109 protein-coding genes and 1 pseudogene (2 of these 110 only partly in view) are annotated in these 111287 nt (G+C 66.4%); 66 read left to right on the forward strand and 44 right to left on the reverse strand.

Annotated features, from left to right (window positions below; translation table 11 throughout):
• The 5 genes from lptB to GR328_RS10705 form a co-directional block, all read left to right on the forward strand.
• A protein-coding gene (lptB, locus tag GR328_RS10685) for an LPS export ABC transporter ATP-binding protein (RefSeq protein WP_160884512.1) crosses the window boundary here: on the forward strand, positions 1–786 show its 3' portion. It extends 60 nt beyond the left edge of the window; only the last 786 of its 846 coding nucleotides appear in the window; its start codon lies beyond the left edge, outside the window; its stop codon occupies positions 784–786.
• Positions 787–898: 112 nt separating this feature from the next.
• Positions 899–2311: an RNA polymerase factor sigma-54 gene (gene rpoN, locus GR328_RS10690; protein WP_160884513.1), complete on the forward strand. Its 1413-nt coding sequence runs from the start codon at positions 899–901 to the stop codon at positions 2309–2311.
• Positions 2312–2402: 91 nt separating this feature from the next.
• Positions 2403–2978: a ribosome hibernation-promoting factor, HPF/YfiA family gene (gene hpf / locus GR328_RS10695; RefSeq protein WP_160884514.1), complete on the forward strand. Its 576-nt coding sequence runs from the start codon at positions 2403–2405 to the stop codon at positions 2976–2978.
• Positions 2979–3059: 81 nt separating this feature from the next.
• On the forward strand, positions 3060–3518 hold the full coding sequence (ptsN, locus tag GR328_RS10700) for a PTS IIA-like nitrogen regulatory protein PtsN (RefSeq protein ID WP_160884515.1): 459 nt from the start codon (positions 3060–3062) through the stop codon (positions 3516–3518).
• A 121-nt stretch (positions 3519–3639) separates the two neighbouring features.
• Complete coding sequence (locus tag GR328_RS10705) at positions 3640–5586, forward strand: methyl-accepting chemotaxis protein (protein ID WP_160884516.1); 1947 nt, start codon at positions 3640–3642, stop codon at positions 5584–5586.
• A gap of 25 nt (positions 5587–5611) precedes the next feature.
• Here the strand turns inward: GR328_RS10705 and GR328_RS10710 are convergent, their stop codons facing one another.
• The 4 genes from GR328_RS10710 to GR328_RS10725 all read right to left on the reverse strand — a co-directional run bounded on the left by GR328_RS10710 (position 5612) and on the right by GR328_RS10725 (position 9444).
• Positions 5612–6019, reverse strand: coding sequence for a hypothetical protein (locus GR328_RS10710; RefSeq protein ID WP_160884517.1), 408 nt, complete (start codon positions 6017–6019; stop codon positions 5612–5614).
• A 205-nt stretch (positions 6020–6224) separates the two neighbouring features.
• Entirely contained in the window at positions 6225–6959 is a 735-nt protein-coding gene (locus GR328_RS10715; protein WP_160884518.1) for an SIMPL domain-containing protein, read from the reverse strand.
• A gap of 90 nt (positions 6960–7049) precedes the next feature.
• Positions 7050–8138 carry a polyamine ABC transporter substrate-binding protein gene (locus GR328_RS10720; RefSeq protein WP_160884519.1) on the reverse strand — a complete coding sequence of 363 codons (1089 nt, stop codon included), beginning with the start codon at positions 8136–8138 and terminating at the stop codon, positions 7050–7052.
• Positions 8139–8289: 151 nt separating this feature from the next.
• Positions 8290–9444, reverse strand: a complete 1155-nt coding sequence (locus GR328_RS10725) for an aminotransferase (RefSeq protein ID WP_160884520.1) — start codon at positions 9442–9444, stop codon at positions 8290–8292.
• 286 nt (positions 9445–9730) lie between these two features.
• Between GR328_RS10725 and GR328_RS10730 the strand changes: the two genes are divergently transcribed.
• The 3 genes from GR328_RS10730 (at position 9731) to GR328_RS10740 (ending at position 13575) form a co-directional block, all read left to right on the forward strand.
• Complete coding sequence (locus GR328_RS10730) at positions 9731–10735, forward strand: FecCD family ABC transporter permease (protein ID WP_160884521.1); 1005 nt, start codon at positions 9731–9733, stop codon at positions 10733–10735.
• The gene (locus tag GR328_RS10735; RefSeq protein WP_160884522.1) at positions 10732–11529 is read left to right on the forward strand and encodes an ABC transporter ATP-binding protein; all 798 of its coding nucleotides are present in this window, start codon (positions 10732–10734) and stop codon (positions 11527–11529) included. The genes GR328_RS10730 and GR328_RS10735 overlap by 4 nt, the downstream gene beginning before the upstream one ends.
• A gap of 78 nt (positions 11530–11607) precedes the next feature.
• Positions 11608–13575, forward strand: a complete 1968-nt coding sequence (locus tag GR328_RS10740; protein WP_160884523.1) for a nucleoside-diphosphate sugar epimerase/dehydratase — start codon at positions 11608–11610, stop codon at positions 13573–13575.
• Here the strand turns inward: GR328_RS10740 and GR328_RS10745 are convergent.
• The 5 genes from GR328_RS10745 to GR328_RS10765 form a co-directional block, all read right to left on the reverse strand.
• Positions 13508–14449: an NAD-dependent epimerase/dehydratase family protein gene (locus GR328_RS10745; RefSeq protein WP_160884524.1), complete on the reverse strand. Its 942-nt coding sequence runs from the start codon at positions 14447–14449 to the stop codon at positions 13508–13510. The two genes, GR328_RS10740 and GR328_RS10745, sit on opposite strands and share 68 nt — an antisense overlap.
• A complete protein-coding gene (locus GR328_RS10750; protein ID WP_246215802.1) occupies positions 14446–15480 on the reverse strand; it encodes an MraY family glycosyltransferase in 1035 nt (344 codons plus the stop codon). The genes GR328_RS10745 and GR328_RS10750 overlap by 4 nt, the downstream gene beginning before the upstream one ends.
• A gap of 1 nt (position 15481) precedes the next feature.
• Positions 15482–16489, reverse strand: coding sequence for an NAD-dependent epimerase/dehydratase family protein (locus GR328_RS10755; protein WP_160884525.1), 1008 nt, complete (start codon positions 16487–16489; stop codon positions 15482–15484).
• 155 nt (positions 16490–16644) lie between these two features.
• Positions 16645–17547 (reverse strand): MBL fold metallo-hydrolase, encoded by a 903-nt coding sequence (locus tag GR328_RS10760; protein ID WP_160884526.1) that lies wholly within the window; start codon positions 17545–17547, stop codon positions 16645–16647.
• A gap of 96 nt (positions 17548–17643) precedes the next feature.
• The gene (locus tag GR328_RS10765) at positions 17644–20163 is read right to left on the reverse strand and encodes an ABC transporter ATP-binding protein (protein ID WP_160884527.1); all 2520 of its coding nucleotides are present in this window, start codon (positions 20161–20163) and stop codon (positions 17644–17646) included.
• Between the two features lie 181 nt (positions 20164–20344).
• Between GR328_RS10765 and GR328_RS10770 the strand changes: the two genes are divergently transcribed.
• From GR328_RS10770 to GR328_RS10780, 3 genes are all read left to right on the forward strand, one after another.
• Complete coding sequence (locus tag GR328_RS10770; RefSeq protein WP_160884528.1) at positions 20345–20899, forward strand: tetratricopeptide repeat protein; 555 nt, start codon at positions 20345–20347, stop codon at positions 20897–20899.
• Between the two features lie 74 nt (positions 20900–20973).
• Entirely contained in the window at positions 20974–21348 is a 375-nt protein-coding gene (locus GR328_RS10775) for a YkvA family protein (RefSeq protein WP_205789918.1), read from the forward strand.
• A 79-nt stretch (positions 21349–21427) separates the two neighbouring features.
• Positions 21428–21925: an MmcB family DNA repair protein gene (locus GR328_RS10780; RefSeq protein WP_160884530.1), complete on the forward strand. Its 498-nt coding sequence runs from the start codon at positions 21428–21430 to the stop codon at positions 21923–21925.
• Between the two features lie 9 nt (positions 21926–21934).
• Here GR328_RS10780 and GR328_RS10785 read toward each other — a convergent pair whose 3' ends face one another.
• Entirely contained in the window at positions 21935–22492 is a 558-nt protein-coding gene (locus GR328_RS10785; RefSeq protein WP_160884531.1) for an ActR/PrrA/RegA family redox response regulator transcription factor, read from the reverse strand.
• 59 nt (positions 22493–22551) lie between these two features.
• Positions 22552–23928 (reverse strand): ActS/PrrB/RegB family redox-sensitive histidine kinase, encoded by a 1377-nt coding sequence (locus GR328_RS10790; protein WP_160884532.1) that lies wholly within the window; start codon positions 23926–23928, stop codon positions 22552–22554.
• Positions 23929–24158: 230 nt separating this feature from the next.
• Between GR328_RS10790 and GR328_RS10795 the strand changes: the two genes are divergently transcribed.
• From GR328_RS10795 to GR328_RS10805, 3 genes are all read left to right on the forward strand, one after another.
• Positions 24159–25388 carry a polyhydroxyalkanoate depolymerase gene (locus tag GR328_RS10795; RefSeq protein ID WP_160884533.1) on the forward strand — a complete coding sequence of 410 codons (1230 nt, stop codon included), beginning with the start codon at positions 24159–24161 and terminating at the stop codon, positions 25386–25388.
• Positions 25389–25497: 109 nt separating this feature from the next.
• Entirely contained in the window at positions 25498–26241 is a 744-nt protein-coding gene (locus GR328_RS10800; RefSeq protein WP_160884534.1) for a M48 family metallopeptidase, read from the forward strand.
• A gap of 145 nt (positions 26242–26386) precedes the next feature.
• Positions 26387–27580 (forward strand): multidrug effflux MFS transporter, encoded by a 1194-nt coding sequence (locus GR328_RS10805; protein ID WP_160884535.1) that lies wholly within the window; start codon positions 26387–26389, stop codon positions 27578–27580.
• Positions 27581–28163: 583 nt separating this feature from the next.
• Here GR328_RS10805 and GR328_RS10810 read toward each other — a convergent pair.
• On the reverse strand, positions 28164–30296 hold the full coding sequence (locus tag GR328_RS10810) for a PBP1A family penicillin-binding protein (protein WP_160884536.1): 2133 nt from the start codon (positions 30294–30296) through the stop codon (positions 28164–28166).
• Between the two features lie 141 nt (positions 30297–30437).
• Here GR328_RS10810 and GR328_RS10815 point away from each other — a divergent pair, with 141 nt between their 5' ends.
• Positions 30438–31679 (forward strand): cation:proton antiporter, encoded by a 1242-nt coding sequence (locus tag GR328_RS10815; protein ID WP_160884537.1) that lies wholly within the window; start codon positions 30438–30440, stop codon positions 31677–31679.
• 3 nt (positions 31680–31682) lie between these two features.
• Here GR328_RS10815 and GR328_RS10820 read toward each other — a convergent pair whose 3' ends face one another.
• The 5 genes from GR328_RS10820 to GR328_RS10835 form a co-directional block, all read right to left on the reverse strand.
• Positions 31683–33125 (reverse strand): UdgX family uracil-DNA binding protein, encoded by a 1443-nt coding sequence (locus tag GR328_RS10820; RefSeq protein ID WP_160884538.1) that lies wholly within the window; start codon positions 33123–33125, stop codon positions 31683–31685.
• Positions 33122–33250: a hypothetical protein gene (locus GR328_RS27990; RefSeq protein WP_281351940.1), complete on the reverse strand. Its 129-nt coding sequence runs from the start codon at positions 33248–33250 to the stop codon at positions 33122–33124. Before GR328_RS27990 ends, GR328_RS10820 begins: the two co-directional genes overlap by 4 nt.
• 5 nt (positions 33251–33255) lie before the next feature.
• Positions 33256–34470, reverse strand: coding sequence for a putative DNA modification/repair radical SAM protein (locus tag GR328_RS10825; RefSeq protein ID WP_160884539.1), 1215 nt, complete (start codon positions 34468–34470; stop codon positions 33256–33258).
• A gap of 308 nt (positions 34471–34778) precedes the next feature.
• Positions 34779–35465: a PRC-barrel domain-containing protein gene (locus GR328_RS10830; RefSeq protein WP_160884540.1), complete on the reverse strand. Its 687-nt coding sequence runs from the start codon at positions 35463–35465 to the stop codon at positions 34779–34781.
• A 170-nt stretch (positions 35466–35635) separates the two neighbouring features.
• A complete protein-coding gene (locus GR328_RS10835) occupies positions 35636–36058 on the reverse strand; it encodes an OsmC family protein (RefSeq protein WP_160884541.1) in 423 nt (140 codons plus the stop codon).
• A 205-nt stretch (positions 36059–36263) separates the two neighbouring features.
• On the opposite strand from GR328_RS10835, the gene GR328_RS10840 reads away from it, so the two are divergent.
• Positions 36264–36815: a GNAT family N-acetyltransferase gene (locus GR328_RS10840; protein ID WP_160884542.1), complete on the forward strand. Its 552-nt coding sequence runs from the start codon at positions 36264–36266 to the stop codon at positions 36813–36815.
• Here GR328_RS10840 and GR328_RS10845 read toward each other — a convergent pair.
• Genes GR328_RS10845 through GR328_RS10860 form a run of 4 tightly spaced genes read right to left on the reverse strand, consistent with a single transcriptional unit; the run spans position 36812 to position 39876 of the window.
• Positions 36812–37369, reverse strand: a complete 558-nt coding sequence (locus GR328_RS10845; RefSeq protein ID WP_160884543.1) for a regulatory protein RecX — start codon at positions 37367–37369, stop codon at positions 36812–36814. The two genes, GR328_RS10840 and GR328_RS10845, sit on opposite strands and share 4 nt — an antisense overlap.
• The gene (locus GR328_RS10850; RefSeq protein WP_160884652.1) at positions 37366–38118 is read right to left on the reverse strand and encodes a phosphatase PAP2 family protein; all 753 of its coding nucleotides are present in this window, start codon (positions 38116–38118) and stop codon (positions 37366–37368) included. The genes GR328_RS10845 and GR328_RS10850 overlap by 4 nt, the downstream gene beginning before the upstream one ends.
• 43 nt (positions 38119–38161) lie before the next feature.
• Positions 38162–39355 (reverse strand): winged helix-turn-helix domain-containing protein, encoded by a 1194-nt coding sequence (locus GR328_RS10855; protein ID WP_160884544.1) that lies wholly within the window; start codon positions 39353–39355, stop codon positions 38162–38164.
• Positions 39356–39381: 26 nt separating this feature from the next.
• The gene (locus GR328_RS10860) at positions 39382–39876 is read right to left on the reverse strand and encodes a DUF1772 domain-containing protein (protein ID WP_160884545.1); all 495 of its coding nucleotides are present in this window, start codon (positions 39874–39876) and stop codon (positions 39382–39384) included.
• Positions 39877–40070: 194 nt separating this feature from the next.
• On the opposite strand from GR328_RS10860, the gene GR328_RS10865 reads away from it, so the two are divergent.
• The gene (locus tag GR328_RS10865) at positions 40071–41573 is read left to right on the forward strand and encodes an MDR family MFS transporter (protein WP_160884546.1); all 1503 of its coding nucleotides are present in this window, start codon (positions 40071–40073) and stop codon (positions 41571–41573) included.
• 5 nt (positions 41574–41578) lie between these two features.
• Here the strand turns inward: GR328_RS10865 and GR328_RS10870 are convergent, their stop codons facing one another.
• The gene (locus tag GR328_RS10870; RefSeq protein ID WP_160884547.1) at positions 41579–41821 is read right to left on the reverse strand and encodes a hypothetical protein; all 243 of its coding nucleotides are present in this window, start codon (positions 41819–41821) and stop codon (positions 41579–41581) included.
• A 200-nt stretch (positions 41822–42021) separates the two neighbouring features.
• Here GR328_RS10870 and GR328_RS10875 point away from each other — a divergent pair, with 200 nt between their 5' ends.
• The 6 genes from GR328_RS10875 (at position 42022) to GR328_RS10900 (ending at position 49915) form a co-directional block, all read left to right on the forward strand.
• The gene (locus GR328_RS10875) at positions 42022–43572 is read left to right on the forward strand and encodes a helicase HerA domain-containing protein (protein ID WP_160884548.1); all 1551 of its coding nucleotides are present in this window, start codon (positions 42022–42024) and stop codon (positions 43570–43572) included.
• 72 nt (positions 43573–43644) lie between these two features.
• Positions 43645–45081: a M20 family metallopeptidase gene (locus GR328_RS10880; protein WP_160884549.1), complete on the forward strand. Its 1437-nt coding sequence runs from the start codon at positions 43645–43647 to the stop codon at positions 45079–45081.
• A 241-nt stretch (positions 45082–45322) separates the two neighbouring features.
• Entirely contained in the window at positions 45323–46267 is a 945-nt protein-coding gene (locus GR328_RS10885; protein ID WP_160884550.1) for a ring-cleaving dioxygenase, read from the forward strand.
• A 240-nt stretch (positions 46268–46507) separates the two neighbouring features.
• Positions 46508–47032 (forward strand): putative pterin-binding protein, encoded by a 525-nt coding sequence (locus GR328_RS10890; RefSeq protein ID WP_160884551.1) that lies wholly within the window; start codon positions 46508–46510, stop codon positions 47030–47032.
• Between the two features lie 30 nt (positions 47033–47062).
• Complete coding sequence (locus GR328_RS10895) at positions 47063–49522, forward strand: putative bifunctional diguanylate cyclase/phosphodiesterase (RefSeq protein ID WP_160884552.1); 2460 nt, start codon at positions 47063–47065, stop codon at positions 49520–49522.
• A gap of 3 nt (positions 49523–49525) precedes the next feature.
• Positions 49526–49915, forward strand: coding sequence for a 6-pyruvoyl trahydropterin synthase family protein (locus tag GR328_RS10900; RefSeq protein WP_160884553.1), 390 nt, complete (start codon positions 49526–49528; stop codon positions 49913–49915).
• A 60-nt stretch (positions 49916–49975) separates the two neighbouring features.
• On the opposite strand, the gene GR328_RS10905 is transcribed toward GR328_RS10900, so the two are convergent.
• A complete protein-coding gene (locus GR328_RS10905; RefSeq protein WP_160884554.1) occupies positions 49976–50797 on the reverse strand; it encodes a MipA/OmpV family protein in 822 nt (273 codons plus the stop codon).
• Between the two features lie 150 nt (positions 50798–50947).
• Between GR328_RS10905 and GR328_RS27290 the strand changes: the two genes are divergently transcribed.
• The 3 genes and pseudogenes from GR328_RS27290 to GR328_RS10915 all read left to right on the forward strand — a co-directional run bounded on the left by GR328_RS27290 (position 50948) and on the right by GR328_RS10915 (position 51689).
• Complete coding sequence (locus GR328_RS27290) at positions 50948–51235, forward strand: host attachment protein (RefSeq protein WP_246215803.1); 288 nt, start codon at positions 50948–50950, stop codon at positions 51233–51235.
• Positions 51130–51390, forward strand: a pseudogene (locus GR328_RS10910) (host attachment protein); the annotation flags it as partial. The gene GR328_RS27290 and the pseudogene GR328_RS10910, both read left to right, overlap by 106 nt.
• Positions 51391–51485: 95 nt before the next feature.
• Entirely contained in the window at positions 51486–51689 is a 204-nt protein-coding gene (locus GR328_RS10915; protein WP_160884555.1) for a hypothetical protein, read from the forward strand.
• Here the strand turns inward: GR328_RS10915 and GR328_RS10920 are convergent.
• The 4 genes from GR328_RS10920 to GR328_RS10935 form a co-directional block, all read right to left on the reverse strand.
• Entirely contained in the window at positions 51686–52537 is an 852-nt protein-coding gene (locus tag GR328_RS10920) for a sulfite exporter TauE/SafE family protein (protein ID WP_160884556.1), read from the reverse strand. The two genes, GR328_RS10915 and GR328_RS10920, sit on opposite strands and share 4 nt — an antisense overlap.
• A gap of 152 nt (positions 52538–52689) precedes the next feature.
• The gene (locus tag GR328_RS10925) at positions 52690–53649 is read right to left on the reverse strand and encodes a Clp1/GlmU family protein (protein WP_160884557.1); all 960 of its coding nucleotides are present in this window, start codon (positions 53647–53649) and stop codon (positions 52690–52692) included.
• A 16-nt stretch (positions 53650–53665) separates the two neighbouring features.
• Positions 53666–54367, reverse strand: coding sequence for an alpha/beta hydrolase (locus GR328_RS10930; protein WP_160884558.1), 702 nt, complete (start codon positions 54365–54367; stop codon positions 53666–53668).
• A gap of 228 nt (positions 54368–54595) precedes the next feature.
• Positions 54596–55177: a BON domain-containing protein gene (locus tag GR328_RS10935; protein WP_205789904.1), complete on the reverse strand. Its 582-nt coding sequence runs from the start codon at positions 55175–55177 to the stop codon at positions 54596–54598.
• A gap of 60 nt (positions 55178–55237) precedes the next feature.
• Between GR328_RS10935 and GR328_RS10940 the strand changes: the two genes are divergently transcribed.
• Together GR328_RS10940 and GR328_RS10945 are read left to right on the forward strand one after the other, a co-directional pair.
• A complete protein-coding gene (locus GR328_RS10940) occupies positions 55238–55510 on the forward strand; it encodes an HNH endonuclease (RefSeq protein ID WP_160884560.1) in 273 nt (90 codons plus the stop codon).
• 68 nt (positions 55511–55578) lie between these two features.
• A complete protein-coding gene (locus GR328_RS10945) occupies positions 55579–55758 on the forward strand; it encodes a hypothetical protein (RefSeq protein ID WP_160884561.1) in 180 nt (59 codons plus the stop codon).
• 204 nt (positions 55759–55962) lie between these two features.
• On the opposite strand, the gene GR328_RS10950 is transcribed toward GR328_RS10945, so the two are convergent.
• Together GR328_RS10950 and GR328_RS10955 are read right to left on the reverse strand one after the other, a co-directional pair.
• Complete coding sequence (locus GR328_RS10950; protein WP_160884562.1) at positions 55963–57048, reverse strand: patatin-like phospholipase family protein; 1086 nt, start codon at positions 57046–57048, stop codon at positions 55963–55965.
• A gap of 63 nt (positions 57049–57111) precedes the next feature.
• Positions 57112–57816: a winged helix-turn-helix transcriptional regulator gene (locus GR328_RS10955; RefSeq protein WP_160884563.1), complete on the reverse strand. Its 705-nt coding sequence runs from the start codon at positions 57814–57816 to the stop codon at positions 57112–57114.
• Between the two features lie 57 nt (positions 57817–57873).
• On the opposite strand from GR328_RS10955, the gene GR328_RS10960 reads away from it, so the two are divergent.
• From GR328_RS10960 to GR328_RS10970, 3 genes are all read left to right on the forward strand, one after another.
• Entirely contained in the window at positions 57874–58305 is a 432-nt protein-coding gene (locus tag GR328_RS10960; RefSeq protein ID WP_160884564.1) for a VOC family protein, read from the forward strand.
• 60 nt (positions 58306–58365) lie between these two features.
• Positions 58366–58788 carry a YciI family protein gene (locus tag GR328_RS10965; protein ID WP_160884565.1) on the forward strand — a complete coding sequence of 141 codons (423 nt, stop codon included), beginning with the start codon at positions 58366–58368 and terminating at the stop codon, positions 58786–58788.
• A 154-nt stretch (positions 58789–58942) separates the two neighbouring features.
• Positions 58943–59260, forward strand: a complete 318-nt coding sequence (locus GR328_RS10970; RefSeq protein ID WP_281351942.1) for a DUF1428 domain-containing protein — start codon at positions 58943–58945, stop codon at positions 59258–59260.
• On the opposite strand, the gene GR328_RS10975 is transcribed toward GR328_RS10970, so the two are convergent.
• Positions 59236–59931, reverse strand: a complete 696-nt coding sequence (locus GR328_RS10975) for a GntR family transcriptional regulator (protein WP_160884566.1) — start codon at positions 59929–59931, stop codon at positions 59236–59238. The genes GR328_RS10970 and GR328_RS10975 overlap by 25 nt on opposite strands.
• A 147-nt stretch (positions 59932–60078) precedes the next feature.
• Between GR328_RS10975 and GR328_RS10980 the strand changes: the two genes are divergently transcribed.
• The 12 genes from GR328_RS10980 (at position 60079) to GR328_RS11035 (ending at position 72645) form a co-directional block, all read left to right on the forward strand.
• Positions 60079–61008: a dihydrodipicolinate synthase family protein gene (locus GR328_RS10980; RefSeq protein WP_160884567.1), complete on the forward strand. Its 930-nt coding sequence runs from the start codon at positions 60079–60081 to the stop codon at positions 61006–61008.
• An 83-nt stretch (positions 61009–61091) separates the two neighbouring features.
• Complete coding sequence (locus tag GR328_RS10985) at positions 61092–62114, forward strand: 4-hydroxyproline epimerase (RefSeq protein ID WP_160884568.1); 1023 nt, start codon at positions 61092–61094, stop codon at positions 62112–62114.
• A 74-nt stretch (positions 62115–62188) separates the two neighbouring features.
• Complete coding sequence (locus tag GR328_RS10990; protein WP_246215804.1) at positions 62189–63427, forward strand: NAD(P)/FAD-dependent oxidoreductase; 1239 nt, start codon at positions 62189–62191, stop codon at positions 63425–63427.
• 379 nt (positions 63428–63806) lie between these two features.
• Positions 63807–64613, forward strand: coding sequence for an ABC transporter substrate-binding protein (locus GR328_RS10995; protein WP_160884569.1), 807 nt, complete (start codon positions 63807–63809; stop codon positions 64611–64613).
• Positions 64614–64688: 75 nt separating this feature from the next.
• Positions 64689–65354, forward strand: a complete 666-nt coding sequence (locus GR328_RS11000) for an amino acid ABC transporter permease (RefSeq protein WP_160884570.1) — start codon at positions 64689–64691, stop codon at positions 65352–65354.
• A 10-nt stretch (positions 65355–65364) separates the two neighbouring features.
• The gene (locus tag GR328_RS11005; protein ID WP_160884571.1) at positions 65365–66018 is read left to right on the forward strand and encodes an amino acid ABC transporter permease; all 654 of its coding nucleotides are present in this window, start codon (positions 65365–65367) and stop codon (positions 66016–66018) included.
• Positions 66011–66733: an amino acid ABC transporter ATP-binding protein gene (locus tag GR328_RS11010; protein ID WP_160884572.1), complete on the forward strand. Its 723-nt coding sequence runs from the start codon at positions 66011–66013 to the stop codon at positions 66731–66733. The genes GR328_RS11005 and GR328_RS11010 overlap by 8 nt, the downstream gene beginning before the upstream one ends.
• 60 nt (positions 66734–66793) lie before the next feature.
• The gene (locus GR328_RS11015; RefSeq protein WP_160884573.1) at positions 66794–67822 is read left to right on the forward strand and encodes a trans-3-hydroxy-L-proline dehydratase; all 1029 of its coding nucleotides are present in this window, start codon (positions 66794–66796) and stop codon (positions 67820–67822) included.
• A gap of 51 nt (positions 67823–67873) precedes the next feature.
• On the forward strand, positions 67874–68893 hold the full coding sequence (locus tag GR328_RS11020) for an Ldh family oxidoreductase (RefSeq protein WP_160884574.1): 1020 nt from the start codon (positions 67874–67876) through the stop codon (positions 68891–68893).
• Between the two features lie 11 nt (positions 68894–68904).
• Positions 68905–70647, forward strand: a complete 1743-nt coding sequence (gene lhpI, locus GR328_RS11025) for a cis-3-hydroxy-L-proline dehydratase (RefSeq protein ID WP_160884575.1) — start codon at positions 68905–68907, stop codon at positions 70645–70647.
• Positions 70648–70769: 122 nt separating this feature from the next.
• On the forward strand, positions 70770–71294 hold the full coding sequence (locus GR328_RS11030; protein WP_160884576.1) for a PAS domain-containing protein: 525 nt from the start codon (positions 70770–70772) through the stop codon (positions 71292–71294).
• Complete coding sequence (locus GR328_RS11035) at positions 71272–72645, forward strand: methyl-accepting chemotaxis protein (RefSeq protein ID WP_160884577.1); 1374 nt, start codon at positions 71272–71274, stop codon at positions 72643–72645. Before GR328_RS11030 ends, GR328_RS11035 begins: the two co-directional genes overlap by 23 nt.
• Positions 72646–72756: 111 nt before the next feature.
• Here the strand turns inward: GR328_RS11035 and gyrB are convergent, their stop codons facing one another.
• The 10 genes from gyrB to mutM form a co-directional block, all read right to left on the reverse strand.
• On the reverse strand, positions 72757–75183 hold the full coding sequence (gene gyrB, locus GR328_RS11040) for a DNA topoisomerase (ATP-hydrolyzing) subunit B (RefSeq protein ID WP_160884578.1): 2427 nt from the start codon (positions 75181–75183) through the stop codon (positions 72757–72759).
• A 418-nt stretch (positions 75184–75601) separates the two neighbouring features.
• Entirely contained in the window at positions 75602–76216 is a 615-nt protein-coding gene (locus GR328_RS11045) for a LysE family translocator (RefSeq protein WP_160884579.1), read from the reverse strand.
• 65 nt (positions 76217–76281) lie between these two features.
• Positions 76282–77442, reverse strand: coding sequence for a DNA replication/repair protein RecF (gene recF, locus GR328_RS11050; protein WP_160884580.1), 1161 nt, complete (start codon positions 77440–77442; stop codon positions 76282–76284).
• 235 nt (positions 77443–77677) lie between these two features.
• Positions 77678–78796, reverse strand: coding sequence for a DNA polymerase III subunit beta (gene dnaN, locus GR328_RS11055; protein ID WP_160884581.1), 1119 nt, complete (start codon positions 78794–78796; stop codon positions 77678–77680).
• 143 nt (positions 78797–78939) lie between these two features.
• A complete protein-coding gene (gene dnaA / locus GR328_RS11060; RefSeq protein WP_160884654.1) occupies positions 78940–80391 on the reverse strand; it encodes a chromosomal replication initiator protein DnaA in 1452 nt (483 codons plus the stop codon).
• Between the two features lie 1076 nt (positions 80392–81467).
• The gene (gene rpsT / locus GR328_RS11065) at positions 81468–81734 is read right to left on the reverse strand and encodes a 30S ribosomal protein S20 (RefSeq protein WP_160884582.1); all 267 of its coding nucleotides are present in this window, start codon (positions 81732–81734) and stop codon (positions 81468–81470) included.
• 199 nt (positions 81735–81933) lie between these two features.
• A complete protein-coding gene (locus GR328_RS11070) occupies positions 81934–82695 on the reverse strand; it encodes a TSUP family transporter (RefSeq protein ID WP_160884655.1) in 762 nt (253 codons plus the stop codon).
• Between the two features lie 39 nt (positions 82696–82734).
• Positions 82735–83508 carry an enoyl-CoA hydratase gene (locus tag GR328_RS11075; RefSeq protein WP_160884583.1) on the reverse strand — a complete coding sequence of 258 codons (774 nt, stop codon included), beginning with the start codon at positions 83506–83508 and terminating at the stop codon, positions 82735–82737.
• Positions 83509–83690: 182 nt separating this feature from the next.
• Positions 83691–84488 carry a DUF2189 domain-containing protein gene (locus GR328_RS11080; RefSeq protein WP_160884584.1) on the reverse strand — a complete coding sequence of 266 codons (798 nt, stop codon included), beginning with the start codon at positions 84486–84488 and terminating at the stop codon, positions 83691–83693.
• A 141-nt stretch (positions 84489–84629) separates the two neighbouring features.
• Complete coding sequence (gene mutM, locus GR328_RS11085; protein ID WP_160884585.1) at positions 84630–85526, reverse strand: bifunctional DNA-formamidopyrimidine glycosylase/DNA-(apurinic or apyrimidinic site) lyase; 897 nt, start codon at positions 85524–85526, stop codon at positions 84630–84632.
• Positions 85527–85624: 98 nt separating this feature from the next.
• Here mutM and ubiE point away from each other — a divergent pair, with 98 nt between their 5' ends.
• The 10 genes from ubiE (at position 85625) to GR328_RS26665 (ending at position 92393) form a co-directional block, all read left to right on the forward strand.
• A complete protein-coding gene (gene ubiE, locus GR328_RS11090) occupies positions 85625–86374 on the forward strand; it encodes a bifunctional demethylmenaquinone methyltransferase/2-methoxy-6-polyprenyl-1,4-benzoquinol methylase UbiE (protein ID WP_160884586.1) in 750 nt (249 codons plus the stop codon).
• A gap of 2 nt (positions 86375–86376) precedes the next feature.
• A complete protein-coding gene (gene ubiB, locus GR328_RS11095) occupies positions 86377–87951 on the forward strand; it encodes a 2-polyprenylphenol 6-hydroxylase (protein WP_160884587.1) in 1575 nt (524 codons plus the stop codon).
• Positions 87948–89162 (forward strand): bifunctional phosphopantothenoylcysteine decarboxylase/phosphopantothenate--cysteine ligase CoaBC, encoded by a 1215-nt coding sequence (gene coaBC, locus GR328_RS11100; RefSeq protein ID WP_160884588.1) that lies wholly within the window; start codon positions 87948–87950, stop codon positions 89160–89162. The genes ubiB and coaBC overlap by 4 nt, the downstream gene beginning before the upstream one ends.
• On the forward strand, positions 89159–89614 hold the full coding sequence (gene dut, locus GR328_RS11105) for a dUTP diphosphatase (RefSeq protein ID WP_160884589.1): 456 nt from the start codon (positions 89159–89161) through the stop codon (positions 89612–89614). The genes coaBC and dut overlap by 4 nt, the downstream gene beginning before the upstream one ends.
• 10 nt (positions 89615–89624) lie before the next feature.
• Positions 89625–90074, forward strand: coding sequence for an RrF2 family transcriptional regulator (locus GR328_RS11110; protein ID WP_160884590.1), 450 nt, complete (start codon positions 89625–89627; stop codon positions 90072–90074).
• 73 nt (positions 90075–90147) lie between these two features.
• Positions 90148–91128, forward strand: a complete 981-nt coding sequence (gene cysK / locus GR328_RS11115; protein WP_160884591.1) for a cysteine synthase A — start codon at positions 90148–90150, stop codon at positions 91126–91128.
• A gap of 144 nt (positions 91129–91272) precedes the next feature.
• Positions 91273–91629: a hypothetical protein gene (locus tag GR328_RS11120; protein ID WP_160884592.1), complete on the forward strand. Its 357-nt coding sequence runs from the start codon at positions 91273–91275 to the stop codon at positions 91627–91629.
• A gap of 12 nt (positions 91630–91641) precedes the next feature.
• Positions 91642–91875 (forward strand): hypothetical protein, encoded by a 234-nt coding sequence (locus tag GR328_RS11125; protein WP_160884593.1) that lies wholly within the window; start codon positions 91642–91644, stop codon positions 91873–91875.
• A gap of 10 nt (positions 91876–91885) precedes the next feature.
• Positions 91886–92206: a hypothetical protein gene (locus GR328_RS11130; RefSeq protein ID WP_160884594.1), complete on the forward strand. Its 321-nt coding sequence runs from the start codon at positions 91886–91888 to the stop codon at positions 92204–92206.
• A gap of 22 nt (positions 92207–92228) precedes the next feature.
• Entirely contained in the window at positions 92229–92393 is a 165-nt protein-coding gene (locus GR328_RS26665) for a hypothetical protein (protein WP_170304115.1), read from the forward strand.
• 164 nt (positions 92394–92557) lie between these two features.
• On the opposite strand, the gene typA is transcribed toward GR328_RS26665, so the two are convergent.
• Positions 92558–94384, reverse strand: a complete 1827-nt coding sequence (typA, locus tag GR328_RS11135) for a translational GTPase TypA (protein WP_160884595.1) — start codon at positions 94382–94384, stop codon at positions 92558–92560.
• 313 nt (positions 94385–94697) lie between these two features.
• A complete protein-coding gene (locus tag GR328_RS11140) occupies positions 94698–95807 on the reverse strand; it encodes a site-2 protease family protein (RefSeq protein ID WP_160884596.1) in 1110 nt (369 codons plus the stop codon).
• Positions 95808–96106: 299 nt separating this feature from the next.
• On the opposite strand from GR328_RS11140, the gene GR328_RS11145 reads away from it, so the two are divergent.
• Positions 96107–97975 (forward strand): tetratricopeptide repeat protein, encoded by a 1869-nt coding sequence (locus tag GR328_RS11145; RefSeq protein WP_160884597.1) that lies wholly within the window; start codon positions 96107–96109, stop codon positions 97973–97975.
• Between the two features lie 441 nt (positions 97976–98416).
• Positions 98417–98572, forward strand: a complete 156-nt coding sequence (locus GR328_RS11150; protein WP_160884598.1) for a hypothetical protein — start codon at positions 98417–98419, stop codon at positions 98570–98572.
• Between the two features lie 99 nt (positions 98573–98671).
• Here GR328_RS11150 and GR328_RS11155 read toward each other — a convergent pair whose 3' ends face one another.
• Positions 98672–99214 carry an MOSC domain-containing protein gene (locus GR328_RS11155; RefSeq protein WP_160884599.1) on the reverse strand — a complete coding sequence of 181 codons (543 nt, stop codon included), beginning with the start codon at positions 99212–99214 and terminating at the stop codon, positions 98672–98674.
• A 3-nt stretch (positions 99215–99217) separates the two neighbouring features.
• Positions 99218–100450, reverse strand: a complete 1233-nt coding sequence (locus GR328_RS11160) for an argininosuccinate synthase (protein ID WP_160884600.1) — start codon at positions 100448–100450, stop codon at positions 99218–99220.
• A 256-nt stretch (positions 100451–100706) separates the two neighbouring features.
• On the opposite strand from GR328_RS11160, the gene GR328_RS11165 reads away from it, so the two are divergent.
• The 11 genes from GR328_RS11165 to GR328_RS11215 form a co-directional block, all read left to right on the forward strand.
• Entirely contained in the window at positions 100707–101336 is a 630-nt protein-coding gene (locus GR328_RS11165; protein ID WP_160884601.1) for a 2-hydroxychromene-2-carboxylate isomerase, read from the forward strand.
• Positions 101337–101671: 335 nt separating this feature from the next.
• Positions 101672–103372: a 30S ribosomal protein S1 gene (rpsA, locus tag GR328_RS11170; RefSeq protein WP_160884602.1), complete on the forward strand. Its 1701-nt coding sequence runs from the start codon at positions 101672–101674 to the stop codon at positions 103370–103372.
• Between the two features lie 331 nt (positions 103373–103703).
• Entirely contained in the window at positions 103704–104672 is a 969-nt protein-coding gene (gene sppA / locus GR328_RS11175; protein ID WP_160884603.1) for a signal peptide peptidase SppA, read from the forward strand.
• 26 nt (positions 104673–104698) lie between these two features.
• The gene (ihfB, locus tag GR328_RS11180) at positions 104699–105013 is read left to right on the forward strand and encodes an integration host factor subunit beta (protein ID WP_160884604.1); all 315 of its coding nucleotides are present in this window, start codon (positions 104699–104701) and stop codon (positions 105011–105013) included.
• Positions 105014–105030: 17 nt separating this feature from the next.
• Complete coding sequence (locus GR328_RS11185) at positions 105031–105381, forward strand: lipopolysaccharide assembly protein LapA domain-containing protein (RefSeq protein WP_160884605.1); 351 nt, start codon at positions 105031–105033, stop codon at positions 105379–105381.
• Between the two features lie 24 nt (positions 105382–105405).
• Positions 105406–106353 (forward strand): bifunctional Delta(1)-pyrroline-2-carboxylate/Delta(1)-piperideine-2-carboxylate reductase, encoded by a 948-nt coding sequence (lhpI, locus tag GR328_RS11190; RefSeq protein WP_160884606.1) that lies wholly within the window; start codon positions 105406–105408, stop codon positions 106351–106353.
• 9 nt (positions 106354–106362) lie between these two features.
• Positions 106363–107022, forward strand: a complete 660-nt coding sequence (locus GR328_RS11195; RefSeq protein WP_160884607.1) for a phosphoribosylanthranilate isomerase — start codon at positions 106363–106365, stop codon at positions 107020–107022.
• Between the two features lie 76 nt (positions 107023–107098).
• Entirely contained in the window at positions 107099–108349 is a 1251-nt protein-coding gene (gene trpB / locus GR328_RS11200) for a tryptophan synthase subunit beta (protein WP_160884608.1), read from the forward strand.
• A 161-nt stretch (positions 108350–108510) separates the two neighbouring features.
• On the forward strand, positions 108511–109350 hold the full coding sequence (gene trpA / locus GR328_RS11205; protein ID WP_160884609.1) for a tryptophan synthase subunit alpha: 840 nt from the start codon (positions 108511–108513) through the stop codon (positions 109348–109350).
• 109 nt (positions 109351–109459) lie between these two features.
• Positions 109460–110365: an acetyl-CoA carboxylase, carboxyltransferase subunit beta gene (accD, locus tag GR328_RS11210; RefSeq protein WP_160884610.1), complete on the forward strand. Its 906-nt coding sequence runs from the start codon at positions 109460–109462 to the stop codon at positions 110363–110365.
• A 14-nt stretch (positions 110366–110379) separates the two neighbouring features.
• Positions 110380–111287, forward strand: the 5' portion of a protein-coding gene (locus tag GR328_RS11215) for a bifunctional folylpolyglutamate synthase/dihydrofolate synthase (protein ID WP_160884611.1). It continues 418 nt past the right edge of the window; the window shows 908 of its 1326 coding nt (coding positions 1–908); it begins with the start codon at positions 110380–110382; its stop codon lies off the right edge, out of view.

Here is a 111287-nt window from a genome sequence, read left to right on the forward strand (position 1 = left end):
CGGGCGATCGCTCCGGCGCCGCATCCGTTCGGCCGCCCTGAGCATCCGGGTGTGTTCGGCGGTCCCGGCATTCTGGCCGTCAAGGGTCTGCAGAAGAGCTACCGTGGCCGCACGGTGGTGCAGGATGCCGGTCTGAACGTGCGCGCCGGCGAGGCGGTCGGCCTGCTCGGCCCCAACGGCGCGGGCAAAACCACGATCTTCTACATGATCACCGGCCTCGTGCAGGCGGATCGGGGTGTCATCAGCCTCGACGGGCACGACGTGACCGGTCTCCCCATGTATCGTCGCGCGCGCCTCGGCATCGGCTATCTTCCGCAGGAAGCCTCGATCTTCCGGGGCCTGAGCGTGGAGGACAACATCCGCGCCGTGCTCGAGATCGTGGAGCCGAGCCGCAAGGAGCGCGAGCGCAAGCTCGACGCGCTCCTCGACGAGTTCAACATCACGCGTCTGCGCAAGGCACCGTCCATCGCGCTGTCGGGCGGCGAGCGCCGCCGCTGCGAGATCGCCCGCGCGCTCGCGGGTGAGCCCACCTTCATGCTCCTGGACGAACCTTTCGCGGGCATCGATCCGATCGCGGTGGGCGACATTCAGAACCTCGTGCGGCACCTCACCCGCCGCGGCCTCGGCGTTCTCATCACCGACCACAACGTGCGCGAGACGCTGGGCCTGATCGACCGCGCCTACATCATCCATTCCGGCCGCGTGCTCACCGAAGGCTCGCCAGACGCCATCGTGGCCAACGAGGACGTGCGCCGTCTCTATCTCGGCGAGGATTTCCGCCTCTAGCGCATCGGGCGAGTGGCCGGAGGGCCGAGGCGCTCTGCCTTTTGACCTCCGGCCGGGGACCGCGGTAAAAGAACGGGCATGCAAGAAGCGTGCCCGAAGGACGGCGGATTCGATGCAACGGCTCGAAATGCATCAGGGGCAATCCCTCACAATGACGCCCCAGCTTGTGCAATCCATCAAGCTGCTGCAGCTCTCCCACGCGGAGCTGACGGCCTATGTGGAGGCGGAGCTCGAGCGCAATCCGCTCCTGCAGGAGGCGGAGGCGCATGGGGACGGACCTCCTCCGAGCCTCGCCGATTTCCTGCGCGCCAGGCGGCGATACGCGGAATCCGGAGGACGGATGGTCCCCGCTCCCCTGTCGCCGCGCAGCGGCGCGGCCGAGGCCTCGTCCCGAGGTGCGGCTTCCCATTCCGAGCTGAAGCCCGAGCTCGAGGCGATCCTCGCGGGCGCTCAGACCCTGACGGGTCATCTCGAAGCGCAGCTCGATCTCGCTTGCGCGGATCCTCGGCTGCGCGAGATCGGCCGGCACCTCATTCATTCCCTCGACGAGGCGGGATATCTCGCCGAGGAGCTGGAGCGGGTGGCGGAGCGGCTCGGCGTTTCTTCCGATTGCGCCGAAGCTGCCCTGAGGCTCCTCCAGACCTTCGAGCCCTCCGGCATCGCGGCGCGGAACCTGAGGGAATGCCTGGAGATCCAGCTCAGGGAGCGCGACCGGCTCGATCCCGCCATGCAGATCCTGCTCTCGCGCCTCGATCTCGTAGCCCGGCATGATTTCGACGCGCTCGGGAGACTCTGCAACGTGGACGCGGAGGACCTCGCCGGCATGCTCGCCGAGATCCGCAGCCTGGAGCCGAAGCCCGGCCTCTCCTTCGCGCCTGCCCCTGTCGACGTGCTCGTGCCCGATGTGCTGGTGCGTAAGGGAGCGGACGGCGGCTTCAGCGTGGAACTCAATCCCGACACGCTCCCGCGCATCCTCCTCGACCGCAGCTATTACGCCCACGTGGCGAAGGCGGTGCGAAAGACCGAGGACAAGAACTTTCTCTCCGACTGCCTGCAGAGCGCGAGCTGGCTCACCCGCAGTCTCGACCAGAGAGCCAGGACCATCCTAACGGTCGCGAGCGAAATCGTCCGTCAGCAGGAGGGCTTCTTTCGGGACGGAATCGCGGCGTTGCGGCCCATGACCCTGAGAAGCGTGGCCGAAGCCGTCGGGCTGCACGAATCGACAATCTGCCGGGTCGTGGCCAACAAGGCCCTCGGTTCGGGCGGCGTCACGTATCCTATGAAGTTCTTCCTGAACGCCGCGACGGGCGAGGGGGAGCATGCGGCCAGGGCCGTACGCCACCGCATCCGCCGGCTGATCGATGCCGAGACGCCCGACCATGTGCTCTCCGATGAGGCACTTGCACGGGTCTTGAAAGCGGAGGGCATCGACGTGGCCCGCCGGACGATCGCCAAATACCGGGAAGTCCTGCATATCCCCTCCTCGGCCGAGCGCCGGAGACGGAAACGCTTCGGGATGTCCTGACGGACCGCAAAGGCGCTTGCTTTGCCGGCGGTTCGGGGCATCATGAACTCAAACAGTCCCGTCAAATGGGCGCTTTGAGAGGGAGACCGCCATGTCGCTGAGGGTTTCGGGAAAGAATCTCGATACCGGTGAGGCCCTGCGGTCCCAGGTGGCGGAGCGCTTGGCCGGCGCCATGTCGAAATATTTCGACGGGGGCTATTCCGGCCATGTCACGGTCGCAAGGGACGGTACGGGATTTCGCACCGATTGCGTGCTTCACCTGACCTCCGGCATCACCATCGAGGCCTCCGGCGCCGCCCAGGACGCCTATTCCAGCTTCGATCAGACGGCGATTCGCATCGAGAACCGTCTGCGGCGCTACAAGCAGAGGCTGAAGGAGCACGCCAGTTCCGGCCATGGGCGGGAAACCGGGCTTGAAGCCCCCTATGCGGTCTTCGAGGCGCCCACCGACGAAGCAGCGGAGGAGGAGGGTTATCATCCTGTGGTCATTGCGGAAACCACCAAGCCGCTTCATCGCTTTTCTGTCAGCGAGGCTGTGATGCGACTCGACCTGACGGGGGCCGCCGCCCTCGTGTTCATCCATGCTAGCACCGGCCGCGTGAACGTCGTATACCGCCGCAGCGATGGGGCGATCGGTTGGGTCGACCCGCCGCCCGCTCAGCCTTGACGGGGCTACCCCTCTTGGCCTGGTTTTTGCCTGGAACGGTGAGGGGCCTTGAAGGCTTCACACCCTAACGCAGCGTGATCGATGCCCTTGCTGGATTTTCTAGACCCTCAGGCCGTTCTGCCCGCCCTGCGCGTGAGCGGCAAGAAACAGGCTCTTCAGGAATTGGCCGCCCATGCGGCCAAGCTCACGGGCTTATCTGAGGCCGCCATCTACGAGGCTCTCCTCCAGCGTGAGCGCCTCGGTTCGACCGGAATCGGCGAGGGAATCGCCATCCCTCACGGCAAGCTGCCGGGACTGGCCCGCATCTTCGGCCTGGTTGCACGGCTCGAGAAGCCGATCGATTTCGAGGCTCTCGACGGCCAGCACGTGGATGTGCTGTTCCTGCTCCTGGCGCCGGAAGGCGCGGGAGCCGACCACCTGAAGGCCCTCGCCCGTGTGGCGCGGGTGCTGCGCGAGCCCGGTCTCATCGAGCGGGTGCGCGCCACCAAGGACGCGGCGGCCCTCTATGCGATCATGACCGAGCTGCCGAAGGCCGCCTGACCAGGGTTTCGAAGCGACAATTTCGCGCAAGCCTGACGGATTATCGTCCTCTCCATAAAGAGGGAGACATAGGGCGATGCTAACTCGGGCTGGGTTGCGTTGGCCGTCTGTCAGGGTGCGCGTGGCCACCCTGAGCGGCGTCATGGTCGTGGGCTTCGCGGTGATCGGCGCCGTGTTTGAAACGGGCCGGAACGAGGTGGAGGCGGCGCTCCACACGCAGCAGACCTATTCCGCCCTGGCCGAGAAGGCCTACCGGTTCAGGAGCCAGGTCGATGCCCTGAAGGCGGTGGCCCAGGACTGGATCGTGACCCGGCAGGCTCACCACGGCCAAGCCTTTTTCGAGCGGCACAAGGCTCTGACCGCAGGGCTTGAGGAGATGAGCGCGGCCCCCGGAGCGGCTCTGATCGACGGGGAGGTCCGGGAGCTCCAGGAGAAATCCGCCATCCTGATCCGGCAGGGTTCGGCCCTCGACAAGCTCTATGCCGGCCTCGGCTACATGGCGAGCGAGGGGGCGCTGGGGCAGCTGCTCTCCGCGGAAGACGAACTCGAAAGGCTGGTCAGGCCGCTCACCGGGAATGGTGATGCGGCCGCCTTCCGTTTATGGGCGGCCACCCTGGGCATGTTCCGGCAGGAGGCCCGCGTCCGTCATGTCATGGACGAGGCTCTGCTGGGCGCCTTCGAGGTCGATCAGGGCCGCTTCACCCGCTCGCTCGCGCAGCTGCCCGAGGAGGTCGCCGCCGAGAAGGCATCCATCGAGCAGGCGGGCCAAGCCTACCGGGCGGCCTTCGACGCCTGGGCCGAGCTGGAACAGCAGGTGTCCGGCGAGGGCGAGCGCCTGAAGGGCCAGTTCGACCTGCTCGTGCCGGCTCTCGATCAGCTCCTGACCAAGGTCCACGCGGAAGCGGAGCGGACCGCCGAGGCGCTCATATCCTCGCAGGAGCGCACCTTCACGCTGATCCTGTGGGCCATGGGCCTGACCCTGCTTCTGGGCCTTGCCCTCAACGTCCTGGTGGGAAGGTCGATTTCCCTCCCCCTGACCCGCCTTCAGCAGGCCATGCAGCGCCTGGCCGACGGCGATGCCGGCGTCGAGGTCCCCTCCACCGCCGCGTCCGACGAAATCGGCGCGATGGCCCGCACGGTTCTGGTGTTCCGCGACAATGCCCGCGAACGCGAGCGGCTGACACAGGAGCGCGAGGGGCAGGCGGCCTTCGAGGCCCGGCGCGCCCAGGCCATCGCCGAGGCGATCGCAGGCTTCGACGCCTCCGTGGAGCAGATCCTCGGAGAGGTCCGCCGGGCGACCGGCGATCTCGCCGCGGCCTCCGGGCAGCTGGAGGGCTCGGCCCGTCAGGTGACCCAGCAGGCGCAGGTTGCCGGCAGCGTCTCCTCCCGCACGTCGCAGAACATGGCCACGGTGGCGAGCGCGGCCGAGGAGCTCGATGCCTCGCTCGGGGAGGTGGCGGCTCGGACCAGCGCCTCGGCGGAAGCCTCCCAGCGCGCCGTATCGGAGGCGCGCGGCGCCTCGGACAGCATGACGGTCCTGGCGGAAGCGACGTCCCATATCGGGCAGGTGGCCGATCTCATTCGCTCCATCGCCTCCCAGACCAACCTGCTCGCGCTCAACGCCACCATCGAGGCGGCGCGTGCGGGCGAGGCCGGCAAGGGCTTTGCCGTCGTCGCTTCGGAGGTGAAGGATCTGGCGGGCCAGACGGCCAGGGCCACGGAGGAGATCGCGCGCCAGATCGAGGCGGTGCAGGCCGCCTCCCGCGAGACCCTGGTGGCGCTCGGCTCCGTGCAGGCCTCCGTGGACGACCTCGCGGGGGTGGTGTCCGCGGTCGCCGGAACCGTGGGCCAGCAGACGGTCGCGGTGTCGGACATCGCGCGCTCCGTCGCCCAGGTTTCCTCGGAGGCGCAAGCCGGTGCCTCGGCCATCGAGACCACGGAGAAGGTCGCCGGCGATTCTCTCGATGCGGCCCGCGCCGTGGCCCATCTCTCCGCCGCGCTCGACGAGCAGGCGGAGCGTCTGGGCCGCGAGATCCACCGGTTCCTCGCCAGCGTCAGGGCCGCCTGACGCTCGGCGCTCCCACTCAGAGCACCTATTTCTGCACCTGAGAACCTTCCTCGCGCGGATGGACGCGGACCCGCCCGTTGTCCGTCCCGTCCGGCCGGTCGGCGGCCTCCGGACCTCCCCAACCTTCGGAGCCCCAGGAAGCCCGATGCTCGTCGAGGTCCAGCACGCCCTCGTCGTCCAGGATGTCGACGACCCGGCTGACCTCGTCGTCGGCACAGCTCACGATGAGCACGAAGCCACCGCGGAGCACGCCTTCCACATAGGCCTGTGCGTCGGATCGAGACACGCCCCCGTCCTCCAGGACCGGAGCGAGATTGCTGGGAGTGGACCAGATGTCGATCCCACTCCGTGGGATCCCGGCCTGCTCCAGGCGGCTCGCCGCAACGGCCGCGTGCTGCTCGCTGTGGAAGAGAGAGGTGACGGTCTTGGTCATCGGGTCGATCTCCGGCAGGGCCGTGCGGGTTGACCTCGCTCGCAGGGAGACGAACCGGTCCCGCGCGGTGGCAGCCGCCCCGGGCGCATCGACAGGCGACCGGATCGCCGAAGGCTCGGTCGAGCCGACCGGCTCGATCTGCGTGCACTCCAGTGTAGCACGATGCGCCGGGCTCCACCATCGCCCGAGCGACGGGCCGCGCCGATCAAGGCTTCTGCGCCAGTTCCCAGACGAGCTGCACGTTGGCGGTGTAGCGGATCGTGGCGGGAGGTACGAGCGGAACGGATTCCGCGCCCTTGGCCATGGCGGCCCGCATTCTCATCTCCGCGTGCGGCTCGAAGGGCTGGGCCGAGCCGTCGCGGATCTCGACCAAGCGGCCCAGCGACACGCCGGCGGCGGCGGCATAGACCTCGGCTTGGCGCCTGGCGTCGCGCACGGCGGCCTCGCGGGCCTTGTCGCCGCCTTCCTCCTGGCGGTCGAGACCGAACGAGACGGACTGAAAGGTCATGTCCCCGCTGGCGAGGATTTCGCCCGCGAGCTTTCCGACGCCGTCGAGATCGCGGGTCTTGATCCGCAGCCGGTGGGTGGCCCCGAACTTCAAGCCACCCTTGTCCTTGATTTCCATGCTTTGCCTTTCCACGGGAGGCTCGATCTTGAGCACCTGGAAGTTGACCGTCTGAATGTCCTCCCGCTTGATGCCGAGGCTCTGGATGCGCGCGAGCACGCGCTCCGTGGCGGTGGCGTTGGCGGCGGAAGCCTGGGCCACCGTGGAGGCTTCGGTTTCGACGCTCACGAAGATCAGGGCGAAATCGGGCTTCAGCTCGGCTTCCCCCGTGCCCATGACGCTGATCGTCGGCTGGCGCGGGGCTGGCGTTTGCGCAAGGGCGGGGGAGGCGAGGCCGAGGGCGAGGCTGAGAGCCGCTGCGAGGGCGAGGCGCATTGCTGAAAGTCCTTCCAGAAAGAAAAGCTCCGCCCGGGGGCGGAGCTCGATGGGCGCAACAATGATTCAGGATGGAACCTGAGCAGGCGATTAACGGCCGGTCTTCACCCGTGTCCAGAGCCGAGTGACGGTGCGCTGCGAGCGCTCGTCATAGGCCGTGTTGGTGAAGAGGCGCTCCATGGTGGCCGCGTCCGGATAGATGCCGGGATCGTTGAGGATCTCCGGTTCCACATGCTGCTTGGCGGCGAGATTGCCGGAGGCATAGGACACGTAATTCGTGTTCATGGCGGCGATTTCGGGCCGCAACATGAAATTGATGAACTCGTGCGCCTCGGCCACGTTCTTGGCATCCGCCGGGATCACGAAGCTGTCGAACCACATCAGCGCGCCTTCGCGCGGGATCACGTAGGCGATCTCGACGCCGTTCTTGGCTTCCTCGGCCCGGGACTTGGCCTGGATCATGTCGCCCGAATAGCCCACCGCCACGCAGATGTCGCCGTTGGCGAGCGCGTTGATGTATTCGGAGGAATGGAACTTCTGGATGTTGCCGCGGATGCGGAACAGGGCGTCGCCCGCCTTGGTCAGGTCCTCGTTGCGCTTGGAATCCGGGTTGAGGCCCAGATAGGCCAGCACGCCGGGGAACAGATCCTCTGGGCTGTCCAGCATGTAGATGCCGCAGGCCTTGAGCTTCGAGGCGATCTCCGGCTTCATCACCAGGTCCCAGGTGTTGAGCGGCGCGTCCGGCCCGAGGATCTCCTTCACCTTCTTCACGTTCACGCCGATGCCGGTGGTGCCCCACATGTAGTTCACGGCGTATTCGTTGCCCGGGTCGAAGACGGAGAGATGCTTGGTGATCTCCGGCCATTGGTTCGACAGATTGGGCAGCTTCGACTTGTCGAGCTTCTGGAACACCTTGGCGCCGATCAGGCGCTGCACGAAGGGGCCCGACGGCACCACGATGTCGTAGCCCGACTTGCCCGCGAGCAGCTTCGTCTCGACGATCTCGTTGTTGTCGTAGGTGTCGTAGACCACCTTGATGCCGGTCTCTTTCGTAAACTCGTCCAGCGCCTTGGGGTCCACGTAATCGGACCAGTTGTAGACGTTGACCACACGCTCCTGAGCGGTGGCGGCGGTGACAAGGCCTAAGCCCAGAGCAACCGAAGCGAGAAGACGGATCATCAGGGGTGGGAACTCCTCTGGAAAAGAGAGAAAAGCCGTGTCCGGCGAGACGCTTACTTGAAGTCCTATTGTCTCCCGCGTCAAGGCCGTTCGGGACGGGCTGTTCATGGAAAGCCTCCCCGGGCGGGGGAGGCTCCCCGTGGCCTTCGCTTCAGGCCGCCCGCTTCACCACGTCGGCGAGCCGCTCCAGGCCCGCATCGAGCGTCGAATCCTTCTTGGCGAAGCAGAAGCGCACCACGTTCTTCACGGCGCCCCCCGCGTAGAAGGCGGAGACGGGAATGGCAGCGACGCCATGCTCCACGACGAGGCGGCGGCAGAAGGCCACGTCGTCGGTCTCGCCCAGGGCCGAGATGTCGATATTGAGGAAGTAAGTGCCCTGGCTCGGGATCACGTCGAAGCCGAGCGTTCTCAATCCCGCCGTGAAGCGGTCGCGGCTGCGGGTGAAGTTTGTCCGCATCCCCTCGAAATAGCCGTTGTCCTTGGCCAGGCCATAGGCGACCGCGGCCTGCAGGTTCGGCGGGGTGGTGAAGGTGAGGAACTGGTGGGACTTCGCCAGCACCTTCATGATGTGAGGCGCGGCGCAGACGAAGCCCACCTTCCAGCCCGTGAGGCTGAAGATCTTGCCCGCCGAGCCGATCTTCACCGACCGGTCGCGCATGCCCTCCAGGCCCAGCACCGGCTGGTGGCGGCGGCCGTCGAAGACCACGTGCTCCCACACCTCGTCCGAGATCGCGATGGCGTCGAACTTCCGGCAGAATTCCGCGAGCAGCGCCAGATCGGAATCTGAGAACACGGTCGCCGTGGGGTTGAGCGGGTTGTTGAACAAAACCGCCTTGGTCTTCGGCGAGAACGCCTTCGACAGCGCCTCTTCGGTCAGCCGGAAATGGGGCGGCTGGAGCGTCACGAATTTCGGCACGCCGCCGGCGAGCCGCACGAGGGGCAGATAGGCGTCGTACATGGGCTCGAAGAGCACCACCTCGTCGCCGGGCTCCACGATGCCCAGGATCGCGCCCGCCAGGGCCTCGGTGGCGCCCGAGGTCACCATCACCTCCGTATTCGCGTCGAGGTCGAGGCCCTGCCAGTGCTTGTAATGCGCGGCGATTGCCGTACGCAGCTCGGGGATGCCCATCATCGACGGATACTGGTTGTAGCCGTTGAGCACCGCGTCGGCGGCCGCGCGCCGCACGTCCTCCGGTCCCGGATCGTCCGGAAAGCCCTGGCCGAGATTGATTGCGCCGGTTTCCCGGGCGAGGCTCGACATGACCTCGAAGACGGTGGTGGGCAGGTTCGCGAACAAACGGTTCATGCCGGTCCCTCTGGCGATGCGCGGTGACGTGGGTTGAGCTTCGTAACACGGAGTGGAGCGGCGTCGAACACGAATATGGCGAGAATCGAATGCCCGGCTTTCCCCGTCGAGGCGAGGAGCAGGTCGCCCGGATGAAGAGAAGCGAGCGCCACGCCTCGACGAAGCGTCGTCACCGGCACAGGGCCGGCGACGACGCGGTGATTCAGGAACAGGGAACCCGCGCGTCCTCCGGGATGACATCGGACGGCAGGGTTGCTATCGCGAAGGGGACAATATCGAATTCCTCATGCGTCCGTCCCGGCTGCCCCTCATCCTCGGCCTCGTCCTCCTCATCGGAGGCCTGAGCGTCGCCTCCCTCGTCATCGGTCCGGCTCCGATCGCACCCTTGCGGGCCTTGACGGCGCTCGCCTCGGATCAGGGCAGCGCGACCGTCGTGGTGCGCGATATCCGCCTGCCGCGGACGCTGCTCGCCCTCATGATCGGATGGATCTTCGGGCTTACGGGAGCCGGCCTGCAGGGGCTCCTGCGCAATCCTCTCGCCGACACGGCGGTGTTCGGGGCGCCGCAGGCTGCCGCCTTCGGGGCGGTTCTGGTGATCTATTCGGGATTCGTGGGGGCGCTGTCCTGGATGCTGCCATTCGCCGCGATCCTGGGAGCGCTCGCCTCGGTGGCGCTCGTGGTCACGGTCGCCGGGCGCAGGGCCACCGTGGTGGTTCTCGTCCTGTCGGGTCTGGCTGTCGGGAGCCTCGCGGGAGCGGGGACCTCGCTGGCCATCAGCCTCTCCCCCAATCCGTTCGCCGTGACGGAAATCGTGTTCTGGATCCTGGGCTCCTTCGAGGACCGCTCGATCGTACATGTCTGGCTCGTGGCGCCCTTCATCGGGGCGGCCTCGGCGCTCGTCCTGTCCTCCTCGAACGGCTTGCGGGCGCTGGCCCTGGGGGAGGAAACCGCGCGCAGCCTCGGCGCGAACCTCGTGCGCCTGCGGCTTCTGCTGGTGGCGGGCGCGGCCATCGGCACGGGGGCCTCGGTAGCGGTCGCGGGCTCCATCGGATTCGTCGGCCTCGTCGCCCCTCATCTGGTGCGCCCTTTCGCGGGGTACGATCCGGCCCGGACCCTCGTGCCTTCGGGCCTTGCGGGTGCGGCGCTCCTGCTCGCCGCCGATTGCGCCGTGCGCCTCATTCCCTCGCAGACGGAGGTGAAGGTCGGCGTTCTCACCGCCATTCTCGGCGTCCCCTTCTTCCTCTGGGTGATCGCCCGCCGCAAGGCGGAGCTCGCGGAGATGCCAATATGACCGAGCTGAGCGCCCGCGGCCTCTCGGTCGATCTCGGGCGCCGTCACGCGCTCTCGGGAGTCGATCTCACCCTGCGCCCCGGCCGCCTCACCGTGATCGTCGGCCCTAACGGCGCGGGCAAGACGACGCTGATGCGGGCCCTCGCGGGGCTCCTCGCTCCGGCCGGGGGACAGGTGACCCTCGATGGGCGGCCCGTGACGCGCATCGCCTCGGCGGAGCGGGCACGCTCCATCGCCTATCTGCCGCAGGGCGGCAGCGTCGCTTGGCCGCTCCCGGTTTTCGAAGTGGTCGCTCTGGGCCGTCTGCCCCATGGCGAGAAGCCTGACAGCCTCCCCCCGCCTGGGCGGGAGGCGGTGAGCGCCGCCATTCACGCGGTGGGCCTCGAAGGCTTCGGAGCCAGGGCCGCCACGGACCTGTCGGGCGGGGAGCGTGCCCGGGTGCTTCTGGCCCGCGCCTTGGCGACGCAGGCTCCCGTGCTCCTCGCCGACGAGCCGGTCGCCGCCCTCGATCCGCGCCACCAGCTCGTCGTGCTCGAGGTGCTGAGACGTCAGGCGCGAGCCGGCCGAACGGTGGCGGCGATCATGCACGATCTGACCTTGGCCGCACGCTTCGCGGATGAGATGATCCTCCTGAATCGCGGGAGGATCGCCGTGTCGGGAAGGCCGGAGACGGTTTTGACGGAGGCGGAGCTCGCCGCCCATTTCGGCATTCAGGCCCATGTCTCCCAGGACGGGGGCCGTCTCGTCGTGGTGGCGGATCGCCCGCTTCCGGAACCCGGGCAGGACGCCGTATGACCCGGCTTATGTAACTTCGGTGCATTGACAAAGGAGAGGGCTGGGCCGATACCCCGCTCTTCAACTGACGGCGAGACGATGAATCGGCAGGATTTCAAGAAAGCGCTCATCATTGTGCACGACCTCGTCATGACGGGTGCGGCCGTCATCGCGACGTTCTTCGTGCGCTTCGAGGGACCGTTCCTGAACGAGCGCCTGGTCTACCTCCCCGTCTTCCTGCCCCTCTTCGTCGCCTTCGCGGGCGTCGTCTACTGGTTTTTCCATCTCTACCGGTCCAAGTGGCGATTCGCCTCCCTGCCGGATCTCTTCAATATTTTCTGGGCCTCCACGGTCCTGGCGCTGACGCTGCTGGTCGTCGACTACGTCGCCCTCTCGCCGCAGTTCTACGGCTCCTTCTTCTTCGGAAAGATCACGATCGCCCTCTACTGGCTGATCCAGATGTTCGTGCTGGGCGGCCCGCGCCTCGCCTTCCGCTATTTCAAATATGCCCGCTCCCGCCACACCCTCGGCCGCGACACGAACACGCCGACCCTCCTCCTGGGCCGCGGCAACGACATCGAGGTGATCCTGCGCGCCATCGAGACGGGAACCGTCAAGAAGATGCGCCCGAAGGGCATTCTCTCCTATCGCACCGAGGATCTCGGGCAGTCGATCCGCGGCGTGCCGGTGCTGGGCACCTTCGCCGACCTCGATCAGGTGGTGCAGGACTTCCAGGAGCGCGGCGAGGTGATCCGCCGCCTCGTGGCGACGCCGAGCGCCCTCTCGCCCGAGGCCCATCCGGACATGCTGCTGGCCCGCGCGCGCCGCCTCGGTCTGCCCCTGGTGCGCGTCACGAGCCTCGGGGAGGGCATGCGCGACGCGGAGCTGGCGCCTCTGGAGATCGAGGATCTCCTTCTGCGCCCGACCGTGCAGATCGACCGGCAGAGGCTGGAGAATTTCATCCGCGGCAAGCGCGTGCTCGTCACCGGCGGCGGCGGCTCCATCGGATCGGAAATCTGCACCCGCGTGGCGGCCTTCGGCGCCAGCCACCTCATGATCCTGGAGAATTCGGAGCCTTCCCTCCATCACATCCTGGAGCATCCGTCGCTGATCGCCAGCGAGACCCATGTGGACGGAATCATCGCCGACGTGCGCGACCGGTCACGGGTGCAGGAGGTGATGAACGAATTTCGCCCCGACGTGGTCTTCCATGCCGCCGCCCTCAAGCATGTTCCCTATCTCGAGCGGAACTGGACCGAGGGCATCAAGACGAACGTGTTCGGCTCGGTGAACGTCGCCGACGCGGCGGTGGAGGCGGGCGCCTCCGAGATCGTGATCATCTCCACCGATAAGGCCATCGACCCGGTGTCCATGCTCGGCGCCACCAAACGCTTTGCCGAGATATACGGGCAGGCTCTCGATGCGGAGTTCATGAGCCGCCATGCGGCCACCCGCATCATCGCCGTGCGCTTCGGCAACGTGCTCGGCTCGGCCGGGTCCGTGGTCCCGAAGTTCAAGGCGCAGATCGCCCGCGGCGGCCCGGTCACCGTCACGCATCCCGACATGGTGCGCTATTTCATGACGACCCGGGAGGCGGCCGATCTGGTGCTCACCTCTGCCTCGCATGCGGATGACGGACGGCACCTTCGCGAAGGCGAGGACCTTTCCTACGAGCGCGCCTCGGTCTACGTGCTGAAGATGGGCCAGCCCGTGCGCATCTACGAGCTTGCCGAGCGGATGATCCGTCTTGCCGGCTACGAGCCGGGGGAGGACATCGAGATCGCCGTCATGGGCACCCGGCCGGGCGAGCGAATGCACGAGATCCTCTTTGCCCGCGACGAGCCGATGGCCGAAATCGGCATCGACGGCGTCATGGCCGCCAAGCCCGTCTTCGCGGATCGCACCAAGGTCGGCCGGTGGCTCGAAGCCCTTGCCAAGGCCGTGGCCGATGGGAATCGTGCGGAAGCGGAGTGGATCTTCGAGGAGGCAATTCCCGAATTCAAGCGCCGGCAGCCGAATCCGCCGTCAGCCGAGCCAGCCGAGCCAGCCCGTCTGGCGTCCCGGTAACCGGCTGCCAGCCGAGGCTCTTCAGGGCCTCGGGGCTCGCCACGAGCGAGCCGGAGAGGCGCTCATAGGCGTCACCCTTTCCAGTCAGCGCGGCCGCCGCGCCCAGCGCGAAGGACGGCACGGGAACAAGGCCCGGCGCGCGTCCGAGCCCTTTCCGCAAGGCGGTGACGATCTCCGGCACGGTCACTGGTTCCGGATCGGCGGCGATGAAGGGGCGCCGCAGGGGGGCGGAGGCCTTCAGGAGTGTGTCGAGGGCACCCGTGAGGTTGTCGAGGGAGAGCAGCGAGCGTCTGGCTTTCAGGCCGCCGAGCGGCAGAGGCCAGGGAGATCGGGCGAGCTTCAGGAGCATCGCCATGTTGCCCTTCACGCCGGGTCCGTAGACGAGAACCGGGCGCAAAGCCGCCCAGTCCAGGCCGAGTTCGGCGAGACCCTGTTCCGCCTCCAGTTTCGAGCGCCCATAGGCGTCGGTGGGCCTCGGCTCCATGTCCTCGGTCAGGACGCCGTCCGCCACCGGCCCGCTCTGTGCGCGGATGGAGGAGAGAAAGACGAAGCGTTTCACGCCCGCTCGTTCCGCCGCCTGCGCGAGCCTGATCGTTCCTTGCGTGTTGATGGCGCGGTAATCGTCCTCGGGGCGGCCCGACATGGCATGCGCGAGACCGGCGGAGTGGATCACCATGTCCACGTCGCGCAGGGCCGCCGCCATGTTCTGCGGCGAGGCGATGTCGCCGATCACCGCGCTCGACGCGCCCTCCGGCACCTCCGAGGGGCGGCGCAGCAGCACGCGGACACGATAACCGCGCTTGGGGAGTTCGCGCAGGATGTGGCGGCCGATGAAGCCCGTCGAGCCGGTGAGCGCAATCAGGGGGGCATTCATCGGGAAACCTCCACGGGTGCCGTCATACGGGAATGGGAAAAGCGCCTGAGAACCAGGCCGACGAGACCGAACCCTGCAAGCAGGGCTGCACCCTGCACAACGCTCGAGGGCCAAACAAGTGTCACCGCCGCGAGGGCCGCGAGGGCAAGATTGAGCACGAACACATGCGCGACGACGGACATGACGGAAAACCCGTTGTCCGTGGCGCGCTGATAGAAATGGCTGCGATGGGCCTCCCACACCCGCTCTCCCTTCGCGAGACGCCGGAACAGGGTGATGGTGGCGTCCATCAGGTAGTAGAGGGGTAGCAGGATCGCGGCCACGAGCGCCCCGGTTCCGGCGAGTTCGAGCAGCATCCAGCCGACGAGGAGGCCGATGGGAAGGGAGCCCACGTCGCCCAGGAAAAGGCGCGCCACGGGCCTGTTGAAGGGGGCGAAGCCGAGCAGGGCGCCGCAGACAACGGCTGCCATGATGGTCCATGATGTCGGCAGAGGCACGAGAAGCGGCAGCAGAGCGATGAATGCCGTGATGGGTACCATCTCGGCGACGGTGATCCAGTCGAGCCCGTCCATGAAGTTGACGAGGTTCACGAACCAGACGCCGCCCAAAACGAGGAATGTCTGCTCTGCCTGCAAAGGAACCCAGTTCGGCAAGATCCGCACGCCGCTCACCAGGATCACGGCCGTCACGGCAATCGTTTGGAGCAACAGCCGCAAGAGGGGAGGCAGAGGCCTGATGTCGTCGACAGCCCCGACGAACGCCAAGCCAAGAGCGGCCGTCCCAAGAACCAGAAGCTGTGTCGACTCGCCTATCCGGAAGAAGAGGATGCTCATCAGGAGGCTGGCGCCAAGCACTGCAATGCCGCCGCCCTGGGGGGTGGGAATCTTATGGCTCGAACGCGCATTGGGGCGAGCCAGAGCGTAACGGATCAACAGAGGTTTAAGCAGAAGGATGAGAAGGGCGGAAAGGAAGGCCGCTCCGACCAAGGCCGCGGCAGGGCCCATGAGCAGCAGCGCAGGATGCTCGTCCATCTCAAGCCCCGTGATACCCGCGATACCACCGCACGAAGCGGTCGATTCCGTCCCTCAGCGACGTCGAGGGCGAAAAGCCCACGTCACGGCGCAGGTCCGTCACGTCCGCCCGCGTCTCCAGCACGTCGCCCGGCGGCAGGGGCACGTCCACGCGGTTCGCCTTCCTGCCCAGGGCGTTTTCGATGAGGGCGATCAGATCGTTCACCTCTTCCGGGCTGTCGTTGCCGATATTGTAGACCCGGTGCGGGGCGGCGCTCGTGGCCGGGTCCGGGCGCTCGGCGTTCCAGCCGGGGTCGGCGACGGGGTCCCTCTCCACCAGGCGCAGGATGCCCTCCACGATGTCGTCCACATAGGTGAAGTCGCGCCACACCCTGCCCGCATTCGCCACCTGGATCTCCCGCCCCTCGGCGATGGCATGGGTGAACTTGTACACCGCCATGTCGGGCCTCCCCCAGGGGCCGTAGACCGTGAAGAAGCGCAGGCCCGTCGAGGGCAGTCCGAAGAGCGAGGCGTAGGAATGCGCCATCATCTCGTTGGCCTTCTTGGTGGCGGCGTAGAGGCTGATCGGGTGCTCGGTGCCGTCGTGCTCGGAAAACGGCAGCTTGCGGTTCGCGCCGTAGACCGAACTGGACGAGGCATAGACCAGGTGCCGGACGCCCGCGTGCCGGCAGGCCTCCAGCATGTTCATGAAGCCCACGAGGTTGGAGGAGGCATAGGGCACGGGGTCGACGAAGCGCACGCCGGGCTGGGCGGCGAGGTGGATCACGCGCTCGAAGCGGTGACGCTGGAAGAGGTCGCGCGTGGCGGCCGGATCGGAGAGATCGACGCGCTCCGGCACGAAGCTGTTGCGCGGGGTGAGCCTAGCGAAGCGGGCCTCCTTGAGGGCGATGTCGTAATAAGGGGTGAAGCAGTCGACGCCCACCACCTGACGGCCCTGCGCCAGCAGGCGTTCGGCGACGTGGTAGCCGATGAAACCGGCCGCTCCGGTCACGAGAATGGGTGTCGACATGAAAATTCCGCCCGTTGCGCCAGAGCATAGGACCTCAAAGTGGATTCCACTTTTGGACTGATCCGATGCTCACACCGATCGAAAGCGCATCGTTGAGAGCGGAGACCCGAAGGGCCACTTCGGTGAAAACCGAACCCGCTTTTCCGCACGATGCGCTAGACGGCGGGCACCTTAGCGGCCCTGTACCAATCTGCAACCGCCTCTCCGCCGGATGCGTCCAGGGTCAGGGATTGCCGCTCTCGCGCGATGAAGGCCGTCGGCATCACCGCCTGCATCTCGGCCTCCAGGGCGCGAAGGCAAGCGTCGTCGTGACCTGGATAGAGGTGAAAGATGGCGACGGCCTTCACGCCCGCGGCCCTGGCGAGATCCACGCCCTTCTCCCAGGTGGAGTGGCCCCAGCCCCGGCAGCGTGGATATTCGGCCTCGGAGAACATGCCGTCATAGATCATCAGATCCGCGCCGCGCACGAAATCGGCGAGGGCTTCGTCCGGCCAGGCTTCGGTATGTTCCACGTCGCTGATGTAGCAGACGCTGCGGCAACCGTGCCGGAAGCGGTAGCCCGTGGCTCCGCCGGGATGATTCAGGGAATGGGTTTCGACGGCGGTGCCGTCGTCGAAGGTGAGGATTTCCCCGGCCTTGAAGCCCACGTGCTCGAATCGGGCCGGAAACTGGCTGAGACGCACCGGAAAGAGCGGCGGCGAGAACAGCTTGTCCAGCGAATCCATGGCGCTGTCGCCGTCGAGATTGCCGCAATAGGTGCGCACCAGCCGCTCCTTGGTGAGGGCCGGCTTGAAGAAGGGCAGGCCGCCCACGTGGTCGAGATGCAGGTGGCTGAAGAGGATGTCGATGGTATCGGGCACATTCTCCCCGAGGGCGCTGCCCAGGGCAGCGATGCCCGTTCCCGCGTCCACGATGAAGAGACGCTCGCCGCAGCGGATCTCGACGCAGGCCGTGTGGCCGCCGAATTCCATGAACTGAGGGCCGGAAGCGCAGGTGGAGCCGCGGATGCCCCAAAAACGGACCTGAAGCTCGTCAGAAGATGCAACTCGGCTTACCATCGTTGGATCATGCCCGGCCGGAAACCCCATCTCTGTGCGATACCGCACACGGGGATCAGATGACCCCAGGAAACCCCGGATGGCAAGTGCGGGCTCCTACGCACTCAGCGCCTCCGGCTCACGCGCGCGGAAAATCGTCACGGGTTCGCCCCGCTCGAAACGGATAACGGCATCGAAGGGCGGATGATCCATGGCCGGGGAAATCGAGGGTGTGACGATGACGAGCCCGCGCCCGATCATGGAGCGGCGAAGCGCCGAGACCAGCCTGTCGGCGGCGGGGCCCGGCAGCCCGTCGAGGGCCCGCTGGACCACGAGAATGCTCGGGCGGCGCACGAGGCAGCGCACCAGATCGATGGCGGCGATTTCGGGCAGGCTCAGATCGTCGCCCTGCGGGTCGATGGGAAAATCGAGGCCGATGCGGGACACCTCTCCGTCAAGCCCCCGTTCGGTGAGCACGCGGCGAATGACGCGCTGCACGCCCTCCGCGGCTCCGGCCTGATCGGCGGCGATGCGCCCGAACAGCAGATTGTCCTGCACGCTCGCCGCCGAGCAGAAGCTCGACGGGTCGTAGAACTCGATGGAAGGCTTCAGGCTCACCGGCAGCATGCGGGCGAAATCGCTGCGCGCCGTAAGAATGCGCGCTTCGAGGGCTTCGTCGAGGAGGCCGAGGCGGTGGCGGCTTTCATTGTAGCGCAGCGCAAGGCCGATCAGGCGCTCCTGGTCGAGCCCGGGCCGCCTTTGCCCGCTCTGCCGCTCCACCAGATCCTCGAAGTAAGGGCGATCGGAGGCGGAGAAGAACGAAAACCGCTCGAAGAGCGGATGCCCGTCCGGAACGTCGGCGAAGATCTCCACCATGCTCGAGGCGATGGACAGGCCGATCCGGCTCAGGGTCTTGGTGAGATCGTTGGCCTCCAGGATGGCGCGGGCGTAGGGATGGGCGGAGAGCCGGTCCTGCCGGAACGTGTCGCCGACCGGCTTTCCGAACAGCAGATTCTCGCCGATCGTGGCGTAGCGGTTGTAGCGCGCGGCATCGAAGGGATCGACGAGGCGGTCGAGATCCTCTTCGCGCAAGGCGGCCTGCACGAACCGCCGGGCTTCCACGATGGCCGCCGCGACAGCGGGCTCCCGCCCGGGGTCGAGCGTACCCGACAGGCCGCGGGCATGGGTGGCCCGGTCGAGGCCCGTGACCGCGATGGCCTCCGAGAGACGATGCTCGAGTTCTTCCGCCGGGGCCCGGCTGCCGTAGAGCAGATTCTCCCGGAGACTGCCCTCGATGAGCACGGTTTCTCCCGCGAAGGCGATGCGCTGGCTCCGTTCGAAGGGATCGGCCTCGGCCAGATCCACGCCGCCGAAGGTGACGCGTCCGACGGACGGGGGGAGCTGCCCGCTCATGAGGGCGGCCAAAAGCCGGGGACCTGAATCGCCGTCGCCCACGAGGGCGACATGCGAGGGAAAGGCGAGGTTCAGATTGACGGATGTGATCCGCGCGCCGCTTCCCGGATCGTAAGCCGATACCCCCTGCGCCACGAGCGCGCCGTTCTCCGGCAGCGAGGCCTTGCCTTTCCTGACGTCGCGGGGCGTCAGGGCGGAAAGGCTCCGGGCCACGTCGGTGAGCAGGGCACGGGCCCGCACGGCCATGCGATGCCATTGCACGAGTTCGCGCACGCCGTAGGCCGCAAGCGCCGAGGCCAGAGCGCAGACGGCCACCGTGCCCGCCGTCAGCGGGCGTGCCTGAGCAAACCACGCCCCGAGGGCCAGCACCGCGACGGGAGCCAGCATGAGCACGATGGCCGAAGTGGAATCCACAAGGGCCAGACGGACTTCGCGCCGCATCACGGGCCGATGGCCTTCGACGAGAAGGCTGCGGACCCGGTCGCGCTCGTAATGGCCGGTGCCGTGGGCGCGCATGGCCGGAATGCGGTGTTCAAGATCGGCGAGGATCCCCTCGGCGACCTCGCCTTCCCGGTGGCGGGCATGGGTGGCGTCGAACCGGAGCAGGGCTCGCCGGGCGTTCAGGACGGCGCCCAGCCCCAGCACGAGGGCGAGGGTGGCGCCGAGGGACCAGTCCATCACGAGCACATAGGCGAAGGACAGGCCGATCATGCCTCCGAGCTTGACCGGGACGAAGAGGCTCAATCCCAGCACCGAGTTCTCCCGGGCAAGCCCGTGGGCGGCGAGGGCGGTTGCCGTCGAGACATCCTCCTGTGCCGATGGCGGCGCCTTGAGAATGGCTTCGAGAGCCCGGGCGCGCAGCGCCGCCAGGGCGCGCGCACCGATGCTCACGGCGATCCAATCGAGGGGGATCAGCAGCAGCGCGATGGCAAGGGGGACGAGCAGGATGCCGGGAATGGCGGCGAGCGGGAAGGTCTCGGGCCCCAGCGCGATTCCCGGAAACAGGACGAGCGGTGCCGGCCAGAGGCCGGCAGGAGGAGTGAGGACGACGCGCAGCAGGGGCGGCGGAGCCGCGCCCTCGCCCGATACGGCCCAATCCACCACGACGCGGACCAGATCGAGGCCGGCGAGCAGGAGAGCGCCTGCGAAGGCCAGAAGGGCAAAACCGACGACGTGACGAAGCGGAGAGGTTCTCCAGGCCAGACGCAGCGGGTCGCGCTCCATGACACCTCCTTCGTCGACTTTCCCGTGGTTGCGGCTCTCTTGGGTCCGGCTCGGATAGGAAACTAGCGAAGGCCTGCCGCCACGGCCAGTCCAAACTCTGCCTTTCGCCCCTCGCCGCTCCAGTTTTCGCCCCTATGTCCCCCTCCACGCGCATGTGCAAAGAGGGTGATCGGGCTCCGTTATGTCATCGTCCCTGCCGGTCGATCCGGTTTTCCATCTCATCCTGGAAATTCCAGACCGCGCCCCGTCGCCTGCTCTGCCGAGCTGCCTGCGCAGGCTCTTCGAGGAACTCGCCGAAGCGGATCCGGAGCGGTCGGTGGAGGAGATCGAGGATCAGATCTGGACCCTGTGGAGCTCCCATGAGGACCGGGTGGCGGAGGAGACCCTGGCGGCGGCCGTGGAGGCCATCGCCTCGGGTGAATTGCGGAAGGCCAGGCCGCTGCTCGATCATTTGGTCGTCAAGCATCCCGAATGGCCGGAAGCCTGGAACAAGCGCGCGACGCTCGCCTATATCGAGAAGCGCGATGCGGACAGCCTTCTCGACATCGCCCAGACCCTGCGGCTCGAGCCCCGCCATTTCGGCGCCATCTCCGGATTCGGCAATGTATGCCTGCGCCACGGCCGCCTGAACGAGGCCCGCGCGGCCTTCCAGATCGCGCTCGCCATCAATCCGCACATGGAGGAGCTGCGCGACATCCTGGAGAATCTCTCGCCGCACAATCTGATGCTGCACTGAGCCGATCGGGAGTTGCAGCCGACTCGTGACGGAGTCAGAGAAGGCGTGAGGAAATCCGTCGGGATTGTAGAATGATGAAGATCGGGGCTCGTTTGAGGGATTGGGCCCGCGCCGTCAGGAAGGATGCGGTTGCCCTCTACATCGCTGCCCGAGATCCCAGGGTCCCATGGCATGTGAAGGCTGCGGCGATGGCGATCGCCGCCTATGCCCTCAGCCCTGTTGACCTCATTCCGGACTTCATCCCCGTTCTGGGCTATCTCGATGAGGTGATCATCCTGCCCATGGCCATCGCCCTGGTGATCAGGATGATCCCGGACCCGCTCATGGCGGAGTTTCGCGACGAGGCGCAGAGACGATCCGAGCGGCCCGTCAGCCGATGGGCGGCGGCGGCCATTGCCGCCCTCTGGATCGCGGCCGCCGGGTTCCTCCTCTGGGCCTTGTGGCCCTAGGGATCCGGACCGAAGAGCCGCATTCGCACGCGACATTCCTGCCGTTGCGGGCTCGGGAGGAGTGGCTACTCTGGCTTCCATGTCCGATTCGTCCGCTCTTCGCTCCTCCCGCATCGTCCTTTCGCCCGATGGACGGCAATCGCCCGTGGCCGCCGGCATCCAGCGCGGCGTGCGCCGCCTCTTCGCCGAGCTCGGCCACGCGACGCTGCCGGAATTCACCCTCGCCAACGGACGGCGCGCCGATCTCATCGCGCTCGCGCCGGACGGCATGCTCACGATCATCGAGATCAAATCGAGCGTGGCGGATTTCCGGGCCGACCGGAAATGGCCCGATTACGAGGATTTCTGCGACAGGTTCTATTTCGCCGTTCCGGAGACGGTGCCCTTCGACATCCTGCCCGAGGACCGCGGCCTGATCATCGCCGACAGCTTCGGCGCGGCGGTGATGCGGGAGGCGGCACACCATCCGCTCGCCGGCGCGCGCCGCAAGGCGGTGACGCTGCGCTTCGCCCATGCCGCCGCTTCCGCCCTGCATGCGCTGGCCGATCCGGAGAGGATCGCGGACGGACGCCTGTGAAAGGATCGTTCAGCGCGGCGCGCGCTTGGCGAGAATCCGCTGCAGCGTGCGGCGGTGCATGTTGAGCCTGCGCGCCGTTTCCGAGACGTTGCGGCCGCACAGCTCGTAGACCCGCTGAATGTGCTCCCAGCGCACGCGGTCCGCGGACATGGGATTTTCCGGCGGCAGGGCGCGCTCGCCGGGCGAGGCCATGAGGGCGGCGTGGATCTCGTCCGCGTCGGCGGGCTTGGCGAGATAGTCGAAGGCGCCCATCTTCACCGCCGTCACGGCGGTGGCGATGTTGCCGTATCCGGTGAGGATGACGCCGCGGGCATCGGGACGGCGGTTCTTCAGCCGCTCGATCACGTCGAGACCGTTGCCGTCGCCGAGCCGCATGTCGATCACGGCGAAGGCGGGCGGGTCGCTCTCGATCGCCGCAATGCCGTCGGCCACGCTTTCGGCGACGCGAACCTGATAGCCGCGGCCTTCCATGGCGCGGGCGAGACGGGTCGAGAAGGGCCGGTCGTCATCCACGATCAAGAGGCTCTTGTCGGCACGGTCCTCGAACGCAACAGGCGCGTCGGCCATCAGAACATCTCCTTGCATAACGGAACAATTCCTTCCTGAAACGGGCCTGACGGCCTGTTTCAGATATGGGAATTCTTCCCCTGTTCTTTGAGAGTCCCCTTGGATTCTCCCTGCGGCGAAAATGCCGCACCCTGTTCAAACGCATGACGGGGCCAAACGATCCGTGCGACGGCGCCGGTGGCGGGTGGGGCGGCGTTCGTCAGGATCAGCTCGGCCCCCGAGCGCTCGATCAAGGTCTTGGCAATGAAGAGGCCCAGCCCCAGTCCGCCTCCCTCTCCGTCGCCGGTCTCGGTCCGCTCCGCCGCGCTGCGGGTCGTCACGTAGGGTTCTCCCACACGCAGTAGGATATCGGGCGCATAGCCCGGCCCGTCATCGCGCATCTCGATGAAAACCTCGTGAGGATTCCAGCCCGCCTCGATGGTCACCTGACTCTCGGCAAAGTCCGTGGCGTTGTCCAGGATGTTGGACAGACCATAGACGACCCCGGGATTGCGGCGGCCGACGGGCTCGGGTCCCTCTCCATGAGCGGATACCCTCACGTCGAAACCCACTGCCCGCTGCGGCCCGACGATTTCTTCGATGAGATGGCTGAGGGAGATGGTCTCGAGGAAGCTCTCTTCCTCCTCCCCCATGGAGGTGAGCTTGGTGAGGATCGAGCGGCAGCGCTCCACCTGCTCCAGCAGGAGGCGCAGATCCTCCGCCACCGGCCCGTCCTTCGGCAGCGCATGGGCCATCTCCTTCGACACCAGGGCGATGGTGGCGAGCGGCGTTCCGAGCTCGTGGGCGGCGGCGGCGGCGAGACCGTCGAGCTGCGAGAGGTGCTGCTCGCGGGCGAGAACGAGTTCCGTGGCCGCGAGCGCCTGCGCGAGCTGGCGCGCCTCTTCCGCCACGCGCCAAGCGTAGATGCCCGTGAAGACGGTTCCCAGGAGGATCGCCGTCCAGATTCCCGTGACGTAGAGGAAGGGAAGGCTCAGGGCCTGCCCCGGGAACCAGGGCAGGGGCCGGTGGGTGAGCACGAGAAAGGTGGCGCAGCCCACGGCCAGCAGGCCCAGCGCGAGCGTCCGCTCCGGCGTCAATGCCGTCGCCGAGATCAGCACCGGCGCGAGGAACAGCATGGCGAAGGGGTTTTCCAGCCCGCCCGTGAGATAGAGCAGCGCCGCCAGCTGCAGGATGTCGAAGCCGAGCAGGGCCGTAGCGGCGTTGTCGCTGAGCCTGTGGCTCGCGGGGTACCGGATGCGCAGCAGCAGGTTGGTCCAGACCGATGCGGCGATCACGAGGAAGCACAGCTCGAAGGGAAGCGGGAACCCGAGCCCGAACCGCACGGAGGCCACCGCCGCCGACTGCCCCGCGACCGCGATCCAGCGAAGCCTGACCAGGGTGTCGAGGCGCAGTTGGCGGGGAGACGGCGTCAGACTTTTGGCTGGGATGGCGACCATGAACGAACAGAATAGGGTTCTCGAACCGTTCGCCAAGCAAGGGGATTAAGCCCAAAATCCTAAATTGCCGCCGCCAGTGCTCCGAATGGGGTAAAACACCTGGAAAATCAGGCCCCGCCGATAATGACGTTGCATTAAGCGGAAGGAACTTTAATCTAAAAATTACGGTTGAGGATAAAGCCTACCCTGCGATGCGGGAGAAACCGGGCGCCCAACCATTGGGGACACAGATGAATTTTTCTTATTACTGGTACGATACGGCCCATTGGCTTCTGAAGCCCGCCCGCGCCGCTTCCGATATTACAAGGCTCTTCTTCGACAATCCGGTTAATCCGCTCACCAACACGCCCTACGCGCGCACCGTTTCCGCCGCCTGCGAGCTCTTCGAACGTACCACCCGCCGCTATGCCAAACCCGAATTCGGCCTCGGCGTCGCCACCATCGGCGACCAGGCGGTCGCCGTCACCGAGGAGGTCGTGTGGGAGCGTCCCTTCTGCCGCGTGATCTCCTTCAAGCGCGATCATGCCCTGGCCGCGAGCCAGCCCAAGCTCCTCATCGTGGCTCCCATGTCCGGCCACCACGCCACGCTCCTGCGCGGCACGGTGGAGACCTTCCTGCCCAGCCATCAGGTGATGATCACGGACTGGGCGGATGCGAGCATGGTGCCCCTCACCGACGGCCGCTTCGACCTCGACGATTACATCGATTATCTGAAGGCCATGTTCCGGTCTTTCGGCCCGGATCTCCACGTGATGGCCGTGTGCCAGCCGGCGGTTCCTGTGGTGGCCGCCATCGCACGGCTCGAGGCCGAGAACGATCCCGCGATTCCGCGCTCCATGATCCTCATGGGCGGTCCCATCGACACCCGCCGGTCGCCCACCGCCGTGAACAAGCTGGCGGAGGAGCGCGGCATCGAGTGGTTCAAGCAGCATTGCATCGTGAGGGTGCCGCCGACGCATCCCGGCTTCTGGCGCGAGGTCTATCCGGGCTTCCTGCAGCTGTCCGGCTTCATGGCCATGAACATCGACCGGCATCTCTCCGCCCATTGGGAGATGTTCAACCACCTCGTGGAGGGGGACGGCGATTCGGCCGAAAAGCACCGGGAGTTCTATGACGAATATCTCGCCGTCATGGACCTGACCGCCGAATTCTACCTGCAGACCGTCGAGAAGGTGTTCGTCAGGCACGAGCTGCCCAAGGGCGAAATGATGCACCGGGACGAGCCGGTGGATCTCAAGGCCATCCGCCGCTGCGCCATCATGGCCATCGAGGGCGAGAGGGACGACATTTCGGGCGTCGGCCAAACCCTGGCGACCCTGGATCTGACTCCCAATCTCCCCTCGGACAAGAAACTCTATCACCTGCAGACCGGGGTCGGTCATTATGGCGTCTTCAACGGTTCTCGGTTCAGGGCTCAAATCGCTCCTCGAATCGTTGAATTTATTGAGAATCAAGGCTGAGAACCGCCTCGAGAAGCCGCGTCAAGATCCCGCGGCTGTTCTGGATACGTTCTTAGGAGCGGCAAACGGCTGCGCTGACAGAATCGATGTGAGCGGGCAGATTGCGGACATGAAATCCGCTCTGTTCCGCCGCGTTCCTGCGGACCCACCACATCTGAGAGTCTCGCACGAGGGCCATTCGTTCAAAGTGGCGCTCAAACGGCGTCCGACCGCCAAACGGATCACGCTGCGCGTCTCCCATGCCACCGGCGAGGTCGTGCTCACGATCCCGGAGCGCACCGATGTGGGACTGGCGCAGAAATTCGCCGACAGCCACAGCGAGTGGATCGCGAGCCGTCTGGCCAAGGTGCCGGACCGGGTGCTCTTCGAGCCCGGGGCGCTCATCCCCTTGCGCGGCGTGCCGCACCGCATCGTGCATTGGTCCTCGATACGCGGAATCACGCAGGCTACGCGCGACAGCAGGGGCGAGCCGATCATCGCCGTCGCGGGCGAGGCCGCCCATGTGGCCCGCCGCGTGCGCGATTTCCTGGAGACCGAGGCCAAGCGTGATTTCGCTCTCGCCGTGAAGAAGCATACGGCCCAGCTGGGCATCCCCGCCAAGCGAATCACCGTGCGCGACACCAGGAGCCGCTGGGGCTCCTGCTCGGCCAACGGTGCGCTCAGTTTCTCCTGGCGCCTCGTCATGGCGCCGCCCTTCGTGTTGGATTATCTCGCCGCCCACGAGGTGGCGCACCTGCGCGAACTCAACCATTCCCAGCGCTTCTGGAAGATTACCTATCAGCTCTGCCCGCGCACCGACGACGCGGAAGCCTGGCTGAAAACCTACGGCAGCGCCCTCCACCGCATCGGGTGAGGGCGGCTCCCTGCCCGTGGCTGGGTTGCCCGACCGGCCGGGGAACGGGCCGGACGCGTGCCCCGGTCGGGAGGAAAGAAGCAGATGACAGGCGGGGCTTTTCGGCTTAGGCCAGCCCACCGCCTGTCATTGTCGTTCCGATCCCATGCTCAAGCCCGATACCCTGGCCCTCACCGTCGTCCTTGCGCTGCTCACCGCGCTCGGCCCCCTCTCGACGGACATGTACCTGCCGTCGCTGCCGGCGATCGCGGCGGGCCTCGAGGCGACCACCGGGCAGGCGCAGATGACGCTCTCCGCCTTCCTGCTGGGCTTCGCGGCGGGGCAGTTCTTCTACGGGCCGGTCTCCGACCGTGTCGGCCGCAAGCCCGTGCTGCTCTTCGGACTCGGGCTCTTCTGCCTGGCGAGCCTCGTCTGCGCGCTCGCGCCCGGTATCGAACTCCTGATCGCGGCGCGCTTTCTCCAGGCGCTCGGCGCCTCCGGCCCCATCGTGCTGGGGCGTGCCATCGTGCGCGACTTCTACGAAGGCCCCCGGGCGGGAAAGGAATTGTCGCGCATGGGCTCGATCATGGGCGTCGTGCCCGCCGTCGCGCCGGTGTTCGGAGGGCTGATCGCGCAATTCTACGAGTGGCGCGCGACCTTCGCGGTCATGCTCGTCTGCGGCCTTGCGCTGGCGGCGATTGTCCTGCTGCGGCTGCCCGAGAGCATCCGCAGGAAATCCGATGCGCCGATCTCCCTCACGGCGATCCTCAAGGGGTTCGGAGACCTGCTGCGGCACCCGGGCTATCGTACCTATGTGAGCTTCTCGATGCTCGCCTATGGCGGCTTGTTCGCCTTCATCTCCGGCTCCTCCTTCGTGCTGCAGGACCTCTACCGCCTGGACGAGCTGGCCTATGCCTTCTCCTTCGCCTTCATGGTCGTGGGCTATATCGGCGGCACTTTCCTCGCGCAGCATCTCGTGGGCCGACATGGGCTCGACGGCACGATCCGTTTCGGGGTGGCGAGCCTCGCGGCCGGGGGCGTGCTGATGTTCGTCCTCGTGGCGTCGGGCATCGCATCGTCCTTTGCCATCACCGGGCCGATGGCGATCTACGCGCTGGGGGTGGGCCTCACCATGCCGCAGGCCATGGCCTCGGCCCTGATGCCATTTCCGGAGCGCGCGGGCGCGGCCTCGTCGCTCCTCGGCATCTGCCAGATGACCTTCGCGGCCATCCTCGGCATCGTGCTGGGGCAGAATCTCGGCGGCTCGGCCCTGCCCCTGCCGGCGACCATCGCGAGCACGGGAATCCTGGCCCTGGTGGTTTTCGCGGCGACAGGGGGAGTGCGCAAAAAACCGGCCTGACCGGCGGGACGGCACCGGAACGGCAAGCGGGAGGCTATCCTGGGATCCACCCGAGGCCCTTGTTCCGAAGGGCTGAAGGCGCGCCGCGAGGGCGCGCCCTCCGCATCCCTGTGAGCGCATCGTGCGGAAAAGTCGACCGGGTTTTCCACGTTTCACGGAGCGCTCTTCAGAGAGCGGAGCATCGGATTCGATCCCAAAAGCGGGTCCGATGCTCTGGACGGCGAAGAAGCCGGCACGGGTCAGGGCCGGCCTCACACCGTCTTCGTCGAGCGTGGCGAAGCGGACGGGTCTGATGTCTCGCTGGGCGCCGGTGCCGTCGAGGTCGTAGCAGAGCCGCCCCGTCGCCTGGTCGTGGATGATCCGGTCGTCGTGCTCCCGGCCGTAGAGCTGGTCGTCCCCCCGGCCCGCCGCGCAGGAAGTCATCGCACCAGTCGCCGCAGACCGCTTGAAATGAGAGGACGTGAAGACACTTAGCGGCTCGAAAGCGGATCCTAAGGTGGCATGGTTCTCCAAGAGGTTAGGAAAAGCGTCTTGGAATAAGCTTTCCCGCAAGGCTGATTGGCGGGAGAGCACGGGAGGCGCTTCAAAGCCCGAACAATTTCTCGAAGAAGTTTTTCTCCCGTGCGACGCGGCGCTGCGGCTGCGGCTGCGGCCAGGCGGTGTCGCCGTCGCCGGCATTGGCGTAGCGCGGATCGGTGCCTGAGCCGGCCACGGGCACATCGTCCCGGAAGCGCTCCAGGCCCGGCAGCGGCACGGGCTGCTCGTCTTTGAGGGCGATCTTCATGAAATCGTGCCAGACCTCCCTCGGCAGATTGCCGCCGGTGACCCGCTTGGTGAGCGCGCCGTCATCGTTGCCGAGCCAGACGCCGGCCACAAGGTTGCCCGTGAAGCCAATGAACCACGCATCCTTGTAATCGTTGGTCGTGCCGGTCTTTCCGGCCATCGGCCAGCCGGGGATCTGCGCCGCCCGGGCCGTGCCGATCACGAAGGTGTGGTGCATCATCTCGTTCATCATCGCGACCGCGGCGGGATCGATGACGCGGCCGAGGCCGCCGGCGGAGGCCGGGCGCTTGTAGATGATCTTGCCGTCGAGGGTCTTCACCTCGGAGATCACGTAGGGCGTCACGCCGGTGCCGCCATTGGCGAAGGCCGCATAGGCGCTCACGAGCTCGAGCGGCGTCACCTCGGAGGTGCCGAGCGCGAGCGAGCCGTTCGCCTGAATCGGGGAGGTGATGCCGAGCCGCTGCGCCGTCTGCGCCACGTTCTTCGGCCCGACCTCCATGTTGAGCTTGACGGCGACGGTGTTCAGGGACAGCGCCAGGGCGTCGCGCAGGGTCACGGGCCCGCGATACTTGCGGTCGTAGTTCTGCGGGTTCCAGCCCTTGTAGCTGACGGGAGCATCCTCCATCACCATATCCGGCGTATAGCCCCGCTCGACGGCGGTCAGATACACGAAGGGCTTGAAGGCCGAGCCCGGCTGGCGGCGGGCGGCGGTGGCTCTGTTGAACTGGCTCGCCTCGTAGTTGCGGCCGCCCACCAGGGCCTGAACGCCGCCGTCCGGCTTCATGGCCACGAAGGCGCCCTGGCTCACGTTGAATTTCTGGCCCTTGGTGTTGAGCTCGTCGACCAGCACGCGCTCCGCCGCGGCCTGCAGCTTGGGGTCGATGGTGGTGAAGACCGCGATGTCCGTATCGATGGTGCCGACGAAATCGTCGAGCACGTCCATCACGTAATCGGCGGCGTAATTGGCGGAGCCCGCCCCGTTCGGGCGCACGGGCTCGGCGGGCTGGCCCAGGGCGGTCTTGGTCATGCCCGGAGTGATGTAGCCGAGTTCGTTCATCGCCGCGATCACGAGCTGCGCGCGGGCCTTGGCCCCTTCCGGGTTGCGGTTGGGCGCAAGCCGCGAGGGGGATTGGACGAGGCCTGCGAGCACGGCGGCTTCCGAGAGCGACACGTGGCGCGCGGACTTTCCGTAATAGCGCTGGGCGGCGGCCTCGACGCCATAGGCGCCCGCGCCGAAATAGACGCGGTTGAGATAGAGTTCGAGGATCTGATCCTTCGAATAGTTGCGCTCCAGCCAGAGGGCGAGGATCGCCTCCTGGATCTTGCGCGAGGCGGTGCGCTCCTGGGTGAGGAACAGATTCTTGGCGAGCTGTTGCGTCAGCGTGGAGCCGCCCTGCAGGCCGCCGGAATGGGTGATGTTGCGGTAGGCCGCGCGGGCGATGCCCAGCGGGTCGATGCCGAAATGGTCGTAGAAGCGCCGGTCCTCGATGGCCACGAAGGCCTTCGGGAGGTAGGGCGGCAGTTCCTTCAAGGTCACGGTGCGCCCACCCGTCTCGCCGCGGTTCGTGATCAGCGAGCCGTCATTGGCCAGGATGGCGATGTTCGGCGGGCGCTTCGGCACGGTGAGCTGATCGATGGGCGGCAATTGCGAGGCGTAATAAGCCACCACGCCTCCGATGGCGATGACGCTCCAGAGGCCGAGCACGACGCCCGCATAGACCAGCTTGCCCAGGAACGAGCGTCCCTTGCGCTTGGCTTTTCTGGGGCGGGAGCCACGGCGCAGCGGCCTTTCGTCGTCGCGCCTCGAGCTGCGCCGTCTCGCCATGGATGATCCCCCTGCCCGATCTTCGGGCGAGAGGTGAAAGTCCAGCTCCCCCGCCTCCGTAGCGGGCGCATCGAAGACCGGCTCCCGCCGGTCACGTCCGTTCGCCACGTTTCTCTCAACCCCGCATTCAATCTCCGCCGGTTCGATTCCGGCCTTGATGCTCTGGAGCACCCTAATTGTGGCGGTTTAAGGGGCGGTTAACCCCTGAGGACCGTGGAACTGCCGAGTCTGCACCGCGTTCGCTGCCCTATGAGTGCTAATGTCGTCCTCCTGGCAGGCTTTGGGGTCGTCGTCCTGCTGACGGCCTGGCTTCCCATGGTCCTGAAAGAACTGCCCCTGTCCCTGCCGATCTTCTGTGTAGGCCTGGGCGCGCTCGTCTTCGCCATCCCGGGGCTGCCGGGCGTTCTCCCCCATCCCATGGAGGAGCTGGCTCTTGTCGAGCACGTGAGCGAGCTGGTCGTGATCATCTCGCTCATGGGAGCGGGACTCAAGATCGACCGGCCCTTCGGGTGGGGACGATGGGGGCTCACCTGGCGGCTCCTCGGAATCTCCATGCCGCTTACGGTTCTGGGCCTTGCCTGGTTCGGCTACAGCCTCCTGGGACTGAGCGTGGCCTCCGCGGTTCTGCTGGCGGGCGCCCTGGCCCCGACCGATCCGGTGCTCGCGAGCGACGTGCAGGTCGGGCCGCCCGGAGGCGGACAGGAGGACGAGGTGCGCTTCACGCTCACGTCCGAAGCCGGGCTCAACGACGGCTTGGCCTTTCCGTTCATCCTGCTCGCCCTCTCCCTCGTGCAAGGGATCAGTATGGAGAGCTTGGCGGGGTGGCTCGCCTATGCGGTGCTATGGAAGATCGGCGCGGGCATCGCCATGGGCTATGGGATCGGCCGCCTTCTCGGCTGGCTCACCTTCCATCTACCGAACCGGGCCAAGCTCTCGCGGACGGGCTCGGGCTTCGTGGCGCTCGGCATCACGTGCCTGGCCTATGGCGCAACCGAGATGGTGAAGGGCTATGGCTTCCTCGCCGTCTTCGTCGCCGCTCTGGCCCTGCGCGCCACGAAGAGGGAGGATGCCTACCACGAGAAGCTGCACGATTTCGCCGAGGAGCTCGAGCGCCTCCTCATGATGGCACTGCTCGTGCTCCTCGGCGGCGCGATGACGGCCGGTCAGCTGTTCCGCGCCATGAGCTGGGAGGTGGCGGCCTTCGGCCTTCTCGCTCTTTTCGTGATCCGTCCGCTCGCCGGCTGGGTCGGGCTGATCGGCACCAAGCGCCCACCGGGCGAGAAAATGGCGATCAGCTTCTTCGGGATTCGTGGGCTCGGCTCGATCTATTACCTCGCCTACGGCCTGCACCACCGGGAGTTCGACCATGCGGACGTGCTCTGGAGCACGGCGGGCTTCATCGTCCTCGTGTCCATCGTGCTCCACGGCGTCACGGTGACGCCGGTGATGCGCCACCTGGATCGCCGGCGAAACTCGGCGGCGGGTGCTTGAAGATCATTCCGCCGCGAGCGGGAGTTCGCCCGTCTCGGGGTCGGCCCCCGCCAGGTCGTGAATAAGCCGCAGGTCGTCGACGAAAGCCGCGTAGGCCTCGCGCTTCGTCGCCTCGTCCGGCAGGCGAAGCAGATAGCTGGGGTGCACGGTGATGTAGCCGCGATAAGGCCCGAACTGCGCCCGCCCGCGCGAGCGGGAGATGGGCGTCGACTTGCCGCTGAGCGCGAGAAGGGCGGTTCCGCCGAGCGCCACCACGAGCCTGGGACGCACCAGTTCCAGCTCTCTCATCAGCCAGGGCCGGTAATGCTTCACCTCCCCCGCGGTGGGCTTCGCGTGAATGCGGCGATGGCCGCGCTGCTCGAACTTGAAATGCTTCACCGCATTGGTCAGATAAGCCTTGGAACGGTCGATCCCGGCTTCCCGCAGGGCCCTGTCGAAGAGCTTGCCGGCCGGTCCGACGAAGGGGCGGCCCTGCAGGTCTTCCTGGTCGCCCGGCTGTTCGCCCACGAACACGATGTCCGCATGGTCGGGGCCCTCTCCGAACACGGCCTGCGTGGCGCCCGGCACCAGCGGCCCCGCCTTGGCGATGACGGCGTTGAGCTCTTCGAGGGTCTTCGGCTCCTGATCCCACATGGCTTCGAGGGCGCGCTCCGGCATGCGTTTCGCGGGCATGGTTGCCTCCTGTTCGATCATGGCTTCAACGCGTTGGGAGGCGGTTTGGATCAGGCCCGGGATCGAGGCGGTTTCCGGCAGATTGCGCCAGTATTTCTTGGGCATCTCGGCGCGCATGGCCGTGGGGTTCACCCGCGCGGGGTTGAACACGCTCTCGTAATAGCCGCGCCAGCCCTCCTCGAAGCCGTCCTCGTCCGGCGTGTCATCGCGCCGCGCGGGCGGCCCGAAGGTCAGCGCGTGCCGGTCCCAGCGCAGGGAACCGATGGGGGTCAGGATCGTCCAGTCCAGCGACCGGAAGCGGTCGATGAAGAACGGGGCGGCGGCCTCCAGGATGAAATGCTCCGGCTCGTACCAGGCGGCAAAGCGCTCGAGGCTTTCGCCCCTCATGCGCCGGAACCGCACGAAGGCGTACATCTTGTGAAGATCGCGTCGCACCGCCCGGGCCATCGTGTCGATCCGGTGCACGAGCGGATCGCTCGCGATCTCCAGGAGATCGCGCTCGCCGTTCAAAACGCGCCAGACGAGCTGGTAGAGCAGGGCATAGCGCTCCGGATCGCTGTGGCACGCGCCGAGCTCGATGAGGCGCGCCACGCTCCGCGGCAGCGGGACCGGCGGCGCATCGCGCTGGGCGTCAACGCCGAAGAGACCCGGAGCGTCCTCGAGCGACCATGCGACGTGCTGTGGCGCGAGCTCCTCGGCCACAAGCCAGCGCACGGCCCGGCGGAAGCCCCCGAGATCCGCGCCGTTCTTCAGAGTGATGCGGTGCAGGCTCATGCCTCTTTTCCCTCGTTTTTCCGTGCCGTTTCCAGCCTCTCCTCGGTCATCACCCGCCCCGTGCCGGTGATCTCGCCCCCGCCGAGGGGCGGACCCGACCGGAGGGAGAGTTCGCGCTGTGCCATCCCCATCACCCGAACAGGCTCAGCTGCCGGGGCTTCTCGATCAGGCGCTCGCGCAGATCCTGCCGGTCGAGCTTACGCCCAGGGTGATGGTCGGCGGCGATCAGGAAGGGCCTGGCGCGCCTGAGGCCGGAGGTCAGGCGCGCCACGTCCATTAGCCGCAGGGTGGTGTGCCTGCGCGCCGCCACGATCCTGTCTACGGCCCGGGCGCCGAGGCCCGGCACGCGCAGCAGCATCTCGCGCTCGGCGCGGTTCACGTCCACGGGAAAGAGATGGCGGTTCTTCAGCGCCCAGGCGAGCTTGGGATCGACTTCGAGGTCGAGCATGCCCTTGTCGCTGCTCGCGGCGATCTCCTCGGCCTGGAAGCCGTAATACCGCATCAGCCAATCGGCCTGGTAAAGCCTGCTTTCGCGCATGAGCGGCGGCGGCTTCAGCGGCAGGACGGCGCTCGAATCCGGGATCGGACTGAAGGCGGAGTAGTACACGCGCTTCATGTCGTAACGGCCGTAGAGCCTGGCGGAGGTGCGCAGGACCTCCGCATCCGTCGTTTCGTCGGCCCCCACGATCATTTGAGTCGTCTGTCCGGCCGGGGAGAAATGGCGGCGCTCCTCGCGCGCCTCCTCGATGCGCTCGAACATCTGCGCCATGGCGCCCTCGATGGATGCGCCGTCCTTCTCGGGAGCCAGGCGCTCCAGGCTCTTTTCCGTCGGCAATTCCAGATTGATGGACAGGCGGTCAGCCCAGAGGCCGGCTTCCTCGATGAGCCAGGGGCTCGCCTCCGGAATCGTCTTCAGGTGAATGTAGCCGCGAAAGCCGTGGTCCCGCCGCAGCCTCTTGGCCACCAGCAGCATCTGCTCCATGGTGTGATCGGGCGAGCGGATGATGCCCGAGGACAGGAACAGGCCCTCGATGTAGTTGCGCTTGTAGAACTCGACGGTGAGCGTCACCACCTCCTCGACGGAAAACTTCGCGCGCTTCACGTTCGACGAGCGCCGGTTCACGCAATAGGCGCAGTCGAACAGGCAATAATTGGTCAGCAGGATCTTGAGCAGGGAGACGCAGCGCCCGTCCGGCGTGTAGGCGTGGCAGATGCCCGCCCCCGTGGTGGAGCCCAGGCCGTCGATATCGGCCTTGCGGCCCGGCGCGCCGGAGGAGGAGCAGGAGGCGTCGTATTTCGCCGCATCGGCCAGGATTCGCAACTTGCGGCTGAGCTTCTCGTCCATGGAATCGAAGGCCTTCCGCTGGATTGTTCGTGTTTTGTTCTAGCACGGAAACATCCGGGAGGCGAGCTCGGAGACCGGGACAGGCGGTCGCATCCGTTCCGGGGACGGGGCGATCCTTCGGCAGACGGGTTCAGGCCCTCGGATCGAAAAGGAATCTCCATTCCGTCCCTTCGCGGAGAAAGCCCCCTTCGCCCGCAACAGGCCGATGCGGGACGCGGTTCTGGAGGGGCCGGTCGGGCAAAAGCCGACCCTGGGCCAAGAAGAAAGGGGCCTTCGAGGCCCCTTTCCCGTATCCGCTGCCGAAGAGCTTAGCGGTTCATCTTGAACTCGGGCATGCCCTGCAGCTGTTCCTTGGTCATGTTGACCACGGCGTGATCGGGCGCCGAGCGGTCTGCTTCGCCGGCATCGGCCGACGCCGTGGAACCGGCAGCGGTCGAACCCGTGGTGCTCGGCGCGGTGGCCGTCGTGTTCGGCGCGGTTGCCGTCGTGCCGGTAGCCGTGCCTGCCGTCCCGGCCGTGCCGGTAGCCGCCGTGCCTGCCGTCCCGCCCGCGCCGGTGTTCGCAGCCGTGGCGTTGCTGCGCGGCTCGTTCATGAACTTGACCTGATCGAACGGAATGGCCACGTCGCGCTCGCCGATGCCGAGGAAGCCGCCGACGCCGATCACGACGGCCTGGATCTTGCCGCTCTGGTCAACCAGCATTTCGCTGATGTCGCCGATCTTCTCGTTGTTGTTGTTATAGACGTCCAAGCCTTCGAGCTGCGAGGCGCGCCATTGGCCGGGCTGCATCTGGGTCATGGAGCCGGAGCTGCCCATGTTCGAGCCGCCCGTGTTCGAGGTTCCGGTGGCGGAAGAGCCGGTGTTGTTGTTCATCGCCGGGGATGAGCCGGTCGAGGGGTTGGTGGTGGTGCCGGTACCGGGCGAGGTCTGCGCCAGCGCGGGGGCGGCGATCAGGGCCGAACCGAGAAGAGCCACCGCAAGATGTTTCACAACCATGTATTCCTCCTAAGCACGTGGATGCGGCATGAAGCGCCGCTTGATGTCTCAACGGGCCAAGTGGGAATTGGTTCTGCTATGAATCCTCACATCGTCGCGGGTGTGCCCCTGGAAGGATGGCCGGGACGAGACCGGCCATCGAATTACCGATTGATCTCAAGCGATTACGCTCAAGCCAGCGTGAAATTCATCGAAATTTCAGCATTGAGCACTTTCGAGACGGGACAATTCTTCTCGGCCGCGCGGGCGAGCTCCTCGAACTTGGCACGGTCGATGCCGGGAACATCGGCATTGAGCGTGAGGGCCGACTTCGTGATCACGAATCCGTCACCCTGCTGTTCGATCGAGACCACGGCTTCGGTGGCGAGCTCCGTCGGCGTGAAGCCCGCTCCCTGCAGCTGGAAGGCCAGAGCCATCGTGAAGCAGCCCGCATGGGCCGCGGCGATCAGCTCCTCGGGGTTCGTGCCCTTCTCGTTCTCGAAACGGGTCTTGAAGGAGTAGGGGGTGGACGACAGAACGCCGGAATCGGAGGTCAGCTGCCCGGACCCATCCTTGCCCGTGCCCTGCCAGACGGCTCTTGCCTTGCGATTCATCGTGATCTCCTTTGAAGGTTGACGAGGGTGATGTAGGACAGCGCCTGCCGGGCTCCAGCCTGACCCGTCCGGTTCGACGGCACCGTCCCGGCCCCGCCGCCGAAGCGGGAGCGGGGAGCGCAATGCCTCCGCTGCGGGGCGGAATGCGTCGTGGCGGAGGAGCTCTCTCGTTGCATGGGAGCCAAGTTCGTCGCACATTCGCCCGATGCCAATGTCCTTCCCCTCCGCCGCCGCTCCGACGCTCGAGACCGCGCGCCTCGTTCTGCGCGCGCACAGCGTCGCCGATTTCGCCGAGAGCCTGGCTCTCTGGGGCGATCCGCAGGTGACGCGCTTCATCAGCGGCAGGCCCTCCACCCAGGAGGAGATCTGGAGCCGCCTCGTCCGCTATGTGGGGCATTGGGCCTTGCTGGGCTTCGGCTATTGGGCGGTCGAAGAGAAGGCGACCGGCCGCTTTCTCGGCGAGGTCGGTTTCGCCGATTTCAGGCGTGTCATCGAGCCGTCCTTCGACGGGATGCCGGAGATCGGGTGGGTGATCGCACCCCACGCGCACGGCAAGGGCTATGCCACGGAGGCCGTGCGCGCCGCCATATCCTGGGGTGACGAGCATTTCGAGGGGGCGCGCACCGTCTGCATCATCTCCCCGGAGAACCGGCCCTCGATCCGCGTGGCGGAGAAATGCGGATACCGGGAGTTCCTGCGCACGACCTACAAGGACAGCCCGACGATCGTGTTCGTGCGGGGTGGCCCTCAAGATTAGACCTCCGGATCGCCCCTCTCCCCGTCGATGACGCTGCGGGCGACGTCGAAGCGGAAGCCCGCGCGGGCGAGCGCGGCGAGATCCCTGTCGCGATAGGGGGCCCGCTCGCCGGGACGATAGGGCCCTAGCTTGCGGCGGCGGGCGAGCGCGTGGGCCGCCTTTTCCTCGTCCTCCTCTTCGCCGCCTTCGAGGGCCTCGGCGATGGTGGCGCGATCCACGCCCTTGGCCGAGAGCTTCGCCTGGATCGCCCGCGCCGAGCCGCCGCGACGGCGCAGGGTGGCCACGCGGGCCTGTGCATAGCGCGTATCGTCGATGAGGCCGGTGCGCAGGCTCTTCGCCACCACTTCGTCGATCATGTCCCGGAACTCCGCCGGATCCTCGCCCCGCAGGCGGCAGCGCTTGTCGACCTTGCGCCTCAGGACCCGTCGCAGGTTCTCGGCGGAGGAGGCGTAGCGCTCCAGATAGGCGAGCGCGGCCCGCTGCAGATAGGCGGGCGTGACCTTTCGCGGAGGCTTCCGGGCGGGCCTCTCGGCGGCGTTCTCGTCGTCCGTCATTCCTGATGGGTCTCGGGCGGAAGGGAACTCTCGCCCGGCTTTTCCACCTGTCCCCCGCGTTGCAGTTGCAGGGCTACGAACCAGCAGAGGGATGCCCAGGCGGCGCCGACGGACCAGCCGGCCAGCACGTCGCTCGGCCAGTGCACGCCGAGATACACGCGGCTCGCGCCCACGAGCAGCGTCACGACGATGGCAAGGCTCATGATGAAGGCGCTGGTGCGGCGGCTCTTCTCCACGCGGGCCAGGAGCGCGCCGAGGGTCAGATAGGTGATGGCCGACAGCATGGCATGGCCGCTCGGAAAGCTCGCCGTGTAGACCTGCGTGGCATGGGGCACGAGGTCGGGCCTGGGCCGCTCGAAACCGAGCTTCAGGCCTGTCGACAGCAGCGTGCCGCCGACGATGGAGACCAGCACGAGAAGGGCGGCCCCCCGCTTTCCCAACATCAGCAGATACGCAACCGTCGCCGCGGTGAGCAGGGTCAGGATCGCGTAGCCGCCGAGGCCCGTGAAGTCGCGCGCGCCCTCCTCCAGCCAGCCGGGCCCGAGGGGATTGGCGAGATCCTGAGGATCCCGCAGGGCGAGCAGAATCGTGCTGTCGAAGGCATGGGTCTCGCCCTCGAGCACGCCGTCGGCCAGCTCGACGAATGCCCAGGCGAAAAAAGCGGAGGCCGCCACGGACACGAGCGGCCCGATCTCGTTCAGCCGGAAGCGAAGCCACAGGCTCCGGACGCGGGACAGATAGGTGTTCATGAGCGCAGGAGATAGGGGCGGTCGGCGATCCGGCGAGGTCATGTCAGAGCTCCAGTCGCCTGCGCCAGTTCCCGGGCGCGTCGATGCGCTCAAGCCCGAGCCATTCGGCCATCAGGCGAAGCTCGGCGCCAAGCGCGGGCGCGATCTCCTCCGGCGCGACGGCCGCCTCGGGATGGATCGAATGCGCGACAAGGGCGCCCCTGGCGCGATCCGCCTTCAGGTCGACCCGGGCGACGATCCTTTCGTCGAGCAGGAAGGGCAGGCAATAATAGCCGAATTCCCGTTTCTCGGCGGGGGTGTAGATCTCGATCCGGTAGCGGAAATCGAACAGGCGCTCCGTGCGCGTGCGCTCCCAGACGATGGGATCGAAGGGCGAGACGAGGGCGCGCGCCTCGACGCGGCGCGGAATCCGCGCCCGCGGATCGAGATAGACCGGCCCGTTCCAGCCGTCCACGGCGACCGGAACGAGGTCGCCGGCCTCCACGAGTTCGGGAATGCGCAGCTTCGCATCCTGCGCCTCCAGGCGGAAATAGTCCCGCAGGCACCGCTCGGACGCGATGCCGAGGGCCCGGATGGCGCGCCTCAACAGCTCCCGCTGGGCCTCCTCCTCGTCGGGAGTGGGCGCGTTCAGCACCTCGGACGGCAGCACCCGCTCCGGCAGATCGTAGATGCGCTCGAAGCCGCGCCGCGTGGCGGTGGTCACCTCTCCGGCCCAGAACAGCCATTCGAGGGCGCGCTTCCCGTCGCTCCAGCCCCACCAGGAGCCCTGGCCCTTGCCGCCGATGGAGAGGTCGCCCGCGCCCATGGGGCCGCGTGTTTCGATCTCCCGCCGCACCTGATCGATGAAGGCGCGCTTCTCCCGGCCGAACCGCGCAAGCCCGCCATAGATGCCTTCGCCCGCGGCGGCGCGGGCCATGCGCCAGCGGAACAGGGGCTGGAGGTCGAGGGCGATCAGGGAGGCCTCATGGCCCCAATATTCGAACGTCTCCCGCTTCTTCGGATGATAGGCGAGCTTTTCGAGGAGCGTCCGGTCGTAGGCGCCGAGCCGCGAGAAGAGCGGCATGTAATGGGCGCGCACCAATACGTTCACCGAATCGATCTGCAACAGATGCGAGCGCTGCAGCAGGCGCTTCACGTGGCGGGCGTTCGGGCCGCCGGGCCGCGTTTCGTGAAAGCCCTGGGCCGCGAGAGCGATGCGGCGGGCCTGGGCGAGGGAGAGCTTGGTGCGGGCGATCATGGATTCGATGCGAAACAGGTCTCCAGCTAGCGTGACCGCGACGCTTCCGGCAAGGGCCTTGTGCGCGGCGCGATGGCCGGGGCCGTCGCGCCGAAACCCATGAGCTTGACGGCGGCAACCGCCATGTGCCCCGTCTCCCACCGGTTCCGGACCGCCGCGAAAGCCTCGGGGATGGGGCCGGGGTGCCACGCGGCGATCACCGCGTTGGCGGGCCAGACCCAGCCGAACCACACGGCCAGGCCCGGGGCGAGGAACAGGAAGCCCGCCGGGGCCGGCCGGAACCGGCTCCGGTCGGCCCGCAGCCGGAAGGCGAGGGCGGCCGTGGCGGCGATCGCTCCGAGATCGAGAGGGCCGCCGACGAGGGCGAAGAGCTCGAATTGCCCGTTGAACGCGGTCGCCTCGCGCCACAATGCGGGCTGCCAGGCGATCAGGCGCGGCGGAGCCTCCAGGACATGGGCGAAGCAGGGGCCGCGGCTCAGCGCCGCGAGGGTGAGAGACAGAAAACTCCAGATCCGAAGCATCGCGGCGATCCTTTCACGGAACCCTCCCGGAAGCACGCGATCGCTCAAACCGTTCTCCCGAGCGGCCGCCTGTTCTCCTGAAACCTGCTCCGACGGCCGATGGCCACCTCCGGCGCATATCTGACCTGCAACAGGATTTGAGACAAAGCTGCGCCGAGTTCCTAGAAAGATAGGTCCAACCGCGAAGGACAAAGATGGATCAGCCAGCCCCCCAGGCCGCGAGAGGCCACGCGACTCCGGCCCTGAGCCACGCTGAGATCCGCACGATCATCGTCGGCATCATGCTCGCGATGCTGCTGGCGGCCCTCGACCAGACCATCATCGCCACGGCGCTCCCCACCATCGGCCGCGAGCTCGGCGACCTGGAGCATCTGCCCTGGGTGGTGACGGTGTACCTGCTCACCTCCACGGCAGTCACGCCGCTCTACGGCAAGTTCAGCGACAGCTACGGCCGGCGCGGCACCATGCTGATCGGCATCGTGATCTTCATCATCGGGTCCATCGCCTGCGCGGTCGCACCCACCATGCTCGTCCTCATCCTGGCGCGAGGTGTCCAGGGCCTCGGCGGCGGCGGTCTGATCGCGCTGGCGCAGACCATCGTGGCCGATATCGTCGCGCCCAGGGAGCGGGGGAGATACCAGGTCTATTTCGCCAGCGTCTTCATGACCGCGAGCCTCGTGGGCCCGGTGCTCGGCGGCTTCTTCGCGGAGCATCTGCATTGGTCGGTGATCTTCTGGATCAACCTGCCGCTCGGGCTCCTGGCCTTCGTCCTCGTCTTTCACAGCCTCAAGAAGCTGCCGCGCCACGACCGGCCGCACCGGCTGGACCTCCTCGGCGCCGTGCTTATGGTCGGCGCGACGGTCTCCCTGCTGCTCGCCCTGAGCTGGGGCGGCCTGCGCCATCCGTGGCTGTCCTGGCCGATCTTCGGTCTGGTCGCGGGCTCGCTGGTGCTGTGGGCGCTGTTCGCCATCCGCATGCGTCTTGCGCCGGAGCCCCTGATCCCGCCGGGCGTGCTGCACAATCCGGTGGTGCGCATGGGCGTGCTCTCCGCCTGCTTCGGCATGGGCACCTATATCGGCCTGACCATCTACCTGCCGGTCTATTTCGAGGCCGTGCGCGGGCTCTCGGCCTCGCTCTCCGGACTGGCGCTCATTCCGCTCATGGCCGGGACCGTCTGCGGGGCCACCATCTCCGGGCGCAGCATGGCGAAGGTGAAGCACTACAAGCGCCTGCCGGTGGCCGGCCTCTTCGTGGCCATGGCGGCGACCGGCCTGCTGGCCGCCTTCGCGCGCGACCTGCCCATCGTGGCGGTCGAGGCTCTGCTGGCGATCATCAGCATCGGGCTCGGCACGCTGCTCCCGGTCTCGATGGTGGCGATCCAGAACGCCGTGATGCCCCACGAGCTCGGCACCGCGACAGGCACGGCCAATTTCTTCCGGTCGCTCGGCGGCGCGCTCGTCGTCGCCGTCTTCGGGGCCATCGTGCTCGGCGGCGCGGGGCTTTCGGGCGCGGCGAGTTACGAGAGCCTGGGCGATGCGGCGGCCGAGAGCGGCACCGACCTCGCCGATGTCTTCGCCTATGTGTTCGCCGCCGCCATCGCGGGCTTCGGGCTGGCGCTGGCCTTCCTCATGGCCATGGAGGAGCGCCCCCTGCGGGGCGGCGCCGTGAGGGCGGCGGAGGCGGCCGTCGCCGATTGACGGGCTCAAATCCGCTTCCGGATCAGGATCCAGGCAGCGGCGGCGGCGATCAGGAGCAACAGGACAATTCCGGTCACCTCGAAGACCGCCTGGGCGCGATGCTCCGCAGCCGGGGGAGGGCCGAGCCCCGTTTCCTCGTCGAGAATCGGGCGGCGCCCGAGCGCCCGCAGGAGCGGCACGCCGGAAGGCCCGTCCAGAACGGCGGGGGCGGAGGAAGGAACGCCAGGAGCCAGGACATTCGAGGGCATGGTTCCTCCCGGGTCGCTTCCGATGAACCGCCAGCCTGGCCTTGGTCGTAGCCGGAAACGTGGCCGCTTTCCGTCAAACCTGCGGCGTCATGCCTGGGGATAGCATTGCAAGGCTGTGGAGGAGTTTGTAATGCCGGGCACTTCCGCCGGCTTTGCCGTGTTAGGACCACGCCGGAATTCACGATTGACGAGGGAGGCTGATGAAGGTCGGCATCGACATGGGTGTGGTTTCCTCCACCCCCGGAGGACAGAGGGCTCAGCTCGATCTGGAGGAGCTTCTGGCGACGCGTCTGCTCGTCCAGGGCAATTCCGGTTCCGGCAAGTCCCACCTCCTGCGCCGCCTTCTCGAGCAGAGCGCGTCCCTCGTGCAGCAGGCCGTGATCGATCCGGAGGGCGATTTCGTCACCCTCGCCGACAAGTTCGGCCACGTGGTGGTGGACGCCTCCCGCAGCGAGGGCGACATCCAGCGCATCGCCGCCCGCGTGCGCCAGCACCGGGTCTCGGTGGTGCTTTCCCTGGAGGGCCTCGACGCCGAGGCGCAGATGCGCTGCGCGGCGGCCTTCCTCGGCGGCCTCTTCGACGCGGATCGCGACTTCTGGTACCCCATGCTCGTGGTGGTGGACGAGGCGCAGCTCTTCGCCCCCGCCGCCGCGGGGGAGGTCTCGGACGAGGCCCGGAAGGTCTCGCTCGGGGCCATGACCAACCTCATGTGCCGCGGCCGCAAGCGCGGGCTGGCGGGCATCATCGCGACCCAGCGCCTCGCGAAGCTCGCCAAGAACGTGGCGGCGGAAGCCTCCAACTTCCTCATGGGCCGCACCTTCCTCGACATCGACATGGCCCGCGCCGCCGATCTGCTGGGCATGGAGCGCCGCCAGGCCGAGATGTTCCGCGACCTCGAGCGCGGCCATTTCGTGGCGCTGGGCCCCGCCCTGTCGCGCCGCCCGCTGCCGATCCGCATCGGCGAGGTGGAGACCGCCGCCCGCTCGGGCTCCTTCAAGCTCATGCCGCTCCCCGAGCAGCCCAAGGAGGACGCGCGCGACCTCATCTTCAAGGCCGGGGAGGACGAGGTGGCCGCCCGCCCGGTCCTGCCGCGCCGCGCGCCGCCTCCGCCGCCCGCCCCCTCCACCAACGATCTTCTGGCCCAGCTCGCCCGGGCCCGCGCGGCGGCCGCCCCGGAGCCGCAGGCGGAGGAGCCCACCGAGGAAACCAGGGCCGAGCGCGAGGCCGCCCTCGACGCGATCCTGCGCGAGATCCTGGACGATCCCGAAGCGGCCTTCCGCTCCGTCGCCGTGCTCTACCAGGATTTCCTCGTGCGCTGCCGCATTCGCCGCGTGTCCGGCGAGCCCCTGACCCTCAACGCCTTCCGCCGCCGCCTCGCGGTGGCGCGGGCGGGCGTCGACACCGCCACGGCCGAGGGCACCGAATGGGACCGCGCGGTCGCCTTCGCGGGCGCCCTCGAGGAGGACATCCAGGGCGTCTATCTGCTGCTCGCCCGCGCCGCCATGGAAGGCTCGCCCTGCCCGCCCGACGGCGAGATCGCGCGCGCCTGCGGCAGCCGCTCGCCGGGCCGCGCGCGCCGCCTCATCGCCTATATGGAAACCCGCAACATCGTCGTGACCCGCAACGACCCGCGAGGGCTTCGCATCATTGCGCTCCCTGATCTCGGATGGGAGACGGGCCCGGGCGACCCGAACGCTTTCGAGGAGCCGGTGGCTTCGTCGGACACGCGGGATCTGTTTGCGACGGGGTAATGCGTCGCATCGCGGCTTCCGTGTCGTTGCCCGCAGGTCTAGAAGACTGCGAAACCATCAACAGAGAGCCCCATGCAGAACGATTCCCTGAGCCTCGATGAAATCGTCCGTCGCGTGAATGCGAAGGCCGCCGATTACTGCGCCTTGAGCGACCGCATCTGGGCGATGCCGGAGCTGGCCTTCGAAGAGCACCGGTCGGTCGCCGAGCAGATCGCCATGCTGGAGCGCGAGGGCTTTCGCATCACCAGGAATGTCGGCGGCATGGCGACGGCTTTCGTCGCGGAATACGGCAAGGGCGGTCCCGTTGTCGGGATCCTCGGCGAGTTCGACGCGCTGCCGGATCTCGCGCAGGTATCGGGCGTGACCGAGCATAAGCCGACCGCGAAGGGCGCGCCCGGCCACGGCTGCGGGCACAATCTCCTCGGCTCCGCTTCGGCGCTCGCCGCCGTGGCGCTCAAGGATGCGCTTGCAGCGGAAGGGATCGCCGGCACCGTGCGCTATTACGGCTGCCCCGCGGAGGAGAGCGGCTCGGGCAAGACCTTCATGGCACGGGCAGGTCTCTTCGACGATCTCGACGCCGCCTTCTGCTGGCATCCGAGCGTGGTCAACGAGGTGCAGACCACATCCTCGCTCGCCTGCATCCAGGCTTACTTTCGCTTCACGGGCCGCGCCGCGCACGCGGCGGCGGCCCCTCATGTGGGCCGCAGTGCGTTGGACGCGGTGGAGCTGATGAACGTGGGCGTGAACTACCTGCGCGAGCACATGCCCTCCGACGCGCGCGTGCATTATGCCATCACCAACACGGGCGGCGATGCGCCGAACGTGGTGCAGGCCTATGCGGAATCGCTCTACCTCGTGCGCTCTCCGCATCTGCCCGACGCGGAGCGTCTGTTCGAGCGCGTGAAGAAAATCGCCGAAGGCGCGGCCCTGATGACCGAAACGTCCTTCACCGTGCAGATCACCGACGCGACCTCGAACGTGTTGCCCAACACGGTGCTGCAGGAGGTCATGTACGAGAACATGAAGCGCCTCGGCGGCCCGGGCTTCGACGAGACGGATCGTGCCTTCGCCGCTGAGCTCCAGAAAAACGCCCTCACCCGTGAAGAAATCCTGGCCAGCGTCGCGCCGCACGACCGCTCCCTGGCCAACCAGGTGCTGCACGACGGATTGCTCGCGATGCCGACTCGCGAGGAAGTCTCCATGGGCACCACCGACGTGGGCGACGTGAGCTGGATCGTGCCGACGGTGCAGTGCCACACGGCGTGCTTCGCCATCGGAACCCCGTTTCACACCTGGCAGCTCGTCACGCAGGGCAACCTGCCCGCCGCCCACAAGGGCATGGTGCTCGCAGCAAAAGCCATGGCCACCACGGCTGCCGATTGCCTGCGCAACCCGGACATCGTCGTCCGCGCGAAGGCGGAGCTGAAGGAGCGCACCGGCGGCCGTTCCTATGTCTGCCCCATCCCGCCGGAGGTGACCCCGGACGACCTGCGCGCGAAGGCGGCCTGAACCCGTGCTCTTCGCCATCACCGGCTTGTGCCGGTGATGGCGACGGTGTGAGACGCCGCGCCCCTTCGATCGGGATGGCCGGGCTGATCCCCGGATCAAGTCGGGGGACGGCCATGACGAGGACGATCATGGCCTGCGACCCGCCGACCTTGCGCCCAGGCAAAGCTCCCTTGGCGCTTGAACGGGTCGCGGAGCGCCGCTCCAGGCCCTATCTTCGGGTCGACATCCATGGAGCAATCCCATGAAGCTGACCGGCATCCACCATCTCACCGCCGTCACCGCCGACGCGTCCGGCAACCACGCCTTCTACACGCAGGCCCTCGGCCTGCGGCTCGTGAAGAAGACCGTGAACCAGGACGACGTGAGCGCCTACCACCTGTTCTACGCCGACGGCAGGGCCACGCCCGGCACGGACATCACATTCTTCGACTGGCCTGTGGCGCGGGAGCGGCGGGGCACCCACAGCATCACCCGCACGGGCCTCCGCGTGAACGGCGAAAAGGCGCTGCAATGGTGGAAGGACCGCCTCACCTCCCTCGCAGTCACGCATCAGCCGATCACCGAGCGCGATGGGCGGCTCGTCCTGGATTTCGAGGATTTCGAAGGGCAGCGCCTCAGCCTCGTCGATGACGCGGGAAGAGGAGAGGCGCATTCTTGGGAGCGCAGCCCCGTGCCGGCGGAGCACCAGATCCGGGGCCTGGGGCCCATCACCATCAGCGTGCCTCGGCTCGAGCGCACCGCCCGCGTGCTGACGGAGGTCATGGACATGCGCGCTGCCCGCGAGTACCGCATCGGCGACACGCCCGTCCATGTGTTCGAGATGGGCGAGGGCGGGCCGGCCGCCGAGCTGCATGTGGCCGTGGAGCCGCATCTGGACATGGCCCAGCCCGGCGCGGGCGGCGTGCATCACGTGGCCTTCCGCACGCCCGACGAGCGGACCTATCAGGAGTGCTGGGAGCGCCTCCAGACCCTGCGCGCCCCGTCGAGCGGTCCCATCGACCGATATTATTTCCGCAGCCTCTATTTCCGCGAGCCCAACGGCATCCTGTTCGAGATCGCCACCGATGGCCCCGGCTTCGCCACGGACGAGCCCATGGACAGGCTCGGCGAAAGCCTCGCCCTGCCGCCCTTCCTGGAGCCGCGACGGGCCGAGATCGAGGCGGGCCTCAAGCCGCTCAAGGCTTGACCTTTCTGGAATTCCCCCATCGGTTCCGGAACCGGGCCGCCTCATGGAAGCAGGCGGCCCGGGAGGATGCTTTCGGGCGGAGAGAATTCAGATCGGGACAAGACAAGCGTGAAGATGCCGGCGAAGACTTCGTCATACATAATAACGTATCCAATGCCATGCCGACCGTCGTTTCGAAAAATATGATTTTACCAGTCCGTCGATATAAGTGTAACTACTGGTCACTATAGTGGGCTGGCGATGTCTATCTTCAAAACAAAAATCCTTCTTCTCGGTGTGTTCCTCGCACTTTCGACCTGGAATGGGACGGCAGTTGCGAGAGCGACGGCGCTCGCGATGCCGAAAGACCGGCCAGTGCTCACCGTCTCGGGCAAGATCGCGGTGACCAACAAGGGCGATGCCGCCGAGTTCGACCGGACCATGCTGGAAGCCCTGGGCATGGAATCCTTCACGACCTCGACCCCCTGGTATTCGGGCCCGACGACCTTCGAAGGGGTCCCGATGGCCAAGCTCCTGGATCGGCTTGGGGCATCGGGCGAGCACCTGATGGTGATGGCGCTGAACGACTACAGCAGCGACATTCCCGTCTCTGACGTCAGGAAATACAAGGTCCTGCTCGCGCTCAAGGTGAACGGCGAGTACATCTCCGTGCGCGACAAGGGGCCTCTCTTCATCATTTATCCCTTCGACACGGATCCCGAGCTGCAGCACCAGACCTATTACGGCCGGTCGGTGTGGCAGGTATTCAAGATCATCGTGAAATAAAACGCCCCCGAGCGCCCCGGAGAATATCGTTTGTCGCTGCGCACGCTCAAACTGATGCTTGCCGTCGTCATCGTCGGCTTCATCGTGTCCGCAGCCTATATCTCGATCCTTATCGTCGAGCGCCAGAACGCTCTCAAGCACGTCGCGCGCTACAACACCCCCTGGCACGCGGCGCAGGCCGTGCACGAGTTCACGCGGCTCGAGCAGCGCCTGAGCGCGTTCGCGGCTCAGGATCCTGCCGTCGACAAGGATGAGGTCGGCCTGCGTTACGACATCATCGTGAGCCGGAAGAACCTTCTGCTGGCGGGCGACTTCCGCGAATTTCTCCATTCGGCTCCCGAATGGCTCGCCGTCGTCCAGGAGCTCGACAAGGCGCTGAAGGACATCCAGCCGCATATCGAGCGCCTGGAGCAGCCCGGTTCCGCGATGGCGGCGCTCAAGGTGCTGGAGCCGCTCGAGACCAAGCTCGCAGGGCTCGCCGCCGCCGCCAACCATTACGGAGGCCAGCGCGCCGAGCAGGACCAGCATGAACTGATCCGGCTTCACTGGATGTTCTCGAGTCTGGCGGCCGGTCTGATCGTGTTCGGCCTGTTCCTGCTGGCGCTGCTGGGATGGCACAACAGATTGCTGGAGCGGGCGCACGGGGAGTTGCGGCTTTACGCGGACAACTTCGAGAACATCTCCGCAAAGCTGGAGAAGACCAACAAGGCCCTCAGCCTCGCCTACGAGGAACTCCGTCTCCGCAATGAGGCGCTGCAGATGCAGGAGCACGAGCTCAGGACGCAGAACGAACGCTTCGACGCCGCGCTCAACAACATGTCACATGGCTTGTGCATGGTCGACGATTCCGAGCGCATCATCGTCTTCAATGCCCGCTTCGCGGAGCTCTTCGGCATCGACAGGACCGTTCAACCCGGCGTGACGATCAGCAACCTGATCGATCAGGCGGCGAGCCAGAACTGCAGGGGGGCGGGACCACTTCGCGAGATCCTGGCCGGACAGCAGGAGCTCATGCGCAAACGCCAGCAATTCGCCTTCATCCACGAAGAAGCCGACGGGCAGACCTTCGCCATCTCGCACAAGCCCATGTCGAACGGCGGCTGGGTGGCGACCTACGAGGACATCACGGAACGCCGGCAGGCCGAGTCGCAGATCGCCTACATGGCCCATCACGATGCGCTCACCGATCTCGCCAACCGGGTGCTCTTCCGGCAGCAATTGGAGCATGCTCTCGAAGAGACCGGGCGCGAGCGGCTGAAGATGGCGATCCTCTGCCTCGACCTCGACCGCTTCAAAGATGTGAACGACTCCCTCGGCCACGAGACGGGCGATGCCCTTCTCAAGCTCGTGGCCGACCGCCTGCGCAGCTGCATTCGCCAGCAGGACGTGGTTGCCCGCCTCGGCGGCGACGAGTTCGCCATCCTGCAGCTCGCCGTCGACGATTCGCAGGATTGCGCAGCCCTCGCATCACGCATCGTCGAGGCCGTGAGCAGGCCCTACGACCTCGAGGGGCAGGAGATCGTGATCGGCACCAGCATCGGCATCGCCGTCGCCTCCGAGGGCAACCTGTCGCCCGATCAGCTCCTCAAGCAGGCCGATCTCGCCCTCTATCGCGCCAAGGCCGACGGGCGGGCGACCTACCGCTTCTTCGAGCCGGAGATGGACGCGGAGCTGCAGGCCCGCCGCTCTCTGGAGATCGATCTGCGCAAGGCGCTCGCGAACCGCGAGTTCGAGCTGTACTTCCAGCCGCAGGTCAACGTGCGCGCCAACGAGATCGGAGGCTATGAGGCGCTGGTGCGCTGGCGGCATCCCGAACGCGGCATGATCTCGCCCGGCGAGTTCATTCCGGTCGCCGAAGATATCGGCCTGATCTCGTCCTTGGGCGATTGGGTGCTGGAGCAGGCCTGCATGACCGCCTCCACATGGCCCAAGGGAATTAAGGTCGCGGTCAATCTCTCGCCCGTGCAGTTCAGGAACAAGACGCTCGTGCAGAGCGTGAGCCGTGCCCTGGCGCGCTCCGACTTGGCCCCGGACCGGCTGGAGCTCGAAATCACCGAATCCGTTCTGCTGCAGGACAACAACCTGACCGTCGCGACCCTGCACCAGCTGCGCCGCATGGGCGTGCGCATCGCCATGGACGATTTCGGAACAGGCTATTCCTCCCTCAGCTATCTGCGCAGCTTTCCCTTCGACAAGATCAAGATCGATCAGAGCTTCGTGCGCGAGCTTTCCTCGCGGGCCGATTGCCTGGCCATCGTCCGCTCGATTGCGGGGCTCGGCGCGAGCCTCGGCATGTCAACCGTCGCCGAAGGCGTCGAAACGGAGGATCAGTTCCTCCAGATCACGGCAGCCGGATGCACCGAGGTGCAGGGCTATTACTTCGACCAGCCCAAACCGGCCTCCGAACTCGTTCACACGCTCACGCCGGGGCGGTGGAGAGTGGAAGCCCCCTGGCGCGAGCGGTCAATCTCACCATCAGCTGGAGCATGATCGATGAAGACCTACTGCGAATTCACGTTCGAGGCCGCCCATTCGGTGCATCCCTATTCGGGACTCCATGGGCATACCTTCGTTGCGCGGCTGACCTTCGGCGGTCCGGTGGACGAGGTCTATGGATGGCCGGTCAATCTCTACGACGTCGAGAACTACATCGCGGAGCTGAAGGGGAATCACGGAACGGGTCTCGATCACGCGAACCTCGATCTCAAGCAGGACGAGATCGGTCTCGCATCGCTCGAGAACATCACCACCTATATCTGGCGCAAGGTGAAGGAGCGTTTCCCGAACCTCGAGGAAGTCGAACTCAAGCGCGGCATGGCCGGCTCGTCGGAAGGCTGCATCTATCGCGGCGAGACGGTCCGATCGGCGGATCTCGCCGCCTGAGGTCCCGGCAAGGAGACGGCGCGCGAGGTTCCCCGGAGCTTCAGGCGCCGTACCTTCGTCTCACCGTCCGATGCCGAAGGAATAGGAAGCGGTGAGACCCAAGCCGACCTGATTCTCCGAGCCGAAGGTCCGGACGATCGGACTGTCCGCCGCGTCGCCCACCAAGCGCCTGTAGGACACGAAAGCCGTCGTCGTCCATTGCTCCGACCAGACGTAGGATGCGCTCGCGGTGGCGCCGACCGAGGTGATGCCTCCGGAGGGGCGATAGGCCTCCACCTGCCCGTTCAGGGCGGCTTCCTCGGGCGTCACGCCGAAATAGGTGCGCGTGAATTCGCTGTCGCCGAGCGACAGGCGCGGTCCCGCCGAAAGTGTGAAGGCGCCGAAGGTCTGCACCGCGTCGAGGCCGAGATCGGCCACGAAGCCGTCATGTCCGTTGATGCCGTGACGGATTTCGGCGCGGGCGCGCAGGAAGTCCACGGGCCAGTATTCCACGAACAGACCGGGTTCGACCGCCCACTTGATCTTGTTCAGGCCGAGAAGCCGCCTGTCGTCCTCCAGGTAGCGTCCTCCCACGAATCGGCCGACCGCGCCGAAGCGAAGGGTCGAATCGTCGAGGAACGAGAAGCTCAGCCCGTCGTCGGGAGCGCTGAAGCGCTCCACCGTTCCCGCGCGGCGCAGGCTGAAGGACGGATAGCCGATGAAGCTCAGATCGTCCGCACCCGGATAGGTGGGCTGCGCACGCAGGTTGCCCTTGAGGGTCACGATCCAGCCGGACGGGCTCTCGGGCAGGATCGTGAAGACGGGATCCGCGGCCTGAGCCGAAATCGACGCCGTGCCCGTGATAAACAATGTGGCAAATGCGAGAGGTTTCGGGAAGCGCATGGTTCGTCACCGGGTCAGCGTGAGCGGGGCAACCGTCCTGACGGCAAATGCCGGAGAGGTCAAGCCGCCAGATGCCGGCGGCCATGATTCGATCAAGGCCCGCCGAACGCCCGGCATGCAGGACTTGCCCCGGTTACGAAGAGTATGGCCGTGAGCCAGAATCTCAAGCCTCCTTATGACGGCCTGGTTTTCCTCAGCGATGGGCGCAAGGCGTTCCTTCTGAAGAACGAGGAAGACGATGTCTTCTCGAATCTTCAGGTCGAGCGTGTGATTCAGGCCGAGGAGAATCCGCCGACCCGCCAGCAGGGAGCCGACAAGCCGGGGTTCGCGGCGAGCGGCATACCACCGCACGGACCGTCTGGAACGGGCAGGCCGAGCGCAACTTCGCCACAGAAGTCGCTGATGCGATCAATCTCGCCGGGGCCGCTGCGGCCGTGAAGGCTCTCGTGCCGGCCGCGCCGCCACGCACCCTCGCGCGGCTGCGCACGCACTTCTCGGATGCGGTGCGGCAGAAGATCCTCGCCGCGGTGAACAAGGGCCTGACGAACCGGCCGGTCTTCGATATCGAGCAATATCTGACCTCCCGCGCCTGAGGCGCGGAGCCGGGGCATGCCGGACGGCAGTCCCGCCTCAGAACTTTTCATCGGTTCCGACGGTTGTTGGGTGAGATGATGAGGAGAAGGCTCTCTTGCCCCCGACCGTCAGCAGCCGCCCGCAGCCCGACGAATTCTACCCCAAGCCGCCTCCGACGGAGCCGGTTCCAGGCATGCCGACGCCGCCCGAAACGCCCGAGCCGCCGGAAGCTCCGAGCATTCCATCCTCCATCCCCGAGCAGCCGCCGGAGCCGGACAGGCCGGTCATCCATCCGACGCCCCAGCCGGAAGTGCCCTAGACGAGAAGGCTCGCGGCGAAGCGCGCGCAGACGATCAGCAGGAAGATGCCGAGGGCCATCTCCAGCCTGCGCTTGGAGAGCCTGTGCGCCAGACGCGCTCCGACCGGGGCCATCCAGGAACTGGTGGGAATGAAGAGCAGGAGCCCGACAAGGGACACATAGCCCAGCGCCAGGGGCGGCCGGAAGGCGACCACCTCGGGATACTCCGCCATATACGGCCAGCCGGCATAGACGTAGCCGAGCGCGCCGGGGATCGAGATCAGGACGCCGAGGCCCGAGGAGGTCGCTACGGCCTGATGGATGGGACGGCTGTAGAAGGTCATGAACAGATTCGAAAGCATGCCGCCGCCGATGCCCATGAGGGCCGAGAGAATGCCGATGAGCCCGCCACAGGCCACCATGGCGGCCTTGCCCGGCATGTCGAGGCCGAGCCGCCAGGTCTCCCTGCCGAAGAGCATGCGGATGGCCGAGAAGCCCGCCACGATCACGAACACCGCCTTGAACAGGTCCGCCGGCGCGAAGCGCGCGATCACGCTGCCGATCACCACGCCCAGCACCACCGGCACGGCCCAGACCCTCAGGATCGACATGTCGACCACGCCCTTGGCCCGGTGCGCATTGAAGGAGCGGACCGAGGTCGGGATGATGATGGCCAGCGACGTGCCCACGCTGAGCGGCATGCGCACCTCCTCCGGCACCTCGAGGAGGCGGAACAGCTCGTAGAGGATCGGCACCGCCACCGCGCCGCCGCCGACGCCGAACACACCCGCCAGCAGGCCGGTGATGGCTCCCGCCGCGAGGAGCGCCACGACAAGCCAGACCAGATCGTAAGCAGGGATGCCGAACATGAGAGAATCACCGGACAACGGGCAGGAGAAGGACGTTTCGAGGCGCGGCCCCGTTCTTGCTAGCGCATCGTGCGGAAAAGTGGACCCGTTTTTCCGCATGATGCTCTAAAGCAAGGTTTCAGCCATGGGAATCCGCCCGGAGCCGTCTCCGCTCACGGGGGATCGTCTCTTGTCTTTGGTCGGCCGCATTGTTTAGCGGCTCCCGGGAGGGCGCATTCGTTCTTGGATCCTTTCCCAGCCCGCCTGCGGATCTCCGAAAAATGTTCGTCGAGGCAAAGCGAACCGGGCGTGATCCGATGGATCGGGGTCTCCACGACGGGAGTCAGGATCCTCAGCGGACCGCCGGCTTCTCCCTCCGCGAGGATTCCGAGCCCGAGATCCCGGCCCTGCGCGTCGGACAGTCCGAGCAGGAGGCCCAGGGTCGGAGACCCGGCCTGAAGGTCGGGGGCAAGACGGCGATCGAGGACGACCGCGGAGGCGTGCCGGAAATAGCCCCGAAAAGCCTCGCGTCGGAGGGTCCGCCGTTCTCCGTCCGTCTTGCGCCGGGCGCAAGGGGAGGAAGGGAGATGCAGGATCGCGATGTCAGGGTGCTCGCCGGTCAGTGCCCCGATGTCGGGGACCGCGCCGAGGACGATCAGCAGGTCGGGTCGGATGGCCTCGAGCTTGGCGGCCTTCAGCCTCCGCCCGGGGCCCGACACGAGCCCGCTGGTATTGACGATCCTGATCGCCGCATCGGTCCGCGCGAGGAGGCGATGCACGCCGTCGAGAAGCGGCTTCCAGCCGAGAACGGGATCGGTCGTTCCGACGAAGGCGAGGGACGGTCCGTTCGCATCGCACATGGTGACGCAGGCCGGAGGGCCGACGGTCTTCTGGCCGAGATCCGTGTCGATCAAGGCCGCCTTCAATCCGGCCCGGGCCGCCGCCGTGAAAAGGAAACGGGCCAGCGTGCTCTTGCCGCTGTCCGCCGGACCGATCACGCATACGGTTCGGATCGCGCCACCTTCGATCCGGCGCGCAGCCTCGACCCATTCCGACGGCACATGCAGGTCCGGCAGCGTCTCCACGAAGGGCGCCAGAGCATCGGAGGATCCTTCGGGAGGAGCCGGGTCCACTTTCTCGCACGGCGCCCTAGCCGAGGAAGCGGTCGATCGAGCGCCCGACCATCTCCGTCGGAACCACATGGCCCCCGTCGAACTCCCGGTACTCCACGTCATAGCCCGCATTCTCCAGGGCGGGCACGATGCGGCGGCTGCAGGGATCGATGGGCAGCACCTCGTCGCGGACGCCGTGGGAAATGAAGATCCTGGGCGTATCGCCGGTCCGCGTCGGCGCCATGAAGCCCGGTGAGAAGGCCAGGACGTGGTCGAAGAGTTCCCCGTTGATGATGCCGAGAGAGAGCGCATAGGAGGCTCCGTCCGAGAAGCCCGAGACGGCGATCCGCGCGGGATCGACGGGATGCATGCGGAAGACTTTCCGAAGAGCCTCGTCGATGAAGGCCACGTCCGGCCCGTACCCGCCGCGGATCACATCCCAGGTCTGGCCACGCGATTCGGGCCCGAGAACGATGATGCCCCGCGCTGCGGCCGCAGGGCCGAGCAGGTCCAGCATCTGCGAGGCGATGCCGCCCGCGCCATGAAGCCCCACGATCAGCGGCGCGGGTCTGGTCGGGTCGAGTCCCGGCGGAATGAACACGATGCCGTCCCGCTCCCGACCGAGTTCGAGCGCGTGGTGGCCCGACGGGGTGCTGGCCGGGGCAACGATCGTCTCGGGTCTCGCGCTGAGGCGGCCCGACACGTGGGCAGATGAAGGAGCAGATGAAGGACTTGCCATGCTGCGCGATCCCTTCCGAGTGCGCGCCAACGCCGGACGGCGGGCGATGTTCCCGCAATCCTCGGGAGGGAGGGCGTTCTCAGGGGCGGCTGGTCAGAGCAGGCGCTGCGCGGGGCGGGCTGCATTGCGATTCATCCCGATCCGGAGGATCCGCCGAGGAATCGCGACCGCTCGCCTCTTGCGGCTTCGGAGAATCTCCACCAGGGCGCTCCGGCGCAGACCGTGCGGTCACGAGGCGCTGCTTTCCACCCGCAGATTGTTCTGCACGTGCCGCACGCCCGAGGCGAGTTCCGCGAGGTCTTCGGCGCGGCGCTTGAGGCCGCGGCTCGCCACCGTGCCGGAGAGCGTCACCTCGCCCTCCTTCACGGTCACCTCCACGTTCGAGGCATCGATGAAGCGGTCTTCCGTCAGGCGTTCGCACACGTCCTCGTGGATGCGATCGTCGGAGCGCCTGTAGCCCTTCGGGCCGCGTCCGCGATGGGGACCGGACATGTCGCGCCCCGCATCTCGCCCCGCATCTCGTCCCGCATCTCGTCCCATGCCGCGCGCATCGGGATCGTTCGGGTCGCGGTCGCCGAGTGCGCCGAGCCCCGAGCGGTGACGGGCATAGTTGGGAGCGAATCCTTCATCGTCGCGAGGACCGCCGCGACCGTCGTCGATCACGCCTCCGGAGAACTCGTTGGCGTCGCTGCCGTAGCCGCCCGGATATTCCCGGCCCTCGCCCCGGAAGCCGACGGCGCCGTTCGGCACGTCGCCGTAGCCGTTGTCGTCCCTGGTGGGGTTCCGATTCCTGCGGCGGGTGTCTACCATGGCTTGAGCTCCTGTTCTGTGCCAAGGGCAACAACCCGATCTCCGCCAGGTTCCCATCTCATGAAGGCCGCGCAACGCATCAAGCTGTTCGAGACGATTTTCGCGCGCGATGGCGGGCGGTGCGTCTATTGCGGGGTGAAGACGCACCGCCTGGCCAGGGGCCTGAGCCGCTCGCCGAACCTGGCGACGCTCGATCACGTGGTGCCCCGCTCCCGAGGCGGACCGCTGAATCCCGCCAATCTCGTGCTCGCCTGCCAGGCCTGCAACAACCGGCGCGGCGTGATGGACGCGGAGGAATTCCGCGCTCTCAGGAAGGGCGGGCCGTCACGCTGATGGTGGAACGCTCGCTCCCGGCCGGACGTTCGGCACGCAGAGAGATATTCCGGACGAAGGAGTGAGCCATGAACCTCGAAGACAAGGTGCGCGAGGCGATCGTCGCCGAATTGCGGCGGCAGGCGGAGGCGGGAGGCCAGGGCCTGCGGGTCGATGCGAAAGAGGCCGAGATGATGACGATCGAGGGGCGCGTGAACCTCGACGAGCTGGCGATGGCAGTCGTCGGCTCGCTCGCGGGCGGGCCTTAAAACATCGGACGCGAAAAGCGGACTTGTCCGTTGAGGCGCTCATCCGGTGCGCCGGGACCTCACCCGCCATGGCGTCCCGCTGTCATGACCGTCCCGGTCGGAAGAGCGCCGCGCCTCGGCACATCGGGATCACCGGCACGAGGCCGGTGACGACGTGGGAGGCGTGAGCGAGCGGAAAACCGGGGGCTCCATTCGCACGATGCGCTAGGCGCTCGTGCGGGCGCCCGTCTCGGCCGATGCCGCGGCCCGATGCGGATCGAGCCTGACCACCTCGAACCGTTTTGCCTCGCGCCCTGGATCGGCAAGCTGTGCGAGCGCATGCTCCATGTCGCGTGACCCGGCCGCCCAGCGATCCCGGAGCGAGGCGGGCGAGTAATCGAACGTTTTTCCGGCACGCTCGTCGCTCCCCGACTGATAGGCGAGATGCAGGAGCGTGACGAAGGGGCCGTCCGGCTCGATCCGTTCGCGAAGGCCGTATTCCCGCTGCAGCGCGCGAATGCTGCGCCGGGAGGAACTCGCGAAGATCAGGTCGTTCGCCCGCTCGGCGCTGACGTCGAGGGATGCCGGGCGCGAAGCCTTCAGGCTGAAAAGCTCGATTGCGATGCAGAGCGTGTCTTCGTCGGGTGGTACCGCGAGCGCGACGTCCACCGGCATGTTGTTGACGAAGCCCGGGTCGCACAGAAGGCGCCCGCCGATCTCCACCGGCGGAAAGACCGGCAGGATGGCCGAGGTAGCCAGGAGATGATCGGGCCCGATCTCCTCACGTTCCGTATCGAAGAGGATCTCGTCGCCCGTCTCGACATCGACGCAGACGGCGGTGAAGCGGATGCCACCCCGGTTCAGCCTCGCGAAATCGATCAGCCGCTCCAGGGTCTCCCGCAGCGGCCTGTGATCGTAGAGCGCCACGTCGCTCGGCATCCAGGGCAGCATGGAGAGCACGCCCGGAAAGCGATGCCCGAAGAGGCCGGGCCGTCCGAGCAGAAGGGCGAGCGCCGTGTGAGTCTCGTTGTAGGCGTGCCTCATCGACGAGTCGCGGCCGAGCGCGAAGCCGGAATGAATCGTCGCCCGCTCCCAGAATTCCCTGAGGCGAGGCACGCGTTCCTCGGGCGCATTGCCGGCGATGATCGCTCCCGTGATCGCCCCGATGGAGGCGCCGACGATCCAGCGCGGCTCGACATCCCGTTGCTGCAGATGCCCGTAGGCGCCGGCGAGATAGGAGCCGAGGGCATTGCCGCCGCCGAGAACCAGCACGACCGGCCGGTTCTTTTCCGGAAGGGACGAAGGGGACATTGTCACCGCCCTGATGGGAGATGGCGGGGAACGCGTGCTTTCTCCCGTTGGTTCCGGTCGTCCTCAGGCGGGGAGAGACGCTTTCGGCGGAAGCGGGAACAGGCGCACGAATCGCTCCGCCAGGATCCTGTCGCCTTCCACCTTGAGCGCGCCCGCGCTCTCCAGGGCCTCCAGCGGCTGACCGCCGTAGATCGCGCCCGCGATGGCGGGCGGCGTCCCGGTGAAGATCAGGTCCGCGCCGTCCACCGGCCCGCGCGCGATTTCGATCCGGCCCTCGGCCAGGCGCGCCAGGAAGGTCTCGGTGTCGCTCAGGCGAAAGCCGATCCTGGCATCGAGCCCCGCGGCCTGCTTCCCGTCCAGCATCGTCCGCAGCGACAGCATGAGGGAGGCGGCGCTGAAGGGCAGGGTGGGGTCGTGCAGGGGCGAGCGGGCCGCCCACCGGCCGAGCGCCTGAAAGATCGGCTCGCTCTCGTAACCCCACTCCGTCAGCTCGTAGACCTGGGCGGCGGCGGGGGGCGGCAGCTTGCGGCGGGTGAGGACGCCGGCTTCCTCCAGCCCTTCGAGGCGCTGGGTGAGAACGTTGGCGCTGATGCCGGGCAGGCTCTCGCGCAGGTCGCTGAAGCGCTTGGGCCCCAGCATGAGCTCGCGCATGACCAGCAGGGCCCAGCGCTCGCCGACGAGATCGAGCGCGTGGGCGGCCGCGCAGGCGTCCTCGTAATGGCGCCTCGACCGGGTCCGGGAGTTATTAGTTATTTTTTCTAACTTCATAGTTGCTTTTTATAACTTCGTCTGGAATCAATGTCAAAACCAGAAGGAGAGAAAGCCATGCCGAAGCTCATTTTCGTCAACCTGCCCGTCGCCGATCTCGATCGGGCCAATGCGTTCTACGAGGCCATCGGAGCCGTCAAGAACCCGCAATTCAGCGATCACACCGCCACCTGCATGGTCATCTCCGAGACCATCCACGTGATGCTGCTGACCCACGACAAGTTCCGCCAGTTCACGCCCAGGAGAATCGCTGACGCCCGCGAGACGACCGAGGTTCTCATCTGTCTGTCGGCCGAAAGCCGCGACGAGGTCGACGCCACGGTGGCGAAGGCTGGAGCCGCGGGCGGACGGGCCGATCCCGGCGCGAAGCAGGATTACGGCTTCATGTACGGCCGCAGCTTCGAGGATCCGGACGGTCACATCTGGGAAGTGATGTGGATGGACGTGGAGGCGGCCACGGCCGCCATGGCCGACACGGCGAATGCCTGATCGTCGGCCGCCCGGAGCAGAGGCCCATGAGGCCCGCGCGAAACAGAGGGAGAGAGGGCGATGCGTGTGATGGTTCTGGTGAAGGCGACGAAGGACAGCGAAGCGGGCCTCATGCCCTCGACCGAGCTCCTCGAAGCCATGGGCAAGTACAACGAGGAGCTGATCGATGCCGGCATCATGCTGGCCGGCGAGGGCCTGAGGCCGTCGTCCCAAGGCAAGCGCGTGGCCTTCGACGGCCCGCGCCGCACGGTCGTCGACGGTCCGTTCGCCGAGACGCACGAACTGGTCGCCGGCTTCTGGCTCTGGCAGGTGAAGGATATGGCCGAGGCGGTCGAGTGGGTGAAGCGCTGCCCCAACCCGATGCCGGGACCCAGTGAGATCGAGATCCGCCCGCTGTTCGAGACGGCCGATTTCGGCGAGGCCCTGACGCCGGAAATCGCCGCACAGGAAGAGCGAATCCGCGAACGATTGTCCGGCCGCTGAGACCCGGCCGGCCGCCGCGCAGGCCGCGCCGATCTTCAGGGAGCACGGGCGCTGCCGTCGTCGGATGCTGGGGCGACGACATCCCGGACGGAGAGGCCACCGACTTCAGGAAAGCCGTGAAGCGGAGGGAGCGGAGAACGTGGCCTTCTCCTGAATGGTCTGGCCCTCGAAGGAGGCCCGCGACGAGGGCAGCAAGAAGGTCATGGCGGATCCGCGGCCGAACGGGGCCGGGACGCCGTTCGACGGCAAGCGCATGTTCTGGGGTGGCTTCCGGATTCTTCTCGAGACGGAGGAAGAGCGATGTCCGGGATCCCGCGAAGGTTCGCCGGGCGACCGAGGCGATGCTGACGATGGTCAAGCTCGATATCGGCGGGCTCGAGAAGGCGTATCGGGGACGGTCGGCGGCCTGAGCCCTGTCGGAGGCAGCCGTCGGCCCGCGACCGGCGGCTACTTCTTCGCGCCTATCGTCTGATGCTTTTCCAGGTAGCTGCGCAGGGATTCCCCCGCGCCCTCGATATGCTTCCTCAGGAGCGCGCAGGCGGCCCCGATCTTGCCTTGGGTGCACAATTCGAGAATTTCCGCATGCTCGGCGGCGGCGCGCTCCACGCCCTGCGTGAGCGAGAGCTGAAGGCGCGTATGCCTGTCGCTCTCCTGCAGAAGGTTCGCCACGACGGCGAGTGAACGCGGCTGCCTGGCATGTTGGTAGAGCACCATGTGGAACTCGGTGTTCAGCTCGCCCCAGCGGCTGATATGCATGGCGCGCAGCTCCGAGCTGTATTCCTGCAGGATTCCGTTCAGCCGCTCGTAATCCGCCTCCGTCAGACGAGGCGCCGAGGCCTCGAGCAGGCGCGGTTCGAGCAGAGATCTGAGGTCGAACAGCTCGTCGATCTCCTCGGTCGAGAGCTCCGAGACGATGGCGCCCCGGTGGGGGTGGATCTTCACCAGCCCCTCCGCTTCCAGCTGCATGAGAGCCTCCCGCACCGGAATACGGCTGACGCCGAACTCCGCGGCCAGCGCGTCCTGCCGCAGCTGGAAGCCCGAGCCGAACTCCCCGTTCACGATCCGACGGCGCAACTCCTCCGCGACGGCCGAGGAAATGGTCCTGTGCTGAAGGGACTTCTGGGCGGGTCTGGAGGGCGGCATGGGCTCTATGGTCTCGGTTGCGAGGAAGACAGGAAGCTTATCTTATAACTCTGTAGCCGAACGGCCAGGGACCCGGCTTGACATCGGAGATTTTATACAATCTACATTGACGGAGTTCAACGCCTCATCGCAGGAGCTAAGAGCACAATGGCGAAGACAATCGGCTGGGAAGGCGTCTTTCCCGCAGTGACCACCCAGTTCAAGCCGAACTACGAACTGGATATCGAGGCCACCGCCAAGGTCATGGAAGGCCTGATCCGCGACGGCGTCTCCGGCCTGATCGTCTGCGGCACCGTCGGCGAGAACACCTCCCTGTCCCGCTCGGAGAAGGTCGCCGTCATGGAGGCGGCGAAGGACGTGTCCCGGGGCCGCGTACCCGTCATTGCGGGCGTCGCCGAGTTCACGACGGCCTTCGCGTCCGAAGTCGCCAAGGAAGCCGCGCGCGTGGGCCTCGACGGCGTCATGGTCATGCCGGCGCTGGTCTATTCCTCGAAGCCGCACGAGACGGCCGCTCACTTCCGCGGCGTCTCCAAGGCCACCGACCTGCCGGTGATGGTCTACAACAACCCGCCGATCTACAAGAACGACGTCACCCCCGAGATCCTGGCCTCGCTCGCCGATTGCGAGACCATCGTGTGCTTCAAGGACTCCTCCGGCGATACCCGTCGCTTCACGGACGTGAAGAACATGGTGGGCGACCGCTTCGTGATGTTCGCCGGCCTCGACGACGTGGTGGTGGAGAGCGTCATGCTCGGCGCCGCCGGCTGGATCTCCGGCATGTCGAACGCCTTCCCGCAGGAGGGCGAGACCCTGTTCCGCCTCGCCAAGGCCGGCCGCTACGAGGAGGCCCGCGCGCTCTACGAATGGTTCATGCCGCTGCTGCATCTTGATGCCCGTCCCGACCTCGTCCAATGCATCAAGCTCTGCGAGGAGATCATGGGCCGCGGCTCCTCCCTGACCCGTCCGCCGCGTCTCGCCCTCGAGGGCAAGGATCGCGCCTATGTGGAGGAGATCATGGCGAAGGCGCTGCAGAACCGCCCGGCGCTTCCCGATGTGGGATTGAAGCCCGCGGCCTGATACGATGGCGGCGGAGGAGACGAGGTCTCCTCCGCCTCATTCATTCCCGTTCACGACAAGTTTTCGATCCCGAGAGCGAAGCCATGGCGCGCCACACCTTTTTCTGCATCGACGGTCACACCTGCGGCAACCCGGTCCGCGTGGTGGGCGGCGGCAGCATCCCCCAGCTCAAGGGGGAGACGATGTTCGAACGGCGCCAGCATTTCCTGGCGGAGTTCGACTGGATCCGCACCGGATTGATGTTCGAGCCGCGCGGCCACGACATGATGTCCGGCTCGATCCTCTACCCTCCGACGCGCCCCGATTGCGATGTGGGCATTCTCTTCATCGAGACCTCCGGCTGCCTGCCCATGTGCGGCCACGGCACCATCGGCACGGTGACGATCGCCCTGGAGAACGGCCTGATCCATCCGAAGACGCCCGGTCTTCTCCGTCTCGACACGCCCGCCGGCGTGGTCGAGGCCCGCTACGAGCAGAACGGTCCGTTCATCGAGCGCGTGCGCATCACCAACATTCCTTCGTTCCTCTATGGCACCGGCTACGAGGTCGAGGTCGAGGGCCTCGGGCATCTTACGGTCGACGTGGCCTATGGCGGCAACTTCTATGCCATCGTCGAACCCCAGACGCTCTATTCTGATCTCGCCGATGTGAATCCGTCCGACATCCTGCGCTGGAGCCCGAAGCTGCGCGAGGCCTTCAATGCGCGCTACCGGATCGCGCATCCCGAGAATCCCGACATCAACCGTCTGACGCATGTTCTGTGGACCGGCAAGGCGCAGACGCCCGGCGGCACGGCGCGCAACGCCGTGTTCTACGGCGACAAGGCCATCGACCGCTCACCCTGCGGCACGGGAACCTCCGCCCGCATGGCGCATCTCGCCGCGCGCGGCGCCCTGAAGGAGGGTGACGCCTTCGTGCACGAGAGCATCATCGGCTCCACCTTCACCGGCCGCATCGAAGGCCGCGCGAGGGTGGGCGACCGGGATGCGATCATCCCCTCCATCGAGGGCTGGGCGCGGGTGACCGGCTTCAACACCATCGTCATCGACGACCGCGATCCGTTCGCCCACGGATTCCAGGTGGTCGACCAGGCGCGATCCGCTTAGCCCGAGCGGGATCTTCATGGGCGGGCCGCATGCGGGCCGCCCAAGTCCGTGATGCTTCTTCCACGACAGGTTTCATGATGCGGATTGCGATCGTTGGTGCAGGTATCGTCGGTCTCGCGGCCGCCCATGCGCTTCTCGACAAGGGGCACGAGGTGACCCTCGTCGATCCCGGCAACAATCAGCAGCGCCCCACGGAGGGCAATGCGGGCTGGATCGCCCACATGGACGTAATGCCGCTCGCATCGCCGAAGGCGTGGAGGCATCTTCCCCGCTGGATGATGGACCCGCTCGGGCCGCTCACCATCAGGCCGTCCTATCTTCCCGCACTGGCGCCATGGCTGGTGCGCTTCGTGCTGGCCTCGTCCCCGGCGCGCATCAAGTCCAGCATCGCGGCCATTCGCTCGCTCAACGCCCAGGCTCTTCCGTCCTGGAAGGAACGCCTGTCCTCGCTCGGGCTCGAGGGCCATCTTCGCGAGAGGGGGATCCTGTCCGTCTGGCGGGACCGCGACCATTTCCTGCAAGCCCAGGACATCATCGCCAGGCAGAGGGATTTCGGCATTCCGCTGGACGTTCTCGGTCCGCGGGAACTCGCCGATCTGGAGCCCGCACTTCACAACATCGAGGCGGCCGTTCTCTATACGGAGGGCTGCCATGTCTCCGATCCCGCGCTCCTGGCCGCCGATCTGCTGCGGCTCGCCGTCGAGCGCGGCGCCGCGCGCATCGAGGGCAAGGCCCTCTCGGTCCAGCCTTCGAGCGACGCCGTTCACGTTCACACGGACGGCGCGGTGAAGGACGTGGCGGCCGACCGCGTTCTGCTCTCCGCCGGCGTCTGGTCCCGCGCGCTGGCCAGACAGCTCGGCGACACCATCCCGCTCGATACGGAGCGCGGCTACAATGCCACCTATGCGAAAGGCGTTTTCGGCCTTAACCGCCCGGTCATGTTCGAAGGCGAGGGGTTCGTCGCCTCGCCCCTCGATACCGGCGACCGGGTCGGCGGCGCCGTGGAGTTCGCGGGAACGCAGGCGCCGCCCAACCATGAGCGCACCTCCGCCATGATCACGCGCCTCAAGCGCTTCCTGCCGCACCTCGACGCGGAGCAGCCGGCCAGGCGCTGGATGGGATTCAGGCCGTCGATTCCGGATTCTCTTCCCGTGATCGGGCCGTCGTCGCGGGACGGGCGCGTGATCTATGCGTTCGGTCACGGCCATCATGGCCTCACGCAGGCGGCCATCACGTCGCGCCTCGTCCGCGAGTTGGTCGAGGGCGCGCCCGCTTCTCTCGACCTGAAGCCGTTCTCGGCTCAGCGCTTCTAGCGCATCGTGCGGACCCGAAGGGCCGCGTCGGCGAAAAGTGGGCCCGGTTTTTCATTCACGTGGCCCTTCGGGTCGCACCGAAGATGCGCTCTTCGGAGGGAGGAGTATCGGATCCTCATGGTGAGGCGAACAAGGAGGCGCTGGCATCAAGGCGTTTGCAACGGTCATGAATGCCGTGGGTCCTGCGCGGAAAAGGGCGACGAACCCCTCGTCAGCGCCGGAAGCCCAGCGTAACCAGATACTACGCAGAAGCGCTCAGACCTTAGACGAAATGCAGAAAATTTAATATTGCAAATTGTATCCAATATGCAGATTGTGCGTCTGCTGATCTCGGGCGGAACCGCCGGGCTCGGACATGGAAACAACCAGAGGACCAACGATGAAACTGAGGACAGTAGCGGCCACACTTCTTCTCGGCATGATCGCCGCCATGCCGGCCAAGGCGGACAAGCTCGACGACATCATCGCCTCCGGCGTGCTGCGCTGCGCCGTGACCCTCGACTTCCCGCCCATGGGATCGCGCAATGAAAAGAACGAGCCCATCGGCTTCGACGTGGACACCTGCCACGATCTCGCGAAGGCTCTCGGCGTGAAGGCCGAGATCGTCGAAACGCCTTTCCCCGACCGCATCCCGGCGCTCGTCTCGGATCGCGCGGATGTGGGCGTCGCCTCGACCTCGGATACGCTGGAGCGCGCCAAGACCGTCGGTTTCTCCATTCCGTACTTCGCCTTCAAGATGGTCGTCCTCACGAGGGACGACACGGGCATCGACTCCTATGAGAGCCTGAAGGGCAAGAAGACCGGCTCGACCGCCGGCACCTTCGAAGCGATCGCGCTCGAGAAGGACGTGAAGGCTTGGGGCGGCGGCTCGTTCCGTCCGTACCAGACCCAGGCCGACGTGTTCCTCGCGCTCTCGCAGGGGCAGATCGACGCGACGGTCGTGACCAACACCGTGGCGCATTCCGTCGCCAAGTCCGGCAAGTACAAGGGCTTCGTGGTCAAGGGCGATGCCCCGTATGTCACGGACTACGTCTCGCTCATCGGCCTGCGCCAGGAGCAGGGTCTTCTCAACTATCTCAACCTCTTCGTGAACCAGCAGGTCCGCACGGGCCGCTACAAGGAGCTGTTCGAGAAATGGGTCGGCGGCGAGGCTCCCGACCTGACCGTGAAGGGCGTCTACTACTGATCGAAGCGAATCGGAGCGCGGGCGGCATTCGCCCGCGCTCCTCCTGACGGTTGCAACGTCCTCGGGCACGCCTTCATGCTGAATTACACATTTCATTGGCGTCCGGCTCTGAACGCTCTGCCGGACATGCTGTCCGGCGCGCTGGTGTCGCTCCAGATCGCCGTGCTGTCGATGGTGATCGGCGTCGTCTTCGCCGTGTTCCTGGCGCTGGGCCGCCAGTCGAGCAACAAGCTGTTTTATGGCTTCTCGACCGGCTGGGTGGAGCTGGCGCGCAACACGCCTGCCCTGTTCCAGGTCTACATGACCTACTTCGGCCTGGGCTCCTTCGGCATCCAGCTCGATTCCTACGTGGCGCTCCTGGCGGGCATCGCGTTCAACAACGCGGGCTATCTGGCGGAAACCTTCCGCGGCGGCCTGCGCGCCATCCCGCATACCCAGACGCGTGCCGCCCGCTCGCTCGGCATGAGCGCGCCGCAGGCGTTTCGCCTCATCGTCCTGCCGCAGATGTTCAGAATCGTGTTCTATCCCATGTCCAACCAGATGGTCTGGGCGCTCCTGATGACCTCGCTCGGAGTCACGGTGGGCCTGAACACGGATCTCACGGGCGTCACGCAGGATCTCAACGTGCGCACGTTCCGGACCTTCGAGTATTTCGCCCTCGCGGCCGTCATCTACTACCTGCTGGCCAAGCTCATCACCCTCTCGTCGCGCCTCTTCGCCTGGCGCCTGTTCCGGTACTGAGGAGACGGCGATGTTCGAGACAAGCCTCACCTGGAACGACGTCCTCTTCCTTCTTCAGGGAGCGGGAACGACGCTCGCCATCACCTTCTGGGCCGTCCTGGGCGGCACCGTTCTGGGCATGCTCTTCGGCCTCGTCCGCGCGTCCGCGCCGTGGTGGCTGAATCTGCCCGTCGGCTTCGTGCTGGACATCCTCCGCTCGGTTCCGCTCCTGATCCAGTTCGTGCTCGCCAACTCGTTCAAGTCCATCCTCAAGCTGAACATCTCGGCCTTCACGGTCGGTTGCGTGGTGCTTGCGCTCTACACGGCGGCCTATTGCGCGGAGATCGTGCGCGGCGGCATCCTGGCCGTTCCGCCCACTACGCGGCGGGCGGCCCGTTCGCTCGGCATGACCTACACCCAGGATCTGACGAACATCGTCTTCCCGATGGCGCTGCGCGTCGCGCTGCCGAGCTGGATCGGCCTCACGCTCGGCGTCATGAAGGATTCGGCGCTCGTTCTGTGGATCGGCATCGTCGAGTTGCTGCGGTCGTCTCAGATCATCGTGACCCGCATCCAGGAGCCGCTCTTCGTTCTTTCGATCGCAGGCCTGATTTACTTTCTCATGAGCTTCCCGATCGCCCGGCTCGGGGCGCGGCTCGAAAAGCGGTGGCGTGAAAATGATTGAGTTAAAGGACGTTCGTAAGTCTTTCGGAAGCCTCGAGGTGCTCAAGGGAGTCACCCTCACGGTTCAGAAGGGCGAAGTGCTTTCGGTGATCGGCGGCTCGGGCTCGGGCAAGTCCACCATGCTCATGTGCATCAACGGTCTCGAGCCGATTCAGGGCGGGCAGATCCTGGTCGACGGCATCGACGTCCATGCGCGCGGGACGGACCTCAACAAGCTCCGCCAAAGGATCGGCATCGTGTTCCAGCAATGGAACGCCTTTCCGCATCTCACCGTGCTCGAGAACGTGATGCTCGCGCCGCGCAAGGTCCTGGGCAAGAGCAAGCGCGAGGCGGAGGAGATCGCCGTCCGGCAGCTCACCCATGTGGGCCTCGGCGAGAAGCTGAAGGTCTATCCCTCCAAGCTCTCCGGCGGCCAGCAGCAGCGCATGGCCATTGCGCGTGCTCTCGCCATGCAGCCCGACTACATGCTCTTCGACGAGGTGACCTCCGCGCTCGATCCGCAACTCGTCGGCGAGGTGCTCGACACCCTGAAGATGCTCTCGGAGGAGGGCATGACGATGATCCTCGTGACCCACGAGATCCGCTTCGCACGCGACGTGTCCGACCGGGTGGCCTTCTTCCACAAGGGGCTGATCCACGAGATCGGCGCGCCCGAGCAGGTGATCGGAAACCCGCAGAAGCCCGAAACCATCGAGTTCCTGAAATCCGTTCTCTGACGGTGCGGGGTCCGGCCTCGCGTCAATCCATCGTAGGACAGCCCTGATCCGGAGAGCATCATGCGCACGTCGAAAGTCGTTCATGTCGTCAGCTGCCACGCGGAAGGGGAGGTCGGCGACGTGATCGTCGGCGGCGTCGCGCCGCCTCCGGGCGACACGGTCTGGGACCAGTCACGGTTCATCGCCCAGGACGAGACCCTGCGCAACTTCGTGCTGAACGAGCCGCGCGGCGGCGTCTTCCGGCACGTGAACCTTCTCGTGCCGCCGAAGAACCCGAAGGCGCAGATGGGCTGGATCATCATGGAGCCCGCCGACACCCCGCCCATGTCGGGCTCCAACTCCATCTGCGTGTCCACCGTGCTGCTCGACACCGGCATCATTCCGATGCAGGAGCCGATCACCCGCATGGTTCTCGAGCCGCCGGGCGGTCTCATCGAGGTCGAGGCCGAATGCCGGAACGGAAAGGCCGAACGGATCCGGGTCCGGAACGTCCCCTCCTTTGCCGACAGGCTCGATGCGAAGCTGGAAGTCGAGGGCGTGGGCACGCTGACCGTGGACACGGCCTATGGCGGCGACAGCTTCGTGATCGCGGACGCGCAGGCGCTCGGTTTTGCGATCCGTCCCGACGAGGCGAAGGATCTGGCGGAGATCGGCGTGAAGATCACCCGGGCGGCCAACGAGCAGATCGGGTTCCGGCATCCCGAACTTCCGGGCTGGGACCACATCTCCTTCTGCCAGATCGCCGCGCCGCTCGTCGAGCGCGACCGCGTCATGCACGGCGCCAACGCCGTCGTGGTGCGCCCCGGCAAGATCGACCGCTCGCCGACCGGAACAGGCTGCTCGGCCCGCATGGCGGTGCTTCACGCACGCGGCATCCTGAAGGTCGGCGACGGCTTCGTGGGCCGCTCGATTATCGATTCGGAGTTCATCTGCCGCATCGAGGACGAGGTGACGGTGGGGGGCAGGCCCGGCATCATTCCGATGATCTCCGGGCGCGCCTGGATCACGGGCACCCATCAGCACATGCTCGATCCCGAGGATCCCTGGCCGGCCGGCTACCGATTGTCGGATACCTGGCCGCAGATCTAGAGCTGACGAAGCCGATTCCCGAATGCATCGCACACGAACGGACCTGGATGAATGAGTGAAGAAGTCACCCTCCCGCTGGACGAGGTCCGGCGCATCAGCATCGATGTTCTGAAAGCCGGCGGCCTCTCCGGCGACCATGCGCAGGCCATCGCGAGCGTCGTCTATGCGGGCCAGCGCGACGAGTGCCACTCCCACGGCCTGTACCGGCTCCTCGGCTGCGTGCGCTCGGTGAAGGAGGGCAAGGTCGATCCGGACGCGGTGCCGGAGGTGGTGGATCACGCGCCCGCCATCGTGCGCGTCGACGCCCGCTTCGGCTTCTCTCCGCTCGCCTTCGAGCGCGGCAGGCCGCTGCTCGTCGAGAAGGCGCGCAGGACCGGTCTCGCCGCCATGGCCATCAACAACTGCTTCCACTTTTCCGCCCTCTGGCCTGAGGTGGAGGCGATCGCCGCCGATGGACTCGTGGCGCTCGCCATGACGCCGAGCCACAGCTGGGTCGCGCCCGCGGGCGGCACGAAGCCCGTGTTCGGCACCAATCCGATCGCCTTCGCCTGGCCCCGTCCCGACGGACCGCCCTTCGTCTTCGATTTCGCCACCAGCGCCATCGCGCGCGGCGAGATCGAGCTGCACCGGCGCGCGGGCAAGCCCATTCCCGCCGGCTGGGCCATCGACGGCGAGGGACATCCCACCACCGATCCGGCGGCGGCGCTCGCGGGCGCCATGCTCACCTTCGGCGGCCACAAGGGTTCGGCGCTGTCCGCGATGATCGAGCTGATGGCGGGTCCCCTGATCGGTGACATGACGAGCGCGGAATCCATGGCCTTCGACGAGGGCGTCGGCGCCGCCCCCTGCCATGGCGAGCTGATCCTCGCCTTCGATCCCACGGTGTTCCTCGGCGCCGACGCCGCGCGGCACGTGGCTCGCGCGGAGACGATGTTCGAGTCGATCGTGGGCCAGGGCGCACGCCTGCCGTCCCAGCGCCGCTACGAGGCGCGCGAGCGCAGCATGGCCAACGGCGTGCGCATTCCCAAGGCGCTCTACGACGACCTGCAGGCTCTCCTGCCGCGCCCATGAAAGGACATGTCATGAGCGAAGCCGTTTTCTCGGGCATCGCCTTCGTTCATGGCAAGGCCACGGGCGAAATCATCGCCAGCGACGTGGAGCTGAGCTTCTGGGGCGGAGTCGATCCGGCGACCGGCGAGGTGATCGACCGGCACCACCCCCTGAGCGGCCGCATCCTCACGGGCAGAATCCTCGCCATTCCGGGCGGACGCGGCTCCTGCTCGGGCAGCGGCGTGATCCTCGAACTGCTCCTCAACGGCAAGGGCCCGGCGGCTATGATCGTGGAGCGCGCGGACGACATCCTGACGCTGGGCGTCGTGATCGCCGAGGAGGTCTTCGGAAAAGTCATTCCCGTCGTCGTGCTCGATCCGAAGGATTTCCGCCGGGTGACGGCGGCCCGCTACGCCCGCGTCGACGGCGATCGCGTCCTGTGCGGCGAGGCGCCCGAAGGCCTGAGCCCGAGAGAGGACGGCCGCCACCCTCCCAAGCCGATCGCGTCCCGCTTGGCGCTGACCGAGGCCGACCGGGCCCTCCTGAACGGCGCGCGCGGCAAGGCCGCGCAGGTGGCGATGAAGGTCGTTCTGCGCATGGCGGAACTGCAGGGCGCCGACCGGCTGATCGACGTGACCCAGGCCCATATCGACGGCTGCGTCTATACGGGTCCCGGCTCCCTCAGATTCGCGCAGCAGCTGCGGGACTGGGGCGGGACGGTCGCCGTGCCGACGACGCTCAATTCCATTTCGGTCGATCATCGCCGCTGGCGTACGCAGGGCATCGATCCCGTATTCGGAGAGCCCGCGAGCCAGCTCGGCGACGCCTATGTGGACATGGGCGCAAAACCGACCTTCACCTGCGCGCCCTATCTCCTCGACAGCGCTCCCCGAAAAGGCGAGCAGATCGTCTGGGCGGAATCGAACGCCGTCGTCTATGCCAACAGCGTGCTCGGCGCGCGGACGATGAAATACCCCGATTACCTCGACATCTGCATCGCGATCACGGGCCGCGCGCCCTTGGCCGGCTGCCACATCGAGAGCAGCCGTCGCGCCGCTCTGCGCGTCAACCTGCCGAGGCTCGAAAACCTCGACGATTCCTTCTATCCGCTGCTGGGCTACCATGTGGGCCTTCTGGCCGCGAACCGGATTCCCGTCATTGCGGGGCTGGAGCGGGCTTTTCCCTCGCAGGACGACTTGAAGGCCTTCGGCGCGGCCTTCGCCACCACGTCGAGCGCGCCGATGTTCCACATCCTCGGCGTGACGCCCGAGGCGGCGACGCTGAACGATGCCACCGGCGGAGCGGATGTTCCGGCCATCGACATCAGTCTCGAGAGCCTGGCCCGGAGCTGGGACGAGCTCAACAACGCGCAGGATCCCTCCGTCGATCTCGTGTCGCTCGGGAATCCGCATTTCTCCTTGAACGAATGCGAGACGCTGGCCGATCTGTGCCGGGGCCGCACGAAGCATGAGAACGTGACGGTGATCGTCACCTGCGGCCGGGCCACCCACGACAAGGCGCGAGGGACAGGGGTTCTGCGGGAACTCGAACGCTTTGGCGTTCAGCTCGTCACCGATACCTGCTGGTGCATGATCATCGAGCCGGTGATTCCGCGGGCGGCCGCGACGATCATGACCAATTCGGGCAAATACGCCCATTACGGTCCCGGTCTCACGGGGCGGCGCTTCCACTTCGGGAGCCTCGCGGCCTGCGTCGAGGCCGCCTGCACCGGCGCCGCAGGCGGGCCGCGTCCTTCCTGGCTGCAGGTGGGCTGAGCGGAAAGGTTTCGAGGGCAGCCCCAGCCCAGCCTCAGTTCAGCCTCGCGCAAGCTCGCTTTGTCACAAGCGGGCTCGATGAGCCATGCCGAGCGGGTTTCGGCCCCTCCTCGAAACAGCAGATGACAAAAGCCATTATCCCCACTCAACGCGAGATCTTCTTCGATCCCGATTCCCTCATCGTCTCGAAGACCGACCTGAAAGGCCGGCTGACCTACACGAACAGGGCGTTCTGCGAGATAGCCGGCTACACGGAGATCGAGCTTCTGGGGCAGCCGCACAGCCTGATCCGCCATCCGGACATGCCGCGCGCGGTCTTCAAGCTCCTGTGGGATGCGATCCAGGACGGCCGCGAGGTCTTCGCCTATGTGAAGAACATCGCGCGCAACGGCGACCATTACTGGGTGTTCGCCCATGTGACGCCCTCCTACGACCGCAATCTGCAGGTCTGCGGCTTTCACTCCAACCGGCGCGTGCCGAAGCGGGACGTGGTGGAGAGGATCATCACGCCTTTCTACGCCGAACTCAGCCGCATCGAGTCCTCCTTCCGCAATGCCAAGGAGGGGCTCGCGGCATCCCATGGGCATCTCATGAAAACCGCCACCGCGAACAAGGCCAGCTATGATGAATTTGTCTTCTCTCTCTAAGGCAAGCATCGGTTTTGCCGTGGCGGCCATCGCGGTGACCGGGCAGGCTGTCGCCTCCCTCGTCAGCGGCTCGATGCCGTCGGTCGCCGTGCTCGTCGCGGATGCCGGCTTCATCTTCGGCGCATTGATGCTGCTGCGCTCCTATCGCGCGATCGCGACGGCCACCGACATCATCGACCGCATCGGCCACGGCGATTTCGAGGCGCGGATCATCGGCAGCCGGGAAGGCGGGGCGCTCGGCAGGCTCCATGGCACGATCAACGATGCGACGGACCGGGTCGACGCCTATATCCGCGAATCCTCGGCGGCCATGAACGCCATCCGCAACAATCAATATTTCCGGCGCATCCTGCCGGACGGGTTTCATGGGGCGCTGCTCCAGGGTGCAACCATCATCAGCGAGGCCTCGCACGTGATCGAGAGGCGCCTGGCGGCCTTCAACCACTCGACGGCGGAGTTCGAGCAGGCGATCAATACGATCGTCCAGGCGCTCTCCGATTCCTCGCGGAACATGAGCACCATGGCGACAGCGCTCCAGGAGGGCGCCACCCTCACCGACAACCGCACCGCCCTCGTCGCGGCGACCGCGGCCGAGATGGCGGCGAACGTGCAGACCGTCGCGGCGGCCGTGACGCAGCTCGCCGCGTCCGCGCAGGAGATCGGCACGGAGGCCGATCATTCCGCCACGCGCGCCCGCCAAGCGGCGGAGGAGGCCCGGTCCACCGCTGACATCGTCAACAGCCTGAACAATGCGGTGGAGCGGATCAGCACTGTGGTAGGCCTCATCACCAGCATCGCGGAGCAGACCAACCTTCTGGCCCTGAACGCCACCATCGAGGCTGCCCGCGCGGGCGAGGCCGGGCGCGGTTTCGCCGTCGTGGCGCAGGAGGTCAAGGCGCTCGCCACCCAGACCGCCAAGGCGACGGAAGAGATCACTCACGAAATCGCGGAACTGCGTTCCGCCTCCACCTCGGCCGTGTCCGCCGTGGCCGAGATCTCCACCATCGTGGCGGATATCGACCTGGCCACCTCGCGCATCGCCCAGAGCATTGCCGGCCAGACTGCCGCCACCGCCGAGATCGCGCGCAGCGTCGAGCAGACCTCGGTGGGAACGCAGGGGGTGACGGAGAACATCCAGAGCGTGAGCCAGAACACGGCGGAGACCAAGCATCTGGCGGGTTCCGTGCTCGACACCTCGCGGCAGCTCGCCATCCAGGGCGATCACCTGGCTGACGAGGTGCGGACGTTCCTGGTAGCGCTGCGCCGCGGTCCCATGGACCGCCGGCAGAACGAGCTCGGCACGGATACGCAGGAAGAGAGCCGGACGCGCGCGCTTCCGCGCGCGGCCTGACGGCGTCTCGCAAACGAAAGGCCCGCCCTCCGAAGGAAGGCGGGCCTTTTCCAAAAGTCCGCGCCGGGACCGGGGCCGGGCCCCCGAGAGGGCATTCTCCGGAGCGGTCCCTTACACGTCGAGATTGGCCACCGAGAGGGCATTCTCCTGAATGAATTCGCGGCGGGGCTCCACCACGTCGCCCATGAGCTTCACGAACAGATCGTCCGCGTCCGTGGTGTCCTTCACCTTCACCTGCAGGAGCGAGCGCACGTCGCGGTCGAGGGTGGTCTCCCAGAGCTGCTGGGCGGTCATCTCGCCGAGGCCCTTGTAGCGCTGGAGCTGCAGGCCCTTGCGGCCGGAGGCGATGACGGCGTTGAAGAGCGAGAGTGGTCCGTCGATCTGCATCTCGTCGTTCTTGCGCGCCAGCTTCGCGGGCTTGGCATAGACGTCCTGCAGGGACTTGGCGCGTTCGTCGAGCTTCTTCGCCTCCTGGCTGGCGATCAGGGCCTGGTCGAGAACGGCCGTCTGCGTCACGCCGCGCACGGTGCGCGAGAAGACGTAGCCGCCCTCGCTCACCTCACCCGTCCAGCCGCGCTCGAGCTCTTCCGAAATCGCATCGAGGCGGGTTGCGATGTAGGCGGCGGCCGCGGGACCGCGCTCGGGATCCTCCACCACGTCCGGGCGCAGCGCGCCCGCGATGGCCGCCTGCTCGACGACCTTGCGATTGTAGCGCGTATGCAGGTTGTTCAAGACCTGGCGCACGAGGCGCGCCTCGTCGATCAGGCTCTTGAGCTGGCCGCCCTGGAACTCCACGCCGGTCTCGAGCTTGAGCGAGGCGCTCTCGATGCCCGCGTCGATGAGGAAGTCCTCCAGCGCGCGCTCGTCCTTGAGGTAGATCGCCTGCTTGCCGCGGGTCGCCTTGTAGAGCGGCGGCTGCGCGATGTAGAGGTGCCCGCGCTCGATCAGCTCCGGCATCTGGCGGAAGAAGAACGTGAGCAGCAGCGTGCGGATATGCGAGCCGTCCACGTCCGCGTCCGTCATGATGATGATGCGGTGGTAGCGCAGCTTGTCGAGGTTGAACTCCTCGCGGCCGATGCCGGTGCCGAGCGCGGTGATCAGCGTGCCGATCTCCTGGGACGACAGCATCTTGTCGAAGCGGGCGCGCTCCACGTTGAGGATCTTGCCGCGCAGGGGGAGAACTGCCTGAAAGGAGCGGTCCCGGCCCTGCTTGGCCGAACCGCCCGCCGAGTCGCCCTCCACGAGGATGAGCTCGCATTTCGACGGATCGCGCTCCTGGCAATCGGCGAGCTTGCCGGGCAGCGACGCGATGTCGAGCGCCCCTTTGCGGCGCGTGAGCTCGCGCGCCTTGCGGGCGGCCTCGCGCGCGGCGGCGGCTTCCACCACCTTGCCGACGAGGGTGCGGGCCTCCTGCGGATGCTCCTCGAGCCAGTTGTTGAGCGCCTCGTTCACCACGTTCTCGACCGCGGGGCGCACTTCGGAGGAAACGAGCTTGTCCTTGGTCTGGGAGGAGAACTTCGGATCGGGCACCTTCACGGATACGACGGCGGTCAGGCCCTCGCGGCAATCGTCGCCGGTCAGCGAGACCTTTTCCTTCTTCGTCATGCCGGAGGATTCCGCATAGCCGTTCACCTGCCGCGTGAGCGCCGCGCGGAAGCCCGCCAGATGCGTACCGCCATCCCGCTGCGGGATGTTGTTGGTGAAGCACAATACGTTCTCGTGGTAGCTGTCGTTCCACCACAGCGCCACTTCCACGCCGATGCCGTCCCTCTCGGAGCGGATCATCACGGGCTGCTGGATCAGCGGGGTCTTCGCACGGTCGAGATAGCGCACGAAGGCTTCCACGCCGCCCTCGTACATCAGCTCCTCGCGCTTGTGCTCCGCGTGGCGCTTGTCGGTGAGGACGATACGCACCCCCGAGTTCAGGAACGCCAGCTCGCGCAGGCGATGCTCGAGGGTGGAATAGTCGAACTCCACCATGGTGAAGGTTTCAGGCGAAGGCAGGAAGGTCACTTCCGTGCCGCGCTTGTCCGGTGCATCGCCGACGACGGCGAGCGGAGCCACGGCATCGCCGTGGCGGAACTCCATGAAATGTTCCTTGCCGTTGCGGTAGATGCGAAGCCTCAGCCAGGTCGAGAGCGCATTCACCACGGACACGCCCACGCCGTGCAGGCCGCCGGAAACCTTGTAGGAGTTCTGGTCGAACTTACCGCCCGCGTGCAGCTGGGTCATGATGACCTCGGCCGCCGAGACGCCTTCGCCCGCGTGGATGTCGGTGGGGATGCCGCGGCCGTTGTCGGTGACGGTCACCGAGCCGTCGGCATTGAGCGTGACGGTGACTTCCGTTGCGTGACCGGCCAGAGCCTCGTCGATGGCGTTGTCCACGACCTCGTAGACCATGTGGTGGAGGCCCGAGCCGTCATCGGTATCGCCGATATACATGCCCGGCCGCTTGCGCACCGCATCAAGGCCCTTGAGCACCTTGATCGATTCCGCGCCGTAAGCGTCGGCATTCACGTTGATAGCAGGTTCGGCCATATGGGATCCTTGCGAGGCGCGGCGGAAAGGATAAGGCGCGCGCCAGGGTTTTGATTCGTCAGATCAGATATTTAGTGACGATTGGTTGAAATTTCACCCCCGCGCGCATACGCGCGCGTGGTTCGGGGCGGAAAAATCCACGGAAAAGTGCCGTTTCAGGGTCTTCGAGGGGCGGTTCTTTGTCTCAGGAGGCGGCGGAGGCTCCTCAGGGCGAGAAGGCCGAAAACGAGCGCCGACGCTCCCCGGATCGGGCCTGCCGCTTCCGTCGTCACACCTGCTTCCGTATCGTAACAGCGGCCAAGCGCGTTGAAACAGTCCCGCCAGCGCCAGTAACGCTCATGAAAGGCGCAGGCACAGGCAAGGCAAGAGCACGACCAGAGCACGACCGGAGCAGAAAGCGGGCGATTGCCGGCACCGGTCAGCGGGCCGCCACGGCTGCCGCCGCACCGGCCATGACCATTCCCGTGAAGCGGTTGAGAACGCGGATGGCGCCGGGACTGGTGAAGAGCCGACGGGCGCGGCTTGCAAGCGCGATATAGCCGCCGAACACCACCGCCAGAACGGCCAGGGTGGCGAGGGCGAGTTCCGCATAGCCCAATACCGTGATCCGTGTGAGATCGAGGAACGTGGGCAGAAGCGCCAGGTAGAACACCATGGTCTTCGGATTGCCCAGGCTGAGCGCCAGCCCGCCCAGCAGAAGCCTGGCCGGATGCTCGGCCCTCTTCTCGGCTTCGACCTCCCGCGTCGTGGCGGGGGCCGTCCAGAGCTTGTACGCGAGATAGAGCAGATAGGCAGCACCGGCGTATTTGATCGCTAGGAAAACCTCGTGAAAGGTCTGGGCCAGGGCGGCAAGACCCAGGACCGCGAAGGTGAGCCACACCACGTCGCCCACCGCGATCCCGATGCTGAACGATAGGGCTTCCTTCGGGCCGCGCCCGAGCACCCGCGCCACGATGGCGGCGATCCCGGGCCCTGGAGAGGCGGCGGCGATGAAGAGAGCGGACGAGAACAGGATCAGACCTGCGGGTTCCATGGCGATCACCGGCTCATGAAATGGTGTTGCGGATTGCTCATAGGCCGGAACAGCCTTCCACGCCATCAGAAAGTTGTGATGTGTTCGATCACACCGGGGGAGACCTGGAGCACATCCGCCCGGCCTCCGAGCTCGGTGAAGAGGCTCGGATCCGCGCCTGTCATCCAGACCTGTCCACCCAGCTTCTCCAGCGCCGCAAAGAGGCCCGCGCGGCGACGCGGATCGAGATGGGCCGCCACCTCGTCCAGGAGCACGAAAGGGGCAATGCCGCTCATGCTGGCGACCAGCTGCGCATGGGCGAGCACGAGGCCGATCAGGAGCGCCTTCTGCTCCCCGGTGGACGCGGTATTGGCCGCAATGCCCTTGGGACCATGGCGCACGAGCAGGTCGGATGCCTGTGGCCCCACGAGGGTGCGTCCGGCAGCACGGTCGCGGGCGCGGTTGTCGCGCAGGATCGCACGGTAGCGATCCTCCGCATCGACGGCGGGAAGCGTCGAGACCAGCATGTCGATCTCGCCCTCGAGGCCCATTGTGGCGAAGGGGAAGGGGGAGTTCTCCTCCCGCGTTTCCAGGATCAGGGCGGCAAGCCTCTCCACGGTCTCGCGCCGGGCCGCCGCCACCGCAATGGCGAGTTCCGCCACTTCGCGTTCCAGGGCATCGAGCCAGAGCCGGTCGTCGGGGGTCTCCTCCAGCACGCGGTTGCGGGAGCGCAGGGCGCGCTCCAGCGCATTCACGCGGGTGCCGTGCTCCGCATCCACCGCGAGCACCAAGCGGTCGAGGAAGCGGCGGCGGTCGCCGGCGGGCCCACGAAACAGCGCATCGAGGTCGGGCGTGAGCCAAACGACCCGCAGGAACTCGGCAAAGGCCGTCGGCGAGGAGGCCGCCATGCCGTCGATGCGGCAGAGGCGCGAGGCGCGGCCGGCTTCGCCTTGCGGTTCAAGCCCCGTGCCGAGCCGATGCTCGCCGTAAGGAGCATCGAGGGTGATGGAAACCGCGAACGAGCCCGGACCATCCTGGCGCGCCATATCGCCGAGCTCCGCGCGGCGCAGGCCCCGCCCGGGCATGAAGAGAGAGATCGCCTCGAGCACGTTGGTCTTGCCGGCCCCGTTCTCGCCCACGAGCGCCACGAGCTGGCGTGACACGGGAAGGTCCAGGTTCGCATAGGTGCGGAAATCCTGGAGAATCAGGCGGACGATTCGGGAAGCGGCGACGGGAGAGAAGGACATGCGCTCCCTTCTTTCAGGAGCGGACGCGAAAGATCAAGCGCTGGCACGGTCAACGCGCGTTTCTCATGATTGCGAGTCCTTCATCGTTGCGGCCGGGGCAAGCCCGGCCGCAACGATGCGAGAAGCGTAGTGCCTCAAGCGAGCGCCGTCACCGCCCAAGGCCGGGGGCGACGTGGAGTTTAGTCTGGAGACGATGCCGGATCGGTCGAGGCTGCCCGGGATGATGTTGTGACACCTACACGCGCATCGGCATCAGAACGTAGAGCGCGGCTGCGCCCTCGCGGTCTTGGATGACGGTGGGCGAGCCGGGATCGGCGAGCTTGAACAGGGCGGTGTCGCCGTCGAGCTGGGCCGTGATATCGAGAAGGTAGCGGGCATTGAAGCCGATATCGATCGGAGCGGCGTCGTAATCGACTTCGATCTCTTCCGTCGCGCTGCCGGAATCCGGGTTGTTGACGGTCAGCGTCAGGCGTCCGTCGGCGAGCGCCAGCTTCACGGCACGGCCACGTTCCGAGGAGATCGTCGAGACGCGGTCGACCGCCTTGGCGAAGTCGCCGCGCTCGACCACGAGGATCTTGTCGTTGCCGGCCGGAATGACGCGCTGGTAGTCGGGGAAGGTGCCGTCGATCAGCTTGGAGGTCAGCACCACACCGTCGAAGGTCAGGCGGACCTTCGCGGAGGAGAGCTCCACGGAGATGTTCTCCGAACCGTCCTCGACGAGCTTGACGATCTCGGCCACGGCCTTCCGGGGGACGATCACGCCGGGCATGCCTTCCGATCCGGCGGGGGCAGGGAGCTCCACGCGGGCGAGGCGATGGCCGTCGGTAGCGACCGCACGCATCATGAGCGCGCCGCCCACATCCAGCGTGTGGAGATAGATGCCGTTGAGGTAATAGCGGGTCTCTTCCGTCGAGATCGCGAACTGCGTCTTCTCGATCAGGCGCTTCAGATCGCTGGCCGCCAAGGTGAAACGGTGCGGGAGGTCGCCGGCGGCGAGATCCGGAAAGTCGCTTTCCGGCAAGGCCTGAAGCATGAAGCGCGAGCGGCCCGAGCGGATCTGCATCTGGCCCATATCCGCCGTCATCTCCAGCGACACCTGCGCACCCTCGGGCAGCTTTCGCACGATATCGTAGATCATGTAGGCGGGCACCGTGGTCGAGCCTGCCTCCGTGATCTCGGCGGGGATCGTCTCCGTCACCTCGATATCCAGGTCGGTCGCGCGCAGACGTAAAGCGCCGTCCTCGGCGCGCAGCAGCACGTTCGACAGGATCGGGATGGTGTTGCGGCGCTCGACGACGCGGTGCACGTGCCCCAGCGCCTTCAAAAGAGCGGCGCGCTCAACAGTAACTCTCATAAGGCGACACCTATTGTCGGTGAAATTCTTGGCCTGCCGCCGGCGCGACAAGCGGGGCGGCAAGATTGGCGTTTGTTTTCGGAGAAAGCAAGGCCACCGGCATCCGGCGGGGGCTCAACCGGGGCGTTTGCGGCCCCGGCGCCTTATTCCTGCAGCATCCGCTTGAGGAGTTCGACTTCGTCCGAGAGCGCATGGTCCTCGCCCAGAGCCTTCTCGATCTTGCGAACCGCATGGAGCACGGTGGTGTGATCGCGCCCGCCGAAGCGGCGGCCGATCTCCGGCAGCGAACGTAATGTCAGCACCTTAGACAGGTACATGGCGATCTGCCGCGGGCGCACCACGGCGGCGGTGCGGCGTTCCGAGAGGATATCCGAGCGTGAGACGTTGTAGCGCGAGGCCACGAGCTTCTGGATATCCTCGATCTTGACGCGCTTCGGCTCCCGGTTGCGCACGAGGTCGCGGATCGCGATCTCGGCGGTTTCGAGGGTGATGGCCGAGCCGGTGAGCGTGGCGTGCGCCAGGAGGCGGTTCACCGCGCCTTCGAGATCGCGGCCGTTGGCCGTAATCGAGCGGGCCACGTAAGCAATGACGTTGGGGCCGACCTCGAAAGTGGGATGGATGCTCTTCAGCGCCTCGATGCGGGTGGTGAGGATGGAGGTGCGAAGGGCCTCGTCCAGCGCGGTGACCTCGACCACCAAGCCGCCTGCGAGGCGGGAGCGGACGCGCTCGTCCAGATTCTCGAGATCCGCCGGCGGGCGGTCGGCGGCGATCACGATCTGGCGGCCCGCATCGATGAGGGCATTGAGCGTATGGCCGAATTCCTGCTGGATCTGCTTTCCCTGAATGAACTGCACATCGTCGATGATGAGCAGGTCGATCCCGCGCAGGCGCTCCTTGAAGGCGAGCGACGTCTGCGCCTTCAGGGAGGCGACGAAGCCATACATGAAGCGGTCGGCGGTGAGATAGATGACTCGGCGGCCTTGCGTACGCATCTCATGGCCAATGGCGTGAAGCAGATGAGTCTTGCCGAGGCCCACGCCCGCATGAAGATAAAGCGGGTTGTAGATCACTTGGCCGTTTGGCGCATGGGCCACCCGGTCGGCGGCTGCGTGTGCCAGCGCATTGGAACGACCGACGATGAAGCTTTCGAAGGTCAGGCGCGGGTCGAGCGGCGCGCCGCCGAGATCGGAATTCTCGGTCCGCTCTTCGTGGGGGAGCGCGAGCGACGGCACCTTGGGCTCGCTGGCCTGGGCGGTCATCGGCATGGGGGCCGGTGTGCTCGGACGGGACATGTCGCTCGTGCGGCGCTGGGGGAGCGATTCGCGGCCAAGGGAGTTGCGCACGCCGATTACCACGCGCTCCACGTCCTTGGCTTCTGAGCGGTAAACTGACAGCACACGGTCGACGTAATGCGATTCGATCCAGCTTTTCAGGAAGCGAGTGGGCACCGTCAGGTAGGCGCAGCCTTCTACCACCGAATCCAGTTCGAGGCGGCCGAACCAGCTGGCAAAAATGTCCTCGCCGAGCTCGGCGCGCAGGCGGCGCTTCACCCGCGCCCAGACATCCGCTGCCGTTTGCTCGCCTGAAGTCTCCATGCCGCTCTCGTCGGCAGCGGCAAAGGTGCGATGGTCCTCGCTGCGATACATCAAATTCCCTCCACGAGGCTTCGCCGGACTTGGCTGAAACCCCCACGCATGACCCGTTCTGAACAGATACCAGCCCTGATTCACAGGTTGTTCAGAACGTGGTGCCCCCAATTGTACTAAAGATTAGCAAGCTGCTTTTAAGTCAAGGCGATCTGAAAACGTCGCCTCTTGTGCATCTCTTCAAGCTCAACCAAGTCTACTCCTGGGTAAGGGATGTGTTTTCGTTTGCTTCTTGTGAAACTGAAACAAAGCCCTAACCCCGTGGTTGTGTTCTATAGCTCGGGACTTGAGTGGATGACTTAACGGCAAGCCGTTGAAGCAAGTTGACCTTATACAGGCTGGGAGAGGGTCCGCAACATCGTCGAGTCAACAGGCGGTAGGCCATGATCCCCAAAACGGCCCACAGACCCGTCCACAGGTTTTGGGGTGCGGCGATAAAGTCCTGACTCTTCAACTGATTCACAGTGTCGCCCCGGCTCGTTTCGGCGTGTGAAAAAAGCTTGTTCCGCAACCTTGATTCAGCGTCGATTCGGAGTGACTCGGTGTGTGATTCCGATGCTTTGCGAACCTTTGCCTGCTAAGCTATTGAGCGATCTTGGCATTTCATGTGCAATTTGAATCCACGCCACGCGTGTTCTCACCCCGTCTTTCGATCTCAAAGTCAAGCTCTTGTGTGGATAAAACGACGGCAGGAAAACGGCTTCCCAGTCGACGCCCTTTGCCGTCTGACCGCCACGGCAGGCAGGCCGTTTTTCAGAAGCTCGGGCCAGGGCATTTAGCGGGGCGCGCCTGCGGGCGGGATAGCTGCGCCTCCCTGTCACGGAGGAGTTCGGCGTTCCTTTCTCCGTGGGGGTGTCTGCTCCGCCTTCCTCTGTGCCGATCCCTCCTGCCGTACCCTCAAAGGCTGGCCGAAGGTGAAGGCAGAGGCCTGGGTTTGGGATTTGCGGCATCGATGAAGGATTCGGGGCAACAAAAAACCCGGCCGCCGGGCCGGGTTTGATGATCGTCGTAACGTCTGAAGCGATTTAGGCGCTCAGAGCCTTGATCCGGCTCGTCAGGCGCGACACTTTCCGGGAGGCGGTGTTCTTGTGCACGATGCCCTTCTGGGCGGCGCGCATCACTTCCGGCTCTGCGGCGCGCAGGGCGGCGAAGGCCTCGGTCTGGTTGCCGGAGGCAATCGCCTCTTCGACCTTGCGGATGAACGTCCGCATGCGGCTGCGGCGCGACTTGTTGATCGCGGTGCGCTTCGCAATCTTGCGGGTCATCTTCTTGGCGGACACGGTGTTGGCCATGGCCAATCCTCGTTTGTTAAAGTCCGACGCGACAAGCCCGGCTTGGAGCCCCGTCAGCGACCGGTTGATGAATGGAAACCGAAGAGCCCGCGGGACGCGCGGGCTCGTGTGGGGCGGCTTATAGACGCGATCCTCGGGAAGGTCAATGTCCGTAGGCCTTTGCGCGTCAAAAAAGCGCCTCGGGGCTCTTGAGGATCCCTTACGGCAGCATGTTCCGCCAGGGATTGGCAGGATCGAGGAGAAGCCTCAGCGCCATGGCCGCCGAGACCAGCACCAGCAGCGGGCGGATGAGCCGCGCTCCCAGCCGCATGGCGAGCCGCGAGCCCACCTGCGCCCCGAGAAACGAGGCCCCGGCCATCACCAGCCCCACGGGCCAGACCACGGCTCCGGTGGCCGCATAGAGAAGAAGACTGCCCAGGTTGCTCGCAAGGTTCAGGAGCTTGGTATGGGCGGTGGCCCGCACCACCCCGTAGCCGAGGAGAGTCACGAAGGCCAGCATGTAGAAGGAGCCCGCGCCCGGCCCGAAGATGCCGTCGTAGAAACCCACGGCCACCGGGGCCGTGACACCGAAGGTGAGCGCCGTCATCCGGGCCTGGGCATCCTCGTCCTTCACCTTTCGCGACAGGGCGAAATAGAGGGCGATGGCGATCAGCAGCACCGGGATCAGGGTCTGGAGCACGGATTGCGGCAGGAAGCGTACGCAGAGCGCGCCGGCGACCCCGCTGACGAAGGCCACTGCGGTGAAGACCCAGGCCCTACGCCACTCGATCATGCCCCGCCGCCCGAAGGTGTAGGTGGCGGAAGCGGCGGCAAAGGCGCCCTGCACCTTGTTGGTGGCGATGGCGCTCGCCGGGCTCATGCCCGCGAGCAGGAGGGCCGGTACGGTGAGAAGCCCGCCGCCGCCTGCAATGGAATCTACGAAGCCTGCAAAAAAAGAGATCGCGGCCAGCGCCGCGATCATGTCGAAACCGATATCGGGCAAGATGACTGTCTTTTGAGGTTACTGGTCTTTGAACTCGGCCGCGCGCTTCTCGACGAAGGCTGCCATGCCTTCCTTCTGGTCGGCGGTGGCGAACATGGCATGGAACACGCGCCGCTCAAAGCGGATGCCCTCGGAGAGGGACACCTCGTCGGCGCGGTTGATGGTTTCCTTCGTCATCATGGCGATCGGCAGCGACATGGAGGCGATGGTCTGAGCCGTCCTCATGGTCTCGGGAATGAGATCCGCCAGAGGCACCACGCGGGCAACGAGGCCCGAGCGCTCGGCCTCCTCGGCTCCCATCATGCGGCCCGTCAGGCACATCTCCATGGCCTTGGCCTTGCCGATGAGGCGGGTGAGACGCTGCGTTCCTCCCATGCCCGGCATGACGCCGAGCTTGATCTCGGGCTGGCCGAACTTGGCGTTGTCCGCGGCGATGATGAAGTCGCACATCATGGCAAACTCGCAGCCGCCGCCGAGGGCGAAGCCCGCCACCGCCGCGATCATCGGCTTGCGACGACCCGCCACCCTCTCCCAGCCGGAGAACTGGTTGTCGAGATAGATCTGCGGATAGGTCAGCGACGCCATCTCCTTGATGTCGGCGCCGGCGGCGAAGGCTTTCTCGGACCCGGTGATCACAATGCAGCCGATCTGCGGATCGGCCTCGAAGGCGTCGAGCGCCTGGTTCACCTCGTTCAGGAGGGCCGAGTTGAGGGCGTTGAGAGCCTGGGGCCGGTTGAGGGTGATGAGACCCACCTTGCCGCGCGTCTCGACGATGATCGTTTCATAGGCCATGGCCGCCACCTCCATTGTTCTTCCTCCCTGGGTTACGGGAGGTGGCGGGGCTCGGCAAGATCAAACTGCTGCTGCACGTCGCCGTCGCTCACACTTCTCCCGCGTGATCACCGGCCCTGTGCCGGTGATCACGATCCGTGGAACGTCGCGCCTTCTCTCATCGGGATGGCGAGAAGCGGGGCTCACTCCACCACCTTCCGGTAAAGGTGCCAAGTCGCATGGCCCAGGATGGGCAGCACCACGGCAAGCCCGATGAAGAGCGGGATGAAGCCGATCACGAGCATCCCGGCGACGATGAGCGCCCAGACGAGCATGGGACCGGGATTGGCAGCCACGGCCCTGAAGGAGGTGAGGATCGCCGGGATCGCGCCCACGTCCCGATCGAGCAGGAGCGGGAACGAGATCACGCTCAGGCAGAACACGATGGCGCTGAAAATGAAACCGAGAGCGTTGCCGGCGACGATGAGGATCCAGCCGTTCCGGGTGGTGAAGACCTCCTGGAGGAAGGTGCCCATGGATTGCGGCGCCTGCCAGCCGAACAGCGACTGGTAGAGCGCCTGCGCCGTCAGCAGCCAAGTGATGAAGATCACCATCAGCAGAACGCCGAGCGCAGCGATGGAGCCGATGGAGTGCGAGCGGAAGACGTTGGAGACGCTGCTCACGGACACGTCCTGCCCGCGCTCCCGCTCGCGGCTGATCTCGTAGAGCCCGACGGCCGCGAGCGGCCCCACCAGGGCAAAGCCCGACATGAGGGGGAAGAGGAGGGGCAGCATGTTGTTGCCGAAGGCGAGCCCTGCGAAGAAAATGCCGAGGATCGGGTACATCAGGCAGATGAAGAAGATATGGGTCGGGGCGGCCCAGAAATCGGCGATGCCCCGTCTCAGGGCATCCATGAGATCGGAGGTGCCGATCCTGCGGATCGTGAGGCCCTCCGAAACCGGGCCTCTCTGGACGTGGGAAAGGGCATCGAGCTTGGCCATGGCGGTTCCTCCTGAACCTTCCGTTCAAGCGGTCGCGAGCCTGTCATGCAGAAGATGCCGACGGGAAGGTCGCAACCTGCAGTCGGAAGACTTCACGCTTTTTCGGGCTTTTTCAGGGAGATCCGGGCGCGCCCGATCACGTTACCGAGCGCGGGGCGGCTTCTGGCAGACCGGACAAAAGAAGGTGGAGCGGCCGGATTGCACGAGGCGCGCGACCGTGCCGGTGCATTCCGGCGTCACGCAGGGCTCGCCCTCCCGGGCGTAGACGCGGAAGGAGTGCTGGAAGTAACCGAGCGAGCCGTCCACCTGCGCATGGTCGCGCAGGGTGGAGCCGCCCGCCAGGACGGCTTCCGAGAGAACGTCGCGGATCACCTGCGCGAGCCGGTGAGCATCTTCCGTCGGCTTGCCGGACTTGGTGGCGAGCGAGCCGGCCGGGGACTCGGGATGAAGGCCGGTGCGGAACAGGGCCTCGCAGACGTAGATGTTGCCGAGTCCGGCGATGAGGCGCTGGTCGAGGAGGGCGGCTTTCAGGGGCGTGCGCCGTCCCGCGAAAAGAGTGGCGATGGCCTCGCCCGAGAGTTCGTTGCCGAGGGGCTCGATGCCCATGCCCGCGAAATGCCTGGAGGTTGCGATCTCGGGCCGGGGGAGGAGGTCCATGAAGCCGAAGCGGCGGGCATCGTTGTAGGTGACGCTGATCCCGTTCGACAGCTCGAAGGTCACGTGATCGTGGGCGCCAACGCCCCCGTGCTCGTGGTGGAACTCACCCGGCATCCGGGTCTCTCCCCCTTTCGTGACCAGGAAGCGGCCGGACATGCCGAGATGCATGATCAGCACCTCACCCGATGAGAGGTCCGCCAGCAGATACTTGGCCCGGCGGCCCAGAGCCCTAACCTCCTGTCCCTCCAGGCGCTCCGTGAACCGGTCGGGGAACGGAAAGCGCAGGTCCGGGCGGCGCTGCACCACCCTGGTGAAGCGGGCGCCCACCATCGCGGGTTCCAGGCCCCGGCGCACGGTTTCGACTTCAGGCAGCTCGGGCATCAACCATCTCTTCGGTTCCTGGGTCTCCTTACATAGCCATCGGGCCGCGCTTCCGCTATGGATCGCGTTCAGGATGCCAGAGAAGGTTATCGAGGATCATGACAGACGAGAACACCCATTTCGGGTTTCAGTCCGTGCCCCTGGGCGAGAAGCAGGACCGCGTGAACGAGGTCTTCCGTTCGGTGGCGAGCCGCTACGACCTCATGAACGATCTCATGTCCGCGGGCCTTCACCGCCTCTGGAAGGACGCCCTCGTATCCACCCTTCGCCCGCCCCGCGACCGGACCTTCCGCCATCTGGACGTGGCCGGCGGCACTGGGGACGTGGCCTTCCGCATTCTGGATGCGGGCGGTCCGCAGACCCATGTGACCGTGCTCGACATCAACGGCGAGATGCTCAAGGTGGGCGCCGAGCGCGCCGGCCATCGCTATGACGGCCGCATCGACTTCGTCGAGGCCAACGCGGAGGAGCTGCCGCTCGAATCCAACACGTACGACGCCTACACCATCGCCTTCGGCATCCGGAACGTGCCGCGCATCGACGCGGCCCTGCGCGAGGCGCATCGCGTGCTCAGGCCCGGCGGGCGTTTCCTGTGCCTCGAGTTTTCCAAGGTGGACGTGCCGGTGCTCGACAGGATCTACGACGCCTATTCCTTCAACGTCATCCCCCGCATGGGCCGGATGGTGACGGGGGACGCGGAATCCTATCAGTACCTCGTCGAATCCATTCGCCGCTTCCCGCCGCCGGCCGCGTTCGCGCGCATGATCGAGGAGGCAGGGTTCAGGCGCGTCACCTATCGCCAGCTCACCGCAGGCGTGGTCGCCCTCCATTCCGGCTGGAAGATATAAGCGTGATCGGCAGCATCGTTCATCTCGCGCGAAATCTGCGCGCCGGCTTCGTTCTCGCCCGGGAAGGCGCCCTCGGCCTGTTCGATCCGAGCACCCTGCCGCCATCCGCGCGCCTCGCCCTGAGGCTGGCCCGCGTGATCGAGCGTCCGCAGGCGGAGGATGGCGCGGCGCGCCTCTCCAAGGCGCTGACGAGGCTCGGACCTTCCTACGTGAAGTTCGGCCAGTTTCTCGCGACCCGCCCCGACATCGTCGGCGTGGCGGCGGCGCGCGATCTCGAGCGCCTGCAGGACCGGATGCCTCCGTTCCCGCGCGCCCAGGCCGTGGCCGTGATCGAGGCCGCGCTCGGGCGGCCCATCGGCGATCTCTTCCTCGAGTTCAGCGAGCCCCTGGCGGCAGCCTCCATTGCGCAGGTGCACAAGGCGCGTATCCGCACCCCGGAGGGCGAGGAGACTGTCGCCGTGAAGGTGGTGCGCCCCGGCGTGCGCGAGGGCTTCGCCCGCGATCTTCAGGCCATGCGCGCGGCGGCCCGCCTCTTCGAGCGCATGGTGCCCGATGCGCGCCGTCTGAAGCCCATGGAGGTGGTGGAGACGCTCGCCCGCTCCGTTTCCGTCGAGATGGATCTGCGGCTCGAAGCCGCCGCCGTCTCCGAGCTTGCCGAGAACACCAAGGAGGATCCGGATTTCCGCGTGCCGAAGCCGGAATGGGATCTCACGGCCCGCGACGTGCTCACCACGACCTGGATCGACGGCATCCGTCTCAACGACATCGAGGGCATCGAGCGCGCGGGCTTCGACCGCGAGGCGCTCGCGCGCACGGTGATCCAATCCTTTCTGCGCCATGCCATCCGCGACGGCTATTTTCACGCGGACATGCACCCCGGCAACCTGTTCGTGGATGTTCAAGGCCGTCTCGTCGCTGTCGATTTCGGAATCATGGGCCGCCTCGGCATGAAGGAGCGGCGCTTCCTCGCCGAGATCCTTCTGGGCTTCATCCGCCGCGATTACCTGCGCGTGGCGCAGGTGCATTTCGAGGCGGGCTATGTGCCGCCGCACCATTCGGTCGAGGATTTCGCCCAGGCGATCCGCGCCATCGGCGAGCCGATTCACGACCGGCGCGCGGACGAGATCTCGATGGCGAAGCTCCTGACGCTGCTCTTCGAGATCACGGCCCTGTTCGACATGGCGACGCGCACCGAACTCGTGATGTTGCAGAAGACCATGGTCGTGGTGGAAGGCGTCGCACGCACCCTCGACCCGAAACTCGACATGTGGACCACGTCCGAGCCGGTGGTGCGCGATTGGATCGAGCGCAATCTCGGGCCTCTGGGCCGCGTGGAGCAGGCGGGCCGCGGCCTGTGGACGCTCGCGGGAGTCATCGGCGATCTGCCGGAACTTGCCCTTCGCGCCGAGCGCGTTCTCAGCCAGATGGAGGCGGTGACCGCCCGGGGCGTCTCCCTCGACCAGGTGAGCGTCGCCGCCATCGGGCGCGCGGAAGCGCGCGGCAACCGCTGGGGCGTGGCGGCCTTGTGGATCATCGCCGTCTCGCTGATGATCATGCTGCTGAGAGGTTTCGCATGACGGCGCTTTCCGGCAAACGCATTCTCCTCGTCATCGGGGGCGGGATCGCGGCCTACAAGTCCCTCGATCTGATCCGGCGCCTGCGCGAGCGCGGCGCATCCGTGCGCTGCATTCTTACCCAGGGGGCGCAGCACTTCATCACGCCGATGGCGGCCTCCGCCCTTTCGGGGCAGCGCACGCACACCGATCTTTTCGACCGCGAGGACGAGGCCGATATCGGCCACATCAAGCTGGCGCGCGACGCGGATCTCGTGGTGGTCGCGCCCGCCACCGCCAATCTCATGGCGAAGATGGCCGGCGGCCATGCCGACGAGCTGGCCTCCACCGTGCTGCTCGCCACCACGCTGCCCATTCTGATCGCGCCCGCCATGAACGTGCGCATGTGGCTGCATCCGGCAACCCGGCGCAACCTGACGACCCTGCAGGAAGACGGCGTTCATGTGGTCGGGCCGAACGAGGGCGCGATGGCGGAGGCCGAAGTGGGCCCCGGCCGCATGGCCGAGCCGCTGGAGATCGCCGCTGCGGTCGAGCGTCTGCTGGCTCCCTCGGGGCCGCTTGCGGGCAAGCATGTGATCGTGACCTCGGGTCCGACGCACGAGCCGATCGATCCGGTGCGCTACATCGCCAACCGCTCCTCGGGCAGGCAGGGCCATGCGATCGCGAAAGCCGCGAGCGAGGCGGGCGCGCGCGTCACGCTGATTTCCGGCCCTGTCGACCTGCCCGATCCGCGAGGCGTCACCACCGTCCATGTGGAGAGCGCACGCGAAATGCTGGAAGCGGTCGAGAGGGCGCTGCCCGCCGATATCGGCATTTTCGCCGCCGCCGTCGCCGATTGGCGCGTGGCCGACGCGGGTGGGCAGAAGATCAAGAAGAAGGAGGGCACCCTGCCGAATCTATCGCTTGCTGAAAACCCCGACATTCTCGCGACCGTTTCGCATCTTCCGCAGAACCGTCCCGCGCTGATGGTGGGCTTTGCCGCCGAGACGGAGAACGTGATCGAGCACGCCAGACAGAAGCTCGCGAAGAAGGGGTGCGATCTCATCGTCGCGAATGACGTTTCACCCGCCACGGGCGTGATGGGCGGCGAGAGCAATACGGTGCATCTCGTGACCCGGTCGGGCATCGAGACCTGGCCGACGCTCTCGAAGACGGAGGTCGCCGAGAGGCTCGTCGCCCATGTGGGCGCGCTGATCGGAGGCACGGAACCATGACGCATGTGCTGCGCGTGCTGCGCCTGGCCCACGGCGCGGACCTGTCCCTGCCGCGCTACGAGACGGCGGGCGCGGCGGGCATGGACCTGAGCGCCGCCAACCCGGCCGATGCGCCGGTGGTGCTGGCGCCCATGGAGCGCAGGCTCGTTCCCACCGGTCTCATGATCGAGCTGGAGCAGGGCTTCGAGGCGCAGGTGCGCCCGCGTTCGGGCCTGGCTCTCAGGCACGGCGTGACGGTTCTCAATGCGCCCGGCACCATCGATGCGGATTATCGCGGCGAGGTGCAGGTGCTGCTCGTCAATCTGGGGACAGAGCCCTTCGCCGTCACGCGCGGCATGCGCATCGCGCAGATGATCGTTGCGCCGGTCACCACGGTGGAGGTGGTGGAGGTCGCCGCCGTCAATCATACGCCACGGGCCGCAGGCGGGTTCGGATCGACGGGTTTGAACTGAAAGGCACGCGATGAACTTTCTCTCTCGCCGTTCCCTGCTCGCGATCGCGGCCGTCGCCGACATTGCGCTCCATGCGCGCCCCATGCCGGTCTCGGCGAAGGCGCTCGCCGCCCGTCACAACCTGCCGCCGCGCTACTTGGAGCCGGTGTTGCAGGCCCTGGTGCGGCAGGGAATCCTGAAAGGCGTGCGCGGTCCCCGCGGCGGGTACGAGCTCGCCCGCGAGCGGCGGCGCATCACGGCGGGCGACATCGTGCGCATCGCCATGGCGGCGCAGGAGGACGAAGGCAATTCGCCGGTTCCGGAATCGCGTCTGGCGGAAGCCGTGGTGGCTCCCCTCGTCATGAAGGGAACGGAAGCCTTTCTCGCTGAACTCGACAAGGTGACGGTGGAGGATCTGTGCAATCGGGCTCAGGCCGAAGCGGTCGGCGAACCGGTCACGTCGGTCGATTTTACGATATAGTTTGTAATTTAAGGCAATTATCGACACTTGCTGCGAGAAAGACTAGAATCCTCCCATTCTCATGGAGGACTTTATGGCTGATACCCTCAACGCCTCGGACGCCCCCGCAAAGCCCGGCCGAGGCCGCGTCTACGGCTCCATTACGGAGACGATCGGCAACACTCCGCTCGTGCGGCTGAACCGGCTGCCGGGGGAACACGGAGTGGATGCGGAGATCCTCCTCAAGCTCGAATTCTTCAACCCGATCTCCAGCGTGAAAGACCGTATCGGTGTCAGCATGATCGACGCACTGGAAGCCGCTGGCCGGATCGGGCCCGGTGCGACGCTGATCGAGCCCACCTCCGGCAATACCGGTATCGCGCTCGCCTTCGTGGCGGCCGCCCGCGGCTACCGTCTAATCCTCGTGATGCCTGAGACCATGTCCATCGAGCGCCGCAAGATGTTGGCCTATCTCGGCGCCGAGCTCGAGCTCACCCCCGGCCCGCAGGGGATGAAGGGCGCGATCGCCCGCGCCGAGGAATTGCTCAACGAGATTCCGGGCTCCGTCATTCCGCAGCAGTTCCGGAACCCGGCCAACCCTGAGATCCACCGGAGGACCACCGCCGAGGAGATCTGGAACGACACCGACGGCCAGCTCGACGTCTTCGTGGCGGGTGTCGGCACCGGCGGCACCATCACCGGCGTCGCCCAGGTCATCAAGCCGCGCCTGCCCGCCATGAAGGTGTTCGCCGTGGAGCCCGAGGATTCCCCAGTGCTCTCCGGCGGCCAGCCCGGCCCGCACAAGATCCAGGGCATCGGAGCCGGTTTCGTGCCGGACGTGCTCGACCGCTCCCTCATCGACGGCGTGATCACCATCGGCAACCAGACGGCGTTCGACATGTCGCGCCGGCTCGCCCGGCTCGAGGGCATTCCTGCCGGCATCTCCACGGGCGCCAATGTGGCGGCGGCCCTGGAGATCGCGGCCCGGCCCGAGTTCAAGGGCAAGCGCATCGTCACGGTCGCACCGTCCTTCGCGGAGCGCTATCTCTCGACGGCCCTGTTCGAGGGGCTCTGAGCCCCTTCCTGACCGATCCTGCAAGGGCGGCGTTCTCAGCCGCCCTTTTTGTTTTTGGGGCCGCAAGCTTGGCCAGAACTTCCCCAAACCCGTCGGGTTCTCCTGAAAGCTCATGAATTCAAGGATATTCCGAAGGAGTTGATCATGGCGGAGCGCAAGGCGCCTCATTCGCTGAAAGACCAGGACGCGGACCAGATCCGCAACGAGCAGCGCGGCGGCATCGACAGTCCGGTCGATCCGAACCGCGAGGGCGGACCCGAAGGCAACGCCACCCTCCGCCGCGTCTGGAGCGAGCCCGGCGGCGAGGCCTATAATTATCGCCAGGGCCAGACGGGTCAGACGAGCCAGGCGGGCATGGACGGCCATGACGAGCTCACCGCCGCCGAGACTCCCGAAGCCACCAAGCATCTGAGCGATGCAACGCTTTCGCCGCAGGACAAGGACGCGACGGCCGAAGCGATCGAGCGCGCGACGACCGTCAACGGCAAGGATCAGGGCTGACAGGAGAGCCACATGGGTAATGCAGGCTACGGCAACCACACCGAGGACACGAAGAGGCACGTCGATTCCGAACGGCCGGATCCGAATGCCGGCGGCGCGGGCTCGTCCGACAACAAGCCAGGCGCTGTCCCGCCCGCGGTCGGCCCGCACGGAAAGCCGTCGCTGACGAATCCGGATGCGACCCCCGGCACGGGAGCCCTGCCGGATGTGGGCGACCGCGACGCAACCGATTCCACCAGCTCGTGAAGGACCCGAGATGACCCAAAATCCGAATTCCGGTCCGCGTGTCCCCACCGAGCGGCCCGACCCTGAAGACGCGGCGCGCAATCCGCGGCCCGGATCCGATGACCGGCCAGGCTTCGACCTCGGCGGCTCGGTCGATGAAACGAACGCGACGGGAACCGGCTCCAGCACCATTCCGGGCGGTCCGAAGGGCAGCCCGCCGAGCGGCACCGATGCCGGCGGGCGCGCCACGGGCCAGACCGATCCCAGCGGCTCGCGCTCACTCGGCAATGAAGGCGATGCGGGCTCCGAATCCGGCTCCGGGCCGACGAGCGGCTCCGGCGGCCCGACCTGAGGCAAGAGAAAGGACAGCAGCGATGGCTCACTCCGACGACAAGTCCAGCCAGGCGAATGAGAAGGACATCAGCGCTCCGCGCCTGACCCCGCAGGGCCGCGAGAGCCCCGGCGCGTCCGGCGAGGATTCGACCAATCCCATGGGCGAGGGCGCCAAGAAGGGCCAGGACGACAAGGCCGAGGGGTAATGAGCCCCTTCTTTCATCACGGCCTTGTGCCGGTGATCCCGATCACCCGAGATGCAGCGCTTTTCGTCTCGGGGACGGCCATGACGAACTGACGGGAACTTGACCGACGGCACGAAAAAGGCCGCCCGATGGGCGGCCTTTCAACGTGTGCCCGAGGCGCTGCCTCAAGCGCTCAGCGCTTCCTTCTGCTTCTCGGCGCGCTTGCGGTTATTCGGGTCGAGGATCGCCTTGCGGATGCGGATCGACTTCGGTGTCACTTCCACGAGCTCGTCGTCCTGGATCCAGGCGAGCGACTTCTCGAGCGTCATGCGGATCGGCGGGGTGAGGCGCACCGCCTCGTCCTTGGAGGTCGTGCGGATATTGGTGAGCTTCTTGCCCTTCAGCACGTTCACCTCGAGGTCGTTCTCGCGGTTGTGCTCACCGACGATCATGCCCTGATAGACCTTCCAACCGGGCTCGATCATCATCGGGCCGCGGTCCTCCAGGTTCCACAGCGCATAGGCCACCGCCTCGCCCGAATCGTTGGAGATCAGCACGCCGTTGCGGCGGCCGGCGATCTCGCCCTTGTAGGGTTCGTAGGCATGGAACAGGCGGTTCATGATCGCCGTGCCGCGGGTATCCGTCAGAAGCTCGCTCTGGTAGCCGATGAGGCCGCGGGTCGGAGCGTAGAACACGAGGCGCTGGCGGTTGCCGCCGGAGGGGCGCATCTCGACCATCTCGGCGCGGCGCTCGGACATCTTCTGCACCACGACGCCGGAGAACTCCTCGTCCACGTCGATCACCACTTCCTCGACGGGCTCGAGAAGCTGGCCGTTCTCGTCCTTTTCGAACACCACGCGGGGACGCGACACGGCGAGCTCGAAGCCCTCGCGGCGCATGGTCTCGATCAGGATCGCGAGCTGCAATTCGCCGCGACCCGAGACGTAGAACGAGTCTTTGTCGGCCGCCTCTTCGATCTTGAGGGTCACGTTGCCTTCGGCCTCCTTGAACAGGCGGTCGCGGATCATACGGCTCGTCACCTTGTCGCCCTCGGTGCCCGCGAGCGGGCTGTCGTTGACGATGAAGGACATGGTCACGGTGGGCGGATCGATGGGCTGGGCTTGGATCGGAATGTCGTTCTCGGGCGCGCAGAAGGTATCGGCCACCGAGCCCTTCACGAGGCCCGCGATGGACACGATGTCGCCTGCCTCGCCCACGTCGATGGGCTGCCGCTCCAGGCCACGGAAGGCCAGGATCTTGGACACGCGGCCGGTTTCCACCACGTTGCCCTCGCGGTCGAGCACTTTGATCGACTGGTTCGGCTTCACCGTGCCGGAGCTGATCCGGCCCGTGACGATGCGGCCCAGGAAGGGATTGGATTCGAGCAGCGTGCCGAGCATGCGGAACGGGCCTTCCTCGGTCTTGGCCGGGGGCACGTGCTCAAGGACGAGGTCGAAGAGCGGGGCCAGGCCCTGGTCGCTCGGGCCTTCCGGGGACTGCGCCATCCAGCCGTTGCGGCCGGATCCGTAGAGGATCGGGAAGTCGAGCTGCTCGTCGGTGGCGTCGAGCGCTGCGAACAGGTCGAACACCTCGTTGATCACCTCCTGATGGCGGGCGTCGGGACGGTCGATCTTGTTGATGGCCACGATGGGCCTGAGGCCGATCTTGAGGGCCTTGGACACCACGAACTTGGTCTGCGGCATCGGGCCTTCGGCCGCATCGACGAGAACGATGGCGCCGTCCACCATGCTCAGGATGCGCTCCACCTCGCCGCCGAAATCGGCGTGGCCCGGCGTGTCGACGATGTTGATGCGGGTGTCCTTCCAGACCACCGAGGTCGCCTTGGCCAGGATAGTGATGCCGCGCTCCTTCTCGAGGTCGTTGGAATCCATCGCGCGTTCTTCGACGCGCTGGTTCTCGCGGAACGCGCCGGACTGCTGGAGCAGCTTGTCGACGAGAGTGGTCTTGCCATGGTCGACGTGTGCGATGATGGCGATATTGCGCAGTTTCATAAGGGGTCTTTCAAGTCAAAGCGGCCCGGTTCGCGGCAAGCTCTGCCGCGCCCATGGCTCAAACCGGGCGGAAAACTGATGAGCTGCAATATAATAATTAGTCTGCGGCGGCAATAGGGCGCCTCTCGAAGCTTTGATGAGCGGGCCGTTTCAAGGGCCGAGCGGGGCCGTTCCAGAGAGCGGTCCGCCTCGACGGGGAGGACGTGAGGAGGAGATCCGGCCGCTCCTCGCGGATGTGCCGTTTTCGTCCTGGCCGGCTGGTCCCCGCTATCCCCGCCTCGGAAGCGCGGCGTGTCCGAAGACGTGGTTCCGCTCACGCGTAAGGCCGGCGCGTGCGGAACCGCCAGTCCGGACGGATGCTGCGCACCATCATCATCTCGCCGAGATTCTCGGGCGTCAGGAGCCCGACGAGCCGCTGATCGCGGTTCAGGACGAGAACGGCGGGAGCTCTGGCCTTGTTGAGCAGGGTGACGGCCGCCTCGAAGGGCTGCCATTCCTGGACCGTCGGCATGTCGCGGGCCATCACCTCGAGAACGGGAGTTGCGGGTCCACCCTGCCGGAGGGCGACGATCAGGCCGTCGCGGGTCAGGAGGCCGCGTGGGTGGCCTGATCCGTCGACCACCGGAAATTCCTTCTGCGCGGTGCGCAGCATCAGGTCGACGGCATCGTCCAGGCTCGCGGAGGCGGCCAGCGTCTCGACGGGACTTATCATGCCCGCATGCACGGGCAGCCCCTGAGTCGCCCCCCGGAACGACACGTCCTGCGCCTCCGCGGAGGCGGCGAGATAGACGAAAAGGGCGATGACGATCAGCATCGGATTGATAAAGAGGCCGAGGAGGGCAAACAGGAAGGCTGCGCCCTGGCCGATCCGCGCCGCGATGCGGGTGGCGTCGGCATAGTTCATGCGCATCGCCAGAAGAGCCCGCAGCACGCGCCCGCCATCCATGGGGAAGGCCGGGATCATGTTGAACACCACGAGGAAGATGTTGGCGGCTGCAAGCCTGGCCATGATGCCTGCCTGCGGGTTCTCGAGGGCCGTCGTGGCGGCGGTGTCGATGCTCAGGTCCAGGACGAGGATGATCGCAGCCGCGATCGCCACGTTCACCAGGGGCCCCGCCGCAGCGACCGCCAGCTCCTCGCGGGGCTTGTCGGGAATGCGCTCCAGGCTCGCGACGCCGCCGATGGGCCAGAGCGTCACCTCGGGCGTCCTGATGCCGTAGCGCCGGGCCACGAGGATGTGCCCGAATTCATGGGCCAGCACGCAGGCGAAGAGCAGCACGATGAACAGCACGCCGTCGAAGGCGGCCGCCTGTCCCCCGGCGCGCCATTGCGCCGCGCCGATCCAGATCAGGAACAGCAGGAAGGTCATGTGGATGCGCACCTCGGTGCCGGCGATGCGCGCGACGGGGATGGACCATGGCATGGATCTCTCCGGGAGCTTTTGCGCTCAAGGTAGGGCGGCACGGGCCCGTTCAAAACCCAGGGAACGAGATGTGACGAAGGTCACAGACCTTCGCCCGCCAGGGAGGCAGGGTGAGAATGTTCCCCGGCAGGAAAGCTCTGCGGGGAACGGAGCGAATATCCTCGCCTATGGCGCCGGTCGCCCGGAGAACCCGAGACCTCCCGCGGACCGGCAGGCGACGCAACCCGGCAGGGTGGATTCGGCAGGCTCTCGGACCGTCTTTTGCCTGCAATCCGTTCCGCTGACATGGGAGGCTTCTCATGACGACTCGCCTAACGAAGCGCTCGACCGCATCCGTCCTGCTCATGACGAGCGCGGCCGCCACCCTTGCTCTGGCGACGTCCGCCGCCGCCTGTCCTCTCGGCGACCACAACAGCCCGCGCGTGAAGTTCCTCCACGGGCTGAGCCACGGACCGGGTCATGGTCCGGCCCCGCGGATGACCCTGGCACAGGCCGATCATCGGACACATCCTCAGCCGCCGGCGCGCAACGAGCTCGGAGCCTACAGCCGCGATCTCCCGAAAGGCGCGGCGGCTCCACGCGCCGAGGAGAGGCCGCCCGTCTACGACAACCTCGGCCGGTTCACGTGGTCCGGCGTCGGTCCATCGGTGCAGGAGGCCCGCGCCTATTTCGATCAGGGCTACCGCCTCGGCTGGGGCTTCAACCACGCCGAATCGGCCCGGGCCTTCCGGGCGGCGCAGGATCTCGATCCGGATTGCGCAATGTGCCTCTGGGGAGAGGCGTGGGTGCTGGGACCGCATATCAACTACCCGATGGAAGCGGCCGCCAATGCTCGTGCGCTCGTAGCGCTCGAACAGGCCAAGCGCCTTGCGCCCGCCGGCGGGGTGGAGGCTGCCCTCATCGAGGCACTCTCGCAGCGCCATTCGCCCGATCCGAAAGCCGACCGCAAGGCGCTGGACCAGGCCTATGCGGATGCGATGGAGGCCGTGCAGGCCCGCTTCCCCGACGATCCCCATGTCGCGCTCCTGACCGCCGACGCGCTCATGAATCTCAGCCCCTGGGACTATTGGGCCGACGGAGGCAGGACCCCGAAGGGCAGGACCGCCCGCATGGTCGAGCTCATCGAGGGCGTGCTCGGCGACCGGCAGGTGGGCTCCCTCCGGGCGGAGCCCGACCATCCGGGGGCCATTCACCTCTACATTCACGCCGTCGAGGCCTCCGACCGGCCGGAGCGCGCAGCGCCTCACGCGGCGCGACTGGCGGCGCTGATGCCCGGGGCCGGGCACCTGGTGCACATGCCGAGCCACATCTGGTACCGCCTCGGCCGCTGGCGCGAGAGCCTGGACGCGAACATCCAGGCCGCCGCCGCCGACGAAGCGCTGCTGAAGAAGGGCGGCGCAAGCCTGCTCTATTCGGAGGGCTACTACGCCCACAACGTTCACTTCGTGATGGCATCGGCCCTGATGGGCGGAGACGGCAGGACCGCCGTGATGGCGGCCGAGAAGCTCGGCGGCATCGTCTCAGACCGCACCCAGCGCGAAGTCCCCTGGACCCAGCCCATCGCCGCGGCAGCCTATACGGCCCATGCGCGCTTCTCCGAGCCGGAGGAGGTGCTGGCCCTGCCTGCGCCGGATGCGAATTTCCCCTTCGTGCGCGCCGCATGGCACTATGCCCGCGGGATTTCCTTCGCGCGGCTCGGACGGGATGACGAGGCGCGTGCCGAAGTATCCGCCATCGCGGCACTGGCGAACACGCCGGAGATCACGGCGCTGCCCGATCTCGGCGTGCCGGGTCCGGACATCCTCGCCATCGAGGCGAAAGTGATCGAGGGCCGGATCGCCCAGGCTAAGGGCGATCATGGAGGGGCCGCCGCGCACTTCTCGGAAGCCGCCGGGATCCAGGACCGGCTGCCCTACATGGAGCCGCCCTTCTGGTACTATCCGGTACACCAGTCGCTCGGCGCGGCCCTGCTGCAGCAGGGCAAGCCCGAGGAGGCGCAGGCCGCCTTCCGGGAGGCCATCCAGCGGGCGCCCAACAATGGCTGGGCCGCCGCCGGGCTGCTCCGGGCCGCCGAGGCGCGGGGCGACGCCTCGGCCGCCGATGAAGCGAAGGCGCTGATAAAAAAGAACTGGTTCGGCGAGGGCGATCCTCCCCTCGATCGGCTCTGATCTTCGGCCCTGCGCGGACCGGCGACCGGATCCAGGTTCGCGCCGTGTCGCTTGTCCGCCATACTCCACCGTCATCCCCGGCCGCGAGCCGGGGACCTCTTTCCCTGGTGCGGTCCTTTCAAGTCGTGGATGGCCGGGTCAACCCCGGCCATGACGATGGAGAAGACGCGTCGGGCGCCTCAAGCCAGTTGACCCCGCGCCATGCGACCGTGTTATTTCGTCACCGGAGCCGGGCGCACCCGCCTCCGGGGCGTGAGAACCCCTCCAAGAGCGGCCCGGTACCGGCTGCAAAGATGCCTTCCCACCTTACGGTCGGAGAGGCGGTGACGCATGTCCAGGGCGAAAGCCTAAAGGTCATTCCAGTCGTCTGTGGGCGGCTTCTCGACTCCCCGGCCACTAGGAGACCCGGTGGGCGCCTCATCTCAAAAGGGGAGTGCCGTCATGTTCTTCCGCCGTAAGCCCAAACCGTCCCTCGCACAGGTGGAAACGCTGACGCAGGAAGCCGTCGCTCTTGTCGATGAGGACTGGCGCGACAAGGATTACAGGTCAAGTCAAGCCGATCTGAAGACATTTCTTCGGCTGAAGCGGATGCTCTGACGCAGCTACGCCACCGTGCGACGCCTCGCTATCCGCATGGAGCGGCGTTTCCACGGCGAGCGGGAGGTCAACGAGCAAAAGTGGTTGCGCTGAACGCTCTCACACCCGCTCAAGCCGGCGATGCGGCCCGAGGGGCAGAGTGACGGCAATCCTATCGCCGGGACGAACCTCGCCGCCCGTCAGAACGATTCCCATGACTCCCGCTTTGCGAACGAGCTGTCCTGCGCCGTCGCGGTCGAGCACGGCGGCCATGAGGCCTTTCTGAAAACGGTCGATCTGGACGCAGGGATTGCGCAGGCCCGTCAATTCCACGACGGCGCAAGCGCCGAGATGAAGCCTCGTGCCGACGGGAAGGGCGAGCAGGTCGAGGCCGCGGGTGTTGAGGTTCTCGCCCAACTCTCCCTGCGCGACGGAAAAGCCTTTCTTGGCCAATTCCTCGAAGAGTTCCGTGTGAATGAGATGGACCTGGCGCAGATTCGGCTGGGTGGGGTCGACTTGCACGCGGGAGCGGTGCTTGACCGTTTCTCCTGCATGAACATCGCCTTCGATGCCGAGCCCGGCCAAAAGCCGGATCCTCGCCACATTCGGCTTGGCGAAGGAATGCGTCGGGCTGCGGCTGACGGCAACGACCGACGCATCCATGTCTTAAAGCCCGAGCTTCTTCTTGCGTTGGGCGAGCGTGCGCAGGCGCAGCGCGTTCAGCTTGATGAAGCCTGCGGCGTCCCGGTGGTCGTAAGCCACCGCGCCTTCCTCGAAGGTCACGAGGTCCTGGTCGTAGAGCGTGAAGGGGCTTGTCCGGCCGATGAGGTGGACGCCGCCCTTGTAGAGCTTCAGCTTCACTTCGCCTGTGACGAATTCCTGGCTCTTGTCGATGAGAGCCTGGAGCATCTCGCGCTCCGGCGAGAACCAGAAGCCGTTGTAGATGAGCTCGGCATATTTCGGCATCAGCTCGTCCTTCAGGTGCGCGGCGCCGCGGTCGAGGGTGATGGACTCGATGCCGCGATGGGCAAGGTGAAGGATCGTGCCGCCGGGCGTCTCGTACATGCCGCGGCTCTTCATGCCCACGAACCGGTTCTCGACGAGATCAAGGCGGCCGATGCCGTTGATGCGCCCGAGTTCATTGAGCTTCGCAAGGAGGTCGGCCGGACCCATCTTCTTGCCGTCGATGGCGACCGGATCGCCTTTGAGGAACTCGATGCTGATCACTGTCGGCGTGTCGGGCGCGGTCTCTGGATCGTTGGTGCGCGAATAGACGTAATCCGGCACTTCCATCGCGGGGTCCTCCAGCACCTTGCCCTCGGAGGAGGCGTGCAGGAGGTTGGCGTCGACGGAGAACGGAGCTTCGCCGCGCTTGTCCTTGGCGATCGGGATCTGGTGGGCCTCGGCGAAGGCGATGAGCTGCTCGCGGGAGCGCAGGTCCCATTCACGCCAGGGGGCGATCACGGTCACGTCGGGCTTCAGGGCGTAGTAGCCGAGCTCGAAGCGCACCTGGTCGTTGCCCTTGCCGGTGGCACCGTGGGCCACCGCGTCGGCCCCGACCTTCTCGGCGATCTCGATCTGCTTCTTGGCGATCAGCGGGCGGGCGATGGAGGTGCCGAGCAGATAGAGGCCCTCGTATTGCGCATTGGCGCGGAACATCGGGAACACGTAGTCGCGCACGAACTCGTCGCGCAGGTCCTCGATGAAGATGTTCTCGGGCTTGATTCCGAGCAGCTCAGCCTTCTTGCGGGCCGGCTCCAGCTCCTCGCCCTGGCCGAGATCGGCGGTGAAGGTCACCACCTCGCAGCCATAGGTGGTCTGCAGCCATTTGAGGATGATGGAGGTGTCGAGACCGCCGGAATAGGCGAGCACGACTTTGTTCACGCGCGTCGAAGCCATGGTCGATGTTCCAGAATGAAAGGATGCCCGCGACTTAGAACATCGGACCCGAAAGGGGAAGCCACTTTCGGAGACCATCCGTTGCTCCTTTCGGGAGGCTCATCGTATCGTGGGCCGGACCGGACACTCCGCAGGCGGCGGCGCAGGCCCGGGGAGCGATATGCTTCTCCCGCATCCCTGCCCGCAACAGAAGGGGGTGCCCAAGGGAAGAGGGATGCTTTAGCCCCTGGTCCGGAGAGCAAGGAGAGAGGCGCCCATGATCCGTCGTCCGACTTTAGAGTTCTGGTACGAGTTCGCCTCCACCTATTCCTATCTCACCGCCATGCGCATCGAGCAGGCGGCCGAGGAGGCGGGCGTGGAACTCGTCTGGCGGCCGTTTCTCCTGGGTCCCATCTTCAAGACGCAAGGCTGGGACACCTCGCCCTTCAATCTATACCCGTCCAAGGGCCGCTACATGTGGCGGGACATGGAGCGGGAGGCCGTGCGCTTCGGCCTGTCCCTCTTCAAGCCCAATCCCTTCCCGCAGAACACGCTTCTGGCTGCCCGCGTCGCCCTGCTCGGCCTCGACAGGGGATGGACGCCGGTCTTCACCAAGGCCGTCTACACGGCCGAGTTCGGCGAGGGGCGGGACATCTCCGACCCGCAGGTCATTTCCGGCATCCTGTCCGGCCTCGGGCTCGATCCGGAGGATGTGACCGCCGAGGCCCAGTCCGACACCAACAAGACCCGGCTGCGCCGCCTCAACGACGAGGCTCAGTCGCGGGGCGTCTTCGGCGCGCCCACCTTCTTCGCCGAGGACGGCGAGATGTTCTGGGGCAACGACCGGCTGGAACAGGCCCTCGGCTGGGCCGCCACCCAGGCCCGGCGTTCGGAGGTTCCCCTCTGAGGGGCGGTCCGGTGGGCCTTGGAGGCCGCTCCTCGCGCGCCAGATCCTTGAAAGCCTTGTGATCCAAGGCCATTTGGGATAAAGGAACGCCCATTCGACGGATATTGACGGTACGCCGTGTTCGAGGGTGCGTGGTGCGCGCCCCTCTGGCGTTCTGTTAAGGTCTTGACGATGAACGCGTTTCTGTCCGCCGGCGATACGCCGGCCCGCTCGATGGAGCGGTGTGCCCGGGACATGGCCCTCAAGGGGGCGTTCCTGGCATCGGCGGAGGGAAGCGTCCCGATAACACCAGCCGCCGGCGTTGCCCCTTAAACGAGGGCCATTCAGGAGAACCTATGTCTGCAGCTTTCCAACAGCCGAGCCGCGAAGATTTCGCTGCTCTGCTCGAAGAATCCTTCCGTACGTCCGAGATCAACGAAGGCTCGGTGGTGAAGGGCAAGGTGGTCGCCATCGAGAAGGACGTGGCGGTCATCGATATCGGCGCAAAGACCGAAGGTCGCGTCGCTCTGAAAGAATTCACCGGCCCCAATCGCGACCGTGAGATCAAGGTCGGCGACGAGGTCGAGGTTTATGTCGAGCGCATCGAGAATGCGCTGGGCGAGGCCGTCATCTCCCGTGACAAGGCTCGCCGCGAAGAGTCGTGGGTGAAGCTCGAGAAGGCCTTCGAGGCCGGCGAGCGCGTCAACGGCACCATCTTCAACCAGGTCAAGGGCGGCTACACGGTCGACCTCGACGGCGCCGTGGCCTTCCTGCCTCGCTCCCAGGTGGACATCCGTCCCGTCCGCGACGTCACCCCGCTTATGGGCGTGGCCCAGCCGTTCCAGATCCTCAAGATGGATCGCCGCCGCGGCAACATCGTCGTGTCTCGCCGCACGGTCCTCGAGGAGAGCCGCGCCGAGCAGCGCTCCGAGCTCGTGGCCAACCTCGAAGAGGGTCAGGTCATCGACGGCGTGGTCAAGAACATCACCGAGTATGGTGCGTTCGTTGATCTGGGCGGCATCGACGGCCTGCTGCACGTCACCGATATGGCGTGGCGCCGCGTGAACCATCCGTCCGAGGTGGTCACGATCGGCCAGACGGTGAAGGTGAAGATCATCAAGATCAACCACGAGACGCACCGCATCTCGCTCGGCATCAAGCAGCTGCTGGCCGATCCGTGGGAAGGCATCGCCGCCCGTTACCCGGTTGGCGCCAAGCTGAAGGGCCGCGTCACGAACATCACCGATTACGGTGCGTTCGTCGAGCTCGAGCCGGGCATCGAAGGCCTGATCCACGTCTCCGAGATGTCCTGGACGAAGAAGAACGTCCACCCCGGCAAGATCATCTCCACCTCGCAGGAAGTCGAGGTCGTGATCCTCGAGGTCGATCAGGTGAAGCGCCGCATCTCCCTGGGCCTGAAGCAGACGCTGCAGAACCCGTGGGAGGCCTTCGCCGAGAAGCACCCTGTCGGCTCCGTCGTCGAGGGCGAGGTGAAGAACAAGACCGAGTTCGGTCTCTTCATCGGCCTGGAGAACGACGTCGACGGCATGGTCCATCTCTCGGACCTCGACTGGAACCGTCCGGGCGAGCAGGTCATCGACGAGTTCAAGAAGGGCGACATGGTTCGCGCTCAGGTTCTCGACGTGGACGTGGAGAAGGAGCGCATCTCGCTCGGCATCAAGCAGCTGGCCGGCGATCCCTTCGCCGAGGCCGGCGAGCTCAGGAAGGGCCAGGTCGTCACCTGCGAGGTTCTCGAGGTGAAGGACGGCGGCATCGAGGTGAAGATCGTCGACACCGACCTCTCCACCTTCATTAAGCGCTCGGAGCTCGCTCGCGACCGCGCCGATCAGCGTCCGGAGCGTTTCGCCGCCGGTGAGAAGATCGACGCCCGCGTCACTCAGTTCGACCGCAAGGCCCGCCGCGTCACCCTCTCCATCAAGGCCCTCGAGGTCGCCGAGGAGAAGGAGGCCATGGCTCAGTACGGCTCGACCGACTCGGGCGCGTCGCTCGGCGACATCCTGGGTGCGGCGCTCAAGGCTCGTACCGACAAGAAGTAATCGGGCTGCCGGTTTTCGGAACCCGATGGATCCCCGGGCCGCGGCCCGGGGATTTTCATTTTGGAACCCGCGCGACGTCTCGTGCGGGTTTTTTGTTGGTTGCCTGTCTCGCCGCCCTATCTGCCTTTGCTGTGCATCACGCTCCAAAGGCGAAACGGATCTCGCTCGCGCGGCCCTCCGGGTCGCCGGTGCGGCCCCGCGGTTTCTCAGCCCGAGGATGCGCCTCCTGCAAGGAGAGCCCCGGCCCGGCACCCAAAAGTGGATTTCACTTTCGGGCGCGAGGCTCTAGGGTGCTGCCTCCAGATCAGTGAACCGAGTTAGAGACGAACCGATGTCCATCGATGCCGAAGCCATTGCCGACCGCCGCCGCCTGCGCCGAAAGCTCTCGTTCTGGCGCATTGCGGGTTTCTCCGGGCTGATCGCCGCCGTCGCCGCCATCGGCTATGCCGCCGCCGACCGCATGGGCTATGGCGGCGTGCAGCAGCAGATCGCCCGCATTTCCGTCGACGGCCTGATCACCGGTGATCAGCAGCGGATGGCGGACCTGATGAGGCGGGTGGGGGATTCCGGCCTCGTCTCCGGCGTCGTGATCTCCATCAACAGTCCCGGCGGTACCACCACGGGGTCCGAGGAGCTCTACAGGAACATCCGCCGCCTTTCCGAGAGGAAGCCGGTCGTGACCTTCGTGGACGGCACCGCGGCGTCCGGCGGTTACATCACGGCGATCGCCTCGGACTACATTGTCGCCCGCGAAACCTCGCTCGTGGGCTCCATCGGCGTGCTGTTCCAGTACCCCGACCTCACGGGACTCATGAACACGGTCGGGGTAAAGGTGGAGGCCATCAAGTCCGCGCCGCTCAAAGCGGAGCCGAACCCCTTCACGCCCACGAGCCCGGAAGCGCGTGCTGCCGTGCAGACAGTGGTCAACGACACCTATGACTGGTTCAAGGCCCTCGTGCGCGAGCGCCGCCGCCTGAGCGAGAGCGAGTTGGCCGCGGCCTCAACCGGCCAGGTCTTCAACGGCCGTCAGGGTCTGCCCCTGAAGCTCGTAGACAAGGTTGGCAGCGAGCGCGATGCGGTGGCCTGGCTCGAAACCGAGAAGGGCGTGGCCAGGAACCTTCCCGTCCGGGACTGGAAGCCTCGCTCCGACCGCGATTTTTCCCTCTTCGCCATGGCGGCCACGACGGTGAGCCTCCTCGGCTTCGAGAGAGCGGCGCAAGCCCTGCGCCAGGCGGATACTCACGTTGAGGCAGCACAGCTTGACGGGCTGCTGGCCGTCTGGCACCCTTCCGAAAAATAAAGCAGCGTCAAAGATATAGCCTTTCCATGATTAAATCAGAACTGGTGCTCAAGATTGCCGAGCAGAACCCGCATTTGTACCAACGCGACGTGGAGAAGATCGTGAACGCGATTCTCGACACCATCGCAGATGCGCTGGCTCGCGGGGATCGGGTCGAGCTGCGGGGCTTCGGGGCGTTCTCCGTGAAGAAGCGGGACGCCCGCACGGGCCGCAACCCGCGCACGGGTGAATCCGTTTCCATCTCCGAGAAAGTCGTGCCCGTCTTCAAGACGGGCAAGGAAATGCGTCAGCGGCTCAATGCTCCGGCATCCAAGGTGCTGAAGGCGGCCGCGGCCCAGTAACGGTTTAAGAGGTGCTCGTGATTCGCTTTCTTAAAGCGCTCATTCTCCTGCCGATCGCGATTCTGGTGGTGCTGCTCGCGGTCGCGAATCGCGCTCCGGTGACCCTGTCCCTGGACCCGTTCTCGCAAGAGGCGCCCGAATTCGCGACACAGCTGCCGCTCTTCGCCGTGATCTTCGCCGCCGTCATGGTCGGCGTCGTTATCGGCGGAACGGCGAGCTGGCTCGCTCAAGGCAGAAACCGCAAGTCGCGCCGGCAGCTCCGGCGCGAGACGCGGCAGCTGCGCCACGAAACCGAGCGCCTGCGCAGCCAGAACGCGGCGGCGGGCCTGCCGGCAACGCTGCCGTCCCCGCAGTCGCAGAGCCTTTAGCTCCTTCCGAAGCGACCCCTGCCCATGCGCGTCATTTCCTCTGCCGAGATCGATCGGGCTCTCGCCTTTCCTGCCCTGGTCGATGCCTTGGGTAGTGCCTTTCGCAGCGACATGGTCACGCCGGTGCGCCACCATCACGATATCGAGCGTGCGGGGGCTCACGGCACCTTGCTGCTGATGCCTTCCTGGACGGGGCCCGCCACTCAAGGCGGCTTCGTCGGCGTGAAGGTGGTTTCCGTGTTTCCGGAGAACGGCGCGAGAAATCTTCCCAGCGTCATGGGTTCGTATCTTCTCATGGACGGTGGGACGGGCGCGCCGGTCGCCGTACTCGACGGCACGCGGCTGACCGTGTGGCGCACGGCCGCGGCCTCGGCGCTCGCGGCGCGGTATCTGGCCCGCGCGGATTCGAGCCGCATGGTCATGGTGGGATCGGGTGCGCTCGCGCCCTTCCTCATCCGCGCTCACATGAGCCAGCGGCCCATCCGCGAGGTGTCTCTGTGGAATCACCGGCCCGAGAAGGCCGAGGCCCTGGCGGCGGAGCTTCGCGCCGAGGGACTGCCCGTCTCGGCGGTCACGGATCTCGAGGCGGCGGTGCGGGAGGCCGACCTCGTCTCCTGCGCCACGCTTTCCACCTCGCCCATCGTGAAGGGCGCCTGGTTGAGGGAGGGCGTGCATCTCGATCTGGTGGGCGCCTTCAATCTGAAGATGCGCGAGGCCGACGACGAGGCCCTGCGCCGGGCCCAGGTCTATGTCGACACGGAGGCGGCCAAGTTCGAGGGCGGGGATGTCGCCGTCTCCATCCAGAAGGGCGCGATCCCAGAGGGCCATGTGCGCGGCACCCTGTTCGATCTCTGCCGCAATCCGCCGCAGCGCGGCGACAAGGTGATCACGGTTTTCAAATCCGTGGGTACGGCGCTGGAGGATCTGGCTGCGGCAATGCTGGTGTGGCGTTCGCAGGCCAATCCGGTATAAAATGAAACAATGAACGCGTTGATCAAGATCTGCGGGCTCTCGACCCCCGAAACCCTCGCGGCCGCGCTGGACGCTGGCGCGGACATGGTGGGCTTCGTGCGCTTTCCGAAGAGTCCCCGCCACGTGACTCTCGACCTCGGCCACCGCCTCTCTCTGCAGGCGAAGGGCCGCGCGAGGCGCGTCGTGCTGCTGGTCGATCCCGGCGACGAGGACATCGCGCAGGCCGTCGAGGCCATCAATCCTGACCTGATCCAGCTGCATGGGAGCGAGACGCCCGAGCGTGTCGCGGAAATCCGCGCAATCGTCCGGCGCCCGGTGATGAAGGCCCTCGGCGTCGCGGAGAAGCGAGATCTGGAGGCTCTTGCCTCCTATGCCACGGGTTCCGACCACATCGTGCTCGATGCCAAGCCGCCCCGCACGGCGGACGCGCTTCCCGGCGGCAACGGCATCTCCTTTGACTGGAAACTCCTGAACGGGCTTGACCCGGCACTTCCCATCATGTTGTCAGGAGGGCTCAACCCCGACAACGTGGCGGAAGCCATCAGGCTCACGAGTCCGAGGGCCGTCGATGTCTCGTCGGGGGTGGAAAGCGGACCGGGCCTGAAGGACTCGAGGAAGATCGAGGCCTTCATCAAGGCGGCCCGGACAGCATTCGCTGCCCAGTCATAGAGGAAGACCGCATTTCCTCCCGGAAAACCGGCAGCCCCGTTTCCGGGGAATGCCCAACCGTTAAGCAGGACAGACCGTGTCAGCTCAAGCCCAACCCAACTCCTTCCGCACTGGTCCCGACGAGCGCGGGCATTTCGGTCAGTTCGGCGGACGCTTCGTCGCCGAGACCCTGATGCCGAACATCCTGGAGCTGGAGAAGGCTTACAACGAGGCCAAGAACGACCCGGCCTTCCACGCAGACATGGAGTATTTCTCCAAGCACTATATCGGCCGTCCGAGCCCACTCTACTTCGCGGAGCGCATGACGGAGCATCTTCGTGAGGTTTCCACGGCCTCCGGCCTGTCGGGCGGCGCGAAGATCTACTTCAAGCGCGAGGAACTGAACCATACCGGCGCGCACAAGGTGAACAACGTGCTGGGCCAGATCCTTCTCGCCCGCCGCATGGGCAAGAAGCGCATCATCGCCGAAACCGGCGCGGGCCAGCACGGGGTCGCTACCGCCACCCTCTGCGCGCGGTTCGGGCTCGAATGCATCGTCTACATGGGTGCGGTGGACGTGGAGCGGCAGAAGCCCAACGTGTTCCGCATGAACATGCTAGGCGCCAAGGTGGTGCCCGTGCAGTCCGGGACGAGGACGCTGAAGGACGCCATGAACGAGGCCCTGCGCGACTGGGTCACCAATGTCGCCGACACCTTCTACTGCATCGGCACGGTGGCGGGGCCGCACCCCTATCCGGCCATGGTGCGCGATTTCCAGTGCGTCATCGGCGAGGAAACCCGCAAGCAGATGATGGAAGCGGAGGGCCGCCTGCCGGATTCTCTCGTCGCCTGCATCGGCGGCGGCTCCAACGCCATCGGGCTGTTCCATCCCTTCCTCGACGACACGGGAGTGGAGATCTACGGCGTGGAGGCCGCGGGCCACGGCCTCGACAAGCTCCATGCGGCCTCGCTCACCGGCGGCCGTCCGGGCGTGCTGCACGGCAACCGCACCTATCTGCTCATGAACCATGACGGGCAGATCGACGATGCCCATTCGATCTCGGCCGGCCTCGACTATCCCGGTATCGGCCCGGAGCATGCTTGGCTGCACGAGATGGGCCGCGTGACCTACATCTCCGCCACCGACGAGGAGGCGCTGGAGGCCTTTCAGCTCTGTGCACGGCTCGAGGGTATCCTGCCTGCCCTTGAGCCCAGCCACGCGCTGGCCAAGGTCGTCGAGCTCGCGCCGCAGAAGCCGAAGGATCACCTGATGGTGGTCAATATCAGCGGCCGCGGCGACAAGGACCTGTTCCAGATCGCAGAGCATCTGGGCAACAAGATCGCTTAGACCTTCTCCCGTCATGGCCGGACTCGCCCCGACCATTCACGCCTTCGGCGTGAGCGGACGTGGATCCCCGAGGCCGGTCCGGGGATGACGAAGGCCTTCATTTCGTATCCTCATGCCGAACAGGTTTCATCCCGACTCTCTCCCGTGCTAAAGACCCGCCCATGACCAAGCGCATCGAAGCCCGTTTTGAGCAATGCCGTGCGGAAGGCCGCGCCGCCCTCGTCACCTACGTCATGGCGGGCGACCCGGATCCGGAGACCTCCCTTGCCATTCTGAAGAGCCTGCCCAAGGCGGGAGCCGACATCGTCGAGTTCGGCTTGCCCTTCACCGATCCCATGGCCGACGGGCCGGCGATCCAGGCGGCGGGCCTGCGCGCCCTGAAAGTCGGCCAGGATACGGTCAAGACCCTCGACCTCGTCCGCCGCTTCCGAGCCGAGGATCAGGACACGCCCGTGATCCTGATGGGCTATTTCAACCCGATCTTCGTCTATGGTGTCGACCGCTTCCTGGCCGACGCCAGGCAAGCGGGCGTCGATGGCCTCATCGTCGTGGATCTTCCGCCGGAAGAGGACGACGAGCTGTGCCTTCCGGCCCTCCAGGCGGGCCTCGCCTTCATCCGTCTCGCCACCCCGACCACCGACGACAAGCGCCTCCCTGCGGTGCTCGCCAATACGGCTGGGTTCGTATATTACGTTTCGATCACTGGCATCACCGGCGCGGCGACGCCCGATTTCGGAAAGGTCGCCTCGGCGGTGGAGCGCATCAAGCACCATACGCCCCTGCCAGTCGTGGTGGGCTTCGGCGTGAAGAGCGGCGCCCATGCGGCGGCGGTGGCTCAAGGAGCCGACGGCGTAGTGGTGGGCTCGGCACTCATCGATGCGCTGAAGGGGACCCTCGACGAACAGGGCCGCGCCACCTCGCGCTCGGTCGACGCCGTCACCACCTTGGTGAAGGAATTGAGCGAAGGCGTGCGCTCGGTGGCCAAGCGCACGGCCGCTTGAAGAAACAACGGACGTCATGACCGGGCTCGTCCCGGTCATCCGCGTCTTTCCACGCCGACAGGGCGTGGATGCCCGGACAGGTCCGGGCATGACGAGAGGATAGATTGAGATGAACTGGATTTCCGAAGTCGTCCGTCCGAAAATCAAGACGCTCTTCAAGCGCGAGACGCCGGACAATCTCTGGATCAAGTGCCCGGATACGGGGCAGGTGGTCTTCCACAAGGACGTGGAGGCGAACCAGTGGGTGATCCCCGGCTCCAACCACCACATGCGCATCTCGGCGACGCAGCGCCTCCAGCTCATGTTCGACGGCGGCACCTGGCTCGACGTGGCGCTGCCGGAAGTGGCCGTCGATCCGCTGAAGTTCCGCGACGAGAAGCGCTATGTCGACCGCCTGAAGGATGCCCGTGCCAAGACCGGCCAGCAGGATGCCTTCAAGGTGGGCTTCGGCCGCGTCGAGGACCTGCCGATGACCATCGCCGTACAGGATTTCGGCTTCATGGGCGGCTCCCTCGGCATGGCCGCCGGCGAGGCCTTCATCAAGGGCGCCGAGACCGCCCTCGACAAGAAGACTCCTTTCGTGCTCTTCGCCGGTTCGGGCGGCGCGCGCATGCAGGAGGGCATTCTCTCCCTCATGCAGATGCCGCGCACCACGGTGGCGGTCCGCCGCCTGCGGGATGCGCGCCTTCCCTACATCGTCGTGCTGACCAATCCCACCACCGGCGGCGTCACCGCATCCTATGCGATGCTGGGCGACGTGCATCTCGCCGAGCCCGGTGCGCTCATCGGCTTCGCCGGCCCGCGCGTGATCGAGCAGACCATCCGCGAGAAGCTGCCCGACGGCTTCCAGCGTTCCGAATACCTGAAGGAGCACGGCATGGTGGACATGGTGGTCCATCGTCATGATCTGAAATCCACCATTGCCCGCCTCTCGCGCCTGTTCATGAAGGCTCCTGCGGCGGCTCCCACCGAAAGCACGACGACCACGCCGGCCGTAGCGGCTGCGGCCGAATAGTTGAGGACGGGGCGTTGGACTCTTCCGATGCGCTGATCGCGCGTTTTCTCGCCCTGCACCCGAAGACCATCGACCTGTCGCTCGGGCGCATTCAGCGGCTGCTCGCGGAGCTCGGTCATCCCGAGCGCCGTCTGCCGCCCGTCATCCATGTGGCCGGCACCAACGGCAAGGGCTCCACCATCGCCTTCATGCGGGCGATTCTGGAGAGCGCGGGCCTTGCCGTTCATGTCTATACCTCGCCGCATCTCGTCCGCTTTCACGAGCGCATCCGTCTCGGCCGCTTCGGCGGGGGGCAATACGTGACCGAGAGCCGCCTCGTCGAGGCCTTCCGCCGCTGCGAGGCGGTGAACAAGGCTCAGCCGATCACCGTGTTCGAGATCACCACAGCGGCCGCGCTGCTGATCTTCGCGGAAGAGCCCGCCGACGTGCTGCTGCTCGAAGTGGGCTTGGGGGGACGCTTCGACGCGACGAACGTGATCGATAAGCCCGCCGCCGCCGTGGTCACGCCCATCGGCCACGACCACGCGGAGTATCTCGGCACGACGCTTGAGGCCATCGCCAAGGAGAAGGCGGGCATCTTCAAGCGCGGCTGCCCGGCCGTGATCGCGCCGCAGGATTACCTGGAGGCCGACCGCACCCTGTGTGGGGAGGCGGAGCGAATCGGCGCGGCGCCTGTGCTCGTCGGCCAGCATGATTTCTCCGTGCATGAAGAGGGAGGCCGTCTCGTCTACCAGGACGAGAACGGCCTGCTCGACCTGCCCCGTCCGAAGCTGATCGGGCGGCATCAGTTCACCAATGCGGGAACGGCCATCGCGGCGCTGCGCGCTGCGGGTTTCGAGCAGTTCGAGACATCCGCCTTCGAGGCGGGCCTCACCCGCGCCGAATGGCCCGGACGCCTGCAGCGCCTCTCGAAAGGGCGCCT

The sequence above is a fragment of the Microvirga makkahensis genome (assembly GCF_009830105.1).
GTDB classification, from domain to species: Bacteria; Pseudomonadota; Alphaproteobacteria; order Rhizobiales; family Beijerinckiaceae; genus Microvirga; species Microvirga makkahensis.

What these genes read in the sequence shown, in the direction of transcription:
- rpoN (WP_160884513.1), top strand. Translation starts at nt 899, where the DNA reads ATGCAACGGCTCGAAATGCATCAGGGGCAATCCCTCACAATGACGCCC.
- hpf (WP_160884514.1), top strand. Translation starts at nt 2,403, where the DNA reads ATGTCGCTGAGGGTTTCGGGAAAGAATCTCGATACCGGTGAGGCCCTG.
- ptsN (WP_160884515.1), top strand. Translation starts at nt 3,060, where the DNA reads ATGCCCTTGCTGGATTTTCTAGACCCTCAGGCCGTTCTGCCCGCCCTG.
- GR328_RS10710 (WP_160884517.1), bottom strand. Translation starts at nt 6,019, where the DNA reads ATGACCAAGACCGTCACCTCTCTCTTCCACAGCGAGCAGCACGCGGCC.
- GR328_RS10715 (WP_160884518.1), bottom strand. Translation starts at nt 6,959, where the DNA reads ATGCGCCTCGCCCTCGCAGCGGCTCTCAGCCTCGCCCTCGGCCTCGCC.
- GR328_RS10720 (WP_160884519.1), bottom strand. Translation starts at nt 8,138, where the DNA reads ATGATCCGTCTTCTCGCTTCGGTTGCTCTGGGCTTAGGCCTTGTCACC.
- GR328_RS10725 (WP_160884520.1), bottom strand. Translation starts at nt 9,444, where the DNA reads ATGAACCGTTTGTTCGCGAACCTGCCCACCACCGTCTTCGAGGTCATG.
- GR328_RS10730 (WP_160884521.1), top strand. Translation starts at nt 9,731, where the DNA reads ATGCGTCCGTCCCGGCTGCCCCTCATCCTCGGCCTCGTCCTCCTCATC.
- GR328_RS10735 (WP_160884522.1), top strand. Translation starts at nt 10,732, where the DNA reads ATGACCGAGCTGAGCGCCCGCGGCCTCTCGGTCGATCTCGGGCGCCGT.
- GR328_RS10740 (WP_160884523.1), top strand. Translation starts at nt 11,608, where the DNA reads ATGAATCGGCAGGATTTCAAGAAAGCGCTCATCATTGTGCACGACCTC.
- GR328_RS10745 (WP_160884524.1), bottom strand. Translation starts at nt 14,449, where the DNA reads ATGAATGCCCCCCTGATTGCGCTCACCGGCTCGACGGGCTTCATCGGC.
- GR328_RS10750 (WP_246215802.1), bottom strand. Translation starts at nt 15,480, where the DNA reads ATGGACGAGCATCCTGCGCTGCTGCTCATGGGCCCTGCCGCGGCCTTG.
- GR328_RS10755 (WP_160884525.1), bottom strand. Translation starts at nt 16,489, where the DNA reads ATGTCGACACCCATTCTCGTGACCGGAGCGGCCGGTTTCATCGGCTAC.
- GR328_RS10760 (WP_160884526.1), bottom strand. Translation starts at nt 17,547, where the DNA reads ATGGTAAGCCGAGTTGCATCTTCTGACGAGCTTCAGGTCCGTTTTTGG.
- GR328_RS10765 (WP_160884527.1), bottom strand. Translation starts at nt 20,163, where the DNA reads ATGGAGCGCGACCCGCTGCGTCTGGCCTGGAGAACCTCTCCGCTTCGT.
- GR328_RS10770 (WP_160884528.1), top strand. Translation starts at nt 20,345, where the DNA reads ATGTCATCGTCCCTGCCGGTCGATCCGGTTTTCCATCTCATCCTGGAA.
- GR328_RS10775 (WP_205789918.1), top strand. Translation starts at nt 20,974, where the DNA reads ATGAAGATCGGGGCTCGTTTGAGGGATTGGGCCCGCGCCGTCAGGAAG.
- GR328_RS10780 (WP_160884530.1), top strand. Translation starts at nt 21,428, where the DNA reads ATGTCCGATTCGTCCGCTCTTCGCTCCTCCCGCATCGTCCTTTCGCCC.
- GR328_RS10785 (WP_160884531.1), bottom strand. Translation starts at nt 22,492, where the DNA reads ATGGCCGACGCGCCTGTTGCGTTCGAGGACCGTGCCGACAAGAGCCTC.
- GR328_RS10790 (WP_160884532.1), bottom strand. Translation starts at nt 23,928, where the DNA reads ATGGTCGCCATCCCAGCCAAAAGTCTGACGCCGTCTCCCCGCCAACTG.
- GR328_RS10795 (WP_160884533.1), top strand. Translation starts at nt 24,159, where the DNA reads ATGAATTTTTCTTATTACTGGTACGATACGGCCCATTGGCTTCTGAAG.
- GR328_RS10800 (WP_160884534.1), top strand. Translation starts at nt 25,498, where the DNA reads ATGAAATCCGCTCTGTTCCGCCGCGTTCCTGCGGACCCACCACATCTG.
- GR328_RS10805 (WP_160884535.1), top strand. Translation starts at nt 26,387, where the DNA reads ATGCTCAAGCCCGATACCCTGGCCCTCACCGTCGTCCTTGCGCTGCTC.
- GR328_RS10815 (WP_160884537.1), top strand. Translation starts at nt 30,438, where the DNA reads ATGAGTGCTAATGTCGTCCTCCTGGCAGGCTTTGGGGTCGTCGTCCTG.
- GR328_RS10820 (WP_160884538.1), bottom strand. Translation starts at nt 33,125, where the DNA reads ATGAGCCTGCACCGCATCACTCTGAAGAACGGCGCGGATCTCGGGGGC.
- GR328_RS27990 (WP_281351940.1), bottom strand. Translation starts at nt 33,250, where the DNA reads ATGGCACAGCGCGAACTCTCCCTCCGGTCGGGTCCGCCCCTCGGCGGG.
- GR328_RS10825 (WP_160884539.1), bottom strand. Translation starts at nt 34,470, where the DNA reads ATGGACGAGAAGCTCAGCCGCAAGTTGCGAATCCTGGCCGATGCGGCG.
- GR328_RS10830 (WP_160884540.1), bottom strand. Translation starts at nt 35,465, where the DNA reads ATGGTTGTGAAACATCTTGCGGTGGCTCTTCTCGGTTCGGCCCTGATC.
- GR328_RS10835 (WP_160884541.1), bottom strand. Translation starts at nt 36,058, where the DNA reads ATGAATCGCAAGGCAAGAGCCGTCTGGCAGGGCACGGGCAAGGATGGG.
- GR328_RS10840 (WP_160884542.1), top strand. Translation starts at nt 36,264, where the DNA reads ATGCCAATGTCCTTCCCCTCCGCCGCCGCTCCGACGCTCGAGACCGCG.
- GR328_RS10845 (WP_160884543.1), bottom strand. Translation starts at nt 37,369, where the DNA reads ATGACGGACGACGAGAACGCCGCCGAGAGGCCCGCCCGGAAGCCTCCG.
- GR328_RS10850 (WP_160884652.1), bottom strand. Translation starts at nt 38,118, where the DNA reads ATGAACACCTATCTGTCCCGCGTCCGGAGCCTGTGGCTTCGCTTCCGG.
- GR328_RS10855 (WP_160884544.1), bottom strand. Translation starts at nt 39,355, where the DNA reads ATGATCGCCCGCACCAAGCTCTCCCTCGCCCAGGCCCGCCGCATCGCT.
- GR328_RS10860 (WP_160884545.1), bottom strand. Translation starts at nt 39,876, where the DNA reads ATGCTTCGGATCTGGAGTTTTCTGTCTCTCACCCTCGCGGCGCTGAGC.
- GR328_RS10865 (WP_160884546.1), top strand. Translation starts at nt 40,071, where the DNA reads ATGGATCAGCCAGCCCCCCAGGCCGCGAGAGGCCACGCGACTCCGGCC.
- GR328_RS10870 (WP_160884547.1), bottom strand. Translation starts at nt 41,821, where the DNA reads ATGCCCTCGAATGTCCTGGCTCCTGGCGTTCCTTCCTCCGCCCCCGCC.
- GR328_RS10875 (WP_160884548.1), top strand. Translation starts at nt 42,022, where the DNA reads ATGAAGGTCGGCATCGACATGGGTGTGGTTTCCTCCACCCCCGGAGGA.
- GR328_RS10880 (WP_160884549.1), top strand. Translation starts at nt 43,645, where the DNA reads ATGCAGAACGATTCCCTGAGCCTCGATGAAATCGTCCGTCGCGTGAAT.
- GR328_RS10885 (WP_160884550.1), top strand. Translation starts at nt 45,323, where the DNA reads ATGAAGCTGACCGGCATCCACCATCTCACCGCCGTCACCGCCGACGCG.
- GR328_RS10890 (WP_160884551.1), top strand. Translation starts at nt 46,508, where the DNA reads ATGTCTATCTTCAAAACAAAAATCCTTCTTCTCGGTGTGTTCCTCGCA.
- GR328_RS10900 (WP_160884553.1), top strand. Translation starts at nt 49,526, where the DNA reads ATGAAGACCTACTGCGAATTCACGTTCGAGGCCGCCCATTCGGTGCAT.
- GR328_RS10905 (WP_160884554.1), bottom strand. Translation starts at nt 50,797, where the DNA reads ATGCGCTTCCCGAAACCTCTCGCATTTGCCACATTGTTTATCACGGGC.
- GR328_RS10920 (WP_160884556.1), bottom strand. Translation starts at nt 52,537, where the DNA reads ATGTTCGGCATCCCTGCTTACGATCTGGTCTGGCTTGTCGTGGCGCTC.
- GR328_RS10930 (WP_160884558.1), bottom strand. Translation starts at nt 54,367, where the DNA reads ATGGCAAGTCCTTCATCTGCTCCTTCATCTGCCCACGTGTCGGGCCGC.
- GR328_RS10935 (WP_205789904.1), bottom strand. Translation starts at nt 55,177, where the DNA reads ATGGTAGACACCCGCCGCAGGAATCGGAACCCCACCAGGGACGACAAC.
- GR328_RS10940 (WP_160884560.1), top strand. Translation starts at nt 55,238, where the DNA reads ATGAAGGCCGCGCAACGCATCAAGCTGTTCGAGACGATTTTCGCGCGC.
- GR328_RS10945 (WP_160884561.1), top strand. Translation starts at nt 55,579, where the DNA reads ATGAACCTCGAAGACAAGGTGCGCGAGGCGATCGTCGCCGAATTGCGG.
- GR328_RS10950 (WP_160884562.1), bottom strand. Translation starts at nt 57,048, where the DNA reads ATGTCCCCTTCGTCCCTTCCGGAAAAGAACCGGCCGGTCGTGCTGGTT.
- GR328_RS10955 (WP_160884563.1), bottom strand. Translation starts at nt 57,816, where the DNA reads ATGAAGTTAGAAAAAATAACTAATAACTCCCGGACCCGGTCGAGGCGC.
- GR328_RS10960 (WP_160884564.1), top strand. Translation starts at nt 57,874, where the DNA reads ATGCCGAAGCTCATTTTCGTCAACCTGCCCGTCGCCGATCTCGATCGG.
- GR328_RS10965 (WP_160884565.1), top strand. Translation starts at nt 58,366, where the DNA reads ATGCGTGTGATGGTTCTGGTGAAGGCGACGAAGGACAGCGAAGCGGGC.
- GR328_RS10970 (WP_281351942.1), top strand. Translation starts at nt 58,943, where the DNA reads ATGGTCTGGCCCTCGAAGGAGGCCCGCGACGAGGGCAGCAAGAAGGTC.
- GR328_RS10975 (WP_160884566.1), bottom strand. Translation starts at nt 59,931, where the DNA reads ATGCCGCCCTCCAGACCCGCCCAGAAGTCCCTTCAGCACAGGACCATT.
- GR328_RS10980 (WP_160884567.1), top strand. Translation starts at nt 60,079, where the DNA reads ATGGCGAAGACAATCGGCTGGGAAGGCGTCTTTCCCGCAGTGACCACC.
- GR328_RS10985 (WP_160884568.1), top strand. Translation starts at nt 61,092, where the DNA reads ATGGCGCGCCACACCTTTTTCTGCATCGACGGTCACACCTGCGGCAAC.
- GR328_RS10990 (WP_246215804.1), top strand. Translation starts at nt 62,189, where the DNA reads ATGATGCGGATTGCGATCGTTGGTGCAGGTATCGTCGGTCTCGCGGCC.
- GR328_RS10995 (WP_160884569.1), top strand. Translation starts at nt 63,807, where the DNA reads ATGAAACTGAGGACAGTAGCGGCCACACTTCTTCTCGGCATGATCGCC.
- GR328_RS11000 (WP_160884570.1), top strand. Translation starts at nt 64,689, where the DNA reads ATGCTGAATTACACATTTCATTGGCGTCCGGCTCTGAACGCTCTGCCG.
- GR328_RS11005 (WP_160884571.1), top strand. Translation starts at nt 65,365, where the DNA reads ATGTTCGAGACAAGCCTCACCTGGAACGACGTCCTCTTCCTTCTTCAG.
- GR328_RS11010 (WP_160884572.1), top strand. Translation starts at nt 66,011, where the DNA reads ATGATTGAGTTAAAGGACGTTCGTAAGTCTTTCGGAAGCCTCGAGGTG.
- GR328_RS11015 (WP_160884573.1), top strand. Translation starts at nt 66,794, where the DNA reads ATGCGCACGTCGAAAGTCGTTCATGTCGTCAGCTGCCACGCGGAAGGG.
- GR328_RS11020 (WP_160884574.1), top strand. Translation starts at nt 67,874, where the DNA reads ATGAGTGAAGAAGTCACCCTCCCGCTGGACGAGGTCCGGCGCATCAGC.
- lhpI (WP_160884575.1), top strand. Translation starts at nt 68,905, where the DNA reads ATGAGCGAAGCCGTTTTCTCGGGCATCGCCTTCGTTCATGGCAAGGCC.
- GR328_RS11030 (WP_160884576.1), top strand. Translation starts at nt 70,770, where the DNA reads ATGACAAAAGCCATTATCCCCACTCAACGCGAGATCTTCTTCGATCCC.
- GR328_RS11035 (WP_160884577.1), top strand. Translation starts at nt 71,272, where the DNA reads ATGAATTTGTCTTCTCTCTCTAAGGCAAGCATCGGTTTTGCCGTGGCG.
- gyrB (WP_160884578.1), bottom strand. Translation starts at nt 75,183, where the DNA reads ATGGCCGAACCTGCTATCAACGTGAATGCCGACGCTTACGGCGCGGAA.
- GR328_RS11045 (WP_160884579.1), bottom strand. Translation starts at nt 76,216, where the DNA reads ATGGAACCCGCAGGTCTGATCCTGTTCTCGTCCGCTCTCTTCATCGCC.
- recF (WP_160884580.1), bottom strand. Translation starts at nt 77,442, where the DNA reads ATGTCCTTCTCTCCCGTCGCCGCTTCCCGAATCGTCCGCCTGATTCTC.
- dnaN (WP_160884581.1), bottom strand. Translation starts at nt 78,796, where the DNA reads ATGAGAGTTACTGTTGAGCGCGCCGCTCTTTTGAAGGCGCTGGGGCAC.
- dnaA (WP_160884654.1), bottom strand. Translation starts at nt 80,391, where the DNA reads ATGGAGACTTCAGGCGAGCAAACGGCAGCGGATGTCTGGGCGCGGGTG.
- rpsT (WP_160884582.1), bottom strand. Translation starts at nt 81,734, where the DNA reads ATGGCCAACACCGTGTCCGCCAAGAAGATGACCCGCAAGATTGCGAAG.
- GR328_RS11070 (WP_160884655.1), bottom strand. Translation starts at nt 82,695, where the DNA reads ATGATCGCGGCGCTGGCCGCGATCTCTTTTTTTGCAGGCTTCGTAGAT.
- GR328_RS11075 (WP_160884583.1), bottom strand. Translation starts at nt 83,508, where the DNA reads ATGGCCTATGAAACGATCATCGTCGAGACGCGCGGCAAGGTGGGTCTC.
- GR328_RS11080 (WP_160884584.1), bottom strand. Translation starts at nt 84,488, where the DNA reads ATGGCCAAGCTCGATGCCCTTTCCCACGTCCAGAGAGGCCCGGTTTCG.
- mutM (WP_160884585.1), bottom strand. Translation starts at nt 85,526, where the DNA reads ATGCCCGAGCTGCCTGAAGTCGAAACCGTGCGCCGGGGCCTGGAACCC.
- ubiE (WP_160884586.1), top strand. Translation starts at nt 85,625, where the DNA reads ATGACAGACGAGAACACCCATTTCGGGTTTCAGTCCGTGCCCCTGGGC.
- coaBC (WP_160884588.1), top strand. Translation starts at nt 87,948, where the DNA reads ATGACGGCGCTTTCCGGCAAACGCATTCTCCTCGTCATCGGGGGCGGG.
- dut (WP_160884589.1), top strand. Translation starts at nt 89,159, where the DNA reads ATGACGCATGTGCTGCGCGTGCTGCGCCTGGCCCACGGCGCGGACCTG.
- GR328_RS11110 (WP_160884590.1), top strand. Translation starts at nt 89,625, where the DNA reads ATGAACTTTCTCTCTCGCCGTTCCCTGCTCGCGATCGCGGCCGTCGCC.
- cysK (WP_160884591.1), top strand. Translation starts at nt 90,148, where the DNA reads ATGGCTGATACCCTCAACGCCTCGGACGCCCCCGCAAAGCCCGGCCGA.
- GR328_RS11120 (WP_160884592.1), top strand. Translation starts at nt 91,273, where the DNA reads ATGGCGGAGCGCAAGGCGCCTCATTCGCTGAAAGACCAGGACGCGGAC.
- GR328_RS11125 (WP_160884593.1), top strand. Translation starts at nt 91,642, where the DNA reads ATGGGTAATGCAGGCTACGGCAACCACACCGAGGACACGAAGAGGCAC.
- GR328_RS11130 (WP_160884594.1), top strand. Translation starts at nt 91,886, where the DNA reads ATGACCCAAAATCCGAATTCCGGTCCGCGTGTCCCCACCGAGCGGCCC.
- GR328_RS26665 (WP_170304115.1), top strand. Translation starts at nt 92,229, where the DNA reads ATGGCTCACTCCGACGACAAGTCCAGCCAGGCGAATGAGAAGGACATC.
- typA (WP_160884595.1), bottom strand. Translation starts at nt 94,384, where the DNA reads ATGAAACTGCGCAATATCGCCATCATCGCACACGTCGACCATGGCAAG.
- GR328_RS11140 (WP_160884596.1), bottom strand. Translation starts at nt 95,807, where the DNA reads ATGCCATGGTCCATCCCCGTCGCGCGCATCGCCGGCACCGAGGTGCGC.
- GR328_RS11145 (WP_160884597.1), top strand. Translation starts at nt 96,107, where the DNA reads ATGACGACTCGCCTAACGAAGCGCTCGACCGCATCCGTCCTGCTCATG.
- GR328_RS11150 (WP_160884598.1), top strand. Translation starts at nt 98,417, where the DNA reads ATGTTCTTCCGCCGTAAGCCCAAACCGTCCCTCGCACAGGTGGAAACG.
- GR328_RS11155 (WP_160884599.1), bottom strand. Translation starts at nt 99,214, where the DNA reads ATGGATGCGTCGGTCGTTGCCGTCAGCCGCAGCCCGACGCATTCCTTC.
- GR328_RS11160 (WP_160884600.1), bottom strand. Translation starts at nt 100,450, where the DNA reads ATGGCTTCGACGCGCGTGAACAAAGTCGTGCTCGCCTATTCCGGCGGT.
- GR328_RS11165 (WP_160884601.1), top strand. Translation starts at nt 100,707, where the DNA reads ATGATCCGTCGTCCGACTTTAGAGTTCTGGTACGAGTTCGCCTCCACC.
- rpsA (WP_160884602.1), top strand. Translation starts at nt 101,672, where the DNA reads ATGTCTGCAGCTTTCCAACAGCCGAGCCGCGAAGATTTCGCTGCTCTG.
- sppA (WP_160884603.1), top strand. Translation starts at nt 103,704, where the DNA reads ATGTCCATCGATGCCGAAGCCATTGCCGACCGCCGCCGCCTGCGCCGA.
- ihfB (WP_160884604.1), top strand. Translation starts at nt 104,699, where the DNA reads ATGATTAAATCAGAACTGGTGCTCAAGATTGCCGAGCAGAACCCGCAT.
- lhpI (WP_160884606.1), top strand. Translation starts at nt 105,406, where the DNA reads ATGCGCGTCATTTCCTCTGCCGAGATCGATCGGGCTCTCGCCTTTCCT.
- GR328_RS11195 (WP_160884607.1), top strand. Translation starts at nt 106,363, where the DNA reads ATGAACGCGTTGATCAAGATCTGCGGGCTCTCGACCCCCGAAACCCTC.
- trpA (WP_160884609.1), top strand. Translation starts at nt 108,511, where the DNA reads ATGACCAAGCGCATCGAAGCCCGTTTTGAGCAATGCCGTGCGGAAGGC.
- accD (WP_160884610.1), top strand. Translation starts at nt 109,460, where the DNA reads ATGAACTGGATTTCCGAAGTCGTCCGTCCGAAAATCAAGACGCTCTTC.